The 111,791-nt window shown below is 64.4% G+C and carries 110 protein-coding genes and 1 pseudogene (2 of these 111 cut by a window edge); 60 read left to right on the top strand and 51 right to left on the bottom strand.

The window, feature by feature from the left end:
- The 5 genes from AC0YKC_RS01295 to melA all read left to right on the top strand — a co-directional run.
- Positions 1 to 720: the end of an ABC transporter substrate-binding protein gene (locus AC0YKC_RS01295; RefSeq protein WP_488509379.1), read on the top strand. The gene continues 1,359 nt to the left of window position 1, outside the view; the window shows 720 of its 2,079 coding nt (coding positions 1,360–2,079); its start codon lies off the left edge, out of view; the stop codon is at positions 718 to 720.
- A 113-nt stretch (positions 721 to 833) separates the two neighbouring features.
- Positions 834 to 1,841, top strand: a complete 1,008-nt coding sequence (locus AC0YKC_RS01290; RefSeq protein WP_320294725.1) for an ABC transporter permease — start codon at positions 834 to 836, stop codon at positions 1,839 to 1,841.
- A complete protein-coding gene (locus AC0YKC_RS01285) occupies positions 1,842 to 2,996 on the top strand; it encodes an ABC transporter permease (RefSeq protein ID WP_320294724.1) in 1,155 nt (384 codons plus the stop codon).
- A gap of 9 nt (positions 2,997 to 3,005) precedes the next feature.
- Positions 3,006 to 4,676 carry an ABC transporter ATP-binding protein gene (locus tag AC0YKC_RS01280; protein WP_488509376.1) on the top strand — a complete coding sequence of 557 codons (1,671 nt, stop codon included), beginning with the start codon at positions 3,006 to 3,008 and terminating at the stop codon, positions 4,674 to 4,676.
- Positions 4,677 to 4,697: 21 nt separating this feature from the next.
- A complete protein-coding gene (gene melA, locus AC0YKC_RS01275) occupies positions 4,698 to 6,065 on the top strand; it encodes an alpha-galactosidase (protein ID WP_488509374.1) in 1,368 nt (455 codons plus the stop codon).
- Between the two features lie 90 nt (positions 6,066 to 6,155).
- Here melA and purD read toward each other — a convergent pair whose 3' ends face one another.
- Complete coding sequence (gene purD / locus AC0YKC_RS01270; RefSeq protein WP_488509372.1) at positions 6,156 to 7,436, bottom strand: phosphoribosylamine--glycine ligase; 1,281 nt, start codon at positions 7,434 to 7,436, stop codon at positions 6,156 to 6,158.
- Between the two features lie 349 nt (positions 7,437 to 7,785).
- Positions 7,786 to 8,580 (bottom strand): phytanoyl-CoA dioxygenase family protein, encoded by a 795-nt coding sequence (locus AC0YKC_RS01265; protein ID WP_488509370.1) that lies wholly within the window; start codon positions 8,578 to 8,580, stop codon positions 7,786 to 7,788.
- A gap of 151 nt (positions 8,581 to 8,731) precedes the next feature.
- Here AC0YKC_RS01265 and AC0YKC_RS01260 point away from each other — a divergent pair, with 151 nt between their 5' ends.
- Both AC0YKC_RS01260 and ubiA read left to right on the top strand, forming a co-directional pair.
- Entirely contained in the window at positions 8,732 to 9,643 is a 912-nt protein-coding gene (locus AC0YKC_RS01260; protein WP_488509368.1) for a LysR family transcriptional regulator, read from the top strand.
- 51 nt (positions 9,644 to 9,694) lie between these two features.
- Positions 9,695 to 10,678, top strand: coding sequence for a 4-hydroxybenzoate octaprenyltransferase (gene ubiA / locus AC0YKC_RS01255; protein WP_488509615.1), 984 nt, complete (start codon positions 9,695 to 9,697; stop codon positions 10,676 to 10,678).
- A gap of 165 nt (positions 10,679 to 10,843) precedes the next feature.
- Here the strand turns inward: ubiA and AC0YKC_RS01250 are convergent, their stop codons facing one another.
- From AC0YKC_RS01250 to AC0YKC_RS01240, 3 genes are all read right to left on the bottom strand, one after another.
- Positions 10,844 to 11,410: a DUF6101 family protein gene (locus tag AC0YKC_RS01250; protein WP_488509365.1), complete on the bottom strand. Its 567-nt coding sequence runs from the start codon at positions 11,408 to 11,410 to the stop codon at positions 10,844 to 10,846.
- A 185-nt stretch (positions 11,411 to 11,595) separates the two neighbouring features.
- On the bottom strand, positions 11,596 to 13,029 hold the full coding sequence (locus tag AC0YKC_RS01245; RefSeq protein WP_488509362.1) for an FAD-binding oxidoreductase: 1,434 nt from the start codon (positions 13,027 to 13,029) through the stop codon (positions 11,596 to 11,598).
- 79 nt (positions 13,030 to 13,108) lie between these two features.
- A complete protein-coding gene (locus AC0YKC_RS01240) occupies positions 13,109 to 14,071 on the bottom strand; it encodes an L-threonylcarbamoyladenylate synthase (RefSeq protein ID WP_488509360.1) in 963 nt (320 codons plus the stop codon).
- 276 nt (positions 14,072 to 14,347) lie between these two features.
- Between AC0YKC_RS01240 and AC0YKC_RS01235 the strand changes: the two genes are divergently transcribed.
- Both AC0YKC_RS01235 and AC0YKC_RS01230 read left to right on the top strand, forming a co-directional pair.
- Entirely contained in the window at positions 14,348 to 14,839 is a 492-nt protein-coding gene (locus AC0YKC_RS01235; RefSeq protein ID WP_488509358.1) for a hypothetical protein, read from the top strand.
- 132 nt (positions 14,840 to 14,971) lie between these two features.
- The gene (locus AC0YKC_RS01230) at positions 14,972 to 15,361 is read left to right on the top strand and encodes a hypothetical protein (protein WP_320294715.1); all 390 of its coding nucleotides are present in this window, start codon (positions 14,972 to 14,974) and stop codon (positions 15,359 to 15,361) included.
- Positions 15,362 to 15,477: 116 nt separating this feature from the next.
- Here the strand turns inward: AC0YKC_RS01230 and AC0YKC_RS01225 are convergent, their stop codons facing one another.
- Positions 15,478 to 15,816 carry an ATPase gene (locus tag AC0YKC_RS01225; protein WP_488509356.1) on the bottom strand — a complete coding sequence of 113 codons (339 nt, stop codon included), beginning with the start codon at positions 15,814 to 15,816 and terminating at the stop codon, positions 15,478 to 15,480.
- Positions 15,817 to 16,037: 221 nt separating this feature from the next.
- Positions 16,038 to 18,191 carry a glycine--tRNA ligase subunit beta gene (gene glyS, locus AC0YKC_RS01220; protein ID WP_488509354.1) on the bottom strand — a complete coding sequence of 718 codons (2,154 nt, stop codon included), beginning with the start codon at positions 18,189 to 18,191 and terminating at the stop codon, positions 16,038 to 16,040.
- A gap of 251 nt (positions 18,192 to 18,442) precedes the next feature.
- Between glyS and AC0YKC_RS01215 the strand changes: the two genes are divergently transcribed.
- The gene (locus AC0YKC_RS01215; RefSeq protein ID WP_320294712.1) at positions 18,443 to 18,625 is read left to right on the top strand and encodes a hypothetical protein; all 183 of its coding nucleotides are present in this window, start codon (positions 18,443 to 18,445) and stop codon (positions 18,623 to 18,625) included.
- On the opposite strand, the gene AC0YKC_RS01210 is transcribed toward AC0YKC_RS01215, so the two are convergent.
- Together AC0YKC_RS01210 and AC0YKC_RS01205 are read right to left on the bottom strand one after the other, a co-directional pair.
- Complete coding sequence (locus AC0YKC_RS01210) at positions 18,592 to 19,281, bottom strand: DUF4328 domain-containing protein (RefSeq protein WP_488509352.1); 690 nt, start codon at positions 19,279 to 19,281, stop codon at positions 18,592 to 18,594. The genes AC0YKC_RS01215 and AC0YKC_RS01210 overlap by 34 nt on opposite strands.
- Before the next feature lie 82 nt (positions 19,282 to 19,363).
- Positions 19,364 to 20,287: a glycine--tRNA ligase subunit alpha gene (locus AC0YKC_RS01205; RefSeq protein ID WP_488509614.1), complete on the bottom strand. Its 924-nt coding sequence runs from the start codon at positions 20,285 to 20,287 to the stop codon at positions 19,364 to 19,366.
- Between the two features lie 193 nt (positions 20,288 to 20,480).
- Here AC0YKC_RS01205 and AC0YKC_RS01200 point away from each other — a divergent pair, with 193 nt between their 5' ends.
- A complete protein-coding gene (locus tag AC0YKC_RS01200) occupies positions 20,481 to 20,942 on the top strand; it encodes a GNAT family N-acetyltransferase (RefSeq protein WP_488509349.1) in 462 nt (153 codons plus the stop codon).
- Between the two features lie 473 nt (positions 20,943 to 21,415).
- On the opposite strand, the gene AC0YKC_RS01195 is transcribed toward AC0YKC_RS01200, so the two are convergent.
- From AC0YKC_RS01195 to AC0YKC_RS01175, 5 genes are all read right to left on the bottom strand, one after another.
- Entirely contained in the window at positions 21,416 to 23,191 is a 1,776-nt protein-coding gene (locus tag AC0YKC_RS01195) for a tetratricopeptide repeat protein (RefSeq protein WP_320294709.1), read from the bottom strand.
- Positions 23,192 to 23,396: 205 nt separating this feature from the next.
- Positions 23,397 to 23,813 (bottom strand): DUF1284 domain-containing protein, encoded by a 417-nt coding sequence (locus AC0YKC_RS01190; RefSeq protein WP_488509346.1) that lies wholly within the window; start codon positions 23,811 to 23,813, stop codon positions 23,397 to 23,399.
- Positions 23,810 to 24,418 carry a biotin transporter BioY gene (locus AC0YKC_RS01185; protein ID WP_488509344.1) on the bottom strand — a complete coding sequence of 203 codons (609 nt, stop codon included), beginning with the start codon at positions 24,416 to 24,418 and terminating at the stop codon, positions 23,810 to 23,812. The genes AC0YKC_RS01190 and AC0YKC_RS01185 overlap by 4 nt, the downstream gene beginning before the upstream one ends.
- 376 nt (positions 24,419 to 24,794) lie before the next feature.
- Positions 24,795 to 25,460, bottom strand: a complete 666-nt coding sequence (locus tag AC0YKC_RS01180; protein WP_488509342.1) for a GntR family transcriptional regulator — start codon at positions 25,458 to 25,460, stop codon at positions 24,795 to 24,797.
- Positions 25,461 to 25,566: 106 nt separating this feature from the next.
- Entirely contained in the window at positions 25,567 to 26,580 is a 1,014-nt protein-coding gene (locus AC0YKC_RS01175; RefSeq protein ID WP_320294705.1) for a polyprenyl synthetase family protein, read from the bottom strand.
- 178 nt (positions 26,581 to 26,758) lie between these two features.
- Between AC0YKC_RS01175 and AC0YKC_RS01170 the strand changes: the two genes are divergently transcribed.
- From AC0YKC_RS01170 to moaB, 7 genes are all read left to right on the top strand, one after another.
- The gene (locus AC0YKC_RS01170; RefSeq protein WP_040991013.1) at positions 26,759 to 26,983 is read left to right on the top strand and encodes a putative signal transducing protein; all 225 of its coding nucleotides are present in this window, start codon (positions 26,759 to 26,761) and stop codon (positions 26,981 to 26,983) included.
- Positions 26,983 to 27,774 carry a tRNA1(Val) (adenine(37)-N6)-methyltransferase gene (locus tag AC0YKC_RS01165; protein WP_488509339.1) on the top strand — a complete coding sequence of 264 codons (792 nt, stop codon included), beginning with the start codon at positions 26,983 to 26,985 and terminating at the stop codon, positions 27,772 to 27,774. Before AC0YKC_RS01170 ends, AC0YKC_RS01165 begins: the two co-directional genes overlap by 1 nt.
- 3 nt (positions 27,775 to 27,777) lie before the next feature.
- The gene (locus tag AC0YKC_RS01160) at positions 27,778 to 27,948 is read left to right on the top strand and encodes a hypothetical protein (protein WP_488509337.1); all 171 of its coding nucleotides are present in this window, start codon (positions 27,778 to 27,780) and stop codon (positions 27,946 to 27,948) included.
- Between the two features lie 61 nt (positions 27,949 to 28,009).
- Positions 28,010 to 28,867, top strand: coding sequence for a S49 family peptidase (locus AC0YKC_RS01155; protein WP_320294702.1), 858 nt, complete (start codon positions 28,010 to 28,012; stop codon positions 28,865 to 28,867).
- Positions 28,868 to 28,951: 84 nt separating this feature from the next.
- Positions 28,952 to 29,137, top strand: coding sequence for a membrane protein (locus tag AC0YKC_RS01150; RefSeq protein WP_027164591.1), 186 nt, complete (start codon positions 28,952 to 28,954; stop codon positions 29,135 to 29,137).
- 22 nt (positions 29,138 to 29,159) lie between these two features.
- Positions 29,160 to 30,056, top strand: a complete 897-nt coding sequence (locus AC0YKC_RS01145; RefSeq protein ID WP_488509612.1) for a 4-(cytidine 5'-diphospho)-2-C-methyl-D-erythritol kinase — start codon at positions 29,160 to 29,162, stop codon at positions 30,054 to 30,056.
- A complete protein-coding gene (gene moaB / locus AC0YKC_RS01140; RefSeq protein ID WP_488509332.1) occupies positions 30,043 to 30,600 on the top strand; it encodes a molybdenum cofactor biosynthesis protein B in 558 nt (185 codons plus the stop codon). Before AC0YKC_RS01145 ends, moaB begins: the two co-directional genes overlap by 14 nt.
- Before the next feature lie 108 nt (positions 30,601 to 30,708).
- Here the strand turns inward: moaB and AC0YKC_RS01135 are convergent, their stop codons facing one another.
- On the bottom strand, positions 30,709 to 31,212 hold the full coding sequence (locus tag AC0YKC_RS01135) for a glycosyltransferase (protein ID WP_488509329.1): 504 nt from the start codon (positions 31,210 to 31,212) through the stop codon (positions 30,709 to 30,711).
- A gap of 149 nt (positions 31,213 to 31,361) precedes the next feature.
- Here AC0YKC_RS01135 and AC0YKC_RS01130 point away from each other — a divergent pair, with 149 nt between their 5' ends.
- Positions 31,362 to 32,516 (top strand): PA0069 family radical SAM protein, encoded by a 1,155-nt coding sequence (locus tag AC0YKC_RS01130; protein ID WP_041006073.1) that lies wholly within the window; start codon positions 31,362 to 31,364, stop codon positions 32,514 to 32,516.
- 195 nt (positions 32,517 to 32,711) lie between these two features.
- Positions 32,712 to 33,407: a ribonuclease HII gene (rnhB, locus tag AC0YKC_RS01125; protein ID WP_488509327.1), complete on the top strand. Its 696-nt coding sequence runs from the start codon at positions 32,712 to 32,714 to the stop codon at positions 33,405 to 33,407.
- Positions 33,408 to 33,732: 325 nt separating this feature from the next.
- Here rnhB and AC0YKC_RS01120 read toward each other — a convergent pair whose 3' ends face one another.
- The 7 genes from AC0YKC_RS01120 to AC0YKC_RS01090 all read right to left on the bottom strand — a co-directional run bounded on the left by AC0YKC_RS01120 (position 33,733) and on the right by AC0YKC_RS01090 (position 39,336).
- Positions 33,733 to 34,224, bottom strand: coding sequence for a F0F1 ATP synthase subunit B (locus tag AC0YKC_RS01120; protein ID WP_320294697.1), 492 nt, complete (start codon positions 34,222 to 34,224; stop codon positions 33,733 to 33,735).
- An 11-nt stretch (positions 34,225 to 34,235) separates the two neighbouring features.
- Complete coding sequence (locus tag AC0YKC_RS01115; protein WP_320294696.1) at positions 34,236 to 34,817, bottom strand: F0F1 ATP synthase subunit B; 582 nt, start codon at positions 34,815 to 34,817, stop codon at positions 34,236 to 34,238.
- 57 nt (positions 34,818 to 34,874) lie between these two features.
- A complete protein-coding gene (locus tag AC0YKC_RS01110) occupies positions 34,875 to 35,102 on the bottom strand; it encodes a F0F1 ATP synthase subunit C (RefSeq protein ID WP_095816382.1) in 228 nt (75 codons plus the stop codon).
- 77 nt (positions 35,103 to 35,179) lie between these two features.
- Positions 35,180 to 35,941 (bottom strand): F0F1 ATP synthase subunit A, encoded by a 762-nt coding sequence (locus AC0YKC_RS01105; protein ID WP_488509324.1) that lies wholly within the window; start codon positions 35,939 to 35,941, stop codon positions 35,180 to 35,182.
- A 64-nt stretch (positions 35,942 to 36,005) separates the two neighbouring features.
- Positions 36,006 to 36,398, bottom strand: coding sequence for an AtpZ/AtpI family protein (locus AC0YKC_RS01100; RefSeq protein WP_434721650.1), 393 nt, complete (start codon positions 36,396 to 36,398; stop codon positions 36,006 to 36,008).
- Positions 36,399 to 36,709: 311 nt separating this feature from the next.
- Positions 36,710 to 37,891, bottom strand: a complete 1,182-nt coding sequence (locus tag AC0YKC_RS01095; protein ID WP_320294693.1) for a cell wall hydrolase — start codon at positions 37,889 to 37,891, stop codon at positions 36,710 to 36,712.
- A 167-nt stretch (positions 37,892 to 38,058) separates the two neighbouring features.
- Positions 38,059 to 39,336 (bottom strand): MFS transporter, encoded by a 1,278-nt coding sequence (locus AC0YKC_RS01090; protein ID WP_488509318.1) that lies wholly within the window; start codon positions 39,334 to 39,336, stop codon positions 38,059 to 38,061.
- Between the two features lie 114 nt (positions 39,337 to 39,450).
- Between AC0YKC_RS01090 and AC0YKC_RS01085 the strand changes: the two genes are divergently transcribed.
- The gene (locus AC0YKC_RS01085) at positions 39,451 to 40,371 is read left to right on the top strand and encodes a LysR substrate-binding domain-containing protein (RefSeq protein WP_488509316.1); all 921 of its coding nucleotides are present in this window, start codon (positions 39,451 to 39,453) and stop codon (positions 40,369 to 40,371) included.
- Between the two features lie 257 nt (positions 40,372 to 40,628).
- Here AC0YKC_RS01085 and der read toward each other — a convergent pair whose 3' ends face one another.
- Positions 40,629 to 42,062, bottom strand: coding sequence for a ribosome biogenesis GTPase Der (gene der / locus AC0YKC_RS01080; protein WP_488509314.1), 1,434 nt, complete (start codon positions 42,060 to 42,062; stop codon positions 40,629 to 40,631).
- Between the two features lie 6 nt (positions 42,063 to 42,068).
- Complete coding sequence (locus AC0YKC_RS01075; RefSeq protein WP_488509312.1) at positions 42,069 to 42,734, bottom strand: tetratricopeptide repeat protein; 666 nt, start codon at positions 42,732 to 42,734, stop codon at positions 42,069 to 42,071.
- Positions 42,735 to 42,935: 201 nt separating this feature from the next.
- Between AC0YKC_RS01075 and AC0YKC_RS01070 the strand changes: the two genes are divergently transcribed.
- On the top strand, positions 42,936 to 43,946 hold the full coding sequence (locus AC0YKC_RS01070; RefSeq protein WP_488509308.1) for a polysaccharide deacetylase family protein: 1,011 nt from the start codon (positions 42,936 to 42,938) through the stop codon (positions 43,944 to 43,946).
- A gap of 122 nt (positions 43,947 to 44,068) precedes the next feature.
- On the opposite strand, the gene sbmA is transcribed toward AC0YKC_RS01070, so the two are convergent.
- From sbmA to AC0YKC_RS01055, 3 genes are all read right to left on the bottom strand, one after another.
- Positions 44,069 to 45,346: a peptide antibiotic transporter SbmA gene (gene sbmA / locus AC0YKC_RS01065; RefSeq protein ID WP_320294687.1), complete on the bottom strand. Its 1,278-nt coding sequence runs from the start codon at positions 45,344 to 45,346 to the stop codon at positions 44,069 to 44,071.
- 122 nt (positions 45,347 to 45,468) lie between these two features.
- Positions 45,469 to 46,584, bottom strand: coding sequence for a YbfB/YjiJ family MFS transporter (locus AC0YKC_RS01060; protein WP_320295030.1), 1,116 nt, complete (start codon positions 46,582 to 46,584; stop codon positions 45,469 to 45,471).
- A 121-nt stretch (positions 46,585 to 46,705) separates the two neighbouring features.
- On the bottom strand, positions 46,706 to 46,906 hold the full coding sequence (locus AC0YKC_RS01055; protein ID WP_320294686.1) for a hypothetical protein: 201 nt from the start codon (positions 46,904 to 46,906) through the stop codon (positions 46,706 to 46,708).
- 96 nt (positions 46,907 to 47,002) lie between these two features.
- Here AC0YKC_RS01055 and AC0YKC_RS01050 point away from each other — a divergent pair, with 96 nt between their 5' ends.
- The 3 genes from AC0YKC_RS01050 (at position 47,003) to AC0YKC_RS01040 (ending at position 49,625) form a co-directional block, all read left to right on the top strand.
- Entirely contained in the window at positions 47,003 to 47,917 is a 915-nt protein-coding gene (locus AC0YKC_RS01050; protein WP_320294685.1) for a LysR substrate-binding domain-containing protein, read from the top strand.
- Positions 47,918 to 48,001: 84 nt separating this feature from the next.
- On the top strand, positions 48,002 to 49,258 hold the full coding sequence (locus AC0YKC_RS01045; RefSeq protein WP_488509304.1) for an aminopeptidase: 1,257 nt from the start codon (positions 48,002 to 48,004) through the stop codon (positions 49,256 to 49,258).
- 10 nt (positions 49,259 to 49,268) lie between these two features.
- Positions 49,269 to 49,625, top strand: a complete 357-nt coding sequence (locus AC0YKC_RS01040; RefSeq protein WP_488509302.1) for a DUF488 domain-containing protein — start codon at positions 49,269 to 49,271, stop codon at positions 49,623 to 49,625.
- 209 nt (positions 49,626 to 49,834) lie between these two features.
- Here AC0YKC_RS01040 and AC0YKC_RS01035 read toward each other — a convergent pair whose 3' ends face one another.
- Positions 49,835 to 50,188, bottom strand: a complete 354-nt coding sequence (locus AC0YKC_RS01035; RefSeq protein WP_434721641.1) for an ArsC family reductase — start codon at positions 50,186 to 50,188, stop codon at positions 49,835 to 49,837.
- A 209-nt stretch (positions 50,189 to 50,397) separates the two neighbouring features.
- The gene (locus AC0YKC_RS01030; RefSeq protein ID WP_320294681.1) at positions 50,398 to 50,751 is read right to left on the bottom strand and encodes a SnoaL-like domain-containing protein; all 354 of its coding nucleotides are present in this window, start codon (positions 50,749 to 50,751) and stop codon (positions 50,398 to 50,400) included.
- Between the two features lie 303 nt (positions 50,752 to 51,054).
- Here AC0YKC_RS01030 and AC0YKC_RS01025 point away from each other — a divergent pair, with 303 nt between their 5' ends.
- Entirely contained in the window at positions 51,055 to 51,768 is a 714-nt protein-coding gene (locus AC0YKC_RS01025; protein ID WP_488509609.1) for an SOS response-associated peptidase, read from the top strand.
- 475 nt (positions 51,769 to 52,243) lie between these two features.
- On the opposite strand, the gene AC0YKC_RS01020 is transcribed toward AC0YKC_RS01025, so the two are convergent.
- The 7 genes and pseudogenes from AC0YKC_RS01020 to AC0YKC_RS00990 all read right to left on the bottom strand — a co-directional run bounded on the left by AC0YKC_RS01020 (position 52,244) and on the right by AC0YKC_RS00990 (position 60,324).
- A complete protein-coding gene (locus tag AC0YKC_RS01020) occupies positions 52,244 to 53,221 on the bottom strand; it encodes a 2-dehydropantoate 2-reductase (protein WP_488509299.1) in 978 nt (325 codons plus the stop codon).
- Positions 53,221 to 54,750 carry an acyl--CoA ligase gene (locus AC0YKC_RS01015; protein ID WP_488509297.1) on the bottom strand — a complete coding sequence of 510 codons (1,530 nt, stop codon included), beginning with the start codon at positions 54,748 to 54,750 and terminating at the stop codon, positions 53,221 to 53,223. The genes AC0YKC_RS01020 and AC0YKC_RS01015 overlap by 1 nt, the downstream gene beginning before the upstream one ends.
- Positions 54,751 to 54,797: 47 nt before the next feature.
- Positions 54,798 to 56,385 (bottom strand): annotated as a pseudogene (gene ggt, locus AC0YKC_RS01010) (gamma-glutamyltransferase).
- A 22-nt stretch (positions 56,386 to 56,407) separates the two neighbouring features.
- Positions 56,408 to 57,208, bottom strand: coding sequence for an ABC transporter permease (locus AC0YKC_RS01005; RefSeq protein ID WP_488509295.1), 801 nt, complete (start codon positions 57,206 to 57,208; stop codon positions 56,408 to 56,410).
- A complete protein-coding gene (locus AC0YKC_RS01000; protein WP_488509292.1) occupies positions 57,205 to 58,128 on the bottom strand; it encodes an ABC transporter permease in 924 nt (307 codons plus the stop codon). Before AC0YKC_RS01000 ends, AC0YKC_RS01005 begins: the two co-directional genes overlap by 4 nt.
- Positions 58,125 to 59,204: an ABC transporter ATP-binding protein gene (locus AC0YKC_RS00995; RefSeq protein WP_488509290.1), complete on the bottom strand. Its 1,080-nt coding sequence runs from the start codon at positions 59,202 to 59,204 to the stop codon at positions 58,125 to 58,127. The genes AC0YKC_RS01000 and AC0YKC_RS00995 overlap by 4 nt, the downstream gene beginning before the upstream one ends.
- Positions 59,205 to 59,283: 79 nt before the next feature.
- Positions 59,284 to 60,324 (bottom strand): ABC transporter substrate-binding protein, encoded by a 1,041-nt coding sequence (locus AC0YKC_RS00990; protein WP_488509288.1) that lies wholly within the window; start codon positions 60,322 to 60,324, stop codon positions 59,284 to 59,286.
- A gap of 231 nt (positions 60,325 to 60,555) precedes the next feature.
- Between AC0YKC_RS00990 and AC0YKC_RS00985 the strand changes: the two genes are divergently transcribed.
- Positions 60,556 to 61,257 (top strand): GntR family transcriptional regulator, encoded by a 702-nt coding sequence (locus tag AC0YKC_RS00985; RefSeq protein WP_488509286.1) that lies wholly within the window; start codon positions 60,556 to 60,558, stop codon positions 61,255 to 61,257.
- A gap of 15 nt (positions 61,258 to 61,272) precedes the next feature.
- On the opposite strand, the gene AC0YKC_RS00980 is transcribed toward AC0YKC_RS00985, so the two are convergent.
- From AC0YKC_RS00980 to AC0YKC_RS00955, 6 genes are all read right to left on the bottom strand, one after another.
- Positions 61,273 to 62,415 carry an ABC transporter ATP-binding protein gene (locus AC0YKC_RS00980; protein WP_488509284.1) on the bottom strand — a complete coding sequence of 381 codons (1,143 nt, stop codon included), beginning with the start codon at positions 62,413 to 62,415 and terminating at the stop codon, positions 61,273 to 61,275.
- Entirely contained in the window at positions 62,405 to 63,013 is a 609-nt protein-coding gene (locus AC0YKC_RS00975) for a cupin domain-containing protein (protein ID WP_488509282.1), read from the bottom strand. The genes AC0YKC_RS00980 and AC0YKC_RS00975 overlap by 11 nt, the downstream gene beginning before the upstream one ends.
- A gap of 205 nt (positions 63,014 to 63,218) precedes the next feature.
- Positions 63,219 to 64,289, bottom strand: a complete 1,071-nt coding sequence (locus AC0YKC_RS00970) for an ABC transporter substrate-binding protein (RefSeq protein ID WP_488509280.1) — start codon at positions 64,287 to 64,289, stop codon at positions 63,219 to 63,221.
- A 27-nt stretch (positions 64,290 to 64,316) separates the two neighbouring features.
- Positions 64,317 to 65,138 (bottom strand): ABC transporter permease, encoded by an 822-nt coding sequence (locus AC0YKC_RS00965; protein WP_488509278.1) that lies wholly within the window; start codon positions 65,136 to 65,138, stop codon positions 64,317 to 64,319.
- Complete coding sequence (locus AC0YKC_RS00960) at positions 65,135 to 66,022, bottom strand: ABC transporter permease (protein WP_488509275.1); 888 nt, start codon at positions 66,020 to 66,022, stop codon at positions 65,135 to 65,137. The genes AC0YKC_RS00965 and AC0YKC_RS00960 overlap by 4 nt, the downstream gene beginning before the upstream one ends.
- Before the next feature lie 112 nt (positions 66,023 to 66,134).
- Complete coding sequence (locus AC0YKC_RS00955) at positions 66,135 to 67,418, bottom strand: NAD(P)/FAD-dependent oxidoreductase (RefSeq protein ID WP_488509273.1); 1,284 nt, start codon at positions 67,416 to 67,418, stop codon at positions 66,135 to 66,137.
- A gap of 198 nt (positions 67,419 to 67,616) precedes the next feature.
- Here AC0YKC_RS00955 and AC0YKC_RS00950 point away from each other — a divergent pair, with 198 nt between their 5' ends.
- From AC0YKC_RS00950 to AC0YKC_RS00930, 5 genes are all read left to right on the top strand, one after another.
- Complete coding sequence (locus AC0YKC_RS00950) at positions 67,617 to 68,774, top strand: fumarylacetoacetate hydrolase family protein (protein ID WP_488509271.1); 1,158 nt, start codon at positions 67,617 to 67,619, stop codon at positions 68,772 to 68,774.
- A gap of 268 nt (positions 68,775 to 69,042) precedes the next feature.
- Positions 69,043 to 69,975 (top strand): sugar ABC transporter substrate-binding protein, encoded by a 933-nt coding sequence (locus AC0YKC_RS00945; protein ID WP_320294666.1) that lies wholly within the window; start codon positions 69,043 to 69,045, stop codon positions 69,973 to 69,975.
- Between the two features lie 123 nt (positions 69,976 to 70,098).
- A complete protein-coding gene (locus AC0YKC_RS00940) occupies positions 70,099 to 71,085 on the top strand; it encodes an ABC transporter permease (RefSeq protein WP_320294665.1) in 987 nt (328 codons plus the stop codon).
- Between the two features lie 4 nt (positions 71,086 to 71,089).
- Positions 71,090 to 71,884, top strand: coding sequence for an ATP-binding cassette domain-containing protein (locus AC0YKC_RS00935; RefSeq protein ID WP_320294664.1), 795 nt, complete (start codon positions 71,090 to 71,092; stop codon positions 71,882 to 71,884).
- A gap of 83 nt (positions 71,885 to 71,967) precedes the next feature.
- Positions 71,968 to 72,990: a LacI family DNA-binding transcriptional regulator gene (locus AC0YKC_RS00930; protein WP_488509263.1), complete on the top strand. Its 1,023-nt coding sequence runs from the start codon at positions 71,968 to 71,970 to the stop codon at positions 72,988 to 72,990.
- A gap of 326 nt (positions 72,991 to 73,316) precedes the next feature.
- Here the strand turns inward: AC0YKC_RS00930 and AC0YKC_RS00925 are convergent, their stop codons facing one another.
- Positions 73,317 to 73,898, bottom strand: a complete 582-nt coding sequence (locus AC0YKC_RS00925; RefSeq protein WP_488509261.1) for a TetR/AcrR family transcriptional regulator — start codon at positions 73,896 to 73,898, stop codon at positions 73,317 to 73,319.
- 223 nt (positions 73,899 to 74,121) lie between these two features.
- Between AC0YKC_RS00925 and AC0YKC_RS00920 the strand changes: the two genes are divergently transcribed.
- From AC0YKC_RS00920 to AC0YKC_RS00910, 3 genes are read left to right on the top strand one after another with little or no spacing between them, the layout of a single operon-like run.
- A complete protein-coding gene (locus tag AC0YKC_RS00920; protein WP_488509260.1) occupies positions 74,122 to 74,388 on the top strand; it encodes a hypothetical protein in 267 nt (88 codons plus the stop codon).
- Complete coding sequence (locus AC0YKC_RS00915; RefSeq protein WP_488509257.1) at positions 74,382 to 77,582, top strand: efflux RND transporter permease subunit; 3,201 nt, start codon at positions 74,382 to 74,384, stop codon at positions 77,580 to 77,582. Before AC0YKC_RS00920 ends, AC0YKC_RS00915 begins: the two co-directional genes overlap by 7 nt.
- 15 nt (positions 77,583 to 77,597) lie before the next feature.
- Complete coding sequence (locus tag AC0YKC_RS00910) at positions 77,598 to 78,746, top strand: efflux RND transporter periplasmic adaptor subunit (RefSeq protein ID WP_488509254.1); 1,149 nt, start codon at positions 77,598 to 77,600, stop codon at positions 78,744 to 78,746.
- Between the two features lie 72 nt (positions 78,747 to 78,818).
- On the opposite strand, the gene AC0YKC_RS00905 is transcribed toward AC0YKC_RS00910, so the two are convergent.
- The gene (locus AC0YKC_RS00905; RefSeq protein WP_488509251.1) at positions 78,819 to 79,754 is read right to left on the bottom strand and encodes a LysR substrate-binding domain-containing protein; all 936 of its coding nucleotides are present in this window, start codon (positions 79,752 to 79,754) and stop codon (positions 78,819 to 78,821) included.
- 100 nt (positions 79,755 to 79,854) lie between these two features.
- Between AC0YKC_RS00905 and AC0YKC_RS00900 the strand changes: the two genes are divergently transcribed.
- The 8 genes from AC0YKC_RS00900 (at position 79,855) to AC0YKC_RS00865 (ending at position 89,571) form a co-directional block, all read left to right on the top strand.
- A complete protein-coding gene (locus tag AC0YKC_RS00900; protein ID WP_488509247.1) occupies positions 79,855 to 80,646 on the top strand; it encodes a HalD/BesD family halogenase in 792 nt (263 codons plus the stop codon).
- A 96-nt stretch (positions 80,647 to 80,742) separates the two neighbouring features.
- A complete protein-coding gene (locus AC0YKC_RS00895; RefSeq protein WP_488509245.1) occupies positions 80,743 to 81,432 on the top strand; it encodes a GntR family transcriptional regulator in 690 nt (229 codons plus the stop codon).
- Between the two features lie 22 nt (positions 81,433 to 81,454).
- Complete coding sequence (locus AC0YKC_RS00890) at positions 81,455 to 82,558, top strand: mandelate racemase/muconate lactonizing enzyme family protein (RefSeq protein ID WP_488509241.1); 1,104 nt, start codon at positions 81,455 to 81,457, stop codon at positions 82,556 to 82,558.
- A 1-nt stretch (position 82,559) separates the two neighbouring features.
- On the top strand, positions 82,560 to 83,744 hold the full coding sequence (locus tag AC0YKC_RS00885; RefSeq protein ID WP_488509239.1) for a mandelate racemase/muconate lactonizing enzyme family protein: 1,185 nt from the start codon (positions 82,560 to 82,562) through the stop codon (positions 83,742 to 83,744).
- Between the two features lie 237 nt (positions 83,745 to 83,981).
- On the top strand, positions 83,982 to 85,643 hold the full coding sequence (locus AC0YKC_RS00880) for an ABC transporter substrate-binding protein (RefSeq protein WP_320294655.1): 1,662 nt from the start codon (positions 83,982 to 83,984) through the stop codon (positions 85,641 to 85,643).
- A gap of 70 nt (positions 85,644 to 85,713) precedes the next feature.
- The gene (locus AC0YKC_RS00875) at positions 85,714 to 86,667 is read left to right on the top strand and encodes an ABC transporter permease (RefSeq protein ID WP_320295025.1); all 954 of its coding nucleotides are present in this window, start codon (positions 85,714 to 85,716) and stop codon (positions 86,665 to 86,667) included.
- A complete protein-coding gene (locus tag AC0YKC_RS00870) occupies positions 86,664 to 87,557 on the top strand; it encodes an ABC transporter permease (RefSeq protein ID WP_320294654.1) in 894 nt (297 codons plus the stop codon). The genes AC0YKC_RS00875 and AC0YKC_RS00870 overlap by 4 nt, the downstream gene beginning before the upstream one ends.
- Positions 87,550 to 89,571, top strand: coding sequence for an ABC transporter ATP-binding protein (locus AC0YKC_RS00865; protein WP_488509236.1), 2,022 nt, complete (start codon positions 87,550 to 87,552; stop codon positions 89,569 to 89,571). Before AC0YKC_RS00870 ends, AC0YKC_RS00865 begins: the two co-directional genes overlap by 8 nt.
- A gap of 56 nt (positions 89,572 to 89,627) precedes the next feature.
- Here the strand turns inward: AC0YKC_RS00865 and AC0YKC_RS00860 are convergent, their stop codons facing one another.
- On the bottom strand, positions 89,628 to 90,581 hold the full coding sequence (locus tag AC0YKC_RS00860; RefSeq protein ID WP_488509231.1) for a LysR family transcriptional regulator: 954 nt from the start codon (positions 90,579 to 90,581) through the stop codon (positions 89,628 to 89,630).
- Between the two features lie 127 nt (positions 90,582 to 90,708).
- On the opposite strand from AC0YKC_RS00860, the gene AC0YKC_RS00855 reads away from it, so the two are divergent.
- From AC0YKC_RS00855 to AC0YKC_RS00845, 3 genes are all read left to right on the top strand, one after another.
- On the top strand, positions 90,709 to 92,364 hold the full coding sequence (locus tag AC0YKC_RS00855; RefSeq protein ID WP_488509228.1) for an ABC transporter substrate-binding protein: 1,656 nt from the start codon (positions 90,709 to 90,711) through the stop codon (positions 92,362 to 92,364).
- 2 nt (positions 92,365 to 92,366) lie between these two features.
- On the top strand, positions 92,367 to 93,257 hold the full coding sequence (locus tag AC0YKC_RS00850; RefSeq protein ID WP_488509226.1) for a DUF427 domain-containing protein: 891 nt from the start codon (positions 92,367 to 92,369) through the stop codon (positions 93,255 to 93,257).
- Between the two features lie 92 nt (positions 93,258 to 93,349).
- Positions 93,350 to 94,114, top strand: a complete 765-nt coding sequence (locus tag AC0YKC_RS00845; RefSeq protein ID WP_488509224.1) for an SDR family oxidoreductase — start codon at positions 93,350 to 93,352, stop codon at positions 94,112 to 94,114.
- Between the two features lie 66 nt (positions 94,115 to 94,180).
- Here AC0YKC_RS00845 and AC0YKC_RS00840 read toward each other — a convergent pair whose 3' ends face one another.
- A complete protein-coding gene (locus AC0YKC_RS00840) occupies positions 94,181 to 95,539 on the bottom strand; it encodes a trimethylamine monooxygenase (protein ID WP_488509222.1) in 1,359 nt (452 codons plus the stop codon).
- Positions 95,536 to 95,748: a hypothetical protein gene (locus tag AC0YKC_RS00835; protein ID WP_488509220.1), complete on the bottom strand. Its 213-nt coding sequence runs from the start codon at positions 95,746 to 95,748 to the stop codon at positions 95,536 to 95,538. Before AC0YKC_RS00835 ends, AC0YKC_RS00840 begins: the two co-directional genes overlap by 4 nt.
- Positions 95,749 to 95,797: 49 nt before the next feature.
- On the opposite strand from AC0YKC_RS00835, the gene AC0YKC_RS00830 reads away from it, so the two are divergent.
- Positions 95,798 to 96,520 (top strand): helix-turn-helix domain-containing protein, encoded by a 723-nt coding sequence (locus AC0YKC_RS00830; RefSeq protein WP_320294645.1) that lies wholly within the window; start codon positions 95,798 to 95,800, stop codon positions 96,518 to 96,520.
- Positions 96,521 to 96,663: 143 nt separating this feature from the next.
- Here AC0YKC_RS00830 and AC0YKC_RS00825 read toward each other — a convergent pair whose 3' ends face one another.
- The 4 genes from AC0YKC_RS00825 to AC0YKC_RS00810 all read right to left on the bottom strand — a co-directional run bounded on the left by AC0YKC_RS00825 (position 96,664) and on the right by AC0YKC_RS00810 (position 100,552).
- Positions 96,664 to 97,704, bottom strand: a complete 1,041-nt coding sequence (locus tag AC0YKC_RS00825) for a heme-dependent oxidative N-demethylase family protein (RefSeq protein ID WP_488509217.1) — start codon at positions 97,702 to 97,704, stop codon at positions 96,664 to 96,666.
- Between the two features lie 9 nt (positions 97,705 to 97,713).
- Positions 97,714 to 98,679, bottom strand: coding sequence for a PDR/VanB family oxidoreductase (locus tag AC0YKC_RS00820; RefSeq protein ID WP_488509215.1), 966 nt, complete (start codon positions 98,677 to 98,679; stop codon positions 97,714 to 97,716).
- Positions 98,676 to 99,272, bottom strand: a complete 597-nt coding sequence (locus tag AC0YKC_RS00815) for a dimethylamine monooxygenase subunit DmmA family protein (RefSeq protein ID WP_488509213.1) — start codon at positions 99,270 to 99,272, stop codon at positions 98,676 to 98,678. The genes AC0YKC_RS00820 and AC0YKC_RS00815 overlap by 4 nt, the downstream gene beginning before the upstream one ends.
- A gap of 146 nt (positions 99,273 to 99,418) precedes the next feature.
- Positions 99,419 to 100,552, bottom strand: a complete 1,134-nt coding sequence (locus AC0YKC_RS00810) for an aminomethyl transferase family protein (protein ID WP_488509211.1) — start codon at positions 100,550 to 100,552, stop codon at positions 99,419 to 99,421.
- A 295-nt stretch (positions 100,553 to 100,847) separates the two neighbouring features.
- Between AC0YKC_RS00810 and AC0YKC_RS00805 the strand changes: the two genes are divergently transcribed.
- The 13 genes from AC0YKC_RS00805 to AC0YKC_RS00745 form a co-directional block, all read left to right on the top strand.
- A complete protein-coding gene (locus AC0YKC_RS00805) occupies positions 100,848 to 101,135 on the top strand; it encodes a hypothetical protein (protein WP_454504875.1) in 288 nt (95 codons plus the stop codon).
- Between the two features lie 11 nt (positions 101,136 to 101,146).
- On the top strand, positions 101,147 to 101,524 hold the full coding sequence (locus AC0YKC_RS00800; RefSeq protein ID WP_488509209.1) for a hypothetical protein: 378 nt from the start codon (positions 101,147 to 101,149) through the stop codon (positions 101,522 to 101,524).
- A gap of 33 nt (positions 101,525 to 101,557) precedes the next feature.
- Complete coding sequence (locus tag AC0YKC_RS00795; protein ID WP_040990881.1) at positions 101,558 to 101,719, top strand: hypothetical protein; 162 nt, start codon at positions 101,558 to 101,560, stop codon at positions 101,717 to 101,719.
- Between the two features lie 14 nt (positions 101,720 to 101,733).
- Complete coding sequence (locus tag AC0YKC_RS00790) at positions 101,734 to 103,140, top strand: APC family permease (protein WP_434721610.1); 1,407 nt, start codon at positions 101,734 to 101,736, stop codon at positions 103,138 to 103,140.
- 46 nt (positions 103,141 to 103,186) lie between these two features.
- Positions 103,187 to 103,876, top strand: a complete 690-nt coding sequence (locus tag AC0YKC_RS00785; protein ID WP_488509206.1) for a hypothetical protein — start codon at positions 103,187 to 103,189, stop codon at positions 103,874 to 103,876.
- Complete coding sequence (locus tag AC0YKC_RS00780; RefSeq protein ID WP_488509205.1) at positions 103,873 to 104,202, top strand: hypothetical protein; 330 nt, start codon at positions 103,873 to 103,875, stop codon at positions 104,200 to 104,202. Before AC0YKC_RS00785 ends, AC0YKC_RS00780 begins: the two co-directional genes overlap by 4 nt.
- An 86-nt stretch (positions 104,203 to 104,288) precedes the next feature.
- A complete protein-coding gene (locus tag AC0YKC_RS00775; RefSeq protein ID WP_320294636.1) occupies positions 104,289 to 105,185 on the top strand; it encodes a class II glutamine amidotransferase in 897 nt (298 codons plus the stop codon).
- A 4-nt stretch (positions 105,186 to 105,189) separates the two neighbouring features.
- Positions 105,190 to 105,921: a GXGXG domain-containing protein gene (locus AC0YKC_RS00770; protein WP_320294635.1), complete on the top strand. Its 732-nt coding sequence runs from the start codon at positions 105,190 to 105,192 to the stop codon at positions 105,919 to 105,921.
- Between the two features lie 6 nt (positions 105,922 to 105,927).
- A complete protein-coding gene (locus AC0YKC_RS00765; RefSeq protein ID WP_488509202.1) occupies positions 105,928 to 107,256 on the top strand; it encodes an FMN-binding glutamate synthase family protein in 1,329 nt (442 codons plus the stop codon).
- A gap of 47 nt (positions 107,257 to 107,303) precedes the next feature.
- Positions 107,304 to 108,611 carry a type III glutamate--ammonia ligase gene (glnT, locus tag AC0YKC_RS00760; RefSeq protein WP_434721606.1) on the top strand — a complete coding sequence of 436 codons (1,308 nt, stop codon included), beginning with the start codon at positions 107,304 to 107,306 and terminating at the stop codon, positions 108,609 to 108,611.
- A 92-nt stretch (positions 108,612 to 108,703) separates the two neighbouring features.
- Entirely contained in the window at positions 108,704 to 109,957 is a 1,254-nt protein-coding gene (locus tag AC0YKC_RS00755) for a sarcosine oxidase subunit beta family protein (protein WP_488509200.1), read from the top strand.
- Positions 109,958 to 109,967: 10 nt separating this feature from the next.
- Positions 109,968 to 110,243 (top strand): sarcosine oxidase subunit delta, encoded by a 276-nt coding sequence (locus AC0YKC_RS00750; protein ID WP_320294632.1) that lies wholly within the window; start codon positions 109,968 to 109,970, stop codon positions 110,241 to 110,243.
- On the top strand, positions 110,243 to 111,791 hold the 5' portion of the coding sequence (locus AC0YKC_RS00745) for a sarcosine oxidase subunit alpha (RefSeq protein WP_488509198.1). It continues 1,433 nt past the right edge of the window; only the first 1,549 of its 2,982 coding nucleotides appear in the window; its start codon is at positions 110,243 to 110,245; its stop codon lies off the right edge, out of view. Before AC0YKC_RS00750 ends, AC0YKC_RS00745 begins: the two co-directional genes overlap by 1 nt.

The following is a 111,791-nucleotide window of genomic DNA, read 5'->3' as shown; positions in this document are numbered from 1 at the left end:
GTGTACTATCCGTTCGATCTCGAAGGCGCCAAGGCCGAGCTCGCCAAGGCCGGTCTCAAGGATACCGACGGCGACGGTTTCGTGAATTTCCCGGCGGGCACCGCCGGCGGCAAGAATGTCGAGATCGTGATGCTGGTCAACAACGACTACACGACCGACAAGAGCCTCGCCGAAGGCGTGGTGGCGCAGATGGAGAAACTGGGCTTGCGGGTCGTGCTCAACGGACTTAACGGCACCCAGCGCGACGCCACGCAATATTCCGGCCGCTTCGACTGGCTGATCCGGCGCAACGAGCAGGAGCTGACTTCCGTCGTGCAGAACACCGTGCAACTCGCGCCCGTCGGCCCCAAAACCAGCTGGGATCACCGCGCGCCCGAAAGCGGCGTGGTCGACCTGATGCCCTTCGAAAAGGACCTTGTCGATATCATCAACAAGTTCGTCTCCTCGTCAAACAATGACGAGCGCGCCAGCCTGATGAAGAAATTCCAGAAGATCTCGACCGAACATGTCTACAATATCGGCCTGACGGAATATCCGGGCGCGCTGATCGTCAACAAGCGCTTCTCCAACATCCCGCAGGGCACGCCGATCTTCATGTTCAACTGGGCCGAGGATTCGATCATCCGCGAACGGGTTTTCGTCGCGGCCGACAAACAGGCGAAATATGAATTGTTCCCCGAAGAGCTTCCCGGCAAGCCGGGTGACAAGGGTCCGATGTAAGGTCTACCTCCCCTGACCAAGAGATGTCCGGCCGCGTCGCGGCGCGGCCGGACAAACGAAACCTCCGAACGCACCCGAGGGAGCGACCGGTCAAAAAAGGAAGCGGACCGTCCATGCTGCGATTCCTGCTCATGCGCATAGCGTCGGCGCTTCCGGTCCTCCTCATCCTGAGCCTGGTCACCTTCGCCATCATCCAGGCGCCACCCGGCGACTATGCAGACTACATCCGCTCGCAGTTGATCAACCAGGGCGGCGCGTCCTTCGCCGAAGCCGACGCGCAGGCGCAGGCCTACCGTGTCGAGCACGGCCTCGATAAGCCGCTGCCCGTCCAGTACCTCAACTGGATCGGCGGCATCGTCACGCGCGGCGATTTCGGCTACAGCCTCTACTACAACAAGCCGGTGGCCGATGTGGTGGGCGAGCGCCTGCCGCGCACCTTGCTTCTGGCGCTGGTCTGCCACCTGCTCGCCTCGGTGCTTGGCATCACCTTCGGCATATGGGCGGCGACGCGGCAATATTCCTGGATCGACACGACACTTTCGGCGATCTCGTTCCTCGGCATGACGGTGCCGCGCTTCCTGATGGCGCTGATCATCGTCTATCTCCTGGTCTTCCAGTTCAACGTTTCGGAGATCGGCTCGTTCTTCTCGCCGCAATATGGCGGCGCGCCGTGGTCGTGGGCGAAGTTCGTCGACCTGGTCAAGCATGTCTGGCCGGTGGTGGCGATCGCGACCTTCGGCGGCCTCGCCTACAATATGCGCGTGATGCGCGGCAACCTGCTCGACACGCTCAACGCCCAATATGTCGAGACGGCCAAGGCCAAGGGCCTGACCGGCGGCGCCGTCGTCATGCGGCATGCCGTGCCCAACGCGCTGCATCCGCTGGTGATGTATCAGGGCGTGGTGCTGCCCTATATGCTGACCGGCGAGATCGAAACGGCGATCATCTTCGCACTGCCGACCGTCGGTCCGGCGATCGTCGGTTCGATGGCGGTCGGCGACGTCTATGTCACGGCCACCTTCATGATGGTGCTGTCGGCGACGCTGATTGTCGGCAACATCGTCGCCGACATGCTCCTCGTCCTGCTCGACCCGCGCATTCGCCAGTTCGGGGAGCGCTAGATGCTGGCCCGCGACCCCTCACCGCCGCCCCCATCCCTCACGCCCTTGCCGACCGAAGGCGTCGCGGTGGCCGGACCCGCGCATGGCAACGAGAGCTACATCGCGCTTGTCTGGCGCCGGCTGAAGCGTTCCTGGACCGGCATGGCCGGGCTTTGCCTGGTGGTGCTGCTGCTGGTCATGGCGGTGTTCGCCGAATTCCTGGCGCCGATGGACCCCAAGGCGACTGACGTCGCCTTCGCGCCGCCGCAAGTGCCTGTTTTCCACGACAAGGACGGCAATTTCGTCGCGCGGCCGCGGGTCTATGCGCTGTCCGATTCGGCCGATCTCGATCCGGTCACGTTCCAGCCGATCGTCGGCCCCGACTACGACCATCCAAGGCTGCTCGGCTTCTTCGTCGAGGGTGCTCCCTACAAGCTTCTCGGCCTCATCCCGGCGAACCGGCATTTCTTCGCCTCGATGGACGGCCAGCCGGTGCATTTCCTCGGCACCGACAAGTTCGGCCGCGACGTGCTGTCACGCGCCATCCACGGCTCGCGTGTGTCGCTGATGATCGCGCTGACGGTAGTCTTCATCATCACGGTCATCGGCACCAGCATCGGCATGATCTCCGGCTATTTCGGCGGCAAGTTCGACGTCTGGATGCAGCGCTTCGTCGAGCTTGTGCTTGCCTTCCCGCAACTGCCGCTTTACCTCGCGCTGACGACGCTGATCCCGGTCACCGCGCCGACCAATGTCTTCCTTGGCTTCGTCATCATCGTCATGTCGGCGCTGGGCTGGGCGCAGATGTCGCGCGAGGTGCGCGGCAAGACCCTGGCGCTGGCGCGGATCGACTATGTGCGCGCCGCCATGGCGGTCGGCGCCACCGACCGGCGCATCATCATGCAGCACATCTTCCCCAATGTGATGAGCCACGTGATCGTCGCGGTGACGCTGGCGATCCCGACGGTGGTGCTGCTCGAATCCTTCCTCGGCTTCCTCGGCTTCGCGGTGAAGCCGCCGCTGATCTCGTGGGGGCTGATGCTGCAGGACACCGCGACCTATTCGGTCATCGGCACCTATCCGTGGATCCTGTCGCCAGTCGGCTTCGTGCTGATCACAGTCTTTGCCTTCAACGCGCTGGGCGACGGCCTGCGCGATGCCGTCGATCCCTATTGAGGTGGCCGGATGACGACGATCGCGCTCGCAGACAATTTTGCTCCGGCCGTCCGGTACGACCATGACGTCCGCCACGAGCAACCCATCATCGACGCGCGCAACATCGAGGTCGCCTTCAAGGTCGAGCACGGCACCGTCGAGGCGGTGAAGGACATCTCGTTCCAGCTCTATCGCGGCGAGACGATCGCCATCGTCGGCGAATCCGGCTCCGGCAAGTCGGTGACGGCACGCACGGTCATGGGGCTGTTGTCACGACGGGCGACCGTATCGCCGCGGTCGAGCATCGACTATTGCGGGCAGGACATCCTGAAGTTCGCGGAAAGCGCGCGGCGCAAGCTGCGCGGCAACCGCATCTCGATGATCTTCCAGGAGCCGATGAGCTCGCTCAACCCGATCTACACGGTCGGCAGCCAGATCGTCGAGGCGATCCGGGTGCATCGCAAGATGAGCCGCAGGCAAGCCTGGGCGCGCGCGCTCGAGCTCCTGCGGCATGTCCAGATCCCCGAGCCGGAAGCACGGCTCAAGCAGTATCCGCACCAGCTCTCGGGCGGACAGCGGCAACGCGTGATGATCGCCATGGCCTTGGCCAACGAGCCGGACGTGCTGATCGCCGACGAGCCGACCACGGCGCTCGACGTCACGGTGCAGGCGCAGATCCTGAACCTGATCCGCAACCTGCAAAAAGAGCTGCGGATGGCGGTGATCCTGATCACCCACGACCTCACCGTCGTGCGCAAGTTCTCCGACTATGTCTATGTCATGCAGCATGGCGAGATGTGCGAGCACAACGTCACCGAGCGGCTGTTCGCCGAGCCGCGGCATCCCTATACGCAGCGGCTGCTCGCCTCGGAGCCGCGCGGGCGGCCGCAGCCGCTGCCGCAGGGCAGCGGCACCATCCTCGAGGCGAACGGCGTGCGCGTCTGCTTCATGCTGCGCCACGGGTCATTCCTCAAGCCGGACTGGCGCGAGCTGGTTGCGGTCGACGACCTCGACCTGAAGCTTTGCCGCCACGAAACGCTGGGGCTGGTCGGCGAATCCGGCTCCGGCAAGACCACATTCGGCCAGGCGCTGCTCCGGTTACAGGATGCCAAACGTGGTGAGATCCGCTTCGACGGCCAGCCGATCCAAGGCCTGTCGCGCACCGAAATGCGGCCGCTGCGCTCGCGCATGCAGATCGTCTTCCAGGACCCGTTCTCCTCGCTCAATCCGCGCATGACGATCGGCCAGATCATCGAGGAAGGATTGGTCGTCAACAGGTTGGGCGCGACGCGGCGCGAGCGGAACGACCGCGTGCGCGAGGCGCTGGTCAGCGCCGGCATGCCCGGCAACATCCTGTCGCGCTTTCCGCACGAATTCTCCGGCGGCCAGCGGCAGCGCATCGCGATCGCCCGCGCCATCGCGCTGGAGCCCGAATTCATCCTGCTCGACGAGCCGACTTCGGCGCTCGACCTCTCGGTGCAAGCGCAGATCATCGACCTGTTGCGCAAGCTGCAGGACGAGCGCGGCCTGAGCTACCTGTTCATCTCGCACGACCTCAAGGTGGTGCGGGCGCTGTGCCACCGCGTCATCGTCATGCAGCATGGCAAGATCGTCGAGCAGGGACCTGTCGACGAGGTCCTTTCCAATCCCAAGACCGCCTACACCGAACGGCTCGTCAGGGCCGCCTTCGACGTGGCGTAGCAAAAGTGCCGGAGGCTTACAGTGGCAAGGAATCCCAGGATCACGTTCATCGGCGCCGGCTCGACGGTGTTCATGAAGAACATCGTCGGCGACGTGCTGCAGCGTCCGGCGCTGTCGGGCGCGACGATCGCGCTGATGGACATCAATCCGCAGCGGCTGGAAGAAAGCGCCGTCGTCGTCAACAAGCTGATCGCGACGCTGGGCGTCAAGGCCAAGGCCGAGACCTATTCCGACCAGCGCAAGGCATTGAAAGGCGCCGACTTCGTCGTCGTCGCCTTCCAGATCGGCGGCTATGAGCCCTGCACCGTCACCGACTTCGAGGTGCCTAAGAAATACGGCCTGCGCCAGACGATCGCCGACACGCTCGGCGTCGGCGGCATCATGCGGGGCTTACGAACCGTGCCGCATCTGTGGAAGATCTGCGAGGACATGCTCGCTGTCTGTCCCGAAGCGATCATGCTGCAATATGTGAACCCGATGGCGATCAACACCTGGGCGATCGCCGAGAAATATCCCACGATCAAGCAGGTGGGTCTCTGCCATTCGGTGCAGGGCACGGCGATGGAGCTGGCGCACGACCTCGACCTTCCCTATGACGAGATCCGCTACCGCTCGGCCGGCATCAACCACATGGCGTTCTATCTCAAGTTCGAGCATCGCCAGCCGGACGGCACCTACCGCGACCTCTATCCGGATCTGGTGCGCGCCTATCGCGAGGGCCGTGCGCCGAAGCCCGGCTGGAACCCGCGCTGCCCGAACAAGGTGCGCTACGAGATGCTGACCCGGCTCGGCTATTTCGTCACCGAAAGCTCCGAGCATTTCGCCGAATACACGCCCTATTTCATCAAGGACGGGCGCGGCGACCTGATCGAGAAATACGGCATCCCGCTCGACGAATACCCGAAACGCTGCATCGAGCAGATCGAGCGCTGGAAGGGCCAGGCGGAAGCCTACCGCTCGGCGGAGCGGATCGAAGTCGAGCAATCCAGGGAATACGCCTCCTCGATCATGAACTCGGTATGGACCGGCGAGCCGTCGGTGATCTACGGCAATGTGCGCAACAATGGCTGTATCACCGCGCTGCCTTTCGACTGCGCCGCGGAAGTGCCGTGCCTGGTCGATGCCTCGGGTATCCAGCCCACTTACATCGGCGATCTGCCGCCGCAACTGACGGCGCTGATCCGCACCAACATCAACGTGCAGGAACTGACGGTGCGGGCGCTGATGAGCGAAAACCGCGAGCACATCTACCACGCCGCGATGATGGACCCGCATACGGCGGCCGAGCTCGATCTCGACCAGATCTGGTCACTGGTCGACGATCTGCTTGCCGCGCATGGCGACTGGCTGCCGGCCTGGGCGCGGACAGGCAGAAGCAAGGCGGCTTAGAGCAATTCCAGGAAAAGTGCGTAGCGGCTTTCCGTCCGGAATTGCGTAAAAACAAAGACTTAGAGCGGTTCGGCGATTCCGTGAAACGCTCTAGGCGCCGGCTTTCTCGCGTGCGATGGCCTGCCAGCCGATGTCGTGCCGATAAAAGCCTTGCGGCCAGTCGATATGGTCGATCGCCGCGTAGGCCTTTGCTTGCGCCTCGCCGACCGTGGCGCCGAGCGCGGTGACGTTGAGCACGCGGCCGCCATTGGCGACCAACGCGCCGCCATTGATGGCGGTGCCGGCATGGAAGACCTGGGCGCCCTCGCCTTCCGCCTGATCGAGACCACGGATGACCGAGCCCTTTTCCGGCGTGCCCGGATAGCCCCGCGCCGCCATCACCACGGTCAACGCCGTCTCGTCGCTCCAGCGGATAGACATATGCGCGAGCTGGCCGTCGACGGCGGCGTTGAGCAGGACGAGCAGGTCGTCCTTCAGCCGCATCATCAGCACCTGGCATTCGGGATCGCCGAAGCGGGTGTTGTATTCGATCAGCTTGGGGCCCTGGTCGGTGATCATCAAGCCGGCGAAGAGGATGCCGGCAAAGGACGCGCCGATATCGGCCATGCCGCGCATTGTCGGCTCGATGATCTCGCGCATGGTGCGCTCGGTCATTTCCGGTGTCATCACCGGCGCCGGCGAATAGGCGCCCATGCCGCCGGTGTTCGGCCCGGTATCGCCGTCGCCGACCCGCTTATGGTCCTGCGCGGTGCCGAAGGGCAGCGCGGTGGCGCCGTCGCACAGGCAGAAGAAGCTCGCCTCCTCGCCGGTCAGATATTCCTCGACGACGACCTCAGCGCCGGCGGCGCCGAATGCGCCATCGAAACAGGCCTCCAGCGCGGCGTTCGCCTCGTCCAAAGTCATGGCGATGGTGACGCCCTTGCCGGCGGCGAGCCCGTCGGCCTTGATGACGATCGGCGCGCCCATCTTCCCGACATAGGCCTTTGCCGAGGCGAGGTCGCCGAAGCGGCCATAAGCGGCGGTCGGGATGTCGAACTTGGCGCAGAGATCCTTGGTGAAGCCCTTCGAGCCCTCGAGCCTTGCCGCGGCCTTTGACGGACCGAAGACGCGGACGCCCCAGGCGCGCAGATCATCGGCGATGCCGGCGACCAGCGGGCCTTCCGGGCCGACCACGACCAGGTCGATCTTCTTTTCCTGGCAGAAGGCGGCGACGGCGGAATGGTCGGCGACGTCCAGCTTCACCAGCTCGGCGACACGGCCGATGCCCGGATTGCCGGGCGAGGCATAGAGCTTCGTCAGCAGCGGCGAGGCGGACATCTTCCAGGCGAGCGCATGTTCGCGGCCACCCGAGCCGAGAAGAAGAACATTCATGGCCACCTCTTGCTGATCGTCTCCCTGAACCCGCTATTGGTCCGCGGGCGGCGGGTCAAGGCGTCTTGGCATTTTGGCGGCAATTGCGCACGGGAACATGGGCCTGATCAAGATGTGATGAGACAGGTCCCGCATTCGGTCAGTTCCGCCCCAACCTCGTCATTCTATGGCGGAGCAAGGAGCGAAGCGACGCGGCGCAGACCATAGAATCCATGCCGTGACTTGGAAGCGCCGCTGCAGTGCAGAATTCTGCTCCGTTGCACGCTGTGGCGAAGGTAACGGAATGGATCCTCGGGTCTGCGCGTCCGCTTCGCTACCGCTCCGCCCGTGGATGACGAGGCAGGGCCGTTCAGCTCTGGTAGATGACCGGGAACCAGTCCTCGCGCAGTTTCTGGCCGGGCTTCATGTCGTGCCCCGGATAGGGCGGCGAGGTGCGGCCGGGGCGTTCGACATAATGCGCGTCGTCGCCGACCCAGCGCAGCGACAGCGCGCGGCGCCGCGCCGAAGTCATGTTGCCGCGCGCGCCATGGGCGGTGCGGAAATCGAAGAGGATGGCGTCGCCCGGCTCCATCTCCCATTCCAGAACCTTCATCGAAGGGTCGTTGTCGGGATCGGGCACCGGCAAATAGTCGCCCTCGCCGGCATAGAAATTGGCGTCGTTCAGCCAGCGCACCGGCAGCACCATCTTTTCCCATTTGTGCGAGCCGGCGATCAGCCTCAGCGTCGCCTCCTTCACCGGATCGATCGGAATCCAGAAGCTCACCGTCTGGCTGCCGTCGACGAAGTAATAGGGAATGTCCTGATGCCATGGCGTCGGCTTCTGCGTGCCGGGCTCCTTGACCAGGACGTGATCGTGGAAGAACTGGGCGCTGCGCGACTGCATGACCGCGGCGGCGAGCTCGGCGGCCGGCGATTCGCGCACGATCCTGACGAATTCCGAGATGCGCTCCCAGTTGCAGTAATCGTCGAAGAAGCTGCCCTTGCCGCCGGCGATGTCGGAGGCGGTGGCGCTGCGGTTCTCAATGTTGCGTTCGATGCCGTCGGCGATGACATCGACCCAGTCCTTGAAGGCGCCGCGGATGCAGACAGCGCCGTCGCGCTGGTAATCGGCAATCGTCGAAGCATCGATCTTTGGGCTGGCCATGGCGCTCTGTCTCTCTTTGTTTGACGCAATTCCGGACGGAAAACCGCTGCACACTTTTCCTGGAATTGCTCGCGGTTCGGTGGCCCGACTATCGCAAGCGCCAGACATCGCGTAAAATAATAACTTGTCATCTAGTTTATAGTTTTTTCCTATGAGACTGACGCTCACCCAGTTGCGCTATGTCGTTGCCGTGGCCCGCTATGGCAGCGTGACCGCCGCCGCCTCGGCGCTCAATGTGTCGCAGCCGTCGATCTCGGTGGCGATCGACAATGTCGAGGATGCGCTTGGCCAGAAGCTGTTCGTGCGCCAGCGGGGAAGCGGCGTTGCGCTGACATCCTTCGGCCGCAGGGCCGTCGCCAAGGCAAGGCAGGTGCTTGGCGAGGCGGATGAGCTCGCCGCGCTCGGATCACGCGATGCCGATGTCGGCGGCGAGCTGGTGCTGGGCTGCTTCGAGGACCTGGCGCCCTATTTCGCGCCGGCGCTGATGCGCACCTTCGCCGAGCGCTGCCCGGCCGTCACGGTCGTCATCGGCGACGAGACCTTCGACACGCTGGGGCGGCGCTTGGCCGACAGCGCCGTCGACCTCGGCCTCACCTACGATCTCGGCCTTCCAGGCCATTTCAAGCGCATTCTGCTGCACGAGCTGCGACCGCACGCGCTTCTGCCGGCCGGCCATGCGCTGGCGGACAAGCACGCCGTCAGCCTGGCGGAGCTTGCGCAGTATCCGCTGATCACCACCGACCAGCCGCATAGCTGGCAGCACATGCTGGATCTTTTCCTGAGCCGTGGCCTGTCGCCGATCGCCCGGGCGACGACGAGCTCGTTCGAATTGCAGCGCTCCATGGTGGCCAACGGCTTCGGCGTCGCGGTCAGCTATACAAGGCCCTATGGCGACCGCAGCTATGACGGCCTGCCGCTGGTCTGCAAACCGCTCTCGGATCCGCTGCCAATGCAGCGCATCATCCTGACCCACGACACGCGCCAACGCCTGTCGAAGGCGGCCATGGCCTTCATCGAAATCGCCAAGGCATGGTTTGCCAGTCACGATGTTTTCACTGCTTAAGCGACACTACGGCCGCTTGACGGCGCCCCTTGCTGCTGCCACTCCAGCGTGATGGAACCCGTCCAGTCGAAAGCGATCCAGGGCCGTGTCGCCGACGCGCCGAGCGGCCATTGGGTCTATCGAGTGCTGCCGCGCTGGCTCTGGCCCTATGCGCAGCTCGCGCGCTGGGACCGGCCGATCGGCTGGCAATTGCTGCTCTGGCCCTGCTGGTGGTCGGCGGCACTTGCCGCGGGCGCCTATCCGCGTTCGACCGATCCGCTGCTGACGCTGCTTCCGGCGCCCTGGTACCTGCTGCTTTTCTTCATCGGCGCGGTGGCCATGCGCGGCGCCGGCTGCACCTACAACGACCTCGCCGACGAGGACATCGACAACCAGGTGGAGCGCACCCGCTCGCGGCCGCTGCCCGCCGGCAAGGTGACGCGCCGCCAGGCCTGGACCTTCGTCATCATACAGGCGCTCATCGGGCTTGCCGTGCTGTTGCAGTTCAACAGCTTCGCCATTCCGCTCGGCATCGCCTCGCTGGCGATCGTGGCCGTGTATCCCTTCATGAAGCGCATCACCAACTGGCCGCAATTCGTGCTGGGGCTTGCCTTCTCCTGGGGCGCGCTAATGGGCTGGGCGGTCGAGTTCGGCGACATCGATGACCCGGCCATCATGCTCTATATCGGCTCGATCCTGTGGGTGATCGGCTACGACACGATCTACGCACATCAGGACAAGGAAGACGACGCCATCGTGGGCGTGCGCTCGACGGCGCGGCTGTTCGGCGACAACACCAAGACCTGGCTGGTCGGGCTCTATGGCGGCGCGCTTATCTGCTTCGCCATCGCCTTCGCTTCGGCGCAGGTGCCGGTGGTAGCGCTGGCCGGGCTGATCGCCGCCGGCGCGCATATGGCGCGCCAGATCATCCGGCTCGACATCAACAATCCGGATCAATGCCTGAAACTGTTCAAGTCGAACAACCAGGTCGGCTGGCTGATCTTCCTCGGCCTGATCGGCGGGTCGGTGTGGATATGGCTGAAGCCGCTGGTTTAGCGGGGCGCCTTCCCTTCTCCCCCTGTGGGAGAAGGTGTCGCCGAAGGCGACGGATGAGGGGTGCTCCAGGGAACACCGACGTCTCACTCCGCTGGAGCACCCCTCATCCGTCTCGGCGCTTCGCGCCGATCCACCTTCTCCCGCAAGGGGAGAAGGAAAGCCGCGCTACTCCCGCGCAATAATCTCCTGGCCGTCGACGACGAGCCTCAAGCCCAGATTGCCGGCCTTGCGGCGGGCAAGGAAGCGCGGGCGGCGCATATTGGAGACGCGGCCCTTGCGGCGCTCCTGCGGCGGCAGCGCCTTGATGGCGGCGCCGAGCGATTCTTCCAGTGTGCGGGCAATGCCGTCGGCCTCGATCAGCAGCATCGGCAGGCGATAGGCATCGGCCCAGGCGCGCCAGTCGGCGGCGACGTCGTCGAGGTCGTCGGCGACCAGAAGCGGCACCGACAGCATCGGATCATTGTGCAGCAGTTCCAGCGTCACCGTGACGTTGCCGTCCGGATCCTCCATGGCACGCGCGGCGACGCCGCGGAACGCATTGGGGGGCAGCGCGATGATCGCCGGCACGCCGCTCATCTCCAGCATGCGGCGGATGACGGCGCCGCGCTGGTCGATGGTGAAGGTCACATCGCCATAGTCGTCGCGGGTGGCATAGCTCACCATCTGCGGCAGGCGAAACGGGTCGAGACGCATGTTGCGCCCGGCCCAGACTGGCTTCAGTCCAGTGTTCATCGATGTCTTCCCTGTTATTCCTGAGGGCCGTTTTTCCGGTTCTCTCAGGGCCGGTTTTTCCGGCCTCGTTATGGGAAGAAACATTAGCGCTCGCTTCTTACCGGCGCGCTTAAGAAAGTCGGTTAAATTTTGCTGATCTCAGGGATGGTTATCGGAATGCGACCGGCCACCAGATATGGGAAGGATCAGATAACCTTACCGGGATTCATGATGCCGGCCGGATCGAAGGCAGCCTTCACCCGGCGCATCAAATCGATCGCCATCGGCGGCGCCGTGGCGATCAGTTCGTCGCGCTTCAATTGACCGATGCCGTGCTCGGCCGAGATCGAGCCATGGAAAGAGCGCACGACGTCGTGCACCGCCTTGTTCATGGGGTGGTAGAGGTCGAGGAAAGCCTCGTCCTGCCAGTCCACGGGACGCGAGATGTTGTAGTGCAGATTGCCGTCGCCCATGTGGCCGAAGCAGACCACGCGCGCGCCGGGGCAGACCCCCTCCACCACGCCGGCCGCCTTTTCAATGAACTCCGGGATCGAGGCGATCGGCACCGAGATGTCGTGCTTGATCGAGGCGCCCTCCGGCTTCTGGCATTCGGGCAGCGTCTCGCGGAAATTCCAGAAGGCGTCGCCCTGGGCAAGGCTTGCCGACACCACCGCATCGCCGACGATGCCCTGCTCCAGGCCGGCCGAAAGAATCTCCTCGATCAGCGCCTTGCCGTCTTCTTCGGAACGGCCGGACGAGACCTGCATCAGCACATACCACGGCCAGTCGTCGGCCAGCGGCCGGGTAATGCCTTGCCCGTGCTTGAGCGTGAAGTCGTAGGGCCTCTTGGCGATCAACTCGAAAGCGGTGAGCGAAGCGCCGGCGCGGTCCATTGCCAAGGTGAATAGCGAAAGCGCGTCCTGCGGGGACGACGGCAGGCCGGCAAAGGCGACCTCCCTGCCCTTCGGCTTCGGGAAAAGCTTAAGCACCGCGGCGGTGATGATGCCGAGCGTGCCTTCGGCGCCGACGAAGAGGTTCTTCAGATCGTACCCGGTATTGTCCTTCTTCAATTTGCGCAGGTCGTCGAACACCTCGCCGGTCGGCAGCACGACCTCGACGCCGAGACAGAGCTCGCGCGCATTGCCGTAAGCAAGCACGCCAGTGCCGCCGGCATTGGAGGACAGATTGCCGCCAATCTGACAGGAGCCTTGGGCCGCGAGTGACAGCGGAAACAGCCGGCCGGCGGCGTCGGCCGCTTCCTGCAGCGTCTGCAGGATGACGCCGGCCTCGACCGTGACCGTATTCGACAAGACATCGATCTCGCGGATGCGATTCAGCCGTGACAGCGACAGCACGATGTCGTGGCCGGATTTGTCCGGCACCTGGGCGCCGACCAGCCCGGTGTTGCCGCTCTGCGGCACGACCGGCGTTCCGGTCTCGGTCGCAAGACGCATGATGCGGCTCACTTCCTCGACGCTGCCCGGCCTCAACACCAGGGATGTGCGGCCATGCCAAAGGCCGCGCCGCTCGGTGATGTAAGGCGCGATATCGGCCTGGTCGCGCAGCGCATATTTGTCGCCGACGATGGCCACGAAGCGGTCGATGACGGCGGGATCGAGATCGAAGGGCTGATCGTTCATGATGCAAACCCTAGAGCAATTCCAGGAAAAGTGCGAAACGGTTTTCCGTCCGGAATTGCGTCAAAACAAAGAGATAGGCTCAACCGTTCTTGTCACGCGGCGCGGCGGCGCGGGCAAGCCGGTCGTTGATCGCCTCGCCCAGGCCCTCGAACGGGATGGGCTCGACGGCGATGGTGGCGGCGCCGGCACGGTCGAGCGCCTGCATGAAGGCGAAGAGGTTGCTGGCCGCCTCGCGCAGGTCGCCCGTTTCGGAGAGATTGCGCAACGCAACGGCCCGCTCCCAGCCCGCTGCGCGGTTGCGGCCGAACGCAAGCAAAGCCTCGCCTTGGGCAACGTCCTCGACATTGAGCCGCATCGCGGCGCCTGGCGCGTAATGCGAGGCAAGCATTCCCGGCGCCTCAATGCCGGAAGCGCCGCGCGACAGCTTCGCGCCAGCCACCGCCTCAATCTCCTTGGCGCCGATGCCGCCGGGCCGCAGCAGCCGCAGCTTGCCGTTCTCGACCTTGAGAATAGTCGATTCCAGCCCGACAGGCGTCGCGCCGCCATCGACGACCAGCCTGATCCTGTCGCCGAGATCGGCCGCGACCGCGCCTGCCGTGGTGCCGCTGATCCTTCCGGAGGAATTGGCGCTGGGGGCGGCGAGCGGCCGGCCGAGCCGCGCGATCAGCTCGCCGCCGAACCCGCGCGGCATGCGCAGCGCGATCGTGTCCAGCCCCGCCGTGACCAGCGGATGGATGCCGCTGTCCGCCCTGTGCGGCAACACCAGGGTCAGCGGGCCGGGCCAGAAGGCTTCGGCCAGTCTTGCCGAAAGCGGATCGAAGCCGGCGATACGGTCCGCCATCGCGCGATCGGCGACATGGGCGATCAGCGGGTTGAAGCGCGGCCGGCCCTTGGCCTCGAAAATGCGCGCCACGGCGACGCCATTGGTGGCATCGCCGGCCAGGCCGTAAACCGTCTCGGTCGGGATGGCGACGACGTCGCCGCCTTCGAGCAACGCCAAAGCCCGCTCCAGAGCCTCGCCGATCGCCAGTATCTCAGCCAAATTCGCCACCAGTCCTGATGCATGTTGCCCAAAAGTGTGCAGCGGTTTTGGGACAACAACATGCATGAAACAAAACCTAAAGTGCGTCGATTGAATCCGTTTCAACGCGACGCGCTTTAGACATGCCGGTCCCGTAATACGGCCGCTTGCATCGGGCAAGTGCGGGCATTGGCGATTTATCAATCCCTAAAATGTTAAGTTTCCGCGCAAGCCGGCTTCAATGTGCCGGCTCTAAGGTGCGGGCTTGAGTTGGTTGCGGGCTGGGGAGTTTTTGTGATGCGTTTGCTCGGAGCGTTCGGTATCAGCCTTTTGGCGATGAGCGGCGCGGCACAGGCTTCGTCGATCGTCGTTGTCGGACCCTCGACCTCGACGCCTTCCGTCGTCAGGCTAAATGCGATCGAGGCAACCAAGCTGTCCGCGGCCTCGACGCCGTCGATGATAGCGCTGGGCGATCCCGTGCCCGCCGTCACCGACGAAAAGGTCGCGGCAATTCCCGAGGAGTCCAGGCACCAGCAGGCCCCGATGATCATCCGGGGCGGCATTGTCGGCGGCGCCTTCTCGACGCCGGCGGCGACCGCGTCGGCCAAACCCGCAACACCGACAACCACACCCGCGGCCACGGCGCCGGCAAACGGCACTTCGACGGCGACGCCCGCGAACGGCACCGCGTCCGCTTCGAACGGCAAAACCGGCAACCAGCCCGCCGCGACGGCCAACGCGCAGCCTCCAAATGCGCAGCCGCTGCCGCGCGTCGGCAAGGCAATGTAGATCACACTGCACACCGCCTCGATGTGCTAGGCGCAGTTTGTCGGGACGCAATTCCGAACGGAATTGCCGGTCCGATCTCCGTCATCGGGATATGGCACGATGGGTTGGCGTTTCAAAAAGAAGGGGGATTTCATGACTGTCTCGAAAGCAATGGCCGTTGCCGGGTTGATGGCGGCAATAGCGCTGAGCGCGGGCACGGCGCGGGCCGACGACATGCTCGGCTCTTACACGGCGCGCATTTCCGATCGCGATCATCGCGCCAGCGACGGCTATCCGCTGAGCAGCGCGGCGCAGATGGTGCGGCAGGATCGCGCCAACTGGCACAAGTTCCACCGGCGCGACAGCGACGACCAGGGCGATTCCTGGTTCCGCAGCGATGGTTCGCGCGCCGACCTGCAGCGCATGCTGGAACGTGGCGGCGCCATGAGCAGCGCCACAAGGCGGGCCATCGTCAATGGCGAGCCGTTGATCGAGGTCGACGTCTATCCGGACAGCGTGCGGGTCAGCATAGTGGAAGATTGACGGGTCAATCTTCCTGGAAGATTGACGAGGTCACTCTCGAAGAGTGACAGGGCAAGCCTGACGAAAAGGGGCGACGCATAACGCGCCGCCCCTCATTTCAGACGAGAGGAGACGGCTCAGGCCGCTTCTTCCTTGTCGTCATCGTCGGACTTATCGGCGTCGTCTTCATCGTCGTCGCCATCTTCATCCTCGTCGTCGGACTCATCGTCGCCCGAGGCTTTGGCTTCTTCGTCGGCATCGTCGTCTTCGCCGTCTTCGTCGTCGTCTTCATCCTCGTCGTCGGCCGAGGCAGTGGCCTCCTCGTCGTCGCCTTCTTCCTCATCGTCTTCGGATGGCTCGGCGGATTCGACCGCCGCGGCGGCAGCGTGGTCGAGCAGGTTTTCGGAAGCGGATTCGATGGCCTCGGCGGCGGCCGGGGTCTCTTCAATCAGGTCGATATCGTCAACGGAATTCATGGCATGCCTTCGTGGTTGGGGAACGTCTTTTGTCTGATGCATGTCGTGGTCCCGGAACCGCTGCACACTTCCGGGCGACATGCATCGGTTGTCCCATGCGGAGGTCATCGTCATATGACTGTAAGCCGGCTCCGGCGCATTAAATTTCGTGCGCCGAATTGTCGAGGAATGCCCGCACCCTAGCGGATGCGGGCAAGTTGGAAGGCGCGATTTTCGCGCTATCAGCCGACGATTTTTGAAAAATCCGCGACCTGATCGGTGGCGGTCCGGATGCGGGCAAGCAGCGCCAGACGGTTGGCGCGCACGGCCTGATCCTCATCATTCACGAGAACGCCCTCAAAGAATGAATCAACCGGTTCGCGCAACACGCTAAGCGCCAGCATGGCAGCCGAAAAATCTTCGTTTTGAATCGCTTGGCCGGCTTCCTTCTCGGCCTGATTCACCGCGGCATTGAGCTTCTTTTCCGTTTCCTCTCGGAACAGCGCCGGCTCAACAGTCTCGGCGACCAGTGTTTTCTTCTTCTCCTCGGCGGCCAGGATGTTGGCGGCGCGCTTGGTGCCTGCAAGCAGGTTCCTGCCCTCTTCGGTGTCGAGCAAGGAACCGAGCGCCTCGACGCGGCGCACGATCTGCAGCAGGTCGTCGGACTGCGGCGTGATGACTGCGTCGATCAGATCGTGCCGGGCGCCCTGGTCGCGGAGATAAACCTTCAGGCGGTCGTGGAAGAAGGCAAGGAGGTCGGACGACTGATCCGCGCCGCCTTTGAAGTTTGCAAAGGCCTTGGCGAAAACAGACGTCAGCGCCAGGCGAATCCGGTTCTCGATGAGGATCCTGACCACGCCAAGCGCGGCTCGCCGCAAGGCGAACGGATCCTTCGAGCCGGTGGGCTTTTCATCGATCGCCCAGAAGCCGGTCAGCGTGTCGAGCTTGTCGGCGAGCGCGACGGCAACCGAGACCGGATCGGTCGGCACGCGATCAGACGGGCCTTGCGGCTTGTAGTGCTCCTCCGCGGCGGCCGCGACCGACGGATGCTCGCCCTGCAGCAGCGCATATTTGCGGCCCATTGCGCCCTGAAGTTCGGGGAACTCGCCAACCACCTCGGTCTGCAGGTCAGCCTTGGCGAGCACGGCGGCGCGGGCGACCAATGCGGTATCGGCACCGACGACAGGCGCAAGCCCTCGCGCCAGCTGCTTGATGCGCTCCACACGCGCACCTTGCGTGCCGAGTTTGGCATGGAAGGTGACGTTGAGATGATCGAGGCGTGCCATGCGCTGGTCGAGCGGCTTCTTCAGGTCGAGGCCGAACTTCGCCGCCGACTCTTGCAGCGTGCCGAGGTCCGGCAGATCGCCCTGGTCGGTCTTCCAGAAATAAAGCGCGTCGGACAGGCGCGCGCGCACCACCTTGCCGTTACCGCGCGCGATCTCCTTGCCGCCGTCGCTCGCCTCGATGTTGGCGACCGGGATGAAGCGGTTCGACAGGTCCTCGGCCGCGCCCTGCGGCCGGGTGACGAAGCATTTCTGGTTGGCGCGGATGGTGAGGCGGATGACTTCGCCCGGAATGGTGAGGAAGTCCTGCTCGAACTCGCCCATCAGCACGACCGGCCATTCGACCAGGCCGGAGACTTCCTCCAGCAGGCCCTCGTCCTCGACCAGGTCGAGGCCGTTGGCGAAGGCGATGTTGCGGGCATCGGCCAGGATGATTTCCTTGCGCCGGTCGGCGTCGAGCACGACCTTGGCCGCCTCGAGCTTCGACACATAGTCGTCGAAGCGGCGCACGGTGATGGCGCCCGGCGCGTGGAAGCGGTGGCCATAGGTGACGTTGCCGGCGCGGATGCCGTCGATCTCGAAATCGACCACCACCGGCTCCTCGGTCTCCGGGCCAAAAGTGCAGACGATCGACTGCAGCGGCCGCACCCAGCGCAGCGAGCCGGGTTTTGCCGAGGCCGGCCCCCAGCGCATCGATTTCGGCCAGGGGAAGGCGCGAATGATGCCCGGCACCAGTTCGGCGATGATCTCCTCGGCCGCCCTGCCCGGCTTCGCGATATGGGCGACGTAGAAGTCGCCCTTCTTCGGGTCGGAATGGACATGCGCCTCGGCGATCGACGAAAGCCCGGCCTTGCGCAGGAAACCCTGCACCGCCTGCTCGGGCGCCGTGGTCGAGGGACCCTTGATCTCCTCGCGGATGTCCTTGGAGCGCGCCGTCAGCCCGCGGATGTCGAGCGCCAGGCGCCGCGGCGTCCAGTATTCGCGCGCCGCTTCATAGGTCAGGCCCGCCTCGACCAGACCGTCGGTCAGCATCTTCCTGAGGTCGCCCGCAGCCTTGCGCTGCATGCGGGCGGGAATCTCTTCCGAGCGAAGTTCTAGCAATAGGTCAGGCATGATTTGGCTCCCACCCTCCCCTTGATGGGGAGGGCCGGCGCGTCAGCGCCGTAACGAATGGGCGGGAAATAGCAACTCGGCCGGCCGCTGTCACCCCGCTAGCGGATCGCCTCTTCAAGCGATTTCACGGAATTTTCAAGCCGCTGTCGGGACGCAACGAGGTCGATCGTCCTTGGAGCAGAACTTCCCATGAACCAAACGCTGCGCTGAAGCGACACACGCTCAGGCAGAGACCTATTGGCTGAACGACAATGAAGACGGCATCGAGAACCCTGCAGATCCTGGCGCTCAGCGCCTGCTTCGCCGCCCAGATGCACGGCGTGATCACGATGCCGGGGGTGAGGCAGGCCATGCGCACGATCGATGGCTCGAGCGGCCAGAATATCCTGGCTGCGGTGACCTATGCTGTTTCAGGCAAGCCGGCGCTGTCCTGAGGCATTGCGGGAGCGGCGGCGGGCCAGGCGGTTTGCCGCCGATAAATCTCCTTCACGACTTCCAGGAAAAGCAGGCTCAGCACAACGCTGGCGACATCGGAGACGGCAGTCGCAATCGAGGCGTTCTTCAGTTCCGGAATTTCCCGCGCTTTCATGGAGAGCCTGAAGGAGACCCGGCCGAGCGCGTTGGCCACCAGCCAGGCGGCCCACCAGCCCTGAAGCGTTCCGGATGTTCCGGCCGATTTCCAGTCGGGAGACCCACTGCTTGCCCGCCAAATCTCCAACATCGCCTGATAGGGCTTCCAAAGGTTGGCGATAGGGATGAAATACCAGCCGATCGCCCAGCCGGGGGTGAACTCCATGTCACGGGCGCCAAGCGCCCTGGCGTTCTTGTTGGCCAGTCTGATCCAGCCGAGAATGACAATCGCCTGCGCGAGATAGAGAACGAGCTGGACGATGCCTATCGCCCCCTGCCGGCTGTCGTTCCGATTGGCCGCGGCGGTGACATCGTAATCATAGGTGCCGGCTTCGATATCGCTCAGCAGCCAGATCTCCGACAGACCTGAAAGTACGGCGATCACGTCGACGGCGATGCCGATCCACAGCAGCCTGACGACCCAGCTCGTACTTGTCGAAAAATTCTTGAGAATGCCCACGCTGCCTGTTCCCCCCTTGGCAAGTTACCGCAACCTAAGCGGGAACAAAAAGAGAATCAAGCGGGAAAGCTGTAGTCTTCCCTTAAGCCGCCGCCAGCCCGCCAGCCCGCGTCTTCAGAAACGCCTCGCCGCAAGCCTTGGCCAGATTGCGCACCCGCAGGATGTAGCTTTGCCGCTCGGTGACCGAGATCACGCCGCGCGCGTCGAGCAGGTTGAAGACATGGCTTGCCTTGATGCACTGGTCGTAGGCCGGAAAGACCATGCGGTGCATCGCCAGATTGTCGCTCGGCTTGGGCGTGCCGGCATCGAGCAGCGCCTTGCACTCGGCCTCGGCATCCTCGAAGTGCCTGAGCAGCATCGCGGTGTTGGCGAATTCGAAGTTGTGGCGCGAATATTCCTGCTCGGCCTGCAGGAAGACATCGCCATAAGTGACCTTCTGGGCGCCCTCGCGGCCGTTGAAGTTCAGGTCGTAGACATTGTCGACGCCTTGCACATACATGGCCAGGCGCTCCAGCCCGTAGGTCAGCTCGCCCGCCACGGGCGCGCATTCGATGCCGCAGACCTGCTGGAAATAGGTGAACTGCGAGACTTCCATGCCGTCGCACCAGCACTCCCAGCCAAGCCCCCAGGCGCCCAGCGTCGGGCTTTCCCAGTCGTCTTCGACGAAGCGGATGTCATGCAGCAATGGATCGATGCCGATCGCCGCGAGCGAGCCGAGATAGAGCTCCTGCAGGTTCGGCGGATTGGGCTTCAGGATCACCTGGTACTGGTAATAATGCTGCAGGCGGTTGGGGTTCTCGCCATAGCGACCGTCCTTCGGCCGGCGCGACGGCTGGACATAAGCGGCGTTCCAGCGCAACGGGCCAAGCGCGCGCAAGGTGGTGGCCGGATGGAAGGTGCCGGCGCCGACTTCCATGTCGTAGGGCTGCAGGATGAGGCAACCATAGTCCGCCCAGTAATTGTGCAAGGTCAGGATCAGCCCCTGGAAAGAGCGGCTGGGATGCATATGGGCAGGGATCTCGATGGTCACGGCGGCCTCGGAAAGCGCAGGATGACGCTTCCCTAGTTGCCGGGCCGGCAAGCGTCAAGGCAGCGCCCCGCATCCGACAAGGTTGAACGCTTTGCGTGCGGCTGGCCCATTGCCGGCGAACGGCGGCGATCCTTTGCTCCGCCCGAGCTTTAACGACAAAGGTTTCGCTATGTCCGGTCAACTTACCGTCCGACCCGTCACGAGGCAGGATTACGAGCAGTGGCTGCCGCTCTGGGACGGGTATAACGCGTTTTACGGGCGCTCCGGCCCGACGGCGCTTGCCGGCGAGATCACTCAGATGACCTGGTCGCGCTTCTTCGACGCCTATGAGCCCATGCATGCGCTGGTGGCCGAGCGCGAGGGCAAGCTGCTTGGCCTCGTCCACTATCTCTACCACCGCTCGACGACGTCGATCGCGCCGAGCTGCTACCTGCAGGATCTCTTCACCACTGAGGCGGCGCGCGGCCAGGGCGTCGGCCGGGCGCTGATCGAAGGCGTCTACGAACGCGCAAGGCAAGCGGGTGCAAACCGCGTCTACTGGCTGACGCATGAGACGAACCACACCGCCATGCAGCTCTACGACAAGGTCGGCGAGAAGTCCGGGTTCGTCGTCTACAGAAAGATGTTCTAGTTCCTCGACACAGGGATTTGAAAGGTCGCCCTTGTCCTGGGGCAAGATTTTCCGTTGATTTCCGTGAAATCAGCACAAACACCGGGGATTGGTTGAAGCCGCCCCGACGTCGTCATTCTATGGCGAAGCAAGGAGCGAAGCGAGGCGGCGCAGACCATAGAACCCATGCCGTGACTTGGATGCGCCGCCACGGTGCAGAATTTTGCTCCGTTGCACGCCTTGGCGAACGTAACGGCATGGATTCCAGGGTCTTCGCGACGGAGCTTCGCTCCTGCTCCGCCCTAGAATGACGACGCGAAGGGCGTTTCGGCCAATCACCGAGGCATTTGCCTGCCACCGCAGACATAACCTATCGCTGGAGAACTTGCCGACCTTCAGAGTGAGGCAAGCCGACCATAAGCTCGACAGACGCCAGGCCGAAACGAAAACGGGGCTCGACGAGCCCCGCATTCTTGAACGTTGACGAAAATCGCTCAGCCTTTCGGCACAGGCGTCGGCTCCGGCTTCATTTTCGGGGTTTCCTGCGCGGTGTTGGATTCGATCGGCGGCAGGCCCTTGAGCAGCTTCTGCTGCAAAGTGGCGAGCACATCCGGATCGGGCTTCAGGTCGCGCGCCTGGGTCCACTGATAGGTGGCCTCCAGCTTGCGGCCGACGCGCCAGTAGGCATCGCCGAGGTGGTCGTTGAGGACCGGATCCTCCGGCTTCAGCGAGACGGCGCGCTCCATTTCGCGCACGGAGTCGTCGAAGCGGCCCATGCGGAAATAGGCCCAGCCCAGCGAATCGACGATGTAGCCGTCGTTCGGCCGCAGGTCGACGGCCTTCTGGATCATCGCCAGGCCTTCCTTGAGGTTCATGTTCATGTCGACCCAGGAATAGCCGAGATAGTTCATGACCTGCGGCTGGTCGGGCTGCAGCTCCAGCGCCTTGCGGAAATTGGGTTCCGCCTTCGGCCATTCCTTCAGCCGCTCATAGGCGATGCCGCGCTGGTAGAAGATGTTCCAGTTGGCGGCGGTCGGCGTCTTCAGCTGCTCTACGGCCTTGTCGTAGAGACTGGCGGCCGAGCGGAAATCTTCCTTCGAGCCGTAGACGCCGCCAAGTGCCAGATAGGCGCGCATGTCGTCCGGATGCTTGTCGAGATAGGCCTTCAGATGGGTGATCGCCTCGTCATGCTTGTCGAGGTCGGCGAGGTTGAGGCCGATCTGCAGGTCGGAGAGCTCCTTCAGCGGCGAGGACGCCGGAATGCGGCGGTAGAGCGCGACCGCGCCTTCGCCGTCCTTCAGCTGCTCGGCAACGGCGGCAAGCTGCACAAGGGCGGCGTCGCTGTCCGGCTTCAGCGCCAGAGCGTATTGCAGGTAAAGTCGCACGAAAGGCTCGCCGCCGCCGCGGTTGAGCGCGGTGGCGAGGTCGAGCAGGATTTCGGACGCGCCGTCGGCCGGGCCGGCGACGAGCGGCTCGATCTTGTCGCCCTTGGCGATGCGGTCGCGCAGCGTGGTGATCTCGAGCTTGCCCGGCGCGAACGCCTCGGCCTGATTCAACACCGCCAGGGCCTTCGACTTGTCGCCCTTGCGGACCAGGAACGAGGCATAGGCCTGGGCATTGCGCATCCAGGTTTCGGGCGCGGAGCCGCCGGCCGTGGTGTCGGCCATGGTGGCGGCATAGATCTCATCGGCCTTGTCGTTCAGGCCGGCGGCATCGGCGATCAGCGCGCGGTGGAAGGATTTGAACAGGCCGAACCAGTCCGGGCCTTTGAGCTTGTCGATGGAATCCATGGCCTCGGACGCGTTGCCGGCGCCCTCCTTGGCCCAGCCTTCCATGACGCCGGAGAGCAACCGGTCGAGATCGGATTCGAGCGAGAGCTTCAGCCAATACTGCGCCTTGGCGTAGTCCTTCTTGTGGAAGGAATCGATGGCCAGAGCCAGGCGCGAGAAGCGCTCGACATCGGGCACTTCCTTCAGCTTGTCGGCATAGACCAGCGATTCCTCGAAGCGGCCTTGCGCGACCAGCGCCAGCATCAGGCTCTGCTGCAACTCCTTGTCGTCCGGCGCAAAGGCCAGCGCTTGCTTGTAATAGGCGATCGCGTCGTCGAGGTCGTTGTCGCTTTCGGCGATATGGGCCGCAAGATAGGCGCCCGAGAAAGACGTGATCTGGAGCGGTTTGGCCTCTTCCTTGGCCTGGACCGGCAGCACCCAAAGCGCCACTCCGGTCAAAAATGCCAGCCTCGTCAGCCAGCGCGCACGTCCTTGCCGCATCGTATCCCTTTCAGCCAGACGCGATCCCGCCCTTGGCAGGCCGCCCTTAGACTCGATCTTTTCCGGTCAAAGCATGGCCTTTTTGGGGTCGGGCTTCAATCGCCAAGCGAATCACAATGCAATCATCCGGCTTAAAAAACGATGCCGCGCCACCGAAAAATCCCGCGCGAAGGTCTGAGATGCCCATATGCCAGCGTCGGATTGCCTACAGATGCGTCCCGCTGAATCCGCCGGCGGCAACCGTGTCGCACAGGCCCGACCATTCGCAGCCGGAGCATGCCTGGCGCGTCAGGCCGGCGGAAAAGGCCTTGCGCATCCCCGCCAGGCTGGAGGCGTCCAGCACGAACCGGTCGCCGTCCTCGATCGGCCGGCCGAGCAAAGTCCCCACGTCACGCGCGGCCAACCGGTCCCGCTCGGCGGCGCTTTGGCGCAGGCAATGCGGCTCAGGCTCGCCGAGCAGCGGGGCGCAGATGTCGTCCGGACCGGAAACGACCACAACCCCCTCACCCTCACCCAGCCGCTTCACCACCTTGTCGTAGTTGGCGGTGAAGGCGGGCGAGTAGCCCTTGCCGACATAGGTCAGCAGGCAGAGCAGATGATGGGCGCGCAGCCTGACGGTCATCGCGTCCCGGACGAGCGGTCGCGCTGTTCCGCCCGATAGGTGGAGAAGAGCTTCAGCGTCGCCGCGCCCAGCGCCGACTTGAGCAGGCCGCCGACGATGAAGGGCAGGAAACCGAAGGTGATGGCCTTCTCAGCGCCGATCATGACGGCAAGCCAGGCGGTGCCGAGAACGAGGCAAAGCAGGTTGCCGATGAGCATGGCGGCGAAGGCGAGCATGACGCGGTTGCCGTTCCAGCCGCGTTCGGCCAGCCAGCCGACAACGGCGCCGACGACCGGGAAGGCGAAGAGATAGCCGCCGGTCGGGCCGACGAAATGCTGTATGCCGGCCGCGCCGCCCGCCAGCACCGGAAAACCTGCCGCGCCTTCGACCAGCCAGGCGGCAATGGTGAGCGCGCCGAAGCGCCAGCCATAGAGAGCGCCGACCAGCGTGACGGCGAAGGTCTGCATGGTCACCGGCACCGGCACCATCGGCACCCCGATATAGGACGACAGCGCCAGGAACAGCGAACCGAGAATGACGGCGCCGATCTGCCAGGCGAGCGAACGGCTGTGCAGGCGCAGTGGGCTGAAGGAGGGCTTGTAGGTCGAAACGGCTGCGTTGGTCACGGTGTCTTCCCTGGCTGGCTTGAAATTATAGATAATTTTTGCGTTCGATCTATTATCGAATCCATATTTTTGCGAAGATGGCAAGCCCGCGGGTTCGTCATTCCAGGGCGAAGCAGGAGCGGAGCTCCGTCGCGGAGACCCTGGAATCCATGCCGTGACCTGGCGGCAGCGCTCCTGCGGCCGAGAATGGCCGGCTCTGTGCGGCGGGCGCCGATCAGCGTAACGTCTTGATCCGTTTTGCTTTTCGATCGACGTCACGGCATGGATTCCAGGGTATGGGCGCGTTGCTTCGCTCCTTGCTCCGCCCTGGAATGACGAAGCTGGGAAGCCTCACCCAATGCTATGCACGAAGACGAAGCTGAGAGGCCTCGGCCAATCACCCGACGATGGCGAAGGCGTCGCGGGTCCTGCCGGAGGCGGTCTTGACCGGCTTCTGGCCGATCCATTGCACGTGCCGCCCGAGCGTGGCCGCGGCCGATTCGACGTTACCTTGCCTGAGCGCGCTCAGGATCGCCCGATGATCCTGGTCGGTGCGGATTTCCCATTCGGAGCGCCAGGCCGCGAACAGGAAGCGCGCGCTCGCCGCGTGCAGGTCGTCGATGGTGGAGAGCAGGCGCGGCATGTTGCAGGGCGCCAGGATCAACCGGTGGAAGGTGCGATTGGCCTCTTCCCAGGAGCGCACGTCGCGGGACTTGTCGCCGGCCTTGGTCGCCTCCTCGGCCTGGTCGAGGATCGACGCCGTCAGATGCGGCGCTGCATGGCGCAGCGCCAGCACTTCGAGCGCCGCTCGCATCTCGGCCACCTCCCTGACCTCGCCGAGATCGAAGGCGGCGACGCGCACACCACGCCTAGGCTCGCTGATCGCCAGGCCCTGAGCCTCGAGGCGGCGAAAGGCCTCGCGCACCGGGACATGGCTGGTGTTGAATTCCTCGGCGACATGGTCCTGGCGCAGCCGCGAGCCAGGCTCGATGGCGCCCGAAATGATGCGGTCCGCCAATTCCTTGCTGATGCGGACGGCGATGGTGTCTTCTGTGCTGACCATATTTTATAGATAATTTGCCGAACCACCCTTTGTCGAGACGGCCAGCGCGCGATTCACATGCGCCTTGCCCGACGGATGCCAAGCAGGGCCCGGAAGACAGACAGGCTCAGTTGACGCGGCTGATGCAGAAATCGATGACGTCGATCAAAGCCGACTTCTGCGGCGTCGCCTCCAGCGGGGCGAGCGCGTCGCGGGCGATCTCGCCGAAATGGCGGGCGCGGACGATCGTGTCGGCGATCGCGCCGTGGCGGGCCATCAGGCCGATGGCCTTTTCGAGCGCGGCATCGTCGACGACATTGTCCTCGATGGCGCGCTTCCAGAAGGTGCGCTCGGCCTTGGTGCCGCGCCGGTAGGCGAGGATCACCGGCAGCGTCACCTTGCCCTCGCGAAAATCGTCGCCGACATTCTTGCCGAGATCCTTGCTGGAGCCGCCATAATCGAGCGCATCGTCGATGAGCTGGAAGGCAAGGCCGAGATTCATGCCGTAGGAGCGAAGCGCGGCGCGATCGGTGCGCGAGGCCTGGGCGATGACCGGCCCCACTTCGGCGGCGGCCGAAAACAGCGCCGCGGTCTTGGCCTTGATGACGGCGAAATGCTCGTCCTCGGTGGTTTCAAGGTTCTTGGCGGCGGCAAGCTGCATGACCTCGCCCTCGGCGATGATGGAGGCCGCAGCCGACAGGATGTCGAGGGCTTCCAGCGAACCGACCTCAACCATCATGCGAAACGCCTGGCCGAGCAGGAAATCGCCGACCAGCACGCTCGCCTGGTTGCCCCAGATCATGCGCGCCGTCTTCTTGCCGCGGCGCAGCGCGCTCTCGTCGACCACGTCGTCATGCAGGAGCGTCGCCGTGTGCATGAACTCGACCGCCGTGGCGAGCTTGACATGGCCTTCGCCGGAATAGCCGAACATCTGCGCGGCGGCGAGCGTGAGCATCGGTCTCAGCCGCTTGCCGCCCGACGAGATCAGGTGGTTGGCGATCTCCGGGATCATCTCGACGTCGGAGCCGGCCTTGGACAGGATCAACTCGTTGACCCGGCCCATGTCGGCAGCCGTCAGATCGATCAAATCCTTGATGGAAGCGGGTTCCCGCTTGCCTTCGATGTTGAGAACGACACCCACCACGACAACTCCCGTCTGTTTAACGCGCACGAGTTAACGCGCACGACGGCACCCTTAATCCCGCGCCGACTCTAGGGCGGTACAACCGGGCACGGCAAGAGGCGAATTGGCGCGGCTTTGCCGACGGTGTGTCTACCCGCACGTTTACAGAAACGCCGCAACCTGCGATTTTCGTTCCATGATCGAGCTTGTCCGCACCAATGACGCCGTCGTGATCTCCTTTGTCGAATCGCTGATGCGCGACGCCGGCATCGCCTGTTTCGTCGCCGACCAGAATATGAGCGTGCTCGAAGGGTCGATCGGCCTTTTGCAGAAGCGTGTCATGGTCGATGCCGACAAGGCTGACGTGGCGCGCCGCATCCTGAAGGATGCCGGCATCGAAAACGAAATTCGCCAGAAATAATGGCAGCGACGATCGCCCCAGATACGCCGGCACACACGGTCGATGCCTTCCATCGCGGGCGCTTCTGGCTGGTGCAGCCGAGCCGTGGCGGTCATCGCGCCGGCATGGATGCCATGATGCTGGCGGCCGCCGTGCCTTCGGGCTTTTCCGGCCGGCTCGCCGATTTCGGCGCGGGCGCGGGTGCTGCCGCCCTTGCCGTGCTGTCGCGCTGTCCGGCGGCCCAGGCCGTGCTCGTCGAACGCTCGGCCGAAATGGCCGGGTTCGCCGCCGCCACGCTTTCGCATCCCGGCAATGCGCATCTCGGCGACCGCGCCTCGGTGCTGATGGCCGACGTCACGCTTGCCGGCCGGGCGCGGGCCGAGGCAGGACTTGCCGACAATTCCTTCGATTTCGTCATCATGAACCCGCCGTTCAACGCCGCCGAGGATCGCACCACCCCCGACGCGCTGCGCCGAGAGGCGCATGTGGCGGAGGATGGCCTGTTCGAGCGCTGGATCAGGAGCGCCGCCGCCGTCGCCAGGCCGCGCGGCGGGCTGGCCGCCATCGCGCGGCCCGAACAGCTCGTCGCCATCCTCGATGCGATCGAGGGGCGTTTCGGCGATGCCGAGATGCTGTGCGTGCATCCGCGACCGGACGCGGCGGCGATCCGCATCGTCGTCAGGGCGGTGCTCGGCGCGCGCGGAAAACTGTCGATCCGCCCGCCGCTCACCTTGCACGGTCAGTCCGGCAACGCGCCGGCGGAGCGGACCGAAATGATCAATAACGGCCTGGCATCGCTGTTCGGCGATTGATCCTTGAAGCGCGTCGCGTTGAAATGGATCCTAGCGACGCGCTTCAAGTTTTTGTTTATGCATCTCTGTTTCGCAAAACCGCTGCACACTTTTGCGCGACATGCACCGGCTGGCGATGCGGCATTGCCGTTGGCCAGCGAATTCCTACATGCCCAGGGCAAGATGACGCCGTGAAACAGACCAACCGACCTGATCTCATCTTGCTGCCTTGCAAATGGACCGGAGACATTCCTTCGTGAAACGCCTCTTCAACCGCCTGTTGCCGAAATCCTGGCGCTCGACAGTCGTCACCATTCCGGTCATCCGGCTGCAAGGCGCCATCATGGCCGGCGGCGGCCAGTTCCGGCCGAGCCTGTCGCTCGCCTCGACGGCCGGCCTCATCGAAAAGGCGTTCAGCTTCGACGCGCCGGCGGTCGCCATCTCGATCAATTCGCCGGGTGGCTCGCCGGTGCAGTCGCGGCTGATCTTCAAGCGCATCCGCGATCTCGCGGTGGAAAAGAACAAGAAGGTTCTGGTCTTCGTCGAGGACGTGGCGGCTTCCGGCGGCTACATGATCGCGGTCGCCGGTGACGAGATCTTCGCCGACCCGTCGTCGATCGTCGGCTCGATCGGCGTGGTCTCGGCCTCTTTCGGTTTCCCTGAACTGATGAAGAAGATCGGCGTCGAGCGGCGTGTCCACACGGCCGGGCAGAACAAGGCCGTGCTCGATCCGTTCAAGCCGGAGAAGAAGGAAGATGTCGAGCGGCTGAAGGCGCTGCAGCTTGAAGTGCACGAGACCTTCATCGACCTCGTCAAGGAACGGCGCGGTACAAAGCTCAAGGACGACCCGGACCTGTTCACCGGCCTGTTCTGGACCGCCAAGCGAGGCCTGGAGCTCGGCCTTGTCGATGCGCTGGGCGATATGCGCGGCGTGCTCAGGACCCGTTTCGGCGACAAGACGCAGCTCAAGCTGATCACCGCGCCGCGCGGTCTGTTTGGCCGTTTCGGCCTGTTCGGCTCGCGCTTCTCTGCGCCCGATATCGCGGCGGCCGCCGCCAGTGGCGTCATCGATGCGGCGGAAGAGCGCGCGCTGTGGGCTCGCTTCGGGCTTTGAAAAAGCCATGATTGCGGATAGCATGATCGCTTGACCGAGCCCATCCGGCCGGCCTTGCCGCGAGAACGCGGGAGGAGTTTTGAGATGCCGCAGATCATTTTCTTCGCCGTCGTCGGCGCCGCCGCTTACTTTGGTTACCGCGCTTTCGTGCGCGAGGCCGAACGCGTGACGGCCAAGATCCGGCGCACCGAGAAACAGGCGGCGAACGGCACGATGGGCACGCTGGTCAAGGATCCCAAGACCGGCGAATATCGTCTCGCCAAGGACTGATCCCATCTCGCCAGCAGCCGACATTCTCGAGCCCGGCACAGAGGTCCGGACCTGGCTTGCGCCTGCCAAGATCAACCTGGCGCTGCATGTCACCGGACAGCGCGCCGACGGCTACCATCTCATCGACAGCCTTGCCGTCTTCACCCGCTTCGGCGACCGGCTCGAGATCGAGCCGGCGGAGCAGGACGACTTCTCGGTATCCGGCCGCTACGCCGCCGGCCTGCCGCTCGACGGCGATAATCTGGTGGTGAAGGCGCGCGATGCCTTGCGCCGGGAAGCCGGCGCGCAGCATGCACCGCCCGTCGCCATCCGGCTGGAGAAGAACCTGCCCATCGCGTCCGGCGTCGGCGGCGGCTCCAGCGACGCGGCAGCCGCGCTCAACGCCCTGGCGCGACTCTGGAAGCTCGATATCGACGACAATTCGCTGGCCCGGATCGGTCTTTCGCTCGGGGCAGACCTGCCGATGTGCCTCAAGGGCAAGCCGCTGGTCGCGCGCGGCATTGGTGATGAAGTATCCCCCCTGCCCGCGTTTCCGGCGCTCGGCCTGGTGCTGGTCAATCCGGGCATCGCCATCTCGACGCCGGACGTGTTCAAAGCGCTGTCCAGCCGCGACAACGAGGCGCTACCGCCGCTGCCGAAGCGCCTCGACTTTCACGCCATCCGTAACTGGCTGGAGACGACCCGCAACGACCTCGAACCGGCCGCTCAAGCCATTCAGCCTGCCGTCGGCGAGGCGCTGAAGGCGCTCAAGCGCGCCGACGCTGCCTTCGCGCGCATGTCCGGCTCGGGCGCCACCTGCTTCGGCCTGTTCGAGACCGGCAATGTCGCCAAGCGCGCGGCGATCGAGATCCGCGCCCGCCACTCCGACTGGTTCGTCGCCGCGACCCGCAGCATGGAGGTGAGCGATGGCGAAGCTTGACGAAAGCCGGCCCTTCATCCCGGTGCGCATCGCGGTGCTAACGGTTTCCGACACGCGCAGCCTTGCCGACGACAAATCCGGCCAGACGCTGGCCGACCGCATCGCGCAAGCCGGCCATACGCTTGCCGCGCGGGACATCGTCACCGACGACCGCGACAAGATCCGCGACAAGGTGCTCGGCTGGTCGAAGGACGACAACATCGACGTTGTCATCACCACCGGCGGCACCGGCTTCACCGGCCGCGACGTGACGCCTGAGGCGCTGGAGCCGATCTTCGAAAAGCGCATGGATGGCTTTTCGGAAGTCTTCCACCGCATTTCCTATGACAAGATCGGCACCTCGACGATCCAGAGCCGGGCGACCGGCGGCGTCGTCAACGCCACCTTCGTCTTCGTGCTGCCGGGCTCGCCCGGCGCCTGCAAGGACGCCTGGGACGGCATCATCAAGGCGCAGCTCGACTACCGGCACATGCCGTGCAACTTCGTCGAGATCATGCCGCGGCTGGACGAGCATCTCAGGCGCGGCGGCAAGCCCACTTCGTAAAGCACAGGCAAGGCACACGAATGGTGGGCAATCGCTGGAGACGTCGGCGCTGCCCCTCATCCGCCTGCCGGCACCTTCTCCCCGTAAAACAGGGAGAAGGAAGGAAACTCACTTCGGCGGCGCCACCCAGATTTCGGCGTTCAGCCTTCTGGTGGCAAGGCCCCGCGCCAGGGCCTCGGCGCTGCGCGCGCTCTTTGCCAGCGCCTGAGCCTGACGCTTGCTGATGACCAGACCCTCGGCCAGCGCGCGGTTGCCCGAAAAGACGCGGGCCAGGAAAGGCGCGCGGTCCGCCCGGGCGCGTGAAAAGCGTGCCGGCATGGTTTGCTTCGCCGTGTGCGCCACCACCTCGTCGATCCATCCCTCGGCAAGCCGGGCGCCCGGTTCCAGAAAAAGCAGCCAATCGCCCTTGGCCTGGCCGATACCGGCGCCGATCCCGCCGGTCACATAGTGGCAGCCGGCATGTTCGGCCACCCGATGCGTCTGGTCGGCGGAGCCTTGATCGCAGACGATCACGTCGCGGACCACACCTTCGACCGCGCCGCCGACCAGCGAGGCGAGCGTGCGGGCAAGCCCTTCTTCGTCGTTCAAGGTCTCGATGAGAACGCTGAGCATTTTTAGCCGAATAGCGGAAAGTGCGGCGATGCGCCAGTTGCGCGCTCGAAGTCAAAAAGTTCTTGATTTGTTCTCTCTCGCCAAATAGGAATAGTTTCATGAACAGAGCGATTCGACAGCCTGCCGACAGTCCCTGGGAGAGGGCGAAAATGGAACAGATCGTGCGCGCCGACATTGCCGCTTTCGGAGCAGGCAGAGCCGAGATGGCGAACGCGATGATCGAGCAGAGCGGCATGCGCGTGCGGCCCGACCGCAATCGCGGCCGCTCGGCCGGCATCAACCCGTCCGGCCGGTTCGAGCCGGTCAGCCGTCATGTGTTCGATGACGGCTGGAACTCGCTGGAGGAACTGCCGCCGTTCAAGACGGAAGTGCAGGTCGAGAAGCCGCGCACGATCATCACCCGCAACGAGTCGCCGGACATTTCCTTCGACCGTTCGATCAATCCCTATCGCGGCTGCGAGCATGGCTGCGTCTACTGCTTCGCCAGGCCGACGCATGCCTTCATGGGCCTGTCGCCGGGGCTCGATTTCGAATCGAAGCTGTTTGCCAAGCCGGATGCGGCGCGCATGCTGGACAGGGAATTGTCGAAGCCGGGCTACCAGCCGCGCACGATCGCCATCGGCACCAACACCGATCCCTACCAGCCGATCGAAAAGCAATACCGGATCATGCGCGAGATCCTCGAAGTGCTGGAGGCGCGCGGCCATCCTGTCGGCATCGTCACCAAGTCTGCACTGGTGACGCGCGACATCGACATCCTGTCGCGCATGGCCGAGCGCGGCCTTGCCAAGGTGGCGCTTTCGGTGACGACGATGGACCGCATGCTGGCGAGAACGATGGAACCCCGCGCGTCGACGCCGACGAAACGGCTCGAGGCAATCAGGCAGCTTTCGGACGCCGGCATCCCGGCCTCGGTGATGGTGGCGCCGATCATTCCCGGCCTCAACGATCCGGAGATGGAGCGCATCCTCGATTCGGCCAGAGCCGCCGGCGCCCGGGAGGCGGGCTATGTCATCCTTCGCCTGCCGCTCGAAGTGGCGCCGATCTTCAAGGACTGGCTGTTGCGTCATTATCCGGATCGCTACCGGCATGTGATGTCGCTGATCCGCTCGATGCGCGACGGCAAGGACTACGATTCCGAATGGGGCAAACGCATGAAAGGCGCGGGTCCCTATGCCTGGCAGATCGGCAGGCGCTTCGAGATAGCTGCCAAGCGGCTCGGCCTCAATGTCGAGCGGCGACAGCTTCGCACCGACCAATTCGTCGCAGGCTCCGGCGCCGGCGAGCAGCTGATGCTGCTTTAATCTCAGTGCCGGCCATGACGGGCCGGCGCTAAACGGTTCCAGGCCAAGCGACTTTCCGTCTGGAATTGCCCTCCTTTCAAGTATCCCGTCCGGCCACTGTCCCCCGGCCGCGAGACGGTGCCTTCCCGGTCCGACGCCCCATCCGACCCGGAAGGACTTGCGGAGAATCGGAGCCGATGCGAACCTCGCCGCACCATGGCTCGCGCGCGTTCCGATTCTCCGCTTCTCTTTGAAATGGTCGAGAAGCCCGACTTCTCGATCGAGACGAAGGCAATGGCCGATGGGCTGTGGCCGGTCGCCGGCATGGACGAGGCCGGCCGCGGCCCGCTCGCGGGTCCGGTGGTGGCCGCCGCGGTGGTGCTCAACCCCGCCAATATCCCGGAAGGCCTCGACGATTCCAAGCGCCTCAGCCATTTGCAGCGCGAGGCGCTTTTCCTGAAGATCCTCGGCTCGGCGCTCAGCGTCTCGATGGCCTCGATCAGCGCCGAAGGCATCGACAACAGCAACATCCTGAAGGCGAGCCTGGAAGCGATGCGCCGTGCCGCCGCCGGCCTGTCCTTGCAGCCGAAACTCGCTTTGGCCGATGGTCGTGACGTTCCGCCAGGTCTCGCTTGCGAAGGCCGGGCGCTCGTCAAGGGCGACCAGCGCTCGCAATCGATCGCCGCCGCCTCGATCGTCGCCAAGGTGATGCGCGACCGCATGATGTGCGGCTGCGGCGGACACCACGCGCATTACGGCTTCGAGGTGCATATGGGCTACGCGACGGTCCGCCACCGCACCGCCATCGAGGCGCATGGGCCGGTGGCACGGCTGCACCGTGCCTCGTTCGCGCCGTTCAGGCTGGGCGGAGCGGAGCCGGTTGAGGAAGAGAGCTTCGCCGGATTGGAGTGATAGCTAATCTCCCCCGGCGCTTCGTCATCCTCGGGCTTGACCCGAGGATCCATGCCGTGACCTCCGCCGGAGAGCGCAACGGTGCAGAATTCTATAACCGCTGCAACGCCTTAACCTCACGGCATGGATTCTAGGGTCTGCGCGCGTCGCTCCGCTCCTTGCTCCGCCCTAGAATGACGATCGAGATGTAGCAGCCCTTCGCGCCCCCTCAGCCCTGCTGGCATCTCGCCCACAATGGAGATTGGCAGCTTCAGCGCCGCTCCTTCCCCAAACAAAAAAGCCGCCGGGTTGCCCAGGCGGCTTCTCATTCGTAACTGCGGTCGGCTCAGTTCAGCTTGGCCTTGACATCATCCAGCGCCGACTTGAACAGGTCCGCGCCGGCCTTGACGTCGACCTTGGCGGCGAGCAGGGCGCGGGCGGCCTCGACGGCGATGTCGACGGCGCTGGCGCGCACTTCACTGACGGCCTCGCGTTCGGCCTGGCTGATCTTCTGCTCGGCAAGCGCGGTGCGCCGGGCGACATAGTCCTCGGTCTTCTTGGCGGCCTCGGAAGCAAGCAATTCAGCCTCGCGCTTGGCGGCGGCGACGATGTCGGCGGCCTCCTTCTCGGCTTCCTTGCGCTTCTGCTGATACTGGCCGAGCAGCTGCTGGGCCTCCTCGCGCAGGCGCCGCGCTTCCTCGAGCTCAGCGCTGATCTTGACCGCGCGGGCGTCTAGCGACTTGGTCAGCATGCCCGGCACCTTCAGATAGATGATGGCGCCGAGGAAGATGAATAGGGCGATAGCGGCCCAGAGCGTGGCAAGTGATGTGGCGTCCATGATCCCGCTCCTTACCGGCTCGCGGATTTGACCGCGGCCGCGATCTCGGACTTGTCGGCCTTGCCGCCGACAAGCGCCTCGACGATGGCCGACGTGGTGTCCTCGGCGATCGTGCCGACTTCCTTCATCGCCTTGGCCTTGATCGAGGCGATGCTCGCCTCGGCCTCGCCGAGCTTCTTTTCGAGCTCGGCCTCGAGCTTCTTGCGCGTGCCCTCGGCGTCCGCCTTGGCGGCGTCGCTTGCCTGCTGGCCGATCTTGTTGGCGTTGGCCTTGGCCTCCGCCAGTTCCTGCTCATAGGCGGCAACGGCGGCATCCGCCTCGCCCTTCAGCCTTGCGGCATGATCGAGGTCCTGGGTGATGCGGTCGTTGCGGACATCGATAATGCCACCAAGACGCGGCATCACAACGCGCTTCAGGAACAGGTAGAAGAGCCCGAAGGTGATGACCAGCCACAGGATCTGCGACGGGAAGGTCTTGGCATCGAACGGCGGGAACGCCTCATGCTCCGCGGCAGGCACCGCAGTGCTCGCATGCGTATCGCCCTCGGCCGCGGCCGGCGCGGTTTCTTGCGCAAAGGCAGATGTCACGAACATCTCATTCCCCTGTCCATACGGGGCCGCACCATGCGGCCCCTTTTGTCAGCGCGCTTCTTACTTGGTGAACACCAGCAGCAGTGCGATGAGGAGCGAGAAGATGCCCAGAGCCTCGGTCACGGCAAAGCCGAAGATCAAGCGGCCGAACTGGCCGTCAGCAGCCGACGGGTTGCGGAGCGCGCCCGAGAGATAGCTGCCGAAGATGTTGCCGAGGCCGATGCCCGCGCCGCCCATGCCGATGCAGGCGATACCAGCGCCGATAGCAGCTGCTGCAGTTGCGTCCATTTCAAAACTCCTGTGGTTGCTTGTTCGTTGCAGTTGGTACGTTGGGTATGCTGGCGCCGGAGCGCCGGTGAAATCGATCAGTGGCTCGGGTGCAGCGCGTCGTTCAGATACATGCAGGTCAGCACCGCGAAGACGTAGGCCTGCAGGAAGGCGACCAGCAGTTCGAGAGCGGTCAGCGCGACCGCCATGGCGAGCGGCAGGACCGAACCGGCAATGCCGACGGCGCCGAGCGCGCTGAGGCTGACGACGAAGCCCGAGAACACTTTCAGCGTGATGTGGCCGGCCAGCATGTTGGCGAAAAGACGAACCGAGAGGCTGACAGGACGCGAGACGAAGGAAATGACTTCGATCGCCACCACCAGCGGCAGCAGATAGCCCGGCACGCCATGCGGCACGAACAGCTTGAGGAAGCCTAAACCGTGCTTGGCGAAGCCGTAGACAACGACCGTGCCGATGACCAGGATCGCCAGCGTGAAGGTGACGATGAGGTGGCTGGTGACGGTGAAGAAATAGGGGAACAGGCCGATCAGGTTGGCGACCAGCACGAACATGAAGAGCGAGAACACCAGCGGGAAGAACTGCATGCCCTGCTTGCCGGCGGCGTCGCGCAGCATGTTGCCGACGAACTCATAGGCCATTTCGGACACCGACTGCAGCCGGCCCGGAATGAGCGCGCGGCTGGCCGTGCTCATATAGAGGAAGGCCGACGCCAGCACGATCGTCACGACCATGAACAGGGAAGAGTTGGTGAACGAGACGTCGTAGCCGCCGATATGCAGCGGGATGATCGGATGGATCTGGAACTGGTGGATCGGATCGACCTTGTCAGCAGCAGCCACTTTAAATCCCCGTCAAAGCCACACGGCTTCTTAAGTTCGCTTCAGCGCCTTGCGGCGCCCCACTTCATTCTTTCGGCTCGCGCGGCTTGCCGCCCTGGCCGAATTCGGATGCAAGCCCCGCAGAGCGCAGGACATTGAGTATACCAGCGCCAAAACCCAGCAGCAGGCCGACGATCAGACCCCAGGGCGTTGTTCCCGCCGTGCGGTCGATGATCCAGCCCAAGCCGACACCGACCACCACTCCGGCGATGAACTCGCTGGACAGTTTCAGCGCCTGACCGTAACCGGTCGCAGCTTTCGCTTCGTCTTTCCCCTCGAGCCGGTCCGTGCGTCTCGTCGCAAGCGATGCTCCAAGATCGCGCCGGCGGCGCTCAAGTTCGTCGTCGCGGATGGTGGCTTCTGGCTGCCTGCCGCGGCCGGTTTCTCCGGTTCCGTCTGGCCCGTTTTTGTCGGCCATCGCAACCCCCCTGCCCGGGCAGACGATCACCGTCCGTCCGCTTCTAAAGTCGCCGGCAACATAGTTAGAGGGTCCGCGCCCGTCAAGCCACGGGCCGAACTTCCAAGCGATGTATTTTTAATAATTAAATCAACGATTTATCGAGGTGCGACATCGTGCCCTTCACGGCCGCGTGAGGACTCGGCGCGAATCCGCGCAACAAGCCGCGTCCGCCGGGGTGCGCCGGCGGACGGAGGAAGGATCGCCGGAGCGGTCGTTTAGGCGGCTCGGCTCGAGCCGCCCAATCGGCTCAGTTCGAGTCGCCTGAGGGCTCAGCTCCAGCCGCCGCCATAGGTGCGGTAGAAGATATGCAGGCCGATCCTGGTCATCTTGTGCATGGCGCGCGCCCAGCCCGGATGGACGTAATTGGCGTAGTAATGCGTCGACGAGCCGACCTCGGGAATGAAGATCTTGCCGGCGGTCACCGCCATCGCGACGTCCTGGGCGGTCTTGTAGGAAGCCTGGTCGGTGATGATCTTCTTCCTGCCGTCGCAGGCGAAGGAGAACTGGCAGCGGTTGAACCAGTTGTCGTTCTGGTAGACGACGCCGCAGATCGTCTTGGGATAGGTCGGGTTGCGGACGCGGTTGAGGATCACCTGCGCCACCGCCGCCTGGCCGCGGACAGGCTCGCTGCGCGCCTCGAAATAGATGCCCTTGGCAAGGCAGGCCTGCTCGGGCTTGGAAAAGACGCTCGCCGGCAGCGGATTCTGCAGCCAGGCATGGTCGCCCTTGCCCATCGGCGGGATGAAGCGGCCATCGTTCGGATCGTCCTGCAACAGCGCCTCGAAAGGCGAGGCCTTAGCGTAGTCGGGCGCCGACTGGGCATAGGCGGTGGCGAGGATATCCGGCTTGTCGTTGTTGACGAGGGCGACAAGCGCCGCCGGCAGATCCGGATCCGGCTTCTTGTCCTCGCGCAGATGGAAGGCCTGGGCGATCTGCACTTCCTTGCCCTTGATGCCGGGCTTGGCGAAGGTGAGCTTCAGGTTGCTGTCCATCGAGGGACGCAGCAGCGAGGAGGTGCGCTCGAAGATCGAGCCGGCGCTGAAATTCTTAGGCGGCGCGACCGGCGCCACCTTGACCAAACGGCCCTTCTTGTCGGCGCGTATGACGCGGTCTTCATCGGGCGTGGCGCCTGCGACATTGCCCTTGCCGCGAAAGGCCACCGTGCCGACGCCCGGCAGGTCCACACCGGAGCCGGAGAGCGAGCCGGTGGTGACGGAATCGACGAACGGCATTTCGGCCGCATGCACCGAGCCGGCGGCGGATTTCTCGATATAGGCGTTCCAGCGGACGTTGGACGATTCCAGGCCGGAGATCAGGCTTGCCATATCCTGATAGGCGACGGCCGACGGAAACCCGATCCAGATACCGAGCCCGAGCACCAAAGGAGGAAGGAAGGAACGTTTTTTCGCAACGGCGGCGGCGGCAAGCCGCAATGAAACGCGTCGATGCACGGAACTCTCCAGAACGCTACTGACCCCGGAGAGCCAAAATGAAGCATTAACCTTGATGCGGGGTTAACGACATCGATCGTGTTCTTTTCATGTTTGAGGAAAGCCGGTTTGCTGTTTTCACAGCAAAGCCGGCGAACAATCAGACTGGTGAATCAGGCTTGGGTGAATCAAGCGGGGCGCAGGAAGATCGGCCAGGCGAGCGCAGCGCAGATCGCTGCCGCGAGCCAGACGCCCGGCCATGCGAAGACCACCAGCAGCCACGGAATGGCGATCGGCACCAGACAGAAGCCGATGAACACAAAACTGTTGGCCAGGCTAAGCGCAGTGCCGACGTGGCCGGCGCCGGCAAGCGTGGCAAGCTCGGTATAGGCGACGCCATGCCAGGCCGAGACGGATATGCCGGCGACGACGACCATCGGCGGCAGCAGCGGCATAAGCGCCGGAATGCCGGCGGCGCCGATCACCAGCAGCCAAAGCACCAGGAAGGCCAGCGCGCTCAACGCGCTGCAGAGTTTGAGGAACGGGCGGCGGTTGCCGTGGCGGTCGGTGAAGCGCCCGCTCCAGACGCGCATCACCATGGCGCCGGTCTGCACCGCCGCGAGGGTGGCGCTGGTCACAAAGGTACCCATGCCGGCGAAGTCGTGCAGGAAGACCGAGCCGAAGGTCAGCACCGCCACCTGCGGGAAACAGAGCAGGCCGATGGCAGTCGAGCTGCGCCATACCTCGATGTTGCGCAAGGGCGCCGGGCCGCTTATGGCAGTGGTGGCGTCACCGCCGCTTCTCACCGGCGGCTCGTGCAGCCAGCGCCAGGCAAACCAGGCCGACAGAGCAGAGACGGCCGCAAGCAGGCCGAAGACCGCGGTGAAGCCCACAGCCAGCGCCAGGGAAGGCAGGACGAGCGCGCCCAGCCCGCCGCCGAGCGGCACCGCCGTCTGCCGGATACTCATGGCGAAGCCGCGCTCGCCCTCCGCGAACCAGCCCATGATGGCGCGGCCGCTGGAGCCATTGACGCTGCCGCCGAGCAGGCCGGCAACGAGCAGGCTTGCCGACAGCAGCGCGACGCCTGGAACGGCCGTTTTCGCCGGCACGACGAGCATTGCCATGATGAAGAGCCAAGCCGCCGTCGCGCCGAGCCCGGTCAGGAGCACGCGACGGTCGCCCCAGCGGTCGGTGAGCACGCCCCAGGGCAGCTCGCTCAGCGCCACGCCAAGGCCGAGCAGCCCAAGCGCGAGGCCGAGCGAGGCATTGTCGAGGTGATAGCCCTGGCGCATCGCCACAGCGGTTGCCGGGATGCCGGAGAAGGTGGCGGAGAAGCCGGCATTGGCGGCGACGCCGATGCCCAGAACCTTCCAGCGATGATTGGGGCCGAAGTCGCGCCGCGCTGGGGCGCCGGCGATATCTCCCTTGGGCGGCTGGCAGTCGTTTCGTGTGACGATGGCGGACATGGTTCCATTCCCGTGACGGCCGCTGACGGCTTGACGGACGGGATGTAGCGCCATAGCTTCATTCATAAAATCAGGAAGTTTTTGATCAACAATCCTGAAAATCAGGACAATCTCATGCGCCGCGTCACGTTCGACCTCGACGTCCTCAGAACCTTCGTCACCGGCATGGAGCTGGGCAGCTTCGCCAAGGCGGCCGAACGGCTGGGACGCTCGACGTCCGCCGTCAGCGCGCAACTGAAGAAGCTGGAGGAGCAGGCGGCGACGCCGGTTTTCCGCAAGGCAGGGCGCGGCCTGGCGCTCACCGAAGCCGGCGAGACGATGCTCGGCTATGCGCGGCGGCTGATCGAGCTCAACGACGAGGCGGCCTCAGCCATTCGCGACATCGAGCTGGAAGGCTGGGTGCGGCTCGGCCTGCAGGAGGATTTCGGCGAAGCCGTGCTGCCCGACGTGCTCGGCCGCTTCGCCCGCGCCCACCCCAAGGTTCGGATCGAAGCGCGGATCGGACGCAGCCACGATCTGGCCGAGCGTGTCCTGTCAGGCAATCTCGACATCGCGCTCGCCTGGCATGACGGCACCACCCTGCCCTACAGCCGGCATGTCGCCGACGTGCAGGCGCGCTGGATCGGCCCGGCGAAACCGATCGAGGCAGGTCCGCGCGATGGCGAGCCGCTGCCGCTGGTGGTGTTCGAGGCACCCTGCCTGCTCAGGACCGTGGCGACCGAGACGCTCGACCGCGCGGGCCTGCCCTGGCGCATGGCCTTCTCGAGCCCCAGCCTCGGCGGCATCTGGGCGGCGGTGGCGGCTGGCCTTGGCCTGACGATCCGCACCGATATCGGCCTGCCGGCCAATGTCAGGGCGATCGCGCCCGGGGTGCTCGGTCTCCCGGCCCTGCCGATGATGGCGCTGCACCTGCACCAGAAGGACGCCGAGCTCGACCCGGTGGCGGCGCGACTTGCCGAGATATTGCTGCAGGCGGCGCTGGAGACGCTGCCTGAGGGGGCGAAGATGAAAGAGAGGCTGTCGAAGGTTGCTTAGCTCTTTTCGGATAGGCAGTGGCGGATCGGACTATTCGGCGTCGCGTTCCGTCACACCCCCCTCTGTCCTGCCGGACATCTCCCCCGCAAGGGGGGAGATCGGATGTCACGCAAGCTTTCGCTACTCTCCAGCGTTGTAAGAAGGGCGCCGCGCCGGAGCTGCCAATCTCCCTCCTTGCGGGGGAGATGCCCGGCAGGGCAGAGGGGGGTGCTGTCCCGCCAGCGTTGCGAAAATCTTGCCCACAACGAAGGGCACCGTCAGCGCTTCTTCGCCCTGCCCGCGAAAGGATTGTCCGAGGTGCGCAGCGCCATGCGGATCGGCACGCCGGGCATGTCGAAGGCTTCGCGCAGGCTGTTGGTCAGGTAGCGGACATAGGATTGCGGCATCGCGTCCGGGCGCGAGCAGGAGACGACGAAGCCCGGCGGGCGGGTCTTGGCCTGGGTGACGTATTTGATCTTCAGGCGGCGGCCGGCGACGGCGGGCGGCGGATGATGAGCGAGGATGCCTTCCAGCCAGCGGTTGAGCTTGCCGGTGGACACGCGGCTGTTCCAGACCTTGTGCGTCTTGATGACGCTTTCCATCAGCTTGTCGAGGCCGCGCCCGGTTTCGGCCGAGACCGTCATCGCCTGGATGCCGCGCACCTGCGGCAAGAGCCGCTCGGTCTTTTCGCGCAGCTCGGCCAGCAGCTCCTGCGGATTGTCGATCAGGTCCCATTTGTTGAAGGCGATCACCGGCGCCCTGCCCTCGCGGGTGATGAGGTCGGCGATCTGCAGGTCCTGCTTCTCGAAGGGAATGGTGGCATCGAGCACGATGATGACGATCTCGGCGAAGCGGATGGCACGCAGGCCGTCCTGCACCGAGAGTTTTTCGAGCTTCTCCTGCACCTTCGATTTGCGGCGCATGCCGGCGGTGTCGAACAGCTTGATGCGGCGGCCGCGCCAATCCCAGTCGACCGAGATCGAATCGCGGGTGATGCCGGCCTCCGGGCCGGTGAGCAGCCGCTCCTCGCCGATCAGCGCATTGATCAGCGTCGACTTGCCGGCGTTGGGACGGCCGACGACGGCGATGCGCAGCGGCTTGGTGTCGTCATAGGCGGGCTCGACATCGGGGTCGGCGATGTCCTCGCCGATCAGCACCTCGCTGGCGGCGACCTCGTCGCCGTCTTCCTCTTCCTCGTCCTCGCCGAACGCGCGTTCCGCGCCAAGTGCCTCGACCACCGCGTCACGCAGGTCGGGCATGCCCTGGCCGTGCTCGGCCGAAACCGGGATCGGCTCGCCCAGACCGAGTTCCCAGGCCTCCAGCATGCCGCCTTGAGCGCCCCGCGCCTCGGCCTTGTTGGCGACGAGCACCACCGGCTTGCCGGACTTGCGCACCACCTCGGCGAAGGTGCGGTCGTCCGGCAGCAGGCCCGACTTGGCATCGACGGTGAAGAAGATGAGGTCCGCCTCGCGGATGGCGATCTCGGTCTGCTGGCGCATGCGGCCCGGCAGGGTCGAGGCGGCCGCATCCTCAAAGCCGGCGGTGTCGATGACGTCGAAATGGAGATCGTAGAGTTTTGCCGCATGGACGCGCCGGTCGCGCGTCACGCCCGGCGTGTCGTCGACAAGCGCCAGCTTCTTTCCGACCAGCCGATTGAAAAGAGTCGATTTGCCGACGTTAGGCCGGCCGATGATGGCGACTTTGAAGCCCATCCGAGGTCACGACGCGTTGCCCGACCCGCGGATCAGCTCGGACATCAGCTGCGCCCGCTGGCGCACATTGCGCGGGGCGGCATCGTCCGAAGAGATCTGGTCGAACAGTTTGAGCGCGTCCGCCGACTTGCCGTCCTTCCAGGCGGCAAGGCCGAGCGCCTCGCGCGCCGAGTGGCGCAGCGGATTGATGTCGGCGGTCAGCGCCTCGATGCGGCTGGAGACATCGGCGTAAGAGCCGTGGTCGACGAGCAGCAGTGCTGCCCTCAGCCGCGCGATGTCGCGGATGCCGCCGGGGATGGCGGTGTCGGCGGCGACCGCGTCGAAGTCCTTGACCGCGCCGTCGACGTCGCCCTTGTCGGCCTTGACGGTCGCGGCGCGCATGCGGGCGAGCAGCGGATAGGCGCCGTAGCCGTCCTTCTCCAGCTGGTCGAGCGCGGCGATCGCCTCGTCGTTCTTGCCGTCATTGGCGAATTTGAGGGCAGCCGAGAAGGCGTCGCCCGAGCGGTTGGCGCGGCTCTCGTCCCAGTAACGGTAACCAACGACCGCGGCGGTGCCCAGCACGATCAGGATGGCGATGCCGAGAACGGCCGGGCCAAAACGATCCCACAGCGCCTGCGCCTGCTCGCGACGAATCTCTTCGTTGACTTCGCGGATAAAACTGTCGTCCGACATCAATCAAAACCATTGCTGCCCCGGAAGGGGGCGCTTCTTGAGCCCGCGTTTTAGCGAAATTTTGTCGGCATGGAAGGGGGCGGGCCGGAAAATCGGCTGGGAATGCCCGGCGCCCACAGCCCTTGCCTGAACGCAACCGCGCCACATTTGCGCGATAGCCGGCTTCCGATCAGCCGGAGACGTCCCGCCAGAAGGTTGCCAATGCTTCGTTCGTACCGCGTCCTTGCATTCAGTCTCGCCTCGCTTGCCTGCGCCAATGCAGCCCTCGCCGATCCGCCGAAATCGCCGGCCGTTTCGCCCGCCAGACCCAAGCAGGTGGTGCTGATCTCGTTCGACGCCGCCCGCGATATCTCGCAATGGCAGCGCAGCCGGGCGCTGGCAAAGCGCACGGGCGCGCATTTCACCTATTTCCTGTCCTGCGTGTTCCTGCTCTCGCCTGAGACGCGGCAGGACTATGCCGGCCCCGGCAAGGCCGCCGGCAAATCCAATGTCGGCTTCGGCGCCTCGAAGCAGGACGTGGCCGACCGGCTGGAGCAGGTCCGGCTGGCCGCCGCCGAGGGCCACGACATCGGCAGCCATGCCTGCGGCCATTTCGACGGCAAGGCCTGGAGCAAGGCGGACTGGCTGGCCGAATTCGCCTCCGCCCGGCGCATCTTCGAGAAGGCCTATGCGATCAACGGCCTCCCGGAACCGGCCGACTGGCACGATTTCGCGCATCATGCGCTGGTCGGGTTCCGCGCTCCCTATCTTTCGACCGGCAAGGCACTTTACGAGGCCCTGCCCGAGGCCGGCTTCCAGTATGACGCCAGCGGTGTCTCGAACGGCCCGACCGTCCCGCCGACGCTGAACGGCACGACCCGCTTCGCCCTGCCGCTCATCCCGGAGGGACCGAAGGCGAAGCCCGTGGTCGCCATGGACTACAATCTCTATGTCCGCCACTCAAGCGGCACCGAGCAGCCGGCCATGGCGGACGCATTCGCCGAGCGCGCCTACCAGGCGTTCCGCGCCGCTTTCGAGGCTCAGTACAACGGCAAGCGCCTGCCGCTGGAGCTCGGCTTCCACTTCACGCTGATGAACAACGGCGCCTACTGGAACGCGCTCGAGCGCTTCGCCGGCGAAGTCTGCGTGAAGGCCGATGTCGAGTGCATCAGTTTCCGCGACTATGTCGCGCGGCAGCGCGCCGGCCAGGCACAGGCGAGCGTGGGCGGCTGACTGGACGCAAGCCGCACCCTAAAGCGCGTCGCGATCTTTCAGATTCGCTCCATGCGCTTTAGGTTTTTGATTTTACGCATGTCTTTATCCCGAAACCGGTTCCCACTTTCGGGAGACATGCTTTAACTTGCCGGCTGATCTTCGGGGCGCATGCCAGCCTGCTCGCGTTCTAGGTAATGCTGATCGATAACCGGCAGCTGTTCGCCTTGCAGTGTCGCCTCGAAGGCACGCAAACGTTTGTGCACAGACTGCAGTTCGACAATCGTCGACCAGGAATTCAACAGGAACTGCAGCGAATTCGTCACCTTGCCGAACGCGTTCGAGATCTGGTTCAGCGCGCCGAACGTGATCTTGTGCGCGACCAGCGAAGGCCCGAGGATCAGCAGCGAGAAGATGTTGTCGGCCTGCAGGTAGGTGTAACGAACAACGTTGAAATAGATGTAGTGGAAATAGAGCTTGAAATAATTGCGGCGGACATTGGCGAACAATTGTGTCGTCGTCGCCGGCTGAGCCCGGTCGGCATGATCTTCGCCGTAGACAAGCTCCTTACGATAGGCTGCCTCGACACGCTGGTTGCGGAACTGCAGGCCCGGCAGCTTGAGACCCGCCACCATGACGGAAATCGTTCCGAACAGACACCAGCCCAATGCAGCAATGACCAGTGGCTGCGGGACCGTGCCGATGATCGGCAATTCGGTGATGTGAGCCTGCAGTTGAATCAAGACCGGCAGGAAGGCGATCAGGGTCATGATCGACTGAACGAAGGTCGAGCCGAGATCTTCCATGATCTGCGAGAAACGCATCGTGTCTTCCTGGATACGCTGCGAGGCGCCCTCGATGTGGCGCAGCCGGCTCCAGTTGGCCATGAAGTAATCGTTCATCGCGGTGCGCCAACGGAAGATCCAATGGCTGACGATGAAGGCATTGACCACCTGCACATTCATGCCGACCAGCGCCAGCCAGGAGAAATCGGCCAATCCCTTGTAGAATTCCGTGTTGGTCGAGGGAGTCGTTCCCGACATCAGGCCCTGAACATAGTCGAAGAAAGGACCGTACCAGTTGTTGACCGCGACCGAGATCTGCACGTTGAAATAGATGAAGAACAGGATGACGGCGGTCATCAGGATCGACCAGTTCTGCCACGGGTGCGGAGCGTACCAGCTCCAGAAGGCGTAGAAGACCGCCACGCACGCCACGAAGTAGATGTAGAACCACAGGAAAGGCTTCGACCACAGCACCGCGATACCAATGATCGGCGGCGTCCCGGCGGCTGCCGGCGGCAGGCCGAAGATGGCGCCCAGCTGCTCGCCGCCGAAGAACCAGAACAAGATCGCCGCAAGGCTCCAGACGGCGGCCGAGGTGAAAAAGAGCTTCGGCTGCGGGAAGAAGGATACGAACACTGTGGCGGATTTCCTCGGTCTGACCGCAAATCAGCGGCGTTGCTGTTTGGCGGGCATAAGGTCACACATTAGTGGGAAAGAAAATGCCTTGCCCGATGCCCGGCATCGAACAAGGCCGCAAATCATGGCGATTTTGGCGCGGCCGACCAAGCGACGACGCCGGAGAGCAGCAGTGCCGCCGCCGCCATGATCGAGGCAAGGGTGTAATTGCCCGAGGCCTGGGCGAGCAGGCCGGCGGCAATCGGACCGACGATCTGGCCGAGGCCGAAGGCTGCCGTCATCACCGCGAAGATGCGACGCGGCGCTCGCGGCGCGAGTTGCCTGCCCATCTGTATGCCCAGCGCCGTGATGGCGATGAAGGTGCCGCCAAGTAGCACGCCGGCGATCAGCGGCCCGGCGGCGCCCTTGACGACGACGCTGGCGGTGACGCCGACCACCTCGATCATGCAGCTCAAGGCATAAGCGGCATAGAGCCCGATCCGGCCGGCAAGCTTCTGCCACGCCCAAGTCGAGGGAAAGCCGGCAAGGCCGGCAACCATCCAGACGGTGGCCTCGAAGACGCGCCCGCCACCGCCCTGGCGCACGATGGCGACCAGGAACGTGGCTGTCACCACATAGCCGAAGCCGAACAGTCCATAGGCGACGATCATCTTTACCAGGGACCCGTCCTTGGGCAGCGCCGGCTCGCGCCCGTCGGCGACATTGGCCGGCGTGGTCGAGCCGGCAAGCAGCGCGACGACGATGAGACCCACCGCCGAAAGCGCTCCGGACCAGAGCCAGCCGTCGGCCCAACCCGCGTGTTCGGAGACGAGGATCGCCAGCAGCGCTGAGGACGCCGCTATGCCGAGGCCCACGCCGCCGAAATGCAGCGCCTGCAAATCGCCGCGGCCGGCCATCGCCAGATGGCTGAAGACGATCGAGGCCATGAACACCATGACGAAGGCGCTGGCGAGGCCGGCGAGGAAGCGGATGACGAGGAAGGCGGCCATCGTTTCGTTGAGCCCCATGAGGCCCGCGAGCACGGCGGTGGCGGCGAGGCCGGCGAACGTCAGCATGCGCTCGCGGCCATGCGCCCAGTCGCCGGCCGCGGCGAGCGCGCCGATGAGGTAGCCGAGATAGTTGGCGGAAGCGATCCAGCCGGCATCGGCCGGCGTCAGATGGAGTCCCTCCATCATGCCCGGCAGGATCGGCGTATAGACGAAGCGGCCGATGCCCTGGGCGACGGCGAGCGCGAGCATGCCGGCGAGAGCAAGACGCAAGGGAGATGGCGAGGCGTTCATTGCGGCGCACAATAAGAATGTGCGTCCGCGAAACAATGCGCTTGCGTTGGGCCAGCGGGACGTAACGGCGCCGATGGAGTCAGCGGTCCGCCGCACCCATCGTTTCATATGCGGTGCGGCGGGCTGTCAGCCGGAAGGGCATGTCGCCAAGCTCGCGCTCCGACATGGTGTCGAGCACCGGATGCGACAGCGGATCGGTGATCCAGCGGGCCATCTCATCGTCATCGCGTGACCTCGCCTCGGCGCCGGAAAGCCCTTTCAGCAGGGATAAAATCTTCATGGGACCATCTCCTGGCTCAAGGCTGTTCCAGTTAAATTCTGCGCTTTCTTGTCGGATTCAATTGAGATTTCGATCCCTCCACTTTAGAAAAACTGAATGGCTATGCTCAATCGCGTCCATCTCAACGGCCTGCGCGCCGTGGAATCCGTCGCCCGGCTGGGATCGCTGGCGGGAGCGGCGGCGGAACTGAACGTCTCGGTCAGCGCCGTCAGCCAGCAGGTCAAGCGCACGGAAAAGCAGCTGGGACGGGCGCTGTTCGAACGCACATCTGGCGGGCTGGTGCCGACCGAATTCGGCGCCGCCTTCACGGTCCGGCTCAGCGCCGGCTTCCGTGAACTCGCGCAGGCGGTGGCGCTGGCCGACGAGGCAAACGAGTGCACGCTGGTCGTCTCGGTGGCGCCTGCTTTCGCCTCGAAATGGCTGCTGCCCAGGCTGTCGCGACACTTCGCGCGCCATCCGAACGTGCTTTTGCGCATCGACGCCTCGGCCCGGATCGCCGACCTCGACCGGTCCGACATCGATATCGCCATCCGGCTCGGCGACGGCAAATGGCCGGGCGACCGCGCCGAGCTTCTGCTTGCCCAGGAAGTGTTTCCGGTCTGCGCGCCCTCGATCGCGGCCAGGCTGAAGTCGATCGGCGACCTGGCGCAGACCTGTGCCATCACCGACGAGCGGGCGATGTTCAGCTGGGACGGCTGGTTCGAGGCGGCCGGCGTCGAGCCGGTCACCTTCCAGAAGGGCGCGCGCTTCACCGATCCGATGCTTTGCCTGGAATCGGCGATCGCCGGTCATGGCGTGATGCTCGCCTGGCAATTGCTCACCGCCGACGCGCTGGCCGACGGCCGGCTGGTCGCGCCCTTCGGCGTGCGGGCCGAGAGCGGGCTCGGCTACTGGTTGGTGACCTCTGCCACCAAAAGCGAAAGCCGCAAGGTGCGCGACTTCAAGGCCTGGATCCGCGAGGAGATCGAGGCGACCATGGCGCAGTTCCGGGCGTTGGACAGCGCAGCTTGAAGCCAGGCCCAGTCGATCGCGGTGGAAAGGCCAACCGCAGCGGTCTATGTAAGAACCAGACCCCAACAAACGGCAGGCAGGATCATGACCACACATTCGCGCGGCGTCTCGGCAAGCATCGACCCGGTGAAGCTCGACAGGCTGGCTGAAGTCGCCATCAAGGTCGGGCTGCAGCTGCAGCCTGGGCAGGATCTGGTGCTGACCTCGTCGATCGCGGCGCTGCCGCTGACCCGCCGCATCGTCGAGCACGCCTACAAGGCAGGCGCCGGGCTGGTGACGCCGATCTTCAACGACGACGAGATCACGCTGGCGCGTTTCCGCTATGGGGCGGATGCCGGTTTCGACCGCGCCGCCGGCTGGCTCTATGAAGGCATGGCGAAGGCCTTCTCGAACAATGCGGCGCGGCTTGCGGTGCGCGGCGAAGATCCGTCGCTGCTTTCCGCGCAAGATCCGGCCAAGGTGGCGCGCGCCAACAAGGCGAACTCGATGGCCTACCAGCCGGCGCTGGAGAAGATCACCGGCTTCGACATCAACTGGAACATCGTCGCCTATCCCGACCTTGCCTGGGCAAAGCAGGTGTTTCCGGGCGAGCCGGACGACGTCGCGGTTGTGAAGCTCGCCGATGCCATCTTCTCGGCCTCGCGGGTGGATGTCGAGGATCCGATCGGCAACTGGAAGGCGCACAACGCGGCGCTGGCCGAGCGGACGAAATGGCTGAACGAGCATAATTTCCACGCGCTGCATTTCACCGGGCCGGGCACCGACCTCACCGTCGGGCTGGCGGAAGGCCATGAATGGATGGGCGGCGCCTCGACGGCGAAGAACGGCGTCACCTGCAACCCGAACATCCCGACCGAGGAAGTCTTCACCACGCCGCATGCAAGGCGCGTCGAAGGCCATGTCTCCTCGACCAAGCCGCTCTCCTACCAGGGCACGCTGATCGACGAGATTTCCGTGCGCTTCGAGGGCGGGCGGATCGTCGAGGCCAAGGCCTCGAAGGGCGAGGACGTGCTGAAGAAGGTGCTCGACACCGACGAGGGCGCGCGTCGCCTCGGCGAAGTGGCGCTGGTGCCGCATTCCTCGCCGATCTCGCGGAGTGGGCTGTTGTTCTTCAACACGCTGTTCGACGAGAACGCCGCCTGCCACATCGCGCTCGGGCAGTGCTATTCGAAGTGCTTCGTCAACGGCGACTCGCTCAGCCAGGACGAGATCGCCGAGCGCGGCGGCAACAAGAGCTTCATCCACATCGACTGGATGATCGGCTCGGACAAGATCGACATCGACGGCGTCGCCAAGGGCGGCGGCCGCGTGCCGGTGATGCGCAAGGGCGAATGGGCCTGAGAGAGGCGTAATGGCCTTCGACATAGCGGTGAAGCGCGTCTATGAGCCGCCGGCGAAAGCCGACGGGCAGCGGTTTCTGGTCGATCGCCTCTGGCCGCGGGGTGTCAGCAAGAAGGATGCCGAACTGGCGCTTTGGCTGAAGGAGATCGCGCCGAGCGACGAGCTGCGCAAATGGTTCGGGCACGAGCCGGAGCGCTGGTCGGAATTCCAGAAGCGGTATCGGGCCGAGCTTGATGCGAACAAGGAGGCGGTCGCGCAGCTGCGTGGCCTGTTGCGCGAGGGCAAGGTGACGCTGCTCTACGGCGCGCATGACGAAGCGCACAACAATGCGGTGGCGCTGGCGGCGTATTTGCGAGACCACGCATAATTGTTGAGATGTCGAGTTCCCTGGCCCCCTCTCTGGCCTGCCGGCCATCTCCCCCTCAAGGGGGGAGATCAGCTGTCGCGCCGGCTTTCGCCAATCGCCAACGTCGCAGGAATTAGCGAGGCGCCAAAGCTGCCAATCTCCCCCCTTGAGGGGGAGATGTCCGGCAGGACAGAGAGGGGGGCGAAGGAACTCGGCGTAAGCAGTCGAGCCTATTTTCCTCCCACCGCCTCCTCGTAAACCTCCGGCTTGAACCCCACCAAAATCCGATCGCCCACCTCCAGCACCGGCCGCTTGATCATCGTCGGCTTGGCCAACATCAGCTTCTTCGCCTTCTTCTCGTCGAGCGCTTCCTTGTCCTTCTCAGGCAGCTCGCGAAACGTGGTGCTGCCCTTGTTGAGCAGCTTTTCCCAGCCGACCTTACCGACCCAGCCGCTCAGTTTGTCAGCCTCGATCCCTTCGGCGCGGTAATCATGGAAGCGATACGGCACGTCATGGCTTTCCAGCCAGACGCGCGCCTTCTTGATCGTGTCGCAGGTGGTGATGCCATACATGGTGATGGTCAATTCAGGCCTCGGTCGGATGGGGTTGCGAATCTGAGCGAACCCTAAGCCCGCCGCCGCGGCTTTGCCAGCGCAAGAGGCAAAGGCACGCGCTTCCCCCCGACGGCTGGGGCAAGTTGGCCGACCGACTTGCGACTATGTGAAGACGATTTGGGCCTATCGTCCGGACATGGCGGCCGAGGCGCGGCCCCTACCGCCGTGCTCGAAAGTGCCTAGTAGTAAAAACGCTCTTCGCTGATCTTGCCGTTCTTGACAGTGTAGAGGCCGACCTCGTCCATTTTGACACGTTCGCCGGTGGATTTCGGCGTAATGTCGAAGCTGAAGCGCAAGGCGAACTGGTCGCCATTGACATAGGGACCCTCGACCGAGCCGCCATGGACCTCGTGGTTCGCTTCCCACCACGCGCTTTTCTGCTTGACGGCTTCCTTGCCGTTGCACACGGCCATCGGCCCTTCCATGGCTTCGTAGCTGACGATGTCGTCGGCATTGTATTTCGCGGCGGCGCTGTGGCTGTCGCCCCGCTTGAGGAGTTCGGTGAAATCCTTGGCAATATCGGCAGTGGTCATGATTTCCTCCCGGGTTGGACCAGACATCAAGTAGGAACCGATCGTTCGCCTGCCACCGCTGGCTCGCTTCGCAGGTGACAATTCGTGTCAGGATGGCGATGCCGCGCCATCAGAGCCCAACGATCCAGTTCCCGCCAGCGCCTTGCAGCCATGGGCCATGGTGCTCGGCCAGTTGGCTAGCCACGCAGAAACCCGACAGACCTTAGAGAGGTTCGAGATGCGGGTATGTTCGACCACCAGTACAGGTCCGTCGGCCATTTTTTGTTTCTGGATAACGAGCAATCGCTGAGGCATCCTGTGCAGATGTGCAACCTCTACAACATCACAACCAGCCAAGCCGCCATCCGCGAGTGGACCCGCGCCATGCGGGACATCATGGGCAACCTTGAGCCCTCACTGGACGTCTATCCCAACATGCCCGGCGCAGTGGTCCGCAATGCCCCCGATGGCCAGCGTGAGCTTGCCAAGCTGCTATGGGGCATGCCTACGCCGGTTGAGCGGGTGAAGGGCAAGGCGGACTACGGCACGACCAACATCCGCAATCCGCAGTATGGGCATTGGCAGCAATATGTTGGCGTGGAGAACCGCTGTGTGGTGCCCGTCACGAGTTTCGCGGAGCCGAGCCCCACGCCCAACGACAAGGACCCGGAGACAGGCATACAGCGGAACTACTGGTTTGCCCGAAGCGAGGACCTGCCCCTGTTCTTCTTCGCCGGCATCTGGACGCGCTGGCAGGGTTTGCGGAGGGTCAAGGACGGGCCGGGCGACTTCGAGCTTTACGGCTTCCTCACGACCAAGCCCAACGCCCTCATAGCACCCATCCACGAGAAGGCCATGCCGGTAATCCTCACCACCCGGGAGGAGGTGGAAACCTGGCTCACCGCCCCGTGGTCAGAAGCGCGGCACATGCAGCGGACAGCGCCCGACGATGCCTTGGTGATAGTCGAGAAGCCGGCCACACAGATCAAGTTCCCGCATGCCGGGGATGCGGCGGGTGGCCAAATGTCATTACTTTGACCCGGCTCAGACCCGGCGGGGAGATGATCTATCACTCTTTTTCATCACGCCAAATCACGCGCCGTACCATACGGACCCCGACAAGCCGCCTCACGCGTATCTTCACGCCCTGGACGGCGCTGGGCAGCAGAATGTCCACGTCGAACTCCCGCCGCTTGCAGCGCTCGCACCGCATGTGCCGCTCGACGTCCCAGAACGGAATGTCCCCCATGAGCTTGACGAGATCTCCGGGGAGGTAGTGATGGGTGATGTTGCAGTTGATGCAGCGGACGCGGATTAACTGCCCGATTTCGTGGGCTCGGCTCAGTGTCTGAACGACGCGTCGGGTTCTGCTGCTCGGTTCCGGCATGGCCTACGAGATAGGAAAATGTTCCTCGCAGAGTCAATTCAACTCGACCCTTTTGTTCTATTTTTGTTCATTGTGGCGGTTTGAGCTATCGGAGTGAAGCGGCGGATTTTCGGGACCGGCGTTCCTCTAATAACACCCGCGCTCGACCGCCAGCCGCCGCACCAGCGCCAGCACGGTGTCGATGGTCGGCGTCGGCTGTCCGGTCAGGCGGCCGAGCTCCTGCACCGCCGTGACCAGCGCGTCGATCTCCATCGGGCGGCCGCGCTCGAGGTCCTGCAGCATCGAGGTCTTGTGCTCTCCGACATCGCCGGCGCCCTTGATGCGGCGGTCGACGGGAATGAGGAAGCGCACGCCGAGGCTTTCGCCGATTGCCTGCGCTTCCAGCATCATGGCGCGGGCGGCGACGCGTGTGCCTTCATCGGCGACGATTGCCGCAAGCGTGCTGCCGGTCAGCGCCGAGATCGGGTTGAAGGAGAGATTGCCCCACAGCTTGACCCAGATTTCCGAGCGGATGTCCTCGCGGACCGGCGCCTGCAGCCCGGCCTTGACCATTTCGCGGGCAAGCGCGGTGGCTCGCTCGCTCTTCTCGCCCGAAGGCTCACCCAGCGAGAAGCGCGTGCCTTCGACATGGCGGATCAGGCCGGGCGCGTCCACCTCGACGGCCGGATAGACGACGGAGCCGATGACGCGCTCCGGTCCGATGCGCTGCCAGATCGCGCCGCCTGGATCGACCGCGTCGAGCCGCGTGCCTTCGAGCGCGCCGCCCGCCTTGTGGAAATACCACCAGGGCACGCCGTTCTGCATGGTGACGACCACTGTCCCCTCGCCCAGCAGCGGCGCGATCTGATCAAGGGCCGGCGCCAGCGAATGCGCCTTCAGCGCCAGCACGACATAATCCTGCACGCCGAGTTCTTCCGCGCGCGCAGCCGCCCTGACCGGCGCCACCGTTTCCTTGCCGTCCTCGATCAGGCGAAGGCCATCGGCCTTGATCGCCTCCAGATGCGCGCCGCGCGCCACGACCGAGAGATCGACCGAGCCGGCGATCGCGAGCTTGGCGGCGAAGTAGCCGCCGATGGCGCCAGCGCCGAAGACTGTTACGCGCATCAGCCGAGCCCGAGCTTGGCCGCGAGACCTATGCGCTGCAGCTTACCGGTCGCGCCCTTGGGAATCTCGTCAAGGATCAGCACCTTGCGCGGCACCTTGAAATCGGCGAGCCGGGTGGCGGCGAAGCCGCGGATGTCGGCCTCGCTGGCGCTCTGGCCTTCGCGCAGCACGACGGCGGACGCCACCTCTTCACCCAGCTTGTCATGCGGCATGGCGAAGGTGACGACCTGCGCCACCGCCGGATGATCCATCAGCACGTCGTCGACCTCGAGCGGCGAAATCTTTTCGCCGCCGCGATTGATGATCTCCTTCAGCCGGCCGGTGACGCGCAGGTAGCTGTCCTCGTCGAGCACGCCCTGGTCGCCAGTGTGGAACCAGCCATGGGCGAAGGCGCTGGCATTGGCTTGCGGGTTCTTCTCATAGCCGGCGGTGACGTTGGGACCGCGAATGACGATCTCACCGATCTCGCCGGGTTTGAGCAGTCGCCCGTCCGGCCCCATGACGGCCACGTCCGGCCCGGCCGACGCGCCGACGCTGCCTGGCTTGCGCAGTCCGGGCGGCAAGCGGTTGGACGCCATCTGGTGCGCGGCCTCGGTCATGCCGTAGGATTCGATCACCGGGCAGCCGAAGGTCGCTTCCAATTCAGCCATCACCTGCGCCGGCAGCGAAGCCGACGACGAGCGGATGAAGCGCAGCTTCGCCTCGGCGAGCTGCTCGGGGTTGCGGGCGGCGCGCGGCAGGATCGCCTGATGCATGGTCGGCACCGCCGTGTACCAGCTTGGCTTGGCTTCGGAGAGCCACTGGAAGAAACGCAGTGCGTTGAAGCCCGGCGTGCAGAAGACGCTGGCGCCGGCGGCGAGCGAGGACAGCACGGCTCCGATCAGCCCGTGGATATGGAACAGCGGCATGATGTTGAGGCAACGGTCGGCCGGCGTCAGGCCTAGCGTCGCGCCGATATGCGCTGCCGACGCCGCGAGGTTGGCGTGGCTGAGCGGCACCAGTTTCGGGCGAGAGGTGGTGCCGGAGGTGTGCAAAAGGAGCGCGACATCGCCATCGGCCGCCAGACCGGATGCGACCGGCGGCCCGACGGGATCGCCCTCGATCGCGAAGACGCCAGACGGCGCGCCTTCCGGCACCACCAGCCGCAGCGCCGGAATGCCGAGGCGCCCGGCGACTTCGACCGAAGGGCCCTGCTCGTCCTTGCCGACAAGGATCGCCTTGACGCCGATATCGCTCAGATAGAAATCGAGCTCGTCGGCCCGGTAGGCCGGATTGAGCGGCGCAGTGGACGCTGCGGCCGCCACGGCGATGAAGGCCGTCGCCATTTCCGGGCCGTTCGGCAGCACGATGGCGACACGGTCGCCGCGGCCGATGCCCAGCGCGTTGAGCCGCGCCACGGTATCGCGGATCAGGCGGCGCAGCCCGCCATGCGAGAGGGTCGCTCGCTCGGGCGCGGCGATCGCCGGCGCATCGTCGGCGCCTGGTGCAAGGCGATGGGCGAGATCGGTGGCGTTTTGGCTGTTCGTCATGGTTCCAGACTATGTTTCGAACGATCGGCTTATGTCCAGCAAATGGCTCAATATCCGAGCGCCAGCCCGTCCTTGCGCGGATCGGAGGCGCCGGTCAGCGTGCCCTTTTCCCAATCGATCAGCACCGCCTGCCCGCCGCCCAGCGGATGATCGGGCTCGACGACGCGATGGCCACGGCGACGCAGGCCCTCGATGGCATCTGGACGCACGCTTCGCTCGGCCTCGACGACGTCGTGGTTGTAGAAAACCCGAGCCGCATCGATCGCCTGCTGCGGGTCCATGCCGAAGTCGATCATGTTGGTCAAAAGATGCACATGGCCGAAGGGCTGGTAGCCACCGCCCATCACGCCGAAGGGCATCAAAGCGCGGCCGTTCCTCGTCATCATGCCTGGCATGATCGTGTGCATCGGCCGCTTGCCGGGCGCGATCGCGTTCGGATGCTTCGGATCGAGGCGGAAGCTGGAGCCACGATTCTGCAGCACGACCCCGGTCTTCGGGCCGACGACGCCGCTGCCGAAGGAATAATAGGTCGAGTTGATGAAGCTCACCGCGTTGCGGTCGCGGTCGACGACGCTGATATAGACCGTGTCGCTGCCGGGAAGATCAAGCCTCGGCAGGTCGGTCATGGCGCGCTCGGGATCGATCGCTGAACGCAGGCGGTCGGCATAGGCGCCGGAAAGCAGCGCCTTGACCGGCACGTCGACATGATCCTGATCGGCGAAAAATGCATCCCGGTCCTGGTAGGCGAGCCGGCCCGCCTCGATCTCGAGATGCTGCCGCGCGGCGCCGTCCGGATCGAGCTTGCCCAGATCGAAGCCTGAGAGCAGGTTCAGCATCAGAAGCGCGGTCAGGCCCTGGTTGTTGGGCGGCATCTGGTGGATGTCGTAACCGCGATAGGAGGTGCTGACCGGGGTTTGGTAATCGCCCTTGGTGGCGGCGAAATCGTCGAGCGTGTGCAGGCCGCCAAGCGCGCGAAGCCGCCCGACCAGATCGTCCGCGACCGCGCCTTCATAAAAACCGGCGCGACCCTTTTTGGCGATGATGCGCAACGTCTCGGCCAGTTCCGGCTGGCGATGGACATCGCCGGGCTTCGGCGGCTTGCCACCGGGCAGGAAGATGCGCGTCGCCACCTCGTCCGCCGCCAGGTCTGTCTCGGGATCCTCCCAGTCGAAGGCGACGCGGTCGTGCACGACATAGCCTTCTTCCGCGTAACGAATGGCCGGAGCGAGCGCGTCGGCCAAACCCTTGCGGCCGTGATCGTCCAGCAAGCGGCACCAGGCGTCGATGGCGCCTGGGATGGTGACTGCGTGCGGGCCCTGTTTCGGCAGTTCGTTGAACCCCTTGTCCAGATACCAGTCGACCGTCGCGGCCCCGGGCGCGCGGCCCGAGCCGTTGAAGGCGAGCACATTGCCGTCGCCCTTCGGGCAATAGAGGACGAAGCAGTCGCCGCCGATGCCGGTCGATTGCGGCTCGACCACGGCCTGCACCGCGGCCGCGCAGACCGCTGCGTCCATCGCGTTGCCGCCGGAGCGCAGCATGTCGATCGCGGCAAGCGTCGACAAAGGATGAGAGGTCGCGGCCATCGCCTCGGTAGCGCGGAACCGCCGAGCGGCCGGGAAACTGGAAGTCACGCATGCTGGTTTTGGTATCCCTCAAATCAACGTCCGCGGCCGAAAAGCTGGGCGGCGGACAACAAGACGATCGATAGCACGATCAAGCAAGTGGAAATGGCGGCGATCGTCGGATCGATCTGGTCGCGCAGCGCATTGAACATGCGGCGCGTCAGCGTCGTGGTCTCGCCGCCGGAGATGAACAGCGAGACCACCACCTCGTCGAACGACGTGATGAAGGCAAACAGCGCGCCCGAGACGATCGAGAATCTTATTTGCGGCATCGTCACCTGGAAGAAGGCGGAGAAGCGGCCGGCGCCGAGGCTGCGCGCGACCATCTCCTGGTTCATGTCATAAGACCGCAAGCCCGAAAGCACGGTCAGCACCACCAGCGGCAGCGCCTGCACCGTGTGCGCGATGACGAGGCCGGTCAGCGTGTTGTTGAGGCCGATGCGGGCATAGAGGAAGAAGGTGCCGATGCCGATCAGGATGACCGGGATGATCAGCGATGCCGTGAGCAGCGCGTTGATGGCGCCGGTCAGCCTCAGCGTGCGGGCGTTGATGGCGTAGGCCGCGGCGGTGCCGAGCACCGTCGCGACGATCGCCGTCATCACCGCGACCTTGACCGAGACGATGGTGGCGTCGCGCCATTCGACGGAGCCCAAATAGCTTTCATACCAGCGCAGCGACCATTCCTGCGGCGGGAACTGCAGGAGTGTCGAGCCTGAGAAGGACATGATGACGATGATCACCGACGGCGCGATCAGGAACAGCATGACGAGGCCGCCGAGCGCGTAGAGCCACAGGCGTTGCCGATGCGAGATGGGCAGGCTGTTTTCCATGCTCATCGCTCACTCCAGACCCCGGTGGCGCGGGCGCCGAGCAGCCACTGGAAGAGGCCAAGCAGGGCCAGCGTGACGCCAAGCAGCACGACGCCAAGCGCGGCGCCAGCACCCCAGTTGGAATAGAGGCTGGTGGTCTGCTCCATGCGCATCGCCCACATGATCACCTTACCGCCGCCCATCAGCGCCGGGGTGACGAAGAAGCCGAGGCAGAGCACGAAGACGATGACCACGCCCGAGGCGAGACCGGGCAGCGACAGCGGCAGGAAAATCTGCCGGAAGGTGGCGGCCGGGCTGGCGCCGAGATTCATGCCGGCGCGCAGGCAGTCGGTGTCGATCGTCTTCATCGAGGCGTAGAGAGGCAGCACCAGGAAGGGCAGCATGATGTGGGTCATGCCGATGACCACGCCGGCGAAATTGTTGGCGAGCGGCAGCGGCTGGCCGATGACGCCGAGATCCATCAGCCATGTGTTCACCAGGCCCTTGCGCTGCAGGATGACCAGCCAGGCATAGGTGCGCACCAGCACCGAGGTCCAGAACGGCAGGATGACGAAGATCAGGCAGACCCCGGCGGCGCGGCGCGGCAGTTGCGAGAGCATATAGGCCAGCGGATAGCCGAAGAGCACGCAGGCGCCGGTGACGAAGAAAGCCACCTTGAAGGTGGTGACGAAGGTCTTGATGTAGGAGGCCTGCTCGAAGAAGCGCGCATAATTGGCGGCGCTGAACTGGCCGGCCTCGTCGAACAGCGAAAGCCAGAACAGCCAGCCGATCGGCACGATGATGACGGTGAAGACGAGAAGCAGTCCGGGCGACAGAAGCGCGAGCATGCCACGCGATTCCCGCCGCGCGTCGGCGCGCAAGGCATCGGCATTGAGCGCCCCATCGGGCCGGCCGGCATGATCGAGGCTGGCGGACGCGATGCTCATTGGTCCGCCACCAGCACGACGTCCTGCGCATCGATGCCGAGCGTTATCGGCTCGCCCGGCGCCGGCAGTTTCGCCAGCACGTCGGAGCGGCAATAGTCGCGCAAGGTCACCTGCCGCCCGTCCCTGAGCGTTGCGTAACAGACAAAACTGTCGCCCTGATAGATGACATCGCCGACAATTGCCGGCAGCACATTGACGTTGCCCGCGGGTTCGCCGGCGATCACGCGCAGCTTCTCCGGCCGCACCACCATCAGGTGCCGGCCGAGGGAAGGTGCCGCTGCTGCCATGTGGAGCTTCCTGTCCTCATGCCAGACGCTGCCGTTGCGGCATTCGACCGGGATGAAGTTGGATTCGCCGATGAAGCCGGCAACGAACTTGGTCTTCGGCCTGGCGTAGAGGATCTCGGGCTGGTCGATCTGCTCGATACGTCCGGCATTCATGACGGCGACGCGGTCCGACATGGTGATCGCCTCGCGCTGGTCATGCGTGACGTAGACCGTCGTCATGCCGAGCCTTCGATGCAAGTTGCGCAGCTCGATCTGCATATGCTCGCGCAGGCTCTTGTCGAGCGCCGACAGCGGCTCGTCCATCAAGACGATGCGCGGCTCGAAGACGATGGCGCGGGCCAAAGCCACACGTTGCCGCTGGCCGCCGGAGAGCTGGTCGACACGGCGCTCGCCGAGGCCTTTCAGTTGCACGAGGTCCAGCGCCCTTTCCACGCGTTCAGCGGTTTCGGCCGCCGATACGCGCCGCTGCTTCAGCGGAAAGGCGATGTTGTGGAAGACGTTCATATGCGGGAACAGCGCGTAGTTCTGGAACACCATGCCGATGTTGCGCTTGTGCGGCGGCATGGCGATGATCTCCTCGCCGCCGACCTTGATGGAGCCGGCATTGGCCCGCACGAAGCCGGCCAGGATCATCAGCAGCGTCGTCTTTCCCGAGCCCGACGGCCCGAGCAGCGTCAGGAATTCGCCCGCAGCGACATCGAGGCCGAGATCATGCAGCACAGACACGCCGCCAAAGCGCTTCTCGATACCGCTGATGCCGATGGGAAGCGCGGTCTGCGCGAGAGACAAGAGCATCTCCTTCAACTCCGGATCATTTTTCGCGAAACGCTGCGGAGCGGCGCATTTTGCGCCGCTCCGCACAGGTTCGTCATTGCTGGATCAGGTTGTTGAATTTCTCCGTCGCCTCGACGAGCGTGTCGCGCCAGAAGGCCGGGTCCTGCAGCACCTGCTTCTTGACGTTCTCGGGGGCGGAATTGATGTCCTTGATCCGCTCCGGCGGGATCTTGCCGGTGTCGAAGGCCTTCTCGTTGGCCGGGCCGTTGTCGACATAGAGCGGCAAATTGGCCTGGAGATCGGGGCTGACGAACTTGGCCAGCGCCTTCATGGCGATGTCCTTGTTCTTCGAGCCCTTCGGGATGACCATGCAGTCGGCGGTCAGCACACCCTGATCGAAGGAAAAGCTGACCGGCGCGCCGGACTTCTTCAAGGTGCCGGCGCGGCCGTTCCAGATGCTCGCCATGTCGACCTCGCCATCCTTGACGAGCTGCATGGCCTGCGCGCCGGAGGTCCACCAGGCATCGATATGGCCCTTGACCTTGTCGACGGATTGCAGCGCGCCGTCGATGTCGACCGGATAGACCTTGTCGATCGGAATGCCCTTGGCGAGGGCGGCGACACTCAGCGTCTCAGTCGCCTGGCTGCCGGAAAGCGCGCGGCGGCCCGGGAATTTCTCGACGTTCCAGAAATCGGCCCAGGTCTTCGGGCCTTTGTCGCCGAAAACATCCGTGCGGTAGATCAGCACCACGGAGGTGTAGGAGATGCCGACCCAGTCGTCGTGGACAAGCTTCGGGTTGATGCCGCTCTTGTCGATGACGTTGTAGTCGAGTTTCTCGAACAGGCCTTCCTTGGAGCCGCGCGCGCACTCGTCGGCGCCGAGCTCGGTGATGTCCCATTTGACGGCATTGCCGGTGACCTGCAGCCGCACGTCGTCGAGGCCGTTGGTGGTATCCTGCTTGATGGTGATGCCGAGATCCTTGGCCGTCGGATCGAAGAAGGCCTTGGTCTGCGCCTCCTGATAGGTGCCGCCCCATGAGGCGACGGTTATGGTGTCGGCGGCCGACGCCGGAACGGCGACCGTGGCGAGCAGGCCGGCGATGGCCATGCCATGAATACAAAGTCTCTTCGTCATTTTCGCTTCTCCAACCGGTGTTCCCGTTATCGTTGATTTGGTATGCGAATTTGTATACAATTTTGAGTGTAATTCACCGGAAACCGTTGTCAACACGGACAATGCGTTTTTCGGTGGGAGGGCACGGAGCCGTCAGTCGGCACGTTGGCTCTTGTTGAGACGGCTCTGTTTCAAGCAAGGGCTAAAAGGCTCTAGACTGCGATTCTGCGATAGGCCGTTGGAGGCGGACGCTTGAAAAAGGAACGGAAAAACACGCTGCGCGACTCGGTGTTCGAGAAGCTGAAGGCGCTGATCATCACCGGCCAGATCCCGCCGGGCGGCCGCGTGACCGAAAACGAGATCGCCGAGCGCCTGAAGGTCAGCCGCACGCCGGTGCGCGAGGCCTTCAACCGGCTCGAGCGCGACGGGCTGGTGATCGGGCGCCCGCGCCAGGGCTATGTGGTGGCCGAGTTCAACCTGACCATGTTCCGCGAGGCCTTCGACATCCGCGAATTGCTTGACGGGCGCGCGACGGAGCTCGCGGCGGCCAATGCGACCGCCGCCGACAAGGCGAGGCTGCGCGACATGCTGGCCGAATGCGAGCGGCTGGCGGCGATCCCGGACCGCAGCACGAGGGAGAAATTCGAGGAGCTGCAGGTCGGCATCGACCTGCACCGGGTGATCGCCGAGATCGGCGGCAACGAGATGCTCTACGGCATGCTTTGCGGCATCCTCGACAAATGCCAGCAATATGTCTGGACGGAGCTTCTGTGGCTGGACGAATGGAAGCTCACCCGCGAGGAACATGCAGGCATCGTCGACGCGATCTGCGCCGGCGATGTCGCTTTGGCCGGCGAGCGCGCCCGCGCGCATGTGCGCGGCTCGCGCGAGAACATCCTGCGTCTGCTGCAGGCCAAGTCCGACTATCAGGGATTCTTCGCCAAGACGTCCTGAACAAGCGCTATCATATCAATTGGAAAGCATGGGGCAGTTGGCGCCGCGCCGCAGGCTGACATGCGCGACGTCGCCGACGCTGAATTGAGAACCGTCGGCGCGGCGCGGGGCGTCGATGACGATCGCGGTCCCCTCACCCAGCTCGGCGTGGAGGCGCAGCGTGCGGCCATGGAAGACGACGCCGCTGACCCGCGCCGGCGCGGTTCCCTCGGCAGCCTCGCCGGCCGCCAGAAGATCCTCCGGGCGCACGCCGATGGTGCGCGTGTCGCCGGTGGCCGGCGTCTCGCCGTTGTCGGAAGCGGCCTCCAGCGGCAGTTCGCCTGCGGCGAAGCGCAGCCGCTCGCCGTCGCGGCCAAGGAAGCGCGACTGCAGCAAGTTCATCGTGCCGATGAAGGAGGCGACGAACCTCGTCGCGGGCCGGTCGTAGAGCGTGGCCGGCGCAGCAGTCTGCTCGATGCGGCCCTTGTTCATGACGACGATGCGGTCGGAGATTGACAGCGCCTCGGTCTGGTCGTGGGTGACCATGACGAAGGTGGTGCCGAGCCGCGACTGCAGCCGCTTCAATTCCACCTGCATCTGCTCGCGCAGATGCGCATCGAGCGCCGACAGCGGCTCGTCGAGCAAAAGCACCCGCGGCTCGCAGACGATGGCGCGGGCCAAAGCGACGCGCTGGCGTTGGCCGCCGGAAAGCTCGGAGACGCGGGCGCGCAGCTTGTCGGCGAGCCCGACCATGTCGAGCGCCTCGCGAACCCGTTTTGCCTGTTCGGCGCCGGTGAGTTTGCGCAGCGACAGGCCGAAGCCGACATTGGCCGCGACATCCATATGCGGGAACAGCGCATAGTCCTGGAAAACGGTATTGACCGGGCGGTCGAAGGGCCGCAGGCCTGTGATGTCGCGGCCGTCGAGCAGGACATTGCCTCCGGTCGGGCTTTCGAAGCCGGCGATGACGCGCAGGCTCGTCGTCTTGCCGCAGCCGGAGGGGCCGAGCAGGGTCAGGAACTCGCCTGCGGCGATGTCGAGATCGACGCTATCAAGACCAACAATGCCGCCAGGGAAGACTTTCGAGACTTTCTGCAGTCGAACTAATGGTTCTCGCAATTCCGGACGGAAAACCGCTTCACACTTTTCCTGGAATTGCTTTGGAGCATCAGGCGCCATCGCGCACCTCGGACGGCTTGGTGGTGTTGACCCACAGGATCTGGCAGCGCTCAGCGCCGGGATTGCGGAAGGCGTGCAGCAGCGTGCTCTTGAAGGCGAAGCTGTCGCCGGCTTTCAAGACGTAAGTCGTCGCGTCCACCACCAGCTCGACCTCGCCGGACATCACGAAGCCGAATTCATGTCCGGCATGGGCATAGGCTTCCGCCGTGCCGCCGCCGGCCTCGACCGTGACCAGCATGCCGGTGAGCGTCGCGGCGGGCGGCGACAGCAACGCCTTGGCGATGCCCTCGGATTTCACCGGGATCGACCGGCGCTTGTCGGCGCGCACACAATAGAGATCGTTAACCGCCTCGTTGCCGTCGGCGATCAACGCCGACGGTTCGATGTCGAGCGCGGCCGCCAGCGGCCAGATCACCTTGACGCGCAGCGAGGACATGCCGCGCTCGATCTGGCTGAGCGCGCCGATGGAGATGCCGGCCTTGGCCGCGAGCTCGGCCAGCGACAGCTTGCGCTCGAGCCTGAGCGCCCGCACGCGCCGGCCGACGCGGATGTCGGCATCGTCCTTTGGTTTCGTCGCCGCTTCGTCAAGAACATCCATGCATCGGTCCTCGTTGTCTTTCCACCGGTGCGGCGCAGCGCCGCCAGGCTCCCCCTTCTCCTCTTGTGGGAGAAGGTGTCGCCGAAGGCGACGGATGAGGGGTGCTCCAGCTTGGCAAGGACGGCGATCCGTCCAACACCCCTCATCCGTCTCGGCGCTGCGCGCCGATCCACCTTCTCCCACAAGGGGAGAAGGTAAGGGGCGCTCAACCGCCAGCCTTCACCTTCTCGAACATCTTCGCCATATCGTCATTCTGCTTCATCGGGCCGGTGAAGATGGTGCTCTTCAGCATCACGTCCGGATCCGCCGGCAGCTGCAGCTTGCCCAGCTCCTCCTTCGACACGCCGGCGAAGGCGGTCGAGAGCGAGCTGCCATAGCCGTAGGACTGGATCAGGAACTTGCCCGAGTCGGCGTCGAGCCGGCTGTTGATGAAGTCATAGGCAAGATCCACGTTCTTGGCGTCCTTAAGCATGACGAAGCCGCAGGCCCAGGTGAGCATGCCTTCCTTCGGTTTCATGAACTCGACCGGAACACCCTGCTTCTTGAGCGAGGTGGCCGACGCGTTCCAGGTCATGGCGGCGACCAGTTGGCCGCTTGCCAGCGCCTGCTCGACCGAGGTCATGTCGGTGGTGTAGCTCGACAGCAGCGGCCGCTGCTCTCGCAATTTCGCGGCGACCTTCTCCATCTGGTCCGGCGTCATGTCGAAGGGGTTCACGCCGGCGAGAAGTGCAGCGACGATCGGCGTGTCATGCACGGCGTCGATGGTCGCCATGCGGCCGGCATATTGCTTGTCCCACAGAAGGTTCCAGCTCGCCTCCGGGTTCTTCACCAGATCGGTGCGGTAGAGGATCGAGGTGTTGCCCCAGTCCCACGGCACCATCCACACCTTGCCGTCACCGGCCTGCAGGTCGGGCAGGTTCTTGAACACCGGGAAGATCGAATCCCAGTTCTTGATGCGCTTGGTGTCGATCGGCTGCAGCAGGCCTTCCTTGTTCCAGCGCGCCACCTTGTCGTAGCAGGGATGCGCGATGTCGGGGCGGAAGCCGGCCTTGACCTTGGTGAAGGCGTCGTCGTCGTCACCGAAGATCGTCGCCTCGACGCCATCGGGATGCTCGGCAAGGAAGCTTTTGTTGAAGTCGGGCAGTTCATAGCCCGACCAGGTGAAATATTGCAGCTTGTCGGCGGCAAGAGCGACCGTCGACGACAGCGCCATGGCGAGCGCCGTGAGGCCCGTCAAGGCTTTGCGGCCAGTGATCGATTTCAGGTGGAATGTCATTTTCGTTCTCCTCTTCTTTGTTGTGGTTCAGGCTGGATTGCGGCGCGCGGCGCCGAGGCCGCGATGGCGAAGGATTTCGGCGGCGCCGGCGATGATAAAGGAGACGCAGAGGATCACCGTTCCCAGCGCCATCACGGTCGGCAGCGAGCGCGGGAAGCGCAGTTGGCTCCAGATGTAGAGCGGCAGCGTCGGCACGGTGCCGGCGAGGAAGAAGACGACGATGAACTCGTCGAAGGAGATCAGGAACGAGAGCATGAAGGCTGACAGCACGGCCGGCGCACTCAGCGGCAGCATCACGCGCCGGAACGTCGTCCAGTCGGACGCGCCAAGGTCGAGCGCGGCCTCGCGGATCGTCTTCGGAATGGCGGCGAAGCGGCTGCGCATCACCACCACCGTCGTCGGCAGCGCAACGAGGATGTGACCGAGCACGATGGAAACGCGCGATGGGCCGAGGCCGATGAGGTTGACCAGGATGAGCAGCGAAATGCCGACGATGACGCCCGGGATCAGGATCGGCAGCCGGGCGATGGCGCTGATGGTGGCGGCGAGCGGCGAGCGGCCGTAGAGATCCATATAGGAGACGGTGATGCCGCAGAGCGTCGCGCCGGAGGCGGCGACGACGCCGATGACCAGGCTGTTGGCCAGGGCGCCGGAGAGCGCCGGGTTGCCGTAGAGCGTGCGGTACCATTCCAGCGTGAAGCCCTGCAGCGGAAACGCCGCCTGGATCGAGTTGTTGAAGGAAAACAGCGGAATCAAAAGCACCGGCAGATAGAGGAAGACGAGATAACCAAGCACATAGAGGCCGAGCCAGCGGCCGCCTGCGTTGGCGTCGGTGCGGACGCTGCTCATGTGCGGCTGCCAAACCGGCGGTCGGCGCCGCGTGCGACCAGGACCACGCAAAGGATGACCAGCATGACGCAGACCGAGAGTGCGGCGCCGAACGGCCAGTCATTGGCCTTGCCGAACTGCGACTGGATCAGCGTGCCGATCATGGTGCTGGCCGGGCCGCCGACCATGGCCGGCGTGACATAGTCGCCGACGGTCGGCACGAAGACGACAAGTGCTGCCGCCAGCACACCCGGCATGGAATTCGGCAGCACGACGCGGCGGAAGCTGGTGAACGGTCGCGCGCCAAGATCGGACGCGGCTTCGAGCAGCGATTTCGGGATCGTGTCCAGCGCCACATAGATCGGCAGGATGGCGAAAGGCGCGTAGGCGTGGGCGAGCGTCACCACGACCGCCGCCGGCGTGTTGAGGAAGGCGAGCGTCGGCTGCGACCACAGGCCGGTCTCGATGAAGGCCGAATTCAGCACGCCGTTATAGGCAAGCACGATCTTCCAGGCGAAGACGCGCAGAAGGTAGCTGGTCCAGAAGGGCAGCGTGACCAGGAAGAGCAGCAGGTTGCGCCGGCGGCCGGCATGGAAGGCAAGGTAATAAGCGACCGGATATGCAGTCGCGACGGTAGCAAGCGTGACCAGGCCGGCGATGACCAGCGAGCGCAGCGTCACCGTCCAGTAAAGCGGATCGGCGGCGACGGTGACAAAGTTTGCGACCGTCAGGCCGACGCCGAGCAACGAGCCGTCATTGCCCCTGAAGGCGAGGAAGACCACGAGGCCGAGCGCGAACAGGATGAGGAAGAATGTGACCAGCCCGCCAGGCAGCAGCATGGCGAAGCGGAACACCGGCGAGATGCGGTTTTCCGGCAATGGCCGTGTTGCAACGATGGTCGACATGTTCATGGCCCGTTTGGCGAAACTGCCCATCGAAATTCTGAAATTGCTTAATGTTTTTTCATATTCATGAAACTGTCAAGCTGAATCGCTTGTGCGCCGCACGCGTTCGGCGTCAGCGCTCGAAGGCGTCGAGCATCCGGTACCAGGTGATTGCCGCGGCAACGCCGACCTGGCGGAAGGCGTGGAATGGAACTGGCCGGATCGGCGACAGCGGGAATGGCAATTGCCTGGCGTCACCGCTTGCAAGGTAGTTCGCCATCCGCCTGCCCAGCGCGCTCATCAGCCCGACGCCCCTGCCCTGGCAGCCGACGACCGCGAGCAGGCCCTTTTCCGGTTCGTGCAAATGCGGCAGATGATCCGACGTCAGCGCCACGCGGCCGAACCAGCGCTTTTCGATGGCGATGCCGGCGAGCACCGGATAGAGGCGGATGAGCGCGCGTTCACAATGCGCCCAGTCCGCGGGGCTGGACGGCAGCGCCATGCGGCCGCGGCCGCCCAGCACCATCCGACCGTCAGCGCTTTTGCGGTAATAGACCAGAATGCGGCGGGAATCCGAAACCGCCTGGCCTCCCGGCAGAATGCTGGCGGCAAGCTCCGCCGGCAGCGGTGCGGTGGCGATCTGGAAGGAATGCAGCGGCACGATCGTCTGGGCGAGGCCAGGCAACAAGCCATCCGTATAGGCATTGGTGGCGAGCACGACCGCCTTGGCACGTAATTCGGCGTCTCCTTCTGTCGAAACCCGCCAGGCGCCGGCATCCCTGCGGAGCTTCACCACCCGCCGCCGCTCGGCGATGCTGGCGCCGGCGGCCGAGGCGACGCGGGCGAGTTCCAGCGTGTAGGACAGCGGATCGATGACGCCGGCGCGGCGATCGAGCCAGCCGCCGAGATAGCCCCTCGCGCCGGTCATCGCCGCGATCTCGGCTCCGTCGAGCAGCTTGACGTCGGCGCCGCGCGAGCGCCATTGGCGATCCCGGTTCGCTGCCGCTGCCAAAGCGGTCTCGGTATGCGACGCCTGGATCCAGCCATTGCGGGTGAAAGGCACGGCCAGCTTCTCGTCGCGGATCACATCGAACACGGCGTCGGCCGTCGCGGCGGCGAACTCGACCAGGGCTTCGCCGCGCTCCTTGCCGAAGTGCCTGAGCAGCCATTCCGGATCGTATTTGAGGCCTGGAATGACCTGGCCGCCATTGAGGCCCGAAGCGCCCCGCCCGATGGCGCCGGCCTCAAGCACCTGAACGGAAAGCCCCGCGCGCGCCGCGTGCAGCGCGGTGGAAAGGCCCATGATGCCGCCCCCAACGATGACCGCGTCGAGCGTGCCACCACTCGACAACTCGGACTGAAATACCGGGGCTACCTGTGGCTTTCGCCAGATCGGATCGGAAAAGGCTGCGGGCAAGAGGTCACCTAGCGCTGGAGCTTCGTGAAAATCTTATTGTCGATTTCACAGATTTGAAAGAGTGCTTCGATGGGCCAGTCCAGCCGTGGCCGTGTGACAGTATTTGCATGGACCACAAATGTTGCGGCCGGCGGGATAGACGTTTCCGCGAAATCGGGGAAAAGTGCCGCGCGCGAAAAATCGAGAGGAAGCATCACCATGACCGACCCGACCCGCCTGCCCGCCGACGGACTTTTCGTCGGCCGCGCCAGGACAAGCGAAGCTGCCCATCCGCTGGTGGTCACGGTGCGTGACGGCGAGGTCATCGACATCACCTCGAGCGCGGCGCCCACGGTGCGCGATGTCTGCGAGCTGAAGGATCCGGCCGGCTATCTGCGCTCGGCCAAGGGCAAGGCGATCGGCGCGCTTGCCGACATCGCGGCGAACAGCTTCGAAGCCGAACGCGATGCGAAGAAGCCGATGCTGCTTTCGCCCGTCGACCTGCAGGCGGTAAAGGCTTCCGGCGTCACCTTCGTCGTCAGCCTGCTCGAGCGCGTCATCGAGGAACAGGCGCGCGGCTCGGCCGAAAAGGCCGACGCCATCCGCGCCGACATCGCCGGGCTGATTGGCCATGATCTCTCCAAGCTCAAGCCCGGCTCGCCGAAAGCGATGGAGATCAAGGCCAAGCTGATTTCGCGTGGCGCCTGGTCGCAATATCTGGAAGTGGGCATCGGCCCGGACGCCGAGATCTTCACCAAATGCCAGCCGATGGCCTCGGTCGGCTTCGGCGCCGATGTCGGGCTGCACCCGGTCTCCACCTGGAACAATCCGGAGCCGGAGATCGCCATGATCGCCGATAGCTCAGGCCGCATCGTCGGCGCCACGCTCGGCAACGACGTCAATCTGCGCGACGTCGAGGGGCGCTCGGCACTGCTGCTCGGCAAGGCCAAGGACAACAATGCGTCTGCCTCGCTCGGCCCCTTCATCCGGCTGTTCGACGAGACGTTTTCCATCGCCGACGTGAAGCGCGCCACGGTGCGGCTCAGCGTCGAGGGCGAGGATGGCTTCTCGCTGCAGGGCGCGAGCTCGATGGCGGAAATCAGCCGCACGCCGGAGGAGCTGGTCAAGGCGGCAATGGGGCCGCATCACCAGTATCCCGACGGGCTGGCGCTCTATCTCGGCACCATGTTCGTGCCGTCGAAGGATCGCGGCGAGAAGGGCAAGGGTTTTACCCACAAGGTCGGCGACATCGTCACCATCTCGTCGGAAAAGCTCGGCGCGCTCACCAACCGCGTGCGCCTGTCGCCGGACTGCCCGCACTGGACCTACGGCGCCAGCCACCTCATGCGCGACCTGGCCAGGGCTAATCTGATCTAGGGCCGCACCACGAGTGGCGTTGTCCAACGTCTACGCAACATGAGGGCGACGGTGCCGCGTGCCCGGGAAAATATCACCGCTACTGATGCAATCTGATGGGATTGCTGATGGCGTGCGCGCCTCACCCAACATCCACTGGCGATGGAGGCTTGCCACCGCCCGAAAAAGAGAATGCTCTAGACGTTCCGGTCGGCGCTGGCGAGAGATGCGGCCCAAGGCCGCATCGCGCCTGATCAAGGAGGAACGTTTCAACATGGGAGGAAATCGAATGCTTTCGCGGCTAAGACTGCTCGTGCTTGGCTTGATCGCGGTCATCGCCATTCCGGCGATGGCCCAAGCCAAGACATTCTACTGGATTTCGCATGGCGGCCCGGCCGATCCGGTCTGGACCTACTTCCTGGCCGGCGCCAAGCAATGGGCGACGGACACCGGCAACAAGGTGAACACCTCGTTCCACAATGGCGACGTCGCCTCGCAGCAGGAGGCGATCCGCGCCGCCATTTCGGCCAAGGCCGACGGCATCGTCACCACCAGTCCCGATCCGGGCAGCCTGATCGAGCTGGCCAAGGAAGCGCGGGCGGCCAACATCCCGATCATCAACTTCAACACGCCCGATCCGAAGGCCAACTTCAACGCCTATGTCGGCGGAGACAACGTCACCTTCGGCAAGCACTGGGCGCAGTATCTGGTCGACAAGGGCCTGGTGAAGAAGGGCGACTTCGTGTGGATGCCGGTCGAGGTGCCCGGCGCCACCTACGGCGTACAGGAAGAGGAAGGCATCAAGAGCGTGTTCGGCCCCGCCGGCATCACCTATGAGATCACCGAAGCGACGCTCGACCAGGCCGAAGTGATCAGCCGCATGTCCGACTATCTCACCGCGCACAAAGGCAAGGTGAAGGCCATCATCGGCCTCGGCGACCTCGTCACCGGCTCGATCAAGCGCGTCTTCGACCAGGTCGGCGTCAAGCCGGGCGAAATCCCGGTCGTCGGCTGGGGCAACTCGCTCGATACCACCCAGGAAGTGCTGAACGGCTATGTCAATGCCGCGCAGTGGCAAGACCCGCAGGCGACCAGCTATGTGGCCCTGTCGCTGGCTAATATGGCCGCCAGCGGCATTCCTCCGGGCTTCAACGTCATCACCGGCGCGCTCTATGAGAAGGACACCGCCGGCGTCTACGACAAGATCCTGTCCGGCAAATAAGTCCCGCGCATTCACCGGCGCCGCGCTTTCCACCTTAGGCGCGGCGCTGGATGCTATAGTCGTCGGAGCTTGCCGCCAGTCGAGGCGAAGGCCCGGCCAGTCCAATCGTATCGCGGGTATCTCGTGGAAAATCGTTCCTTCATCCAGCGCCTGATCGGCAGATCGGAATTCGGCCCCCTCGTCCTGCTCGTCATCGAGTTGGTCGTATTCTGGGGCATCAATCCCGACTTCCTGTCGGCGCAGAACATCTCCAACATCCTAGCCTTCACCGTCGAGCTCGGCCTGATCGCGCTGGCGATGACGCTGTTGATGACATCAGGTGAATTCGACCTGTCGGTCGGCTCGCTGTTCGGCTTCTCGCCGGTGCTGATGTGGACGCTCTACAACAGCGGCGTCACCTCGCTGGAAGTCGGCCTGCTGATCGCATTGCTGGTCGCGGCCGCGATCGGGCTGGTCAATGGCTGGTTCGTCACCCAGCTCAAGATCCCGTCCTTCCTGGTGACGCTCGGCATGCTGCTTGTCGTGCGCGGCACGGCGCTGTTCGTCACCGACGGCTTCCCGCAGCGCACCTGGAGCGCTGAAGGCAGCTGGCTGGCGAACATACTGGTCGGCGATTTCTATATCGGCCCGTTCCGCATCTATGCATCGCTGTTCTGGTTTATCGGTGCGGCAATCATCCTCGGCTATGTGCTGACGCAGAGCCGCACCGGCAACTGGATCCAGGCTGCCGGCGGCAATCCGAACGCCGCCCGCGCGCGCGGCGTCAACGTCAGCCGCGTCAAGGTCGGCCTGTTCATCCTGTCGGCGGTGATGGCTTCGCTGGCCGGCGTGATCTCCTCGCTGCGCACCTCCGCGGCCAACCCCAACAGCGGCACCGGCTACGAGCTCGAAGTCATCGCCATGGTGGTGATCGGCGGCACGGCGCTGACCGGCGGACGCGGCACCATCATCGGCACGGTGCTCGGCATCCTGATCCTGCGCGTCATGCGCAACGGCATCGTGCTGATCGGCGTGCCTGGACTTGCCTACAACATCTTCATCGGCGCGATCATCCTCGGCATGATGGCGCTGCATTCATGGCTCGAGCGCCGTCACCAGGCAGGGACTTAGAACCATGGCCGAACCGCTCATCCGCATGGAAAACATCCGCAAGTCCTACGGGCGCGTGCAGGCGCTGGTGGACGCCAATTTCCACGTCAACGAAAAGGAGATCGTCGGCCTGCTCGGCGACAATGGCGCCGGCAAGTCGACATTGATCAAGGTGTTGTCGGGTGCCGTGCCATTGACCAGCGGCGACATCTACATCCGCGGCAAGAAGGTGACTTTGCGCTCGACCAGCGACGCCATCGCGCATGGCATCGAGACCATCTACCAGGACTCGGCGCTGGTCACGCAGCTGTCGATCGCGCGCAACCTGTTCCTCGGGCGCGAGCCGATCAAGCAGCCGCGCTTCCTGAACCGCATGGACCAGGAGGCGATGAACGCGGTGGCGCGCGACCTTCTGCGGCAGGTCGGCATCACCAAGAACATCCCGCCGACGACGCCGATCGGCTCACTGTCGGGCGGCGAGCGGCAGGCGGTGGCGATCGCGCGGGCCATGCATTTCGACAGCGACCTGATCATCCTCGACGAGCCTACCAACAATCTCGGCGTCGCCGAGACGCAAGGGGTGCTGAGCTTCGTGCGCAGCGCCCGTGATTCCGGCCATTCCTGCATCTTCATCGCGCACAACATCCATCACGTCTTCCAGGTGGTCGACCGCATCGTGGTGATGCGCCGGGGCAAGGTGGTGGCCGACGACATCGATCCGAAAAAGACCACCGTCGCCGAGGTCGAGCGCGTCATCACCGGCATGTCGGACAAGGAGATCCGGGACGCAATCGCCGATGGCCGGGAAGCGCATGGCTGACTGCTGAAGGGCGGATCGCATCGGCGACGCGGCCATTTGCCCGCCGCTGGCACAGGATTGCATCAGCGCCTATGACTGGACCCATGAAAGCCACCGTAGCCGACATCGCCAAGAGCTGCGGCCTGTCGACCGCGACCGTCGACCGGGTGCTGAACAACCGCCCGGGCGCGAGCGCGGCCAACCGGCAGCGCGTGATGGAGGCGGCCAAGCAGCTCGGCTACCTGCCGACGCTCGACCAGGTGGTGCTGCCCTCGAAGCCAGCGCATCTCGAATTCTTCCTGCCGATCGGGTCCAACGCCTTCATGGCCGATCTCGCCCATCACATCGAGGATTATGCGGCGCGCCTGCCCCTGGTCGCCTCCTGCCGCATCCACAACCTTGCCGGCATTTCGCCGGGCGCGCTGCAAAGCGCGGTGGAGAATCTTTCGCTGAAGGCCAATGGCGTCGGCATCATTGCCGTCGACCACCCGCGCACGCGCAACATCCTGCGCGAGCTGGTCGATGCCGGGATCAGGCTGGTCACGCTGATCTCGGATGTGCCGGCCGCGCCCCGCTCGGCCTATGTCGGCATCGACAACCGGGTGGCGGGCCGCACGGCGGCGCTGCTGATGGGCCGGTTCCTTGGCGGCCGGACCGGACATCTGGCGATGGTGGTCGGCTCGCGCTCCTATCGCGGTCACGAGGAGCGCGAGATGGGTTTTCGTTCGGTGTTGAGCGAGGAGTTCCCCAACCTCACAGTTTCCAGCGCCGCCGAGAGCAATGACGACCCTGACGCCAGCTACCGCGCGACCATCAAGGCGCTGCACAACGAACCGGAGCTGCTCGGCATCTACTGCGTCGGCGCCGGACGGTCCGGCGTGGCCAAGGCCTTGCTCGAGGCCAAGCCGCGCAGGAAGCCGGTCTTCATCTGCCACGACCTGACCAAGGAAACGCGCCGCTATCTCGTCGACGATCTCGCCGACGTCGTGATCGACCAGAATGCACGGCTGATCGCCGAGCAGTCGGTGATCCGCCTGCTCGGCTCGATCGCCTCGTCGGCGCCCTACCTGACCAAGAAATTCATCGAGCCGCGGTTGATCTTCAAGGAAAACGTGCCGGTGCAGTAGTGCGCGGAGAGCGATTCCCAGGATTTGTCTGATGATTGATCCGGCAAATCTGCACAGCAGCTATGCACGTTTCGCAATTGCCGAATCGTTGGGCAACTCGTAGATATCTGGGTGTCGGCCGTCTCCTCCTCCCAGATGTGATGCCGACGCTGAATACGGTACACCTCCTCCCGTGCCGTATTCGAAATCGAAGCCCGCTGCCACCTCCTCCCGGCAGCGGGCTTTTTCTTTGCGCGCAATGAGGCGGAGCCCCCCCTCACCCGGATTGCCAAGTCGAATTGCTTTGCAATTCGGGCAATCCGACCTCTCCCCGAGGGGAGAGGAAGTCAGCGCGCGCGGAACGAGGCGATCAGGCTTTCGGCCATGCGCACGAATTGCGCGCTCGGACCTTCGGCGCCGACGCTCTGCATCGAGACGCGCGCGCCTTCGAGCAACAGCGACAGCGTGTCGGCGAGGAGCTCGGCCTGGCCGATGCCGGCATCGCGGCAAAGCGCAACCAGCTTCTCGCGCTGGGCCTCTTTCAGTTCCTTAATGACGCGCCTGGCCGGATGATCGGTCTCCGTGAGCTCGACGGCGGCATTGGCCATGTCGCAGCCGCGGCTGTCGGCGCTGAGCAGTTGCGAAGCCTTTTGGACCCAGGCATGCAGCTGGGCGAGCTTGTCGCCGGGATGCTGGGCCTCGAACTCGTCCCAAATCCTTGAAGCCTTCGCCGCCGTGGCGCGCAGGCACTCGATGATCAGCTCGTCCTTGGATTCGAAGTGACGGTAAAGCGTCATCTTGTTCGTGCCGGCAGCCTCGGTGATGGCGTCGACGCCAACGCCCTTGATGCCGTGCTTGTGGAACATGTCCTGCGCCGTCTTCAGGATTCGATCCCGGGGGCGGGAACGCTCCGCGACGCCGTCAGTCATGATGATCTCCTTTTGTCGTTTCCAAAAAAACCGTCGCCACCTCTTGACTAGGGTGTTACCGGTCTGTAACTTCCAGCATGTTACTTACTGGTAACACCTATATCACTCGCCGTCAAACGACAAGGCCCTCCGATAGGCCTGCCAGAGTGAGATAGGCCAGAAAACCTGCCTGTCATGCGGCTTCGGCCGGTGAATTCGAGAAAAAGCGGCCCGCGATCAATCGATGCGGGCCGAGCAAGGAGCCACTCCTATGCAAAAGCGCAAAGATCTGACGATCGACGAAGCCATCCGGGATCCAATGATCCGGCTGGTGATGAAGGCGGACGGGATCGACCCCAAAGCCTTCGAACGGATGCTGCGCTCGCGCGCGGCCGAACAGGCGCTGGGCGACGATGCCCCGCCATCCTTCCTGGCGGATTCCGGCTCCGGCCGGGCCCGGCGCCTGCGCCATTTCGCAAAACCGTTCGGCGAGGCGTCCGCATCATGGTGAACTTCTTCATCCACCGCCCGATCTTCGCGTCGGCGATCGCCATCATCATGGTGCTCGCCGGTGCGATCGCGTATTTCCTTTTGCCGGTCTCGCAGTTCCCCGACATCACGCCCCCGCAGGTCGTGGTCAGCGCCCATTATCCGGGCGCCAGCGCGCAGGTCGTGGCCGATACGGTCACCACACCGCTCGAGCAGCAGATCAACGGCGTGCAAGGCATGACCTACATGTCGTCGACGAGCTCGAATGACGGCTCCTCGACCATCACCATCACCTTCGACGTCGGCTATCCGCTGAGCACGGCGGCCGTCGACGTGCAGAATCGCGTCTCGCAGGCCGCTTCCTCCCTGCCGGCGATCGTCAACCAGGGCGGCGTGACGATCAAGAAGCAGAACCCCAATTTCGTGCTGATCGTCGACCTCACCTCGCCTGACGGCTCGGTCGATCCGGTGGCGCTGAGCAACCTCGCCTATCTGCAGGTGGTCGATCCGCTCAAGCGCCTGCCCGGCGTCGGCGACGTGCAGATCTTCGGCGAGCGCCGCTATTCGATGCGTGTCTGGCTCGACCCGGACAAACTGGCCAATCTCGGCATCACCGCCGTCGATGTGCAGAACGCCATCGCCGAACAGAACGTGCAGGTGGCGGCCGGCAAGATCGGCCAGTCGCCGGCGCCAGCAGGCACCGCCTTCGAGATGCAGGTCAATGCCGTCGGCCGTCTCAGCGACCCGAAGGAATTCGGCGACATCGTCGTGCGCGCCAATTCGCAGAACGGCTCGCTGGTCAGGCTGCGCGACGTCGCGCGCATCGAACTCGGCGCACTGCAATATTCGTCATCCGCTTTCTTCGGCAAGGATCCGACCGTGGTCTTGGCCGTCTACCAGATGCCCGGCTCCAACGCGCTCGACCTGCAGCAGCGGGTCAAGGACAAGATGCAGGAACTGTCGCAGCGTTTCCCGAAGGGCGTCCGCTATGCCATGCATTACGACACGACGCGCTTCGTGTCGGCCTCGATGCATGACGTGCTGATCACGCTCGGCGAAGCGCTGGTGCTGGTCGTGGCAGTGGTGTTCGTCTTCCTGCAAAGCTGGCGCACCACCATCATCCCGACCATCGCCATTCCCGTCTCGCTGATCGCGACATTGGCGATCATGTACATGCTGGGCTTCTCGCTCAACATGCTCTCGCTGCTCGGCATGGTGCTGGCGATCGGCCTCGTCGTCGACGATGCGATCGTCGTCGTTGAAAACGTCGAGCGACAACTGGAGGCAGGGCTCAAGCCGCTTGCCGCGACGCGCGCGGCGATGGCCGAGGTGACCGGGCCGATCATCGCCACCACCGCGGTGCTGATGGCGGTGTTCATCCCGGTCGCCTTCATCCCCGGCGTTTCCGGCCGGCTCTACAATCAGTTCGCGTTGACCGTGGCGATCTCGGTCGGCATCTCGGCCTTCAACTCGCTGACGCTGAGCCCGGCGCTGAGCGCCGCCTTCCTGCGCCATCGCGGCGAGACACAGTTCGTGCTGTTCCGCTGGTTCAACGCCGGCTTCGACTGGCTGTCGCATGCCTATGCGCATGGCGTGCGCATCCTGATCAAACTGCGCTGGATCATGCTCGGCCTGTTCGCGGCCGGTCTCGTCGCCACCTACTTCGTCTGGCAGAAGCTGCCCTCGACCTTCCTGCCGGTCGAGGACCAGGGCTATTTCTTCGTCGTCATCCAGTTGCCGGACGGCGCTTCGCTCGAGCGCACCGATGCCGTGGCGCAGAAGGCGCGCGACATCCTGCAGAGCACGCCCGGCGTCGACATCGTCGGCTCGATCAGTGGCCTGAACTTCCTCACCAGCGCCGCACAGTCGAACTCGGCGGTCGAGTTCGCCATCCTGAAGCCCTGGGACGAGCGCGGACCCGATCAGAGCGCCTCGAAGCTCGTCGAGCAGGTGCGCGGCAAGCTCCTGCAGATGCCGGACGCGTTCGCGCTCTCCTTCGATCCGCCCTCGATCCCGGGCATCGGCACCACCGGCGGCTTCGAGTTCCAGGTCGAGGACCTGTCGGGCCGCGGCAGCGCGGCGCTGAACGACGTCACGCAGGCGCTGCTCGCCGAGGCGCGCAAGCAGCCGGAGCTCAACCCGCAGCAGCTGTTCTCGTCCTTCTCGACCTCGACGCCGCAGTTCAACTACGACCTCGACCGCAGCAAGGCGAAGCTTCTCGGCCTCAACCTGCCGGACGTCTTCAACACGCTGCAGATCTATCTCGGCTCGCTCTACGTCAACGACTTCAACCTGTTCGGCCGCACCTTCCGCGTGACGATCCAGGCGGACAAAGACGCGCGCGCCGACGCCACCGACATCTCCAGGCTTTATGTGCGCAATGCGTCGGGCGGCATGGTGCCGCTGAGCACACTGGGCAAGCTTGTGCCGATCGTCGGACCCGAGACCGTGCCGCATTACAACAACAACGCCTCGGCGCTGATCAATGGCGGCGCTGCCCCCGGCTTCTCGTCCGGACAGGCGGTGGCGGCCATGGAGCGGGCGGTGGCGAACGTGCTGCCGCGCGACTTCGGCTACGAATGGACCGGCATCACTTTCCAGGAGCTCAAGGCCGGATCGATCGCGTCTGTCGTGTTCGGGCTGGCGATCGTCTTCGTCTTCCTGATCCTGGCGGCGCAGTATGAAAGCTGGGCGATGCCATTCATGGTGCTGCTCGCCGTGCCGCTCGCCTTGTTCGGCGCCTTCGTGGTGCTCCTGCTGCGCGGCATGCAGATCGACGTCTACTCGCAGATCGGCTTCGTCATGCTGATCGGCCTGGCGGCGAAGAACGCGATCCTGATCGTCGAGTTCGCAAGGCGACGGCGCGAGGAGGGTCTCACCATCGTCGAAGCGTCGATGGAAGCCGCGCGGCTGAGGCTGCGGCCGATCCTGATGACGGCCTTCGCCTTCATCCTCGGCGTGCTGCCGCTAATGTTCGCGACGGGTGCAGGTGCCGCCAGCCGGCAGTCGATCGGCACCACCGTCTTCGGCGGCATGGTTGCGGCGACCATCCTGTCGCTGGTCTTCGTGCCGGTCTTCTACGCGGTGATCGAACAGCTGCGCGAACGCCGCGGCGGGAAAGAACCTGCCACGGGGCATCACGACGCCCCTCGGCAGGAGGAAATTGAACCGACCGCCGAGCCGGCGCTTCAGCCGCTCGCGCAGGCGGCCGAATAGGATTGGAGATCAATTATGCGTAGATGGAAAATCGCTTTAGGGTCGGCCGTCGCGCTGGGCGCAATCTCGGTGGCCAGCGTGCACTTTCTCGACATGGGCAATTTGAGCGGCGGCACGGCGGGCGCAGCACCCGCGCCGGCAGCCTTCGTCATGCCGGTGCCGGTGGTGAATGTCGTGAAAAAGACGCTGCCGATCTATCTCGACTACGCCGCGCGGGTGGAATCGATCCGCAGCATCACGCTGCAGGCCCGCGTGCCGGGCTATCTGCAGGAGCAGACCGCGGCCGACGGCAGCGACGTCAAGCAGGGCGACATGCTCTACCGCATCGCGCCGGATGACTATCAGGCCGCGCTGGACCAGGCTAAGGCCCAGGTGCAGCGCGATAGCGCGACGCTCGAATATGCAAAGTCCAATCTCGGCCGCGGCACCGATCTTGCCAAGGCCGGTTACCTCGACAAGGACAGCTTCGACCAGCGCACCAGCAACCTGCGCGCGGCGCAAGCCGCCCTTGCCGTCGACCAGGCAACGGTGCGGACGGCCGAGCTCAACCTCGGCTATGCCGAGATCAAGGCGCCGTTCTCGGGGCGTATCGGCCGTAACCAGGCTTCGGTCGGCACGCTGGTCAGCGTCGCCGGCACGGTGCTCAACACGCTGGTGCAGCTCGATCCGATCTATGTGACCTTCAATCCGAGCGAGACCGATCTCATCCAGATCGAGCAGGCGAAGGCCAACGGTCCGATCGCCGTCGATGTGCTGCTGCCCGGCGAGACCCAGCCCAGCCAGAAGGGCGAGCTTACCTTCATCGACAACACGATCGACCACTCGACAGGCACGATCACGGCGCGCGCCACGATCGGCAACGCCAAGTTCACGCTGCTGCCCGGACAGTATGTGCGGGTGCGGCTGCATGTGAAGGAACAGCCCAACACGCTGATGGTGCCGCAAGTGGCGCTGGGTTCCAGCCAGCTCGGCAAGTACCTCTATGTCGTCGGCAAAGGCAACACCGTCGACCAGAAGCTGGTGTCGCTTGGGCCTACCGACGGCGACCTGATTTCCGTGACCTCCGGTATCTCCGAGACCGACCAGGTGATCACGGGCAATCTGCAGAAGATCGGACCCGGAATGCCGGTTTCTCCCTTGCCGCAACCGAAACCGGCCAGCTGATAACCCCCATCAGTTTCCGGTCCGACGGCGCCCTCGACACCCACGTCGAGGGCGCCGTTTTGCCATGAGGGTTCAGACGGCTCCCGACGCCGACTCCGTGCGCGGCTTCGCGGGATTGCTTGCAAGCAGTTCGACCAATCCGGCGATGTCGGCGCGTTCCGCCTTGGCCGGCAGCATGAAGGCGCAGTAGGGCTGGCCGAGACGAACCGAGACGGACGACAGGGCGATCAATCGGCCCGCCTCAAGGTCGGCACTCGCCATCACCCTCTGGCCGAGCGCTATCCCCAACCCCAGCCGCGCCGCACCGATCGCCAGGCTGGACAGGCCGACGCGGCGGCCATGCGAGGGGTCCGGCGCGCGGCTGCCGCCGGCAGCGGCGAACCAATCCGCCCAGCTCGGATGCGAGGCATAGTTCGGCCCCCAATTGGTGTGAATGAAGTGGCTCTCATGCACGTCGGCCAGGCCGGCGGCACCGTTGCCGTGGCGCCGCCAGAACTCAGGCGATGCGACCGGCAGGACGTCGTCATGAACGAGGCGCGCCATCTTGAGCGCCGGGTAGTGATAGTCGCCATAGGAGATGCGCAGATCGATGTTCTGGCGCACCACGTCGACGGGATCATCCTCGACCCGGACGTCGATCGCCATCCGCGGAAAACCGTCGAGCAGCACCGCGAGCCTTGGCGCCAGCCAAAGCTCCGCCAGGGAGAACGGCACGCTCACCACAAGGCGCGTGCGCAAGCCGCCTTCCAGCATGCGCCGGCCGACCGCCGCGATCTCGCCCAGCGCATGCGCCGTCTGCGGATAAATGGCGTGGCCGGCATCGGTCAGCGCGATGCGGTTGCCGTTGCGCATGAAGAGCTGCTTGCCGAACCAATCTTCCAGATTGCGGATCTGCTGGCTGACCGCGGCCGACGAGACACCTAGCTCGGAGGCGGCGAGCGTGAAGCTGCCGGCGCGAGCCGCGACCTCGAAGGTTCTCATCGCGTTCAACGGCGGAAGCTTGTCCATACCATCCTCGAAAGTTTTTCTTGTGAGAGCCTAACAATTTTCTGCGTTGCGGCAAAGATTTCCTTGCCGTGTAGTGACAACAGGATTTTTGGAGGACGCTATGATCGAAAACATTCTCGACCTGGACCGCTATCCGCTCGACCGCGAAGGCAGCCCTGAGTGGCAGAAGCTGGTAGACGAGTCCAAGGCCGCGCTCGCGGCCAGCGGCATGTTCAACCTGGAAGGCTTCCTGCGTCCCGGCATGGCCGAACGGGCCGTCGCCGAGATCCGGCCGGTAATGGACACGCGCTCGCATGTCCACAGACGCTTGCACAACATCTACTTCAAGCCGTCGATCCCGGAGCTTTCGCCGGATCATCCGGCGCTACGCAAGGTCGAAACGATCAGCCATACGGTCTGCGCCGACCAGATCCCGAGAAGCACCGTTTTGTCGATCTACGAATATGCACCGCTAGTGCGGTTCCTGGCGGCGACGATGGACAAGCCGCAGCTGCATGTCATGCAGGATCCGCTGGCCCGCGCCAATGTCATGGGCTATCGCGCCGGCGAGGCACTCAACTGGCATTTCGACCGCTCGGAATTCACCACGACGCTTCTGCTGCAGGCGCCGGATATCGGCGGCGATTTCGAATACCGCACCGACCTGCGCTCGGACGACGATCCGAACTATGACGGTGTGGCGAAGCTGCTCGAGGGGCGCGATCCCGAGGCAAAGATCCTGCGCATCAAGGCCGGCACGCTGAACGTTTTTCGCGGCAAGAATACAGCGCATCGCGTCACCACCGTCGAGGGCAACCGCGAACGCATGATCGCGGTGTTCTCCTACTATGAACGTCCAGGCGTCATGTTCACCGATGAGGAGCGGATCGTGTTCTACGGACGAGCGGCATGAAGCTGCCGGTTCAAAATCCGGAATTCGAGGAAATCAGCTCTTGTTAGATTGTCGACAATCTGCTTGTCTTGCAGGAATTCCTCCCGGAGTCGACTTATGGCAAAGCTGGATTTCAGTCCGATCGCGGATACGACGCGCAGGGCGGAGATCGTCGCCCTGCTGCGGCGCGCCATCCTGACCGGACAGCTGGAGCCCGGGCAGAAGCTCAACGAGCTCAGGATTTCCGAACAGATGCGGGTGAGCCGCGCGCCCTTGCGCGAGGCGATGCGCGAGCTGGTGCAGGAAGGCATCCTGACCAGCATTCCCTATGCCGGCACCTTCGTCATCGAGGTCACCGCCAAGGACATCATCGACGCCTATTCGCTGAACCAGGTGCTGGACGAATTCGCCATCGAGCGGACCTGGCCGCAACGCGACCAGCGCTTCTTCGACGAGCTCGACCGCCGCCATGAAGCGGTGAAGCAGGCGACACGCGCGAAGGACACCACGCGCCAGATCGAGACGGCACTGCAGCTGCACGGGCTGATCTACGAATGGGCCGACAATTCGGTGCTGCTGGAGACCTGGCAGCGCCTGACCAGCCGGCTGCAGATGTATTTCGCCCTGCATCAGCGGGCGCGCAACGAACCGGTGCCGGCCGAGGACGTGCACGAGGCCTATGTCACGTTGCTCAAAGGCGCCGACATGCGCGCCGCCCAGCGCCATGCGCGCGAGCATATCGACCTCGACTTCGAAGAGCTTCTTGCCTATGCGCGCGGCCTCGAAAAGCGCGCGTCGAAGAACTGACAGACAAGCGGACGACAGCACAGTGAAGATCAAGAGCATCAAGGCCTATCATGTCGTGCAGCCCTTCGTGGATGGGCCCTACCGCATGTCCAAGGGACGCGTCGCCGACTGCTTCGACGCGGTGATCGTCGCCATCACCTCGGACAGCGGCGTGACCGGCTGGGGCGAGATGGCGCCGCTCGGCAATTTCTACTCGGCCGCGTTTCCGGCGGGAACACGCGCGGGCGTGCCGGAGATCGCGCCGCATCTGATCGGCCAGGATCCGCGCGGCCTTGCCGGCATCGGCCGGCTGATGGACACGGTGTTCAAGGGCCACTCTTACATCAAGTCGGCGCTCGACATGGCGTGCTGGGATCTCGCCGCCCGCGCCGCCGACGTGCCGCTGGTGACCATGCTCGGCGGCCGCGAGAGCGATATGGCCGAGACCTACCGGGTCGTCACCCACGGCACGCTCGATCAGATGGCCGCACTTGCCAAGCGGATCATCGCCGAAGGCTGCCGCCGCCTGCAGGTCAAGGTCGGCGGCAATGTGCATGACGACATTGAGCGCGTGACGACGGTGGCCGCCGCCGTGCCGAAGGGCACGGTGATCTTCTGCGACGCCAATGCCGGCTGGACGCCCTATCAGGCGCGGCAGTTCGCCGATGCCACGCGCGGCATCGACTACACGTTCGAGCAGCCCTGCACGACGCTCGACGAGAATATGTCGGTGCGCCGCATGCTCGACAAGCCGATGGTTCTGGACGAATCCGTCACCTCGCTCGGCGAGATGCTGGAAATCCACCGCCGAGGGGCTGCCGACGGGCTGACACTGAAGATATCACGGCTCGGCGGCGTGACGCAGACACGACTGATCCGCGATGTCGCCGTCGATCTCGGCTTCATGATCACGGTTGAGGATACAGGCGGCGCCGAGATCGATACCGCCGCGATGGCGCATCTGTCGCTGTCGACGCCGGCGGAGCGCCGGCTGCACGCGATTGCCTTCCACGAATGGGTGACGGTGCGCACGGCCAGGAACGCGCCGCCGGTGACCGGCAGCCACATGGGCATCCCCGACGGCCCAGGCCTCGGCATCGATGTCGACCCGGGCCTGCTCGGCGAACCCTTCTTCGAGATCGGCTGATATGAAGATCAGGCGCGTCAAGGCGACACCGATCAACTACAGGCTGGAAGCCCCTTATGTCTGGGTCTTCGGCGAGCTCGACGGCTTCTCGCCGACCATCGTCGAGGTCGAGACCGAGGACGGGCTTGTCGGCATCGGCGAGGCGCCGACGCCGGGCGCTGCCGCCGTCATCAACGACGTGCTGGCGCCGAGGCTTGCCGGACGCGACGCCTTCGACATCGCCGGTGCCGAGGAAGTCTGCCTGCCCTTCTGGAGCGGCGTGCAGTCGATCAACGACCGCACCCGCATCATGGCCTTGGGCGCCATCGAGATGGCGCTGTGGGACCTGCGCGGCAAAGCCTGGAAGCAGCCGCTCTATCAGTTGCTCGGCGGCGCGGTGCGCAAGGAAATCCCCTTCACCGATTACTTCTCGCTGCGCGGCGACGGAGCGACAGTCAAAGGCGAGAAGACGCCGGAAGAGGTCGCCGACTACTGCGTCGAACTCCACGAGCGCCACGGCACGACCTTCTTCGAGGGCAAGTTCTCGACGCACGATCCGAAAGTTTCAATGAAGATGGTCGAGCTGATCCGCAGGAAGCTCGGCGACGCGGCGATGATCCGCATCGATTCCAACCAGGCCTATTCGCTGGCGACCGCCAGGCAGTTGGCGCGGCCGCTGGAAGAGCTCGGCGTGCGCAACTGGGAGGACCCGGTGGCGACCATCGAGGAGATGCGGGAACTGCGCCGCCACACCTCGATCCCGTTCTCGACCCACAACATCGATATAGCGCGCGCCATGGAGTTGAAGGTGCCGGACGCCTTTGTCGGCAACCCGACGGCGCATGGCGGCATCAACCGCATGCTGCGCTTCGTCGGCGCCTGCGAGCATGCCGGCATCGATTACTGGTGCTACAGCGGCGACACCGGCATCGGCAGCGCCTGCTACCTGCATCTGTGCGCCGCGCTCGGCTGGATCCGGGAACCCAACCAGTCGCTGTTTCGCATGCAGCCGATGGACGTCATCGAGGAAGGCCCGTTCGCGCCGAAGAACAATGTCGTGCCGGTGCCCGAGGGCCACGGCCTCGGGGTCACGCTGTCGCGAGAAAGGCTTGCTGCCTGCCATCGCGACTTCGTCGAAAACGGCCCCTGCAACAAATATCACGATCCGGAAAAACCCGGGACCTACCGCAGGCTGCCGCTGAATTAGGAGGATGTCGAAAAGCAAACAGGACTTATCGAGAAAAGGGCGGCCACGGGTCGCCCGGCCGACAGACAATCCATCAAGAAAATCTGACTTTTCCGTCCCAACGGGCGGATGGACCGGTCGGAGCCGCATGCTACTGTACATCGACCGATACTGAGTGCCTGGACCGGAGAACTCCACGCAACTCGTTCACTGGAATGCACCCGCCAACCACAACAATTGGGGAAAGGGCTTAGACCCATGAGCAAGAACTATCGCATTCTCGATCTCCTCCGGCGCGGCCGGACGCCACTCGAAAACCACCTCATCGACGGCCTGGTCGACGGCCGCATCAGCCGCCGCGAGTTCGTGCGCCACGGCAGCCTGCTCGGCCTGTCGCTGCCGCTGCTCGGCCGCATCGGCATGGCCGCCGGCTTCGGCGCAGCACCCTCGCTCGCTCGCGCCGGCGCACCCGGCGCCACCATCCGCGTCGGCAGCAGCGTGCCGGCAGCGGCGATCGATCCGGTCACCATCGCCGACGCCGGTGGCCTGCTCGTCATGCAGCAGGTGGCGGAATTCCTCTGTGTCGACGGCCCGGACCTGGTGCTGAAGCCGGCGCTGGCGGAAAGCTGGAAGCCGAATGCCGATGGCACGGTGTGGACCTTCACGCTGCGCAAGGGCGTGAAGTTCCACTCGGGCGGCGAGATGAAGGCCGAAGACGTGGTGGCCAGCATCGACCGGCTCGCCGACCCGGCCAATTCGTCGAACGCGCTGTCGGTGTTCACCGGCATCCTGCAGAAGGGCAACACCAAGAAGGTCGACGACTACACCGTCGAATTCCATCTCGACGCGCCGAACGGCAACTTCCCGTACATGGTGTCGTCGGACAACTACAACGCCGTCATCATTCCGGCGAGCTACAAGGGCGGCTATGAACAGAGCTTCGACGGCACCGGGCCGTTCAAGCTGGAGAAGTACACCCCGAAGGTCGGCGCCTCCTTCGTGCGCAACGACGATTACTGGGGCGAGAAGGCTCTGCCGGACCGCACCGAATTCACCTTCTTCACCGACATCCAGCCGCAGATCCTGGCGCTGCAGGGCGGCCAGATCGACATCATCAACCAGATGCCGGTGCTGGCGGGCGTCGCCGTGCTCAACGACCCGAATGTCGACATCATCAGCCTGAAGTCGTCGGCGCATCAGCAGTTGCATATGCACTGCGACGAAGGCCCGACGAAGGACGCCCGCGTGCGCCGCGCCATCGCGCTTTGCCTCGACCGCGAGAAGCTCGCCGCCGGCCTGATGAAGGGACGCTCGGCGCTCGGCAATGACAGCCCGTTCGCCGCCGTCTACCCCTCGACCGACACCAGCGTGCCGCAACGCAAGCAGGATATCGCCCAGGCCAAGCAGCTGATGGAAGCGGCCGGCGTCGGCCAGGGCTTCAAGATGACGCTCACCACCGAGCGCTATCTGGAAATCCCGGAATACGCCCAGCTCATCCAGAACTGGGTCAAGGAAATCGGCATCGAGCTTGAGCTCAACATCCTCGACCAGAGCGCCTATTACGGCGACGCGGTGTTCGGCAAGTCGAACTGGCTGGATTCGGCGATGGGCATCACCGACTACGGCCACCGGGGCGTGCCCAACGTCTATCTGGCGGCACCTTTGAAGAGCGACGGCACCTGGAATGCCGCCCACTTCAAGAACAAGGACTACGACCAGATGGCGGCAAGCTATATCGCTGCCCTCGACCTCGAGGCGCAGAAGGCCACTGCCAGCAAGATCCAGAAGCTGCTGCTCGAGGAAACACCGGTGGTCTTCGGCTACTTCTACGACTATCTGACGGCGACGGCGAAAGGCGTGGCGGGCGTGCAGCCCACCGCAATGTCGCAGTTGTTCCTCGACAAGGCGTCGAAAGGCTGACGAGAGCGGACAAGCTTATCCCTAATAGCCGGCTCTCCATGGAGAGCCGGCTCCTATAGGAGTATTCGCCATCCTCGTCTTCCTCGTCCGGCGCCTGGCACTGTCGCTCGTCACGCTGTTTTTGCTCAGCGTCATGGTTTTCCTTGGCGGCCAGGTGCTGCCCGGCAATGTCGGGCGAGCCATCCTGGGGCCGTTCGCCGACCAGCGCGCGGTCGATGCGCTGAACCATTCGCTCGGCGTCGACCGGCCGCTGCTCGTCCAATATGGAAGCTGGATCTGGAATTTCCTGCACGGCGACATGGGCACGTCCTATGTCTTCCGCGCGCCGGTGGCGCCCTTCGTCATCGACGCCTTGGGCAACTCGATGAAGCTGGCGCTGGTCGCCTTCGTGCTGGTGGTGCCGATCGGCATCCTGGGCGGGGTCATCGCCGCGCTCAATTTCAACCGGCCGCTCGATCGCATCATCAGCCTCGGCGGCCTGTCGGTCACGGTGCTGCCCGAGTTCGTCACCGGCATCATCCTGATCCTGATCTTCGGGGTCTGGCTGCGCTGGCTGCCGATCGCCGCCGCCTGGCCCAAGGGCGCCGGTGTCCTCACCCAGCTCTACTATCTCATCCTGCCCGCGCTGCCGCTGTTTCTGGTGCTGTTCGGCTATATCGCGCGCATGGCACGCTCCGGCATGATCGAGGCGCTGGATTCCGACTATACGCGCACGGCCGTGCTGAAAGGCTTGCCCTGGCGCACGGTGATCTGGCGCCATGTGCTGCGCAATGCGCTGTTGCCGACCATCACCGTGATCGCCACCCAGACCGGCTATCTGATCGGCGGCCTGGTCGTCATCGAGACGCTGTTCCGTTATCAGGGCATCGGCTCGCTGATCTTCACTGCCGCGCGCGGCAAGGATTTTCCGATGCTCGAGGCCGGCATCCTCACCATCGGCATCGTCTATGCGGTGGCGACCCTGATCGCCGACTTCCTCTATTCCGTGCTCAATCCGCGTATCCGGCTGGGAGCAGAGCAATGAGCGCGACGGACACTCCCGCCAGCCTGCCGGCGCCCGCACCGGCGCCTGACACCGCACAGCGCAGCCCCTGGGGTGAGGTGCTGCATTCGCTCTCCAGGTCCGGCACCTTCCTCACCGGGCTTTTCATCCTCTTGTTCTGGGTCGTCTGCGCGCTGTTCGGCCAGCACTTCGTCCCCTACGATCCGCTGGCAAGCGACATCATCGACGCGCTGACGCCGCCGGCAGCCGATCACTGGTTCGGCACCGACCAGCTCGGCCGCGACGTGTTCTCGCGCGTCATCGTCGGCTCGCGCGACATCCTGACGGTGGCGCCGCTGGCGACCATCCTGGCGACCATCGCCGGCACCGCGCTCGGCCTCGTCATCGGCTATTTCCGCGGCATCGTCGACGACATCGTCAGCCGCGTGCTGGAAGCCTTCATGGCGATCCCGGTGGTGATCATCGCGCTGCTCGCCATCGTCGCGCTCGGCACGTCCAAGATCACCGTCATCGTCGTCATCGGCTTGAGCTTCGCGCCGATCATCGCGCGCACGGTGCGCTCGGCGGTGCTGGCCGAACGCGAGCTCGACTATGTGGCCGCGGCAAAGCTGCGCCACGAAGGCGCGCTGCACACGATGTTCGTCGAGATCCTGCCCAACGTCATCCCGCCGATCCTGGTCGAGACGACGGTGCGGCTGGGCTACGCCATCTTCGCGGTCGCCACGCTCTCCTTCATGGGCTTCGGCATCCAGCCGCCCTCGCCCGACTGGGGCCTGTCGATCTCCTCCAATTACGGCATGATCGGCGGCGGCTTCTGGTGGACAGTGCTGTTCGACGCCCTGGCCATCGCCTCGCTGGTGATCGGCGTCAATCTGGTGGCCGACGGCGTGCATGGAGCGTTCAATGACTGACAAGAACGCACTTGAGCTGAAGGACCTCTCGGTCGCCTATCGCGTCGGCCGTCGCAACCGCGCGGTGCTGCGCAACGTCAACCTGACCATCAAGGCCGGCGAGGCCTATGGGCTGGTCGGCGAATCCGGCTGCGGCAAATCCACCGTGGCGCTTTCGGTGGTGCGCTACCTGCCGCGCAACGGCTCCATCACCGGCGGCTCGATTGCGCTCGACGGCAAGGATGTGATGAAGCTCGACGCCGAAGCGCTCAGGCGCGCTCGCGCCGACAGCGTGTCGATGGTCTACCAGGACCCCGGCAAGGCGCTCAACCCGTCGCTGCGCATCGGCCGGCAGCTGAGCGAGATCTTCGAGCTTGCCGGCATCACCGGACAGGCGGCGCAAGACAAGGCCATTGCCATGCTGAACCGCGTGCGGATCTCCGATCCGGCGAGCGTCATGCAGCGTTATCCGCACCAGCTTTCCGGCGGCATGCAGCAGCGCGTGGCAATCGCCATGGCCCTGGCCAACGACCCCTCGATGCTGATCCTCGACGAGCCGACGACCGGGCTCGACGCCACGGTCGAAGCCGAAGTGCTCGACCTGATCGGCCAGTTGCGGCGCGAGCTGTCGGCCTCGATCCTGTTCATCAGCCACAATCTCGCCGTCGTCTCCAACATGTGCGACCGCGTCGGCGTGCTCTATGCCGGCATGCTGGTCGAGGAAGGCTCGACGAAGGACGTCTTCAACGATCCGCGCCATCCTTACACAGTGGCGCTGCTGCGCTGCCTGCCGCGCGGCGGCCAGCGCAAGGACCAGGGCCGGCTCGACACCATCCCGGGCTTCCTGCCGGGCATCGGCGCCAACATCGTCGGCTGCGCCTTCGCCGACCGCTGCGCGCTGGCGACGGAGCGCTGCCGTAGCGAGCCGCCGCCGCTCTACGATCTGGGCGACGGCCGGCTGTCGCGCTGCCATTATCACGACAAGGCGCAGTCGCTGCCGCGCGCCACGCCCGCCGAGATCGCTGCCACAGCACCCAAGCAGGCGCCACCGGTGCTGCAGGTCGAGGGGCTTAACAAGACCTATGCCAGCCACGGCCGTCCGCTGCGGGCGGTGAAGGACGTCTCGGTCAGCCTGAGGCCCGGCGAGACGCTCGGCCTGGTCGGCGAATCCGGCAGCGGCAAGACCACCTTCGCGAGGCTCTTGCTCGGCCTCGTTGCACCGGACGATGGCGGCTCGATAGAGCTCGAGGGCAAGCAGCTGGCGCCACGGCTCGCCAGCCGCTCGGAGGACCAGGTCAAGGCGGTGCAGATCGTCTTCCAGAACCCGGATTCGGCGCTCAACCGATCGCATTCGATCCGCCATATCCTGAGCCGCGCCCTGAAGCGGCTGGGCGGGCTCAGCGGCAAGACGCTGGATACACGCCTCGAAGAGCTGGTCCGTTCGGTGCGGCTTACCGACCGGCATCTCGCGGTCAAGCCGCGGCAGCTTTCGGGCGGCCTGAAGCAGCGCGTGGCGATCGCGCGCGCCTTCGCCGGCGATCCGCGCATCGTGGTCTGCGACGAGCCGACCTCGGCGCTCGACGTCTCGGTGCAGGCGGCGATCCTCAACCTTCTGGCCGACCTGCAGTCGAGGCAGGATGTCAGCTACATCTTCATCTCGCACGACCTTGGCGTGGTGCGCTATCTCTCCGACAAGATCGCCGTGCTCTATCTCGGCCGCATCATGGAGTTCGGACCGTCGGAAGCGGTGTTTTCCGGCCCGCATCATCCCTACACCGAAGCGCTGCTGTCAGCCGTGCCGAAACTCGACCGCACCGAGAGCTCGCGCATCCGTCTCGACGGCGAAATCCCGAGCGCGGCCAATCCGCCGACGGGCTGCGTCTTCCACACACGCTGCCCGCGCAAGATCGGCGCCATCTGCGAGACGCAAGAGCCCGAGCTCACCGAGGCCCAGCCGGGGCACACGATCCGCTGCCACATCCCCTACGCCGAACTGGCAAGGCTGCAGAAGCCGAAGATCGTGGAACCGGCGTGATCAAAATGCCGCCGCGCCTAAAGCGCGTCGCGATCTTTCAGATCGCTCCATGCGCTTTAGGTTTTGACTTTAGGCATGTCTTTGTCCCGAAACCGGTTCCCACTTTCGGGAGACACGCCTGCCATACTGAAGGCGCGGTCGCTTTCCGCGAAGGCCTGATCGCCGGACAGGTTCCTGGCGAGCGTACGCAGGCCGGTCAGCGCAACGTCTAGCGCGTCGGAAGAGGCAGGGTTCTCGGGATAGGCAAGGTAGATCGGGCGCTGGAACACCGGCGTATCCTCGACGCGCCGCAACTCGCCACGCTCGATATGGCTGCTTACCGCACTCAGCGGTAGGTAAGCAGCCGCCTTCTGCGACAGGACGTGCTGCAGGCCGATGAACACCAGCCCGGCCGAGATCGCCGGCTTCACCATGCCGGCAAAGGCACGGTCGTGCTCGACGCGGAACTCCAGCCCCCAGTCCATCAGGATGTAATTGTCCATCCACGGCCCGGCTTGCGCCGTGTGCTGGACGAGCACGATCTGATCGACAGCCAAACTCTCATAGACGACGCCGGGATGCGGCTTGGGCAGATAGAGGATGCAGATATCGAGCAGGCCTTCTGCCATCTGGTCGATCGCCAGGTCCGGGAAGCTGCCTTCCAGACGCAGCGCCACATTCGGCCGCTTCGCCCGCATCCAGTCGATCCAGGGCGAAGTGATGCTGTCCCAAAGATAGGCGGGCGCGGTGAGCCTCAGCAGCGTCTCGTAGCCATCGGGAACGGCGATGTCCTGGCGCGATTGCTCCCAGGTACGCGTGATCGTCGAGGCGTGGGGCAGGAACTGCCGGCCGGCCGGCGTCAGCGTGACGCCGTCGCTGTCGCGCACGAACAGCTTGCGGCCCAGCTGTTCCTCCAGGCCGCGAATGCGCGCGCTGACGGTCGACTGGGCAAGGTTCAGTCGGTGCGCGGCAACGGTGAAGCTGCCATGCGCCGCGACCTCCAGGAAACTGCGCAGATTCTCGGTGTCCATGGCTTTCGCCTTTCAGTGGCTCGTCATCGAAATTTCCGATGGCTCCAATCAAAAAATATCGCTTTTCGGTCGAGGTCAACAATGGCCTAAATGCCAAGGCCCCCGCGACAAAACAAGGAATGCCGCCATGCCGAAGCATTTCAGGACGATCGACGCCGCCCGCAAAACCCTCAGCGCAATCGAAAATTCCGCTATCGACGAATTGCTCGCCGGCAGGATCGGCCGGCGCGAATTCCTGCGCCATGGCAGCGTGCTCGGCCTGTCGCTGCCCTTTCTCGGCGGCATCGCTTCGGCGGTCGGGCTCGGCGCTCCGCAAGCGCGCGCCGAAGGCAAGCCCGGCGGCACCGTGCGCGCCGGTGTCGCTGTGCCCGGCGGCGCCATCGATCCCGTCACCTTCTACGACAGCGGCAGCTACCAGCTCGTCTTCCAGGTGGCCGAGTTCCTGTGCGTGACGCAGCCGGACCTGACATTGAAGCCCGTGCTTGCCGAAAGCTGGTCGCCCAATGCCGACGGCAGCGTCTGGACCTTCAAGCTGCGCAAGGGCGTGAAATTCCACAATGGCGAGGCTTTTAAAGCCGACGACGTGGTGGCAACCTTCGATCGCCTTGCCGATCCGAGCGGCACATCTAATGCGCTCTCGGTGTTCAAGGGCCTGTTGTCGAAGGGCGGCACGCGCAAGGTCGACGACCACACCGTCGAATTCCACCTCGACGCGCCGAACGGCTCCTTCCCCTATTCGGTGTCGATCGACAATTACAACGCCGTCATCCTGCCGGCGAGCTACAAGGGCGACTACGAGAAGACCTTTGAGGGCACCGGTCCGTTCCGGCTCGAAAGCTACACGCCGAAGGTCGGCGCGAGCTTCGCGCGCAATCCCGACTATTGGGGCGAGAAGGCCCTGCCCGACCGGCTCGAGTTCAAATTCTACGGCGACGTGCAGCCGCGAATTCTCGCGCTGCAGGCGGGCGAGGTCGACGTGCTCGACGCCATCCCGCTCGACGTCAGCCAGGTGGTGCTGGGCAATCCTGATATCACCGTGCTGCGCGTCGCCTCGACCGCGCATCGCCAGCTCCACATGCGCTGCGACATGGCGCCCTTCACCGACAAGCGCGTGCGCCAGGCGCTGGCCTTGTGCATCGACCGTTCCCAACTGGTCGACGGTCTCTGCCGCGGCATGGCCGCGACCGGCAATGACAGCCCGTTCGCGCCGGCCTTCCCGGTCACCGACAAGACGGTGGCGCAGCGCACCAGGGACATCGCCAAAGCCAAGCAGCTAATGGAGGCGGCGGGCCTGGCCAACGGTTTCGACATGACGCTGACGACGCTGCGCTATTCCGACATCCCCGGCTATGCGCAGCTCTTCCAGAACTTCGCCAAGGAGATCGGCGCGCGCATCTCGCTCAACATCGAGGACCAGGACAAATATTACGGCAAGGCGGTGTTCGGCCAGTCGGACTGGCTGGACAGCCCGCTTGGCATCACCGACTACGCGCATCGCAGCGTGCCGAACGTCTTCCTGAAAAGCCCGCTGGTCAGCGACGGTCCGTGGAACGCGGCGCATTTCAAGAACGCGACCTATGACGGGATGGTCACCGGCTATCTCAAGGCGCTCGACCTCGACTCCCAGCGCAAGGCCGCTTCCGATATCCAGAAGCTGCTGCTCGACGAGACGCCGGTGATCTTCAGCTATTTCCCGGACCTCCTGGTGCCGGTGCGCAAGAATGTCAGCGGCGTGCCGCCGATCGCCGCCGGCCTGCTGCTCGATCGGGTATCGGTGAGTTGATCATGAGCGCGCGCAAGGCCCTGGCCGCAAACGACGAGAAAAGGACAAGTACCATTCGCAAGCCCCATCTGCGCGGCCGCGGGCCGCATTTCCCGGTACTCGACACCATCGTGCAGTATGAATTCGAGCCGGGCTATGTCGCCTTCACCATGCCCTCGCCCAAGCGGATCAGGGTGCAGGTCGGGCCGATGATCGTCGCCGACACCACCAAGGCGCTGGTGTTCCAGGAGAGCGACCACCTGCCGGTCTATTACTTCCCGATGAGCGACGTGCGCGAGGAGTTCCTGCTGCCGAGCCGGACGACGACGGAAGACCCGTTCAAGGGCGTCGCCACGCATTACTCGCTGAACACCGGCATCACGCTGGTCGAGGACGGCGCCTGGCGCTACCTCGATCCGGTCAAGGGCTGCCCGCCGATCGGCGACTATATCTCCTTCTACTGGCCGAAGATGACACACTGGTTTGAAGAGGACGAGGAGATCTTCGTCCACGCCCGCGACCCGTTCCGCCGCGTCGACTGCCTGCCTTCGTCGCGGCGCGTGCAGGTGATCCTCGACGGCGAGCAGGTCGCCGATTCACGGCGCGGCGTGTTCCTGTTCGAGACCGGACATCCGGTGCGCCACTATCTGCCGATCTCGGACACGCGGCTCGATATGTTTTCGCCGAGCCGCTACATCTCGCGCTGCCCTTACAAGGGCATCTCCAACTACTATCATGTGACGACGCCGAAGAAGCGGCACGAGAACCTCGTCTGGTACTATCCCGAGCCGGTGCACGAGGCCGAGCGCATCAAGGGCCTGGTGTGCTTCCATCACGAGCTCGTCGACAAGATCCTGGTCGACGGCGTCGAGATCCCCAAGGAAGCGACCGCGGCGTCGGACGGTTATTTCTGAGTTTCGAGATGCGTCCGGCGCAGCCAGATCAGGCCGCTTGATCGAGGCACAGTTCAGCGAATACCTTCCCGGAAGTCAGGGAGGGGGTAGCAATGGATCTTTTCAAGCTGAATGGTAACGTCGCGCTGGTCACCGGGGCCGGTAGCGGCATCGGCCAGGCCATCGCGATCGGGTTGGCGGAAGCAGGCGCCGATGTCGCTTGTTTCGGCCATGCGTCCAAGGGCGGGCTTGAGGAGACTGCACACAGGATCACGGCACTTGGCCGCAAAGCGTTGGCGCTTACCGGTACGGTGACTTCCGAGAGCGACATCGCATCGGCGATCGCCCGCGTCGAGGCCGAACTCGGCGCGCTGACCGTTGCCGTCAACAATGCCGGCATTGCTGGATCGGAAGCGGCCGAGACTATGCCGCTGGAAAAATGGCGTAAGGTGCACGACGTCAATGTCGCGGGCGTGTTTTTGTCCTGCCAGGCCGAAGCGCGCGTCATGCTGCCCCGGCGCACAGGCTCGATCATCAACATCGCCTCGATGTCGGGCACGATCGTCAACCGGGGGCTGACGCAGGCGCATTACAATTCCTCCAAGGCCGCCGTCATCCACATGTCGAAGAGCCTCGCCATGGAGTGGGCCGATCGCGGCCTGCGCGTCAATGTCGTCAGCCCGGGCTACACGCTGACGCCGATGAACAAGCGTCCCGAAGTGGCGGAGGAGATAAAGATCTTCAAGCGCGACACGCCGATGGGGCGCATGGCGGCGCCGGAGGAAATGGTCGGGCCGACCGTGTTCCTGGCCAGCCGCGCGTCCAGCTTCGTGACCGGCCTCGACCTGATCGTCGATGGCGGCTACGTCTGCTGGTAGACCGATGGGTGTCCCGCAAGACACCCCACGTTGCTGATTTAACGAACCTGAACGGAGGCGCGCGCGCTACTCGGCCGCGACGCCTTTCACCTCGAGATAGCTTTCCATCGAATCGTCCAGCGCCTGCAGCCAGGGCGTATGATGGACCGGCGCCATGGTGCCGGTCATCAGCGAGCGGTAGGCGTTGTCGCGGAAGGTCATGATGTTTTCCATCTTGTGGTGCTCCCACTCCATGAAGGTGTGGTTGACCGCCTCGACGTCGAAGCCCGGATAGTCGGTCTGGTCCATCAATTCCTTGGTGTAGTCGCCCTGGAACCAGATCATCTGCTCGGCGTCCTCCAGCGTCTCCTCGCGAGCGCGCCACTTGGCGCCGTGCTCGGCCATCGCCTCGGCCGATGGCAGCTTGATGCGGCCCATGATGACGTCGCGGGCGTACCAGGCCTGCGCGTCGAACATGTTGAAGGTGTAGAACTGGTCCTGCATGCCGATGTAGAAAAGCTTCGGGTTCTTCTCCCAGACGACGCCTTCATAGAGATCGAGCGGCCACATGCGGTTGGCGGTCTTAAGCTTGAGGTCGTCGGTGAGGAAGGGGAAGGAATGCAGATAGCCGGTGCACAGGATGATGGCGTCGACATCCTTGGTGGTGCCGTCCTTGAAATGCGCCGTCTTGCCCACGACCTTCTGCAGCAGCGGTACTTCCTTCCAGTTCTCCGGCCATTTGAAGCCCATCGGCTTGGAGCGGTAGCTGGAGGTGATCGATTTGGCGCCGTATTTGTAGCATTGCGAACCGATATCCTCGGCCGAGTAGGAACGGCCGATGATCAGGATGTCCTTGCCCTTGAATTCCATGGCATCGCGGAAATCGTGGCTGTGCAGGATGCGGCCGTTGAAGGTGAGGAAGCCTTCGAAGAAGGGCACGTTGGGCACCGAGAAATGGCCGGAGGCGACGACCACGTTGTCGAACTCTTCCGAGTAAGTCACATCGTTGCTGCGATCATGCGCGGTGACGGTGAATTTCTTCGTCTCGTCGGAATAGGTCACCATGCGCACCGGGCTGTTGAAACGCACCCAGTCGCGCAGGCCCGACTTCTCGACGCGGCCCTTGATGTAGTCCCACAAAACGGCGCGCGGCGGATAGGAAGCGATCGGCCGGCCGAAATGCTCCTCGAAGGTGTAGTCGGCAAATTCGAGGCATTCCTTCGGGCCGTTCGACCACAGATAGCGGTACATCGAGCCGTGCACCGGATCGCCGTGCTCGTCGAGGCCGGTGCGCCAGGTGTAGTTCCACAACCCGCCCCAGTCGGACTGCTTCTCAAAGCAGACGATTTCCGGGATCTCGGCGCCCTTGTCGGCGGCCGACTTGAAGGCCCTTAGCTGCGCCAGACCGGACGGTCCGGCGCCGATGACGGCAACACGAGATTTCATTGCGGGCCTCCTTTTTTGATTTCCCCAGCGAAACAAATTTCACTGACAGTGACAGTAATTGGGTCTTCGGTGCTGTCAACAAACATCTGCGGCAACGCGCATTGCGTGAAACGGTTTTTGTGCGCAAAAGCCGTGGCGCTCGCATTCAAGCCGGCGATCCCTGCGACATACAGTGGCTTGCCGTCGTGGTTGCGCTCTTGCATCGCCACCGAATATGTTCACCTTGAGTGAAATAAATCCGCGAGAGTCGGAGGCGACATGGCGAATAGGAATTCCGGCACCAGGTCCACCGATGCGGCAGCGAAAGGCAAGACGCCGCCGAAGCGCGTTTCGGCGGACGGGCGCACCATCCGCACGCCGCTGACGCAGAACCCGCACGCCATCCGCGACACGCGCGAAAAGGTGCTGGAAGTGGCGATCGGCCATGAGGTGCGTGCCTTCCGCAAGAAGCTCGGCATCACCGTCGCCGATCTCGCTACCGCCACCGACATTTCGCTCGGCATGCTGTCGAAGATCGAGAACGGCATCACTTCGCCATCGCTGACGACATTGCAGGCGCTGTCCCGGGCGCTGGGCGTTCCGGTGACGGCCTTCTTCCGGCGTTTCGAGGAAGAACACAGCGCCGTCTTCGTCAAGGCGGGCGAAGGCGTCGATGTCGAGCGGCGCGGCACCCGCGCCGGCCACCAATACAATCTGCTCGGCCATATCGGCGCCAACACCAGCGGCGTCGTCGTCGAGCCCTATCTCATCACGCTGACCGAGAATTCGGACGTGTTCCCGACCTTCCAGCATGCGGGCATGGAGTTCCTCTACATGCTCGAAGGCGAGGTCGTTTACCGGCACGGCAACAACCTCTATCCGATGAAGCCGGGCGACAGCCTGTTCTTCGACGCGGATGCGCCGCACGGCCCGGAAGAGCTGACGCAACTGCCAATGCGCTATCTGTCGATCATCTGCTATCCGCAGAACAGCGCCGGGTGAGCCGCTTGGTTCCTCGCCCCACGAGTGGGGAGAGGTGGCTCGGCGAAGCCGAGACAGAGAGGGGAGCGCCCTACGAAGGCCCCCTCTCCGTCCGCTTCGCGGACACCTCTCCCCCGCTTTGCGGGGGCGAGGAACCCAAGCTTTTAATCCGGCCCAAAGCCCGGGCTCGTCGGGCTGCCGTCGTCGAGTTTCGACAGCCATTCGACCAGCGTCGGGCGGTAGCGGGTCAGGCCTTTGTAAGTGGCCAGTTCTTCCGGCAGGTCGCGGATGACGCGGTGCAGGCGGCGCGCCCATTTCGGCTGCGTGACCAGCTCGTCCATCTTGATCAGGTAGCAGCGGATCGGGAAGACGATGCCGTTGGAGCGCGGCAACCGCCAGAAGCTTTGCAATTCGACGCGCAGATGCACCTTCTGGCCGACTTTCTCGGGCGTGACGGTGGCGCGATCCGGACCCCATTTGTGATAATTCTCGGGGCTGGTGTCGAGGCGCGGATTGATGGTCATCGTCCAGTTCAGGCGCCGTGCCGGCTTGCCCTGCTGGATGTTGGTGAGGAATTTCAGCGCGCGGGTGAAGATGCCTTTCTCATGCGCCAACGGCACCGGCGCGTGCCATTCGAAGAAGTTCATGCCGATGTCGAAGTCGAGCGACCAGTCGGCCTGGGTGGTGACCATGCCGGCATCCATCCACAGATTGCCGTCGCGCTGGTCGAGGATGCAGAAATCGCCCTGGCTCTGGCGGGTGATGTATTCCATGGGGCCGTAAGGCAGCGTCGAGGTGTCGCCGAAGGTGAAGGTGTCGTCGATACCGAGCGGACGGTTGATCCAGCGCCAGCGGTCGCCATTTCGCTCCAGCGTGAAATGTTCGGGGTAGCCGAGCGCCTGCTGCTCCATCAGAAGCTCGAGCAGGTCCCAGCCTGCGAGCGTCATATGGGGCAGCGACTGGCAGCGCAGCGGATCCTCGGCCAGCACCAGCGCGCGGTCCTGCATCTCGGCGACATAGTGCTCGTCGACGTCGATCAGGTTTTCCAGCACGCTGCCTTTCGGCCCGACGACATGCGGCTCGATGTTGACCGCATACATGTAGGCGTCTTCGTTGAACGGGAAGGGAAAGCGCCTGACGTGCTCCGGACTGTTCCTGAAGCTGAAATCGTCGCGAAATGTTTCCTTGCGAAAGGTGATGCCCATTGACGCCTCCTATCTTTCCAGGACCAGCGACTTGCCCTCGAAGCGCGAGACGCAAGGCATGATCTTGCAGCCGGAACGGTGGTCTTCCTCGCTCAGCCAGTGATCGTTGTGGATAAACTTGCCGTCGAAGGAGATCACATTGGTCTCGCACTGGCCGCAGACGCCGCCGCGGCACAGATAGGGCGGGTCGACGCCGGCGGCTTCGATAGCTTCGAGCAGGCTCTGCTGCTCGCCGACACGGATCGTCTTGCCGCTGACGGCCAACTCGACATCGAAGGGCGCGCCGGGTTGCGGCGCCGCGAAATGCTCGAAATGCACCGTCTCCGACGGCCAGCCGAGCGCGGCGGCGCGGTCGCGCACCCAGTTGATCATGCCGGCCGGGCCGCAGACATAGAGATGCGTGCCGAGCGGCTGCGAGGACAGGAGCCGGTCGAGATCGATGCGCTCCTCGCGGTCGTCGTGATAGAGCCTGACCCGGTTGCCATAGCGCTCTCTGAGCACATCGGCGTAGGTGCCGAGCGAGGCGGTGCGGCAGGTGTAGTGCAATTCGAAATTGCCACCGGATCCCGCCAGCTGCGACGTCTGCGCCATGAAGGGCGTGATGCCGATGCCGCCGGCCAGCATCAGGTGTTTTTTGGCTCTCAGATCGAGCGAGAACAGGTTGACCGGATAGCTGACCACCATCTCCAGGCCGGGCTTGACCTGCCGGTGCATGAAGAGCGAGCCGCCGCGGCCGACATCGTCGCGTCGCACCGAGATCGTGTACTCGCGCGTGTCGAGCGGCGAGCCCATCAGCGAATAGGGATTGAGCCTGGTGCGGTCGCCGTCGCGCATCTCGACCACGACATGGGCGCCGCCGGAAAAGGTCGGCAGCAGCTCGCCGTCACGGCGACGGAAATGGAAGCGGGTAACGAGATCGTTGACCGGAACGACGTCGCTGACGACGACGTCGAGCTTGGTGGTGCCGGTACTCATGGGAAGGCCTCCTCCATCGGAGGAATCTCGGAGCGATCCTCGGCGTTGATGCATACGCCCTGGAAGGCGGCGAGGCGCCGCGAATAGTGATCGCGCACCAAAAGCAGCAGGCCGCAATGCGAACAAGTGGCCGGCTGCGTCGTCACATTCTCGGTGATGCCCTTGCAGTGCACGCATTGCATGCGGCGCGCCAGCGAGCCGCGATGCTCGGTCTGCATGGACGTGTGGTCGATGCCGGCTTCAAGCGCCGCCTGCATGGCCTGGCCGATCAGGCCCTCGGTGCCGGCAAGATAGAGGCGCAGCCCCATATGCGCATTGGTCAGCGTTTGCCTCAGCCGCGGCAGCAGGCTTGCAAAGGACGGCGCGATGTGGAGCTGCGCCGGCTTCAGCGTTTCGAGGGCAGCGATGTGCTTGCCCTCAGGTCCCGGAATGAAGACGATTTCCGCGCCGTCGAAAAAGCCGGGCGGCGCCTTGCCGGCCATGTCGGTGATCGCCAGCGCGCCTTCCGCATCGGCGATGAAGAGATGATGCTTGCCGGGCTGCGGAGAGAGCGTTCCGTAAATGGGCCGGCTGATGATCGTCTTGGCTGCCATTCTTTCTTAGATCAGGATGCCGTTTCGTAGAATCGGCACCCTGCTCTAACCCCTTTGTTGGAGCATGATCTTTTCCGAAAACCGGTTCCCACTTTTCGGGATCATGCTCTGGTACCTCAAAACCCCTCCCGGTTGATGATGATGCCTCAGCCTTTCGCTGTGCGCTTGGTCTTTTTCGGATCGTCGAACGGCAAGGGCTGCGCCGTCGCCTTGATGGAGCCGCTCTTGTTGCGGATCTCGAGCTTGGTGTCCTTGACGGCGCAGTCGACGTCGAGCCGGGCGATGCCCATCGATTTCTCGACCAGCGGCGAATACATGGCGCAGGTCACCACACCGACCTTTTTGCCGTCTCGATAGACCGGGGCGCCTTCGTCGGCCGGCTCCTTGCCGTCGAGCAGCACGCCGTAGATCTTGAAGCGCTCCTTGCCTTTCAGCCTGTAGTGTTCTTCAGCACCGCGGAAGCCGGTCTTGCCGGGGCTGACGGTGAAGTCGAGGCCGAGCTCCCACAGCGTGTCGCCGGGGCCTTCGTTCTCGAACGGATATTTCTGCGAATTGTCGTAGGGATAGAAGAGCAGGTAGCTCTCGACGCGCAGCATGTCGAGCGTGGTAAAGCGGCACGGAATGATGCCGGCGCTCTTGCCCTCCTCGAGGATCCTGTCCCAGATCGTGCCGGCATCCTGGCCGCGGCAGAAGATCTCGTAGCCGCGCTCGCCGGTATAGCCGGTGCGCGAGATCATCACCGGAAAGCCGAACAGCTGCGTGTGCATGTGATGGAAGTAATTGAGGTCGCGGATGCCCGGCACATGCTTGGCCAGATAGTCAACCGCCGTCGGACCCTGCAGCGACAAGTCATGCAGATTGTCGTCGAAACGTAGCGAGACATCGCGGCCCATCGCCGCCCGTTGCAGTTCCTCGTGGCCGGTGCCGGAGCCGTGCACGACCATCCATGAATTCGGGCTGATGCGGTAGAGGATGCAGTCGTCGGTGAACTTGCCCGCCTCATTCAGCATGCAGGCATAGGCCGACTTGCCGGGATAGATCTTTTCGACATCGCGCGTCGTGGCAAGGTCGATGAGATGCGAGGCATGCGGCCCGGTGATGTGGACCTTCTTCAGGCCGGAGACGTCCATCAGCCCGGCCTTGGTGCGGATGGCGACATATTCCGCGTCGGCGTCCTTGTCGTAGGTCCAGGCGGTGCCCATGCCGCTCCAGTCCTCGAGCTTCGAGCCGAGCGCGCGATGGCGGTCTGCCAGGGTCGAGAATCTCCAGGATGCCGTCATCCGATCGTCCTCCGTGCAATCTAGGTCGCTTTAAGCGGTTGCTGTTCCCTGCTCCTGCTTGGTGGCGGAGCTTGGATGAATATTGACCGCAAACCGCGAGGCCCTGCAATCCCCTTGAAGCAAATAATTTCATTGTCAGGCAAATTTCTTGACCTGAGACAAGCGGTTTACGACGCGTAAATCCGCCTTGACAATTCCGGGAATCGAGCGGAACTTATGAAAAAAATTTCACTCTGTTGAAAGAGTGGCCGTCCGGTCGATTTCGGGACCGGACGTCGCCAGAAGGGGAAAACCGATGTCCGACCTGCAGCAGCGCATCGAAGCGCTGTACCGTTCCGACGTGCGTGGATCCGTGCTCCTGATCGTGTGCCTGTGGGCGACGATCCTCTTCGTCCTCCTGATGACATGGCCATACATCCCCGACAGCGGGATCAAGGTCGTGGTGGCGGTCGCGGCCGCCGCGGTGCTGATCTTCAACACCGCTGCCATCCTCGCCATGCTCAACCACTACAAGGAAGACAAGGACTTCATCTACGGGCTCGACATCAAGAACGCCGACGCGGCCCGCAACCGTCAATCGTGAAGGGAGAAACCATGGCGCGCTATATCCCGCCGGAGCAGAACAAGGCCGGACAGGTTTTCGACATCGCGGTCGTTGTGGTCGCTATCTTCGTGGCGCTCTGGCTGCCGCTGAAACTCGGCTTCGCCGGGGCGGCGAAGTCGATCGACGCGCTCGACGCCAAGACCTGGGACGCGCTCGGCCAGAACGCCACCATGGCCTCGATCTGGGAGAAGCTCGGCTATACGCCGGAAACGGCGCACGACATCATCCAGAACCGCTTCCACTACATCATCGACTGGCCGACGCTGATCATCATGGCGATCGTGCTGATCGCCTATTTCGTCTTCCTGTTCCGGGCCTCCGACAAGGAATATCGCGAGGTCATCAACGAGAAGTTCGACGACAAATAGATTTCGACGACAAAAGAGTCCGGGGAAAACATCATGTGGATGGGACTGTCTTACGTTTGCTGGGGCATCTCGGTCGTGCTTGCGGCGTGGATGCTCTACGACTGGTTCAAGGTCGACACGACCTATTCCGAAGCCGTGCTGACATCCTCGCGTGAAGGCGAGCTCGAGGCCGTTTCCGAAAAGCACCGGATCTGAGTGGGGACTGAGCGATGACGGCTGCGGTTGAAACGGTACAAACGACAACTATTCACGGCGACAGGGTCTCGCTGCTTCGGGTGCTCGGCCCCGCCCATGTGTGGGCGCTCGGGGTCGGCATCGTGCTGGTCGGCGAGTTCACCGGCTGGAATTTTTCCGCCGACAAGGGCGGCGCGCTCGCCGCGCTGATCGTCTGCTGGGTCGTTGGGCTGCTCTACACCTCGGTCGCGATGATCGACTCGGAGGTCACGTCCACCGTCGCCGCCGCCGGCGGCCAATATGCGCAAGCCAAGCATATCGTCGGGCCGCTGATGGCCTTCAACGTCGCGCTGTTCCTGGTGTTCGCCTACACCATGCTCGAAGTGTCGGACGCGATCCTGCTCGGCGACACCATCGTCGCCAAGGCCGGGGTCGAAGGGCTGACGCACAACTCCTTCATCGCAGCCACCATCGTCGTGCTCGCCTGGCTCAACTATCGCGGCGTGCTGATGACGCTCAACGTCAACTTCGTCATCACTGCGATCGCCTATGTCTCGATCGTCATCCTGTTCTTCTCCGTCAGCCCGTGGACGCAAGGCGCGGTGCTGAAGCTCAACGAGCTGGTCACGCCCGGTAATGCGCTGCCCTATGGCTGGATAGGCGTCATCGCCGCCTTCCAGTTCGGCATCTGGTATTATCTCGGCATCGAGGGCACCACCCAGGCGGCCGAGGAAGTGCGCTCGCCGGCGCGCTCCCTGCCCTACGGCACCATGGCCGGCATGATCACGCTTTTGATCGCCGCCGCGATGACCTGGTATGTCTGCGCCTCGCTGATGCCCTGGGAATATCTCGGCATCACCTACTATCCGCTGTGGGACGCCGGCAAATTGACCGGCAGCCCGCTGCTTGAAGAGCTGCTGTTCGTCGCCACGCTGCTGGCCGCGCTCGCCTCGGCCAATGGCTGCATCAACGACGCGGCGCGCGCCTGGTTCTCGCTCGGCCGCGACCGCTATCTGCCGAGCTGGTTCTCGGCGGTGCATCCGAAATACCGCACGCCTTACCGCTCGATCCTGTTCCTGCTGCCGATCGCGCTGGCCTTCGCCTTCATCGCCGACCTCAACCAGGCAATCACCTTCTCGATCCTGTCGGGCGTGCTGCAATACACCTTCATGAGCATCAACATCATGATGTTCCGCAAGAAGTGGCCTCTGGGCACGATCCGTCGCGGCTACACGCACCCCTTCCATCCGCTGCCGGCGATCGTCCTGTTCTGCCTGTGCATGGTGACGTTCTTCGCCATCTTCCTCGGCTTCGGCTCGCAGCTGATCGCAATGACGGTGTTCTATTTCCTGATTTCGCTATGGTTCCACTTCTACCGCTACAAGTTCGTGCGGCGCGGCGACCAGTTCTCCATGCCGTGGCCGAAGCCGCAGGGTTATTGAGTGGATCAAAGGCCCGCCTGTCGACGGTGGGCCGTGGCGTGTCGAGATGTCCGAACTGACGTCAGTATTGCTTACCGGGGCGATCGCATTGGGCGTCGTCGCTCATGTTGCTTGGCTCGCCCGCGCCAGCCGCAACAGGGCGAAGGCGGCTTTGGCCGCCGATGCGGCTAGCGTCCGCAGCGTCGTCGCGGACGCCGCCGACATTTCCGACGGCACGGCCGGCGTCGCCACCTGGGCCGGCTCCTGGAACGGTCAGCATGTCCAGCTGCGCACCATCGTCGACACGCTGGCGACGCGAAAGCTGCCGACCCGCTGGCTAAGCGTCTCGATCACCGAGCCGGTCGCGGTACCGGTCACCTTCGACATGATGATGCGCCCGAATTCGGCAACGACATTTTCCAATTTCGACCATCTCCCCCATACGCTGCCGAAGGTGCTCGGCCTTCCAGCCGAAGCGGTGCTGCGCACCGACCGCAAGGGCGTCGCCTTCCCGCAGGATCTGATCGCCGCGCATACCGGCATCTTTGCCGAGGGGCGAGCCAAGGAATTGCTGATCACGCCGAAGGGCGTGCGCATCGTCTGGCTGCTGGCCGAGGCCGAGCGCGCCCGCTACGGCGTGTTCCGGCAGGCCGCGTTCGGCGATGCCAGGATCGATCCCGCCTTGATCGAAAAGCTGATCGAGGCGGCGTCCGAACTCCGCGATGCGATCAACCGGCGCGAACGGCAAGCCGCATGACCGACGAAACCACGATGCCCGCTCCCGCAAACCCGTATCTCGTGCTCGGCGCGGCGATCGTTTTGCCGGCAAGCGGCCACGTCATGCTCGGCGTCCCGGTGCGCGGGCTGCAGTTCCTGTTCTTCATGGTGATCCTTGGTTGGATAACGACCAAGCTGGCGCCGGCCGACGCCGGCTTCGTCGGCCGCCATGCCGGCGGCTTCCTGATCTATGCGCTATCGATCCTCGACGCCTACAGGATCGCGCGCATCCGCCATGCGATCTGGGTTCACAAGGCGCGGCCGGACGGCGATAGTGCCGAGGGCGATGCGCCGTCCAATATATAACGACAGGAAAATTTCTTTCATACCATTGAATTCGGCAAACTCATTCGGTACATCAATCTGAGAGCCAAAAAACGTCGGAGGCTGGCATGTGCGGAATCGTCGGACTTTTCTTGAAGGACAAGGCGCTGGAGCCGAAGCTCGGCGCGATGCTGTCGGAGATGCTGATCTGCCTCACCGACCGCGGCCCGGACAGCGCGGGCATCGCCATCTATGGCGCCCCTTCCAAGAACGAAGCCAAGATCACCATCCAGTCGGCCAAGCCGGAGCGCGATTTCCGCGGCCTCGACGCCGAGCTTGCCAAGGCGATCGGCGCCCCCGTCAGTCTTGCCACGAAATCCACCCATGCCGTCATCCGAACCGCGCCGGACAAGGTCGACGCGGCGCGCGAGGCGTTGCAGTCGCTGCGGCCCGACATCCGCATCATGGGCGCCGGCGAGGCGGTGGAGATCTACAAGGAAGTCGGCCTGCCGGAAGCCGTCGTCGACCGCTTCGACGTACGCTCCATGACCGGCACGCATGGCATCGGCCATACCCGCATGGCGACGGAATCGGCAGTGACGACGATGGGCGCGCATCCCTTCTCGACCGGCGCCGACCAGTGCCTGGTGCACAATGGCTCGCTCTCCAACCACAACAATGTGCGGCGCGAGCTGATCCGCGACGGCATGAAGTTCGAGACCGAGAACGACACCGAAGTAGCGGCCGCCTATCTCTCCAACCGGATGGCGCACGGCAAGAATCTCGGCGAGGCGCTGGAAGGCACGCTTTCCGACCTCGACGGCTTCTTCACCTTCGTCGTCGGCACCAAGAACGGGTTTGGCGTGGTGCGCGACCCGATCGCCTGCAAGCCCGCCGTCATGGCCGAGACCGACCAATATGTCGCCTTCGGCTCCGAATATCGCGCGCTGACCAAGCTGCCCGGCATCGACAATGCGCGGGTCTGGGAGCCCGAGCCCGCAACCGTTTATTTCTGGGAGCATTGAGCTGATGCCGGCAACCACAATGTCGAAGGCTGAGCGCGACCAGAGCCATGCGAGGGTTTTCGACCTCTCGCAACATTCGCTGCGCGAATTGAACCGGGCGCTGCACACGCTCACGTCCGGCTCGAACGAGACCGCCTGGGAAGTGCTCAACCCGAAGGGCAGCCACTCGGTGGCGGTCGGCGTCGACCAGCCGGTCTCTATCGATGTGCGCGGCAGCGTCGGCTATTACTGCGCCGGCATGAATGACGGCGCCGCGATCACCGTGCACGGTTCCGCCGGTCCCGGCGTCGGCGAGAACATGATGTCGGGCTCGATCGTCATCAAGGGCGACGCCAGCCAGTATGCCGGCGCCACCGGCCGCGGCGGTCTTCTCGTCATCGAGGGCAACGCCTCGTCGCGCTGCGGTATCTCGATGAAGGGCATCGACATCGTCGTGCATGGCAATATCGGCCATATGTCGGCCTTCATGGCGCAGTCCGGCAATCTGGTCGTGCTGGGCGATGCCGGCGACGCGCTGGGCGATTCCATCTACGAGGCGCGGCTTTTCGTGCGCGGCAAGGTCGAAAGCCTCGGCGCCGACTGTATCGCCAAGGAGATGCGGCCCGAGCACATCGAATTGCTGCAGGGCTTGCTCGACAAGGCCGGCGTCACCGGCGTCAAGGCGTCGGAGTTCAAGCGCTACGGCTCGGCCCGCAAACTCTACAATTTCAACATCGATAACGCCGACGCGTATTGAGGCAAGATGACCTACCGCAACCCGCCGACGACGCCGCGCAAATCCGCGACCTTCGACGACTACACGCTTTCCGAAATCCGCCGCGCGGGCGCGACCGGCATCTATGACATCCGCGGCGCCGGCGCCAAGCGCAAGCTGCCGCATTTCGACGATCTGCTGTTCCTCGGCGCGTCGATCTCGCGCTATCCGCTGGAAGGCTATCGCGAGCGCTGCGACACCTCGGTGGTGCTCGGCTCGCGCCATGCCAAGAAGCCGATCGAGCTGAAGATCCCGATCACCATCGCCGGCATGAGTTTCGGGTCGCTCTCCGGCCCGGCCAAAGAAGCTCTCGGACGCGGCGCCACGCTTTCCGGCACCTCGACCACGACCGGCGACGGCGGCATGACCGAGGAAGAACGCGGCCATTCCAAGCAATTGGTCTACCAGTATCTGCCGTCGCGCTACGGCATGAACCCGCGCGACCTGCGCCGCGCCGACGCCATCGAAGTGGTGGTCGGCCAGGGCGCCAAGCCCGGCGGCGGCGGCATGCTGCTCGGACAGAAGATCTCCGACCGCGTCGCCGAGATGCGCACCCTGCCCAAGGGCATCGACCAGCGCTCGGCCTCGCGCCATCCCGACTGGACCGGGCCGGACGATCTCGAGATCAAGATCCTCGAGCTGCGCGAGATCACCGACTGGGAAAAGCCGATCTACGTCAAGGTTGGCGGGGCGCGGCCCTATTACGACACCGCGCTCGCGGTGAAGGCCGGCGCCGACGTCGTGGTGGTCGACGGCATGCAGGGCGGCACGGCCGCGACCCAGGAAGTGTTCATCGAGAATGTCGGCCAACCGACGCTTGCCTGCATCAGGCCGGCGGTGCAGGCGCTGCAGGACCTCGGCATGCACCGCAAGGTGCAGCTCATCGTCTCCGGCGGCATCCGCAACGGCGCCGATGTCGCGAAGGCGCTGGCGCTCGGCGTCGACGCCGTCTCGATCGGCACGGCGGCGCTCGTTGCGCTGGGCGACAACGATCCGCGCTGGGAGGCGGAATACAACGCGCTCGGCAGCACGGCGGGCGCCTATGACGACTGGCACGAGGGCCGCGATCCGGCCGGCATCACCACCCAGGACCCCGAGCTGATGAAGCGGGTCGACCCGATCGCGGCCGGACGGCGGCTCGCGAACTACCTGAAGGTGATGACGCTCGAAGCCCAGACCATTGCCCGCGCCTGCGGCAAGAACAGCCTGCACAATCTCGAGCCCGAAGATCTCGTCGCGCTCTCGATCGAAGCCGCTGCCATGGCTGGCGTTCCGCTTGCCGGCACCAACTGGATACCAGGGAAAAACGGCTTCTAGAACACCAGAGACTAACAGCACCCAAAATCCGCGAGGGAACTACATAAATGGGGAACGATCTCGCCGCATTCGCCAAGGAGAACGGCGTAAAATATTTCATGATCTCCTACACCGACCTGTTCAGCGGCCAGCGCGCCAAGCTGGTGCCGGCGCAGGCGATCGCCGACATGCAGAAGGACGGGGCGGGCTTTGCCGGTTTCGCGACGTGGCTCGACCTGACGCCGGCGCATCCGGACATGCTGGCGGTGCCGGATCCGGCTTCGGTGATCCAGCTGCCCTGGAAGAAAGACGTCGCCTGGGTCGCCGCCAACTGCATCATGGACGACAAGGAGGTCGAGCAGGCGCCGCGCAACACGCTGAAGCGGCTGATCACCGAGGCCGCCCGCGACGGCATGCATGTGAAGACCGGCGTCGAGGCGGAATTCTTCCTCATCTCGCCGGACGGCAGTGCCATCTCCGACCAGTACGACACGGCGTCGAAGCCGTGCTACGACCAACAGGCGGTGATGCGCCGCTACGACGTGATCGCTGAGATCTGCGACCACATGCTGGCTTTGGGCTGGGGCCCATACCAGAACGACCACGAGGACGCCAATGGTCAGTTCGAGATGAACTGGTCCTTCGACCACGCGCTGGCGACCGCCGACAAGCACTCCTTCTTCAAGTTCATGGTCAAGTCGATCGCGGAAAAGCACGGCCTGCGCGCGACCTTCATGCCGAAGCCGTTCCAGGGCCTGACCGGCAATGGCTGCCATGCCCATATCTCGGTGTGGGACGAGACCGGCAAGACCAATGTCTTCGCCGACAATTCGATGGAGCTTGGGCTGTCGGCCAAGGGCAAGAACTTCCTTGGCGGCATCATGAAGCATGCCTCCGCCTTGGCTGCGATCACCAATCCGACGGTCAATTCCTACAAGCGCATCAACGCGCCGCGCACCATTTCGGGCGCGACCTGGGCGCCGAACACGGTGACCTGGACCGGCAACAACCGCACCCACATGGTGCGCGTGCCGGGCCCCGGCCGCTTCGAACTGCGCCTGCCGGATGGCGCCGCCAACCCCTATTTGCTGCAGGCGGTGATCATTGCCGCCGGTCTCGACGGCATCCGCTCAAAGGCCGATCCGGGCAAGCGCTACGACATCGACATGTACCAGTTCGGCCATACCGTCACGGACGCGCCGAAACTGCCGCTAAACCTGCTCGATGCGCTGCGCGAGTTCGATCATGACAAATCACTCAAGGCGGCGCTGGGTGAGGAATTTTCGTCGGCATATCTAAAGCTGAAGCAGCAGGAATGGAATTCCTATGCTTCGCACTTCACGCAGTGGGAGCGCGACCACACGCTGGATATCTGACCGTCCTGTAGTTGAGCATGATGTCGCCCGAAAGCCGCTTCACACTTTTCGGCATCATGCCCTAGCGGGGCGAGCGACCTTGGAATGACTTCATGAAATACTCCATCTTCTCGCTCGCCCGCGCCGCCCTCTCCGGCCACAAGAACTGGCAGCCGACCTGGCGCGACGCAGCGCCCAAGGATCGCTATGACGTGATCATCATCGGCGGTGGCGGCCACGGGCTCGCCACCGCCTGGTTCCTCGCCAGCGAGTTCGGCATCCGCAACGTCGCGGTGCTGGAAAAGGGCTGGATCGGCTCCGGCAATGCCGGCCGCAACACCACCATCATCCGCTCCAATTACGGCCTGCCCGGCAACACCGGCTTCTACGAATTGTCGATGAAGCTGTGGGAGAGGATGGAGCAGGACCTCAACTACAACGCGATGGTCAGCCAGCGCGGCGTGCTCAACCTCTATCATTCCGATGCGCAGCGCGATGCCTTCGCGCGGCGCGGCAACACGATGCGCATCAACGGCATCGACGCCGAGCTGCTCGACCAGGCGGCGCTGCGCAAGATGCTGCCGTTCCTGAATTTCGACAATGCGCGCTTCCCTGTGCAAGGCGGGCTGCTGCAGCGGCGCGGCGGCACGGCGCGGCATGACGCGGTGGTCTGGGGCTACGCGCATGCGGCGAGCGAACTCGGCGTCGACATCATCCAGAACTGCGAAGTCACCGGGTTCACACGCGACGCCAACGGCAAGGTCACCGGCGTCGAGACGTCGCGCGGCAAGATCGGCGCCGGCAAGGTCGGCATGGCGGTTGCCGGCTCCTCGTCACGCGTCGCGGCGATGGCGGGGCTTCGGCTGCCGATCGAAAGCCATGTGCTGCAGGCCTTCGTCTCCGAAGCGATCAAGCCGCTCATCCCCGGCGTCATGACCTTCGGCGCCGGCCACTTCTATGTCAGCCAGTCCGACAAGGGCGGGCTGGTCTTCGGTGGCGACATCGACGGCTACAATTCCTATGCCCAGCGCGGCAACCTGCCGGTCATGGAGGATGTCTGCGAAGGCGGCATGGCGCTGATCCCGATGATCGGCCGGGTGCGGCTGCTGCGCCAGTGGGGCGGCATCATGGACATGTCGATGGACGGCACGCCGATCATCGACAAGAGCCCGGTCGACGGCCTCTATATCAATGCCGGCTGGTGCTATGGCGGCTTCAAGGCGACGCCCGGCTCGGGCTTCGTCTTCGCCCATCTCCTCGCCCGCGACCAGTCGCATAAGGAAGCCGCGCTCTTCCGCCTCGACCGCTTCCAGCGCGGCGCCATGATCGACGAGAAGGGCCAGGGCGCCCAACCGAACCTGCATTGAAGACCCGACCATGCGCATAGTCTGTCCCTTCTGCGGCGAACGTGAACTCGGTGAGTTCACCTATCTCGGCGACGCCAAGCCACAACGCCCCGCGGCGGATGCCGGCGAGGACGCCTTCTACGACTACGTCTATCTGCGCGACAATGTCGCCGGGGTGATGAACGAGCACTGGTACCATGGCGGCGGCTGCCGGGCCTGGCTGAAGGTCACCCGCAACACGCTGACGCATGAGATTTCGGCCGTCGAGCCGGCGGCGGGCGTCGGCGCCGCCAAGGTTGGTGCGTGATGGCCGGCAATCAGGCAAACCGTCTCACATCCGGAGGTCTCATCGACCGCTCGGCCGCGCTCAATTTCCGTTTCGATGGCAAGACATTCTCGGGCTTCAAGGGTGACACGCTGGCTTCCGCGCTGGTCGCCAACGGCGTCAAGCTGGTTGGTCGCTCGTTCAAATACCATCGCCCGCGCGGCATCCTGACCGCGGGCTCGGAAGAACCCAACGCGCTCGTCGAATTACGCAGCGGCGCGCGGCGCGAGGCGAACACCAAGGCGACGACGGCCGAGCTCTATGAGGGTCTCGAGGCCGCAAGCCAGAACCGCTGGCCATCGCTCAGCTTCGACGTGATGTCGGTCAACCAGCTGTTCGCGCCGATCTTCGTCGCCGGCTTCTACTACAAGACCTTCATGTGGCCGGCAAAGTTCTGGGAAGCGATCTACGAGCCGGCGATCCGCCGCGCCGCCGGCCTCGGCCGCACCGCAAAGGTTTCCGACCCCGACCATTACGACAAGGCCTGGGCGCATTGCGATGTGGTGATCGCCGGCTCCGGCCCGGCCGGTCTGGCGGCCGCGCTTGCCGCCGGCCGCAGCGGCGCGCGCGTCATCCTGTGCGAGGAGGATTTCGTCCTTGGCGGGCGGCTGCTCGCCGATGGCGGCACGATCGACGGATTGCCGGCCGCCGAATGGGTTACGCGCACGGTTGCCGAACTTTCGGCGATGCCGGATGTGCGCATCATGACGCGCACGACGCTGTTCGGCGTCTATGACGGCGGCACCTATGGCGCGATCGAACGCGTCAACGACCATCTGCCGGTGCCGCCGGAGCATCAGGTGCGCCAGCGGCTCTGGCGGATCGTGGCCAAGCGCTGCGTGGTCGCCGCCGGCGCGATCGAACGTCCCATCGTCTTTGCCGGCAACGACACGCCCGGCGTGATGATGGCATCGGCCACCCGCAGCTACATCAACCGCTACGCCGCGACGCCGTCCAGGCGCATCGCGCTGTTCACCAACAATGAGGATGGCTGGCGTACGGCCGAAACGGCGATCGCCGCCGGACTGCAGGTGGCGGCAGTGATCGATGCGCGGCCGGATGTTTCGCCGGCGCATCGTTCGCTTGCCAGCAAAGGCGGCTTCCCGGTCCTACATGGCGCCATCAGCGGCGTCGACGGCGGCAAGGGCGGCGTGCGCAAGATTTCCGTCGCGCTGACCGGCGGCGCGCGCGCCGAGGTCGAGGCGGACGGGCTCGCCGTCTCCGGCGGCTGGAACCCGGCGGTCGGCCTTACCTCCTACCATCGAGGCCGGCCGAAATGGCGCGACGACATCGCCGCCTTCGTGCCCGACGGCGCACCGCCCGGCATGGTCGCGGCGGGCTCGGCCAACGGCGCCTTCGGGCTTGGCGCCTGCCTGCGCGAGGGGTTCGAAGCCGGCGCTGCCGCGGCACGCGATGCTGGACGCAGCGGCAACATCGGATCGATGCCGGTCGCCGACGACGACGCCTTTTCGATCACCCCGCTCTGGCATGTCGCCGGCAAGGGCAAGGCCTTCGTCGACCAGCAGCATG

This window comes from Mesorhizobium sp. CNPSo 4661 (assembly GCF_057784215.1).
The sequence above is the reverse complement of the archived record's forward strand: the minus strand, read 5'-3'. Positions and strand labels throughout refer to the sequence as shown.

What these genes read in the sequence shown, in the direction of transcription:
- AC0YKC_RS01290 (WP_320294725.1), top strand. Translation starts at nt 834, where the DNA reads ATGCTGCGATTCCTGCTCATGCGCATAGCGTCGGCGCTTCCGGTCCTC.
- AC0YKC_RS01285 (WP_320294724.1), top strand. Translation starts at nt 1,842, where the DNA reads ATGCTGGCCCGCGACCCCTCACCGCCGCCCCCATCCCTCACGCCCTTG.
- AC0YKC_RS01280 (WP_488509376.1), top strand. Translation starts at nt 3,006, where the DNA reads ATGACGACGATCGCGCTCGCAGACAATTTTGCTCCGGCCGTCCGGTAC.
- purD (WP_488509372.1), bottom strand. Translation starts at nt 7,436, where the DNA reads ATGAATGTTCTTCTTCTCGGCTCGGGTGGCCGCGAACATGCGCTCGCC.
- AC0YKC_RS01265 (WP_488509370.1), bottom strand. Translation starts at nt 8,580, where the DNA reads ATGGCCAGCCCAAAGATCGATGCTTCGACGATTGCCGATTACCAGCGC.
- AC0YKC_RS01260 (WP_488509368.1), top strand. Translation starts at nt 8,732, where the DNA reads ATGAGACTGACGCTCACCCAGTTGCGCTATGTCGTTGCCGTGGCCCGC.
- ubiA (WP_488509615.1), top strand. Translation starts at nt 9,695, where the DNA reads ATGGAACCCGTCCAGTCGAAAGCGATCCAGGGCCGTGTCGCCGACGCG.
- AC0YKC_RS01250 (WP_488509365.1), bottom strand. Translation starts at nt 11,410, where the DNA reads ATGAACACTGGACTGAAGCCAGTCTGGGCCGGGCGCAACATGCGTCTC.
- AC0YKC_RS01245 (WP_488509362.1), bottom strand. Translation starts at nt 13,029, where the DNA reads ATGAACGATCAGCCCTTCGATCTCGATCCCGCCGTCATCGACCGCTTC.
- AC0YKC_RS01235 (WP_488509358.1), top strand. Translation starts at nt 14,348, where the DNA reads ATGCGTTTGCTCGGAGCGTTCGGTATCAGCCTTTTGGCGATGAGCGGC.
- AC0YKC_RS01230 (WP_320294715.1), top strand. Translation starts at nt 14,972, where the DNA reads ATGACTGTCTCGAAAGCAATGGCCGTTGCCGGGTTGATGGCGGCAATA.
- AC0YKC_RS01225 (WP_488509356.1), bottom strand. Translation starts at nt 15,816, where the DNA reads ATGAATTCCGTTGACGATATCGACCTGATTGAAGAGACCCCGGCCGCC.
- glyS (WP_488509354.1), bottom strand. Translation starts at nt 18,191, where the DNA reads ATGCCTGACCTATTGCTAGAACTTCGCTCGGAAGAGATTCCCGCCCGC.
- AC0YKC_RS01215 (WP_320294712.1), top strand. Translation starts at nt 18,443, where the DNA reads ATGAAGACGGCATCGAGAACCCTGCAGATCCTGGCGCTCAGCGCCTGC.
- AC0YKC_RS01205 (WP_488509614.1), bottom strand. Translation starts at nt 20,287, where the DNA reads ATGCATCCCAGCCGCTCTTTCCAGGGGCTGATCCTGACCTTGCACAAT.
- AC0YKC_RS01200 (WP_488509349.1), top strand. Translation starts at nt 20,481, where the DNA reads ATGTCCGGTCAACTTACCGTCCGACCCGTCACGAGGCAGGATTACGAG.
- AC0YKC_RS01195 (WP_320294709.1), bottom strand. Translation starts at nt 23,191, where the DNA reads ATGCGGCAAGGACGTGCGCGCTGGCTGACGAGGCTGGCATTTTTGACC.
- AC0YKC_RS01190 (WP_488509346.1), bottom strand. Translation starts at nt 23,813, where the DNA reads ATGACCGTCAGGCTGCGCGCCCATCATCTGCTCTGCCTGCTGACCTAT.
- AC0YKC_RS01180 (WP_488509342.1), bottom strand. Translation starts at nt 25,460, where the DNA reads ATGGTCAGCACAGAAGACACCATCGCCGTCCGCATCAGCAAGGAATTG.
- AC0YKC_RS01170 (WP_040991013.1), top strand. Translation starts at nt 26,759, where the DNA reads ATGATCGAGCTTGTCCGCACCAATGACGCCGTCGTGATCTCCTTTGTC.
- AC0YKC_RS01165 (WP_488509339.1), top strand. Translation starts at nt 26,983, where the DNA reads ATGGCAGCGACGATCGCCCCAGATACGCCGGCACACACGGTCGATGCC.
- AC0YKC_RS01150 (WP_027164591.1), top strand. Translation starts at nt 28,952, where the DNA reads ATGCCGCAGATCATTTTCTTCGCCGTCGTCGGCGCCGCCGCTTACTTT.
- moaB (WP_488509332.1), top strand. Translation starts at nt 30,043, where the DNA reads ATGGCGAAGCTTGACGAAAGCCGGCCCTTCATCCCGGTGCGCATCGCG.
- AC0YKC_RS01135 (WP_488509329.1), bottom strand. Translation starts at nt 31,212, where the DNA reads ATGCTCAGCGTTCTCATCGAGACCTTGAACGACGAAGAAGGGCTTGCC.
- AC0YKC_RS01130 (WP_041006073.1), top strand. Translation starts at nt 31,362, where the DNA reads ATGGAACAGATCGTGCGCGCCGACATTGCCGCTTTCGGAGCAGGCAGA.
- rnhB (WP_488509327.1), top strand. Translation starts at nt 32,712, where the DNA reads ATGGCTCGCGCGCGTTCCGATTCTCCGCTTCTCTTTGAAATGGTCGAG.
- AC0YKC_RS01120 (WP_320294697.1), bottom strand. Translation starts at nt 34,224, where the DNA reads ATGGACGCCACATCACTTGCCACGCTCTGGGCCGCTATCGCCCTATTC.
- AC0YKC_RS01115 (WP_320294696.1), bottom strand. Translation starts at nt 34,817, where the DNA reads ATGTTCGTGACATCTGCCTTTGCGCAAGAAACCGCGCCGGCCGCGGCC.
- AC0YKC_RS01110 (WP_095816382.1), bottom strand. Translation starts at nt 35,102, where the DNA reads ATGGACGCAACTGCAGCAGCTGCTATCGGCGCTGGTATCGCCTGCATC.
- AC0YKC_RS01100 (WP_434721650.1), bottom strand. Translation starts at nt 36,398, where the DNA reads ATGGCCGACAAAAACGGGCCAGACGGAACCGGAGAAACCGGCCGCGGC.
- AC0YKC_RS01090 (WP_488509318.1), bottom strand. Translation starts at nt 39,336, where the DNA reads ATGTCCGCCATCGTCACACGAAACGACTGCCAGCCGCCCAAGGGAGAT.
- AC0YKC_RS01085 (WP_488509316.1), top strand. Translation starts at nt 39,451, where the DNA reads ATGCGCCGCGTCACGTTCGACCTCGACGTCCTCAGAACCTTCGTCACC.
- der (WP_488509314.1), bottom strand. Translation starts at nt 42,062, where the DNA reads ATGGGCTTCAAAGTCGCCATCATCGGCCGGCCTAACGTCGGCAAATCG.
- AC0YKC_RS01075 (WP_488509312.1), bottom strand. Translation starts at nt 42,734, where the DNA reads ATGTCGGACGACAGTTTTATCCGCGAAGTCAACGAAGAGATTCGTCGC.
- AC0YKC_RS01070 (WP_488509308.1), top strand. Translation starts at nt 42,936, where the DNA reads ATGCTTCGTTCGTACCGCGTCCTTGCATTCAGTCTCGCCTCGCTTGCC.
- AC0YKC_RS01060 (WP_320295030.1), bottom strand. Translation starts at nt 46,584, where the DNA reads ATGCTCGCGCTCGCCGTCGCCCAGGGCATCGGCCGCTTCGTCTATACG.
- AC0YKC_RS01055 (WP_320294686.1), bottom strand. Translation starts at nt 46,906, where the DNA reads ATGAAGATTTTATCCCTGCTGAAAGGGCTTTCCGGCGCCGAGGCGAGG.
- AC0YKC_RS01050 (WP_320294685.1), top strand. Translation starts at nt 47,003, where the DNA reads ATGGCTATGCTCAATCGCGTCCATCTCAACGGCCTGCGCGCCGTGGAA.
- AC0YKC_RS01045 (WP_488509304.1), top strand. Translation starts at nt 48,002, where the DNA reads ATGACCACACATTCGCGCGGCGTCTCGGCAAGCATCGACCCGGTGAAG.
- AC0YKC_RS01040 (WP_488509302.1), top strand. Translation starts at nt 49,269, where the DNA reads ATGGCCTTCGACATAGCGGTGAAGCGCGTCTATGAGCCGCCGGCGAAA.
- AC0YKC_RS01030 (WP_320294681.1), bottom strand. Translation starts at nt 50,751, where the DNA reads ATGACCACTGCCGATATTGCCAAGGATTTCACCGAACTCCTCAAGCGG.
- AC0YKC_RS01025 (WP_488509609.1), top strand. Translation starts at nt 51,055, where the DNA reads ATGTGCAACCTCTACAACATCACAACCAGCCAAGCCGCCATCCGCGAG.
- AC0YKC_RS01020 (WP_488509299.1), bottom strand. Translation starts at nt 53,221, where the DNA reads ATGCGCGTAACAGTCTTCGGCGCTGGCGCCATCGGCGGCTACTTCGCC.
- AC0YKC_RS01015 (WP_488509297.1), bottom strand. Translation starts at nt 54,750, where the DNA reads ATGACGAACAGCCAAAACGCCACCGATCTCGCCCATCGCCTTGCACCA.
- AC0YKC_RS01005 (WP_488509295.1), bottom strand. Translation starts at nt 57,208, where the DNA reads ATGAGCATGGAAAACAGCCTGCCCATCTCGCATCGGCAACGCCTGTGG.
- AC0YKC_RS01000 (WP_488509292.1), bottom strand. Translation starts at nt 58,128, where the DNA reads ATGAGCATCGCGTCCGCCAGCCTCGATCATGCCGGCCGGCCCGATGGG.
- AC0YKC_RS00990 (WP_488509288.1), bottom strand. Translation starts at nt 60,324, where the DNA reads ATGACGAAGAGACTTTGTATTCATGGCATGGCCATCGCCGGCCTGCTC.
- AC0YKC_RS00980 (WP_488509284.1), bottom strand. Translation starts at nt 62,415, where the DNA reads ATGGCGCCTGATGCTCCAAAGCAATTCCAGGAAAAGTGTGAAGCGGTT.
- AC0YKC_RS00975 (WP_488509282.1), bottom strand. Translation starts at nt 63,013, where the DNA reads ATGGATGTTCTTGACGAAGCGGCGACGAAACCAAAGGACGATGCCGAC.
- AC0YKC_RS00970 (WP_488509280.1), bottom strand. Translation starts at nt 64,289, where the DNA reads ATGACATTCCACCTGAAATCGATCACTGGCCGCAAAGCCTTGACGGGC.
- AC0YKC_RS00965 (WP_488509278.1), bottom strand. Translation starts at nt 65,138, where the DNA reads ATGAGCAGCGTCCGCACCGACGCCAACGCAGGCGGCCGCTGGCTCGGC.
- AC0YKC_RS00960 (WP_488509275.1), bottom strand. Translation starts at nt 66,022, where the DNA reads ATGTCGACCATCGTTGCAACACGGCCATTGCCGGAAAACCGCATCTCG.
- AC0YKC_RS00950 (WP_488509271.1), top strand. Translation starts at nt 67,617, where the DNA reads ATGACCGACCCGACCCGCCTGCCCGCCGACGGACTTTTCGTCGGCCGC.
- AC0YKC_RS00945 (WP_320294666.1), top strand. Translation starts at nt 69,043, where the DNA reads ATGCTTTCGCGGCTAAGACTGCTCGTGCTTGGCTTGATCGCGGTCATC.
- AC0YKC_RS00935 (WP_320294664.1), top strand. Translation starts at nt 71,090, where the DNA reads ATGGCCGAACCGCTCATCCGCATGGAAAACATCCGCAAGTCCTACGGG.
- AC0YKC_RS00930 (WP_488509263.1), top strand. Translation starts at nt 71,968, where the DNA reads ATGAAAGCCACCGTAGCCGACATCGCCAAGAGCTGCGGCCTGTCGACC.
- AC0YKC_RS00925 (WP_488509261.1), bottom strand. Translation starts at nt 73,898, where the DNA reads ATGACTGACGGCGTCGCGGAGCGTTCCCGCCCCCGGGATCGAATCCTG.
- AC0YKC_RS00920 (WP_488509260.1), top strand. Translation starts at nt 74,122, where the DNA reads ATGCGGGCCGAGCAAGGAGCCACTCCTATGCAAAAGCGCAAAGATCTG.
- AC0YKC_RS00915 (WP_488509257.1), top strand. Translation starts at nt 74,382, where the DNA reads ATGGTGAACTTCTTCATCCACCGCCCGATCTTCGCGTCGGCGATCGCC.
- AC0YKC_RS00910 (WP_488509254.1), top strand. Translation starts at nt 77,598, where the DNA reads ATGCGTAGATGGAAAATCGCTTTAGGGTCGGCCGTCGCGCTGGGCGCA.
- AC0YKC_RS00905 (WP_488509251.1), bottom strand. Translation starts at nt 79,754, where the DNA reads ATGGACAAGCTTCCGCCGTTGAACGCGATGAGAACCTTCGAGGTCGCG.
- AC0YKC_RS00900 (WP_488509247.1), top strand. Translation starts at nt 79,855, where the DNA reads ATGATCGAAAACATTCTCGACCTGGACCGCTATCCGCTCGACCGCGAA.
- AC0YKC_RS00895 (WP_488509245.1), top strand. Translation starts at nt 80,743, where the DNA reads ATGGCAAAGCTGGATTTCAGTCCGATCGCGGATACGACGCGCAGGGCG.
- AC0YKC_RS00885 (WP_488509239.1), top strand. Translation starts at nt 82,560, where the DNA reads ATGAAGATCAGGCGCGTCAAGGCGACACCGATCAACTACAGGCTGGAA.
- AC0YKC_RS00880 (WP_320294655.1), top strand. Translation starts at nt 83,982, where the DNA reads ATGAGCAAGAACTATCGCATTCTCGATCTCCTCCGGCGCGGCCGGACG.
- AC0YKC_RS00870 (WP_320294654.1), top strand. Translation starts at nt 86,664, where the DNA reads ATGAGCGCGACGGACACTCCCGCCAGCCTGCCGGCGCCCGCACCGGCG.
- AC0YKC_RS00865 (WP_488509236.1), top strand. Translation starts at nt 87,550, where the DNA reads ATGACTGACAAGAACGCACTTGAGCTGAAGGACCTCTCGGTCGCCTAT.
- AC0YKC_RS00860 (WP_488509231.1), bottom strand. Translation starts at nt 90,581, where the DNA reads ATGGACACCGAGAATCTGCGCAGTTTCCTGGAGGTCGCGGCGCATGGC.
- AC0YKC_RS00855 (WP_488509228.1), top strand. Translation starts at nt 90,709, where the DNA reads ATGCCGAAGCATTTCAGGACGATCGACGCCGCCCGCAAAACCCTCAGC.
- AC0YKC_RS00850 (WP_488509226.1), top strand. Translation starts at nt 92,367, where the DNA reads ATGAGCGCGCGCAAGGCCCTGGCCGCAAACGACGAGAAAAGGACAAGT.
- AC0YKC_RS00845 (WP_488509224.1), top strand. Translation starts at nt 93,350, where the DNA reads ATGGATCTTTTCAAGCTGAATGGTAACGTCGCGCTGGTCACCGGGGCC.
- AC0YKC_RS00840 (WP_488509222.1), bottom strand. Translation starts at nt 95,539, where the DNA reads ATGAAATCTCGTGTTGCCGTCATCGGCGCCGGACCGTCCGGTCTGGCG.
- AC0YKC_RS00830 (WP_320294645.1), top strand. Translation starts at nt 95,798, where the DNA reads ATGGCGAATAGGAATTCCGGCACCAGGTCCACCGATGCGGCAGCGAAA.
- AC0YKC_RS00825 (WP_488509217.1), bottom strand. Translation starts at nt 97,704, where the DNA reads ATGGGCATCACCTTTCGCAAGGAAACATTTCGCGACGATTTCAGCTTC.
- AC0YKC_RS00820 (WP_488509215.1), bottom strand. Translation starts at nt 98,679, where the DNA reads ATGAGTACCGGCACCACCAAGCTCGACGTCGTCGTCAGCGACGTCGTT.
- AC0YKC_RS00815 (WP_488509213.1), bottom strand. Translation starts at nt 99,272, where the DNA reads ATGGCAGCCAAGACGATCATCAGCCGGCCCATTTACGGAACGCTCTCT.
- AC0YKC_RS00810 (WP_488509211.1), bottom strand. Translation starts at nt 100,552, where the DNA reads ATGACGGCATCCTGGAGATTCTCGACCCTGGCAGACCGCCATCGCGCG.
- AC0YKC_RS00805 (WP_454504875.1), top strand. Translation starts at nt 100,848, where the DNA reads ATGTCCGACCTGCAGCAGCGCATCGAAGCGCTGTACCGTTCCGACGTG.
- AC0YKC_RS00800 (WP_488509209.1), top strand. Translation starts at nt 101,147, where the DNA reads ATGGCGCGCTATATCCCGCCGGAGCAGAACAAGGCCGGACAGGTTTTC.
- AC0YKC_RS00795 (WP_040990881.1), top strand. Translation starts at nt 101,558, where the DNA reads ATGTGGATGGGACTGTCTTACGTTTGCTGGGGCATCTCGGTCGTGCTT.
- AC0YKC_RS00790 (WP_434721610.1), top strand. Translation starts at nt 101,734, where the DNA reads ATGACGGCTGCGGTTGAAACGGTACAAACGACAACTATTCACGGCGAC.
- AC0YKC_RS00785 (WP_488509206.1), top strand. Translation starts at nt 103,187, where the DNA reads ATGTCCGAACTGACGTCAGTATTGCTTACCGGGGCGATCGCATTGGGC.
- AC0YKC_RS00780 (WP_488509205.1), top strand. Translation starts at nt 103,873, where the DNA reads ATGACCGACGAAACCACGATGCCCGCTCCCGCAAACCCGTATCTCGTG.
- AC0YKC_RS00775 (WP_320294636.1), top strand. Translation starts at nt 104,289, where the DNA reads ATGTGCGGAATCGTCGGACTTTTCTTGAAGGACAAGGCGCTGGAGCCG.
- AC0YKC_RS00770 (WP_320294635.1), top strand. Translation starts at nt 105,190, where the DNA reads ATGCCGGCAACCACAATGTCGAAGGCTGAGCGCGACCAGAGCCATGCG.
- AC0YKC_RS00765 (WP_488509202.1), top strand. Translation starts at nt 105,928, where the DNA reads ATGACCTACCGCAACCCGCCGACGACGCCGCGCAAATCCGCGACCTTC.
- glnT (WP_434721606.1), top strand. Translation starts at nt 107,304, where the DNA reads ATGGGGAACGATCTCGCCGCATTCGCCAAGGAGAACGGCGTAAAATAT.
- AC0YKC_RS00755 (WP_488509200.1), top strand. Translation starts at nt 108,704, where the DNA reads ATGAAATACTCCATCTTCTCGCTCGCCCGCGCCGCCCTCTCCGGCCAC.
- AC0YKC_RS00750 (WP_320294632.1), top strand. Translation starts at nt 109,968, where the DNA reads ATGCGCATAGTCTGTCCCTTCTGCGGCGAACGTGAACTCGGTGAGTTC.